This window comes from Arthrobacter sp. BGA-UO-ETr-C19 (genome assembly GCF_059568005.1).
This window is the reverse complement of the sequence record NZ_JCAQPC010000009.1, coordinates 57672-171741: the sequence shown is the minus strand read 5'-3', so window position 1 is coordinate 171741 and position 114070 is coordinate 57672. Positions and strand designations below refer to the sequence as shown.

General features: G+C 63.2%; 110 protein-coding genes and 3 pseudogenes (1 of these 113 running past the window's edge). 65 read left to right on the top strand and 48 right to left on the bottom strand.

Annotated features, from left to right (window positions below; all coding sequences use genetic code 11):
• The 3 genes in view from AC57BR_RS05310 to AC57BR_RS05300 are tightly spaced (at most 31 nt apart) and all read right to left on the bottom strand, a layout consistent with a single transcriptional unit that may run on beyond the window.
• A protein-coding gene (locus AC57BR_RS05310; protein ID WP_496358708.1) for a hypothetical protein crosses the window boundary here: on the bottom strand, window positions 1-74 show its beginning. 1120 nt of this gene lie to the left of the window's left edge; the window shows 74 of its 1194 coding nt (coding positions 1-74); the start codon lies at window positions 72-74; its stop codon lies beyond the left edge, outside the window.
• A gap of 31 nt (window positions 75-105) precedes the next feature.
• Complete coding sequence (locus AC57BR_RS05305) at window positions 106-1749, bottom strand: relaxase/mobilization nuclease domain-containing protein (RefSeq protein ID WP_496358707.1); 1644 nt, start codon at window positions 1747-1749, stop codon at window positions 106-108.
• A gap of 3 nt (window positions 1750-1752) precedes the next feature.
• Entirely contained in the window at window positions 1753-2052 is a 300-nt protein-coding gene (locus AC57BR_RS05300) for a MobC family plasmid mobilization relaxosome protein (protein ID WP_496358706.1), read from the bottom strand.
• A 700-nt stretch (window positions 2053-2752) separates the two neighbouring features.
• Here AC57BR_RS05300 and AC57BR_RS05295 point away from each other — a divergent pair.
• A complete protein-coding gene (locus AC57BR_RS05295) occupies window positions 2753-3454 on the top strand; it encodes a hypothetical protein (protein ID WP_496358705.1) in 702 nt (233 codons plus the stop codon).
• A gap of 62 nt (window positions 3455-3516) precedes the next feature.
• The gene (locus AC57BR_RS05290; RefSeq protein WP_496358704.1) at window positions 3517-3843 is read left to right on the top strand and encodes a hypothetical protein; all 327 of its coding nucleotides are present in this window, start codon (window positions 3517-3519) and stop codon (window positions 3841-3843) included.
• 260 nt (window positions 3844-4103) lie between these two features.
• On the opposite strand, the gene AC57BR_RS05285 is transcribed toward AC57BR_RS05290, so the two are convergent.
• The 5 genes from AC57BR_RS05285 to AC57BR_RS05265 form a co-directional block, all read right to left on the bottom strand.
• Window positions 4104-4391, bottom strand: coding sequence for a helix-turn-helix domain-containing protein (locus tag AC57BR_RS05285; protein WP_496358703.1), 288 nt, complete (start codon window positions 4389-4391; stop codon window positions 4104-4106).
• 2 nt (window positions 4392-4393) lie between these two features.
• Window positions 4394-4666 (bottom strand): ParB family protein, encoded by a 273-nt coding sequence (locus AC57BR_RS05280; RefSeq protein ID WP_496358702.1) that lies wholly within the window; start codon window positions 4664-4666, stop codon window positions 4394-4396.
• Window positions 4659-5264 carry a DNA-binding protein gene (locus AC57BR_RS05275; protein ID WP_496358701.1) on the bottom strand — a complete coding sequence of 202 codons (606 nt, stop codon included), beginning with the start codon at window positions 5262-5264 and terminating at the stop codon, window positions 4659-4661. The genes AC57BR_RS05280 and AC57BR_RS05275 overlap by 8 nt, the downstream gene beginning before the upstream one ends.
• A 165-nt stretch (window positions 5265-5429) precedes the next feature.
• A complete protein-coding gene (gene ssb, locus AC57BR_RS05270) occupies window positions 5430-5984 on the bottom strand; it encodes a single-stranded DNA-binding protein (protein ID WP_496358700.1) in 555 nt (184 codons plus the stop codon).
• A gap of 54 nt (window positions 5985-6038) precedes the next feature.
• Window positions 6039-6314, bottom strand: a complete 276-nt coding sequence (locus AC57BR_RS05265; protein ID WP_496358699.1) for a glutaredoxin family protein — start codon at window positions 6312-6314, stop codon at window positions 6039-6041.
• A gap of 961 nt (window positions 6315-7275) precedes the next feature.
• On the opposite strand from AC57BR_RS05265, the gene AC57BR_RS05260 reads away from it, so the two are divergent.
• A complete protein-coding gene (locus AC57BR_RS05260) occupies window positions 7276-7527 on the top strand; it encodes a hypothetical protein (RefSeq protein WP_496358698.1) in 252 nt (83 codons plus the stop codon).
• Window positions 7528-7824: 297 nt separating this feature from the next.
• Here AC57BR_RS05260 and AC57BR_RS05255 read toward each other — a convergent pair whose 3' ends face one another.
• The 15 genes from AC57BR_RS05255 to AC57BR_RS05185 all read right to left on the bottom strand — a co-directional run bounded on the left by AC57BR_RS05255 (window position 7825) and on the right by AC57BR_RS05185 (window position 23680).
• Window positions 7825-9978 (bottom strand): tyrosine-type recombinase/integrase, encoded by a 2154-nt coding sequence (locus AC57BR_RS05255; protein ID WP_496358697.1) that lies wholly within the window; start codon window positions 9976-9978, stop codon window positions 7825-7827.
• 158 nt (window positions 9979-10136) lie between these two features.
• Window positions 10137-11354, bottom strand: coding sequence for a tyrosine-type recombinase/integrase (locus AC57BR_RS05250; RefSeq protein WP_496358696.1), 1218 nt, complete (start codon window positions 11352-11354; stop codon window positions 10137-10139).
• Complete coding sequence (locus AC57BR_RS05245; RefSeq protein WP_496358695.1) at window positions 11317-12702, bottom strand: ParB/RepB/Spo0J family partition protein; 1386 nt, start codon at window positions 12700-12702, stop codon at window positions 11317-11319. Before AC57BR_RS05245 ends, AC57BR_RS05250 begins: the two co-directional genes overlap by 38 nt.
• 520 nt (window positions 12703-13222) lie before the next feature.
• Window positions 13223-13375 carry a hypothetical protein gene (locus AC57BR_RS05240; RefSeq protein WP_174182301.1) on the bottom strand — a complete coding sequence of 51 codons (153 nt, stop codon included), beginning with the start codon at window positions 13373-13375 and terminating at the stop codon, window positions 13223-13225.
• Between the two features lie 184 nt (window positions 13376-13559).
• The gene (locus AC57BR_RS05235; protein ID WP_496358694.1) at window positions 13560-14585 is read right to left on the bottom strand and encodes a DUF4192 domain-containing protein; all 1026 of its coding nucleotides are present in this window, start codon (window positions 14583-14585) and stop codon (window positions 13560-13562) included.
• A 561-nt stretch (window positions 14586-15146) separates the two neighbouring features.
• A complete protein-coding gene (gene dprA, locus AC57BR_RS05230) occupies window positions 15147-16055 on the bottom strand; it encodes a DNA-processing protein DprA (RefSeq protein WP_496358693.1) in 909 nt (302 codons plus the stop codon).
• Window positions 16056-16432: 377 nt separating this feature from the next.
• A complete protein-coding gene (locus AC57BR_RS05225) occupies window positions 16433-17029 on the bottom strand; it encodes a recombinase family protein (protein WP_496358692.1) in 597 nt (198 codons plus the stop codon).
• Window positions 17030-17840: 811 nt separating this feature from the next.
• The gene (locus tag AC57BR_RS05220) at window positions 17841-19151 is read right to left on the bottom strand and encodes an MFS transporter (protein WP_496358690.1); all 1311 of its coding nucleotides are present in this window, start codon (window positions 19149-19151) and stop codon (window positions 17841-17843) included.
• A gap of 114 nt (window positions 19152-19265) precedes the next feature.
• Window positions 19266-20678 carry an MBL fold metallo-hydrolase gene (locus AC57BR_RS05215; RefSeq protein ID WP_496358688.1) on the bottom strand — a complete coding sequence of 471 codons (1413 nt, stop codon included), beginning with the start codon at window positions 20676-20678 and terminating at the stop codon, window positions 19266-19268.
• Complete coding sequence (locus AC57BR_RS05210; protein ID WP_496358687.1) at window positions 20653-21180, bottom strand: rhodanese-like domain-containing protein; 528 nt, start codon at window positions 21178-21180, stop codon at window positions 20653-20655. The genes AC57BR_RS05215 and AC57BR_RS05210 overlap by 26 nt, the downstream gene beginning before the upstream one ends.
• 4 nt (window positions 21181-21184) lie before the next feature.
• The gene (locus AC57BR_RS05205) at window positions 21185-21544 is read right to left on the bottom strand and encodes a thioredoxin family protein (RefSeq protein WP_496358686.1); all 360 of its coding nucleotides are present in this window, start codon (window positions 21542-21544) and stop codon (window positions 21185-21187) included.
• 54 nt (window positions 21545-21598) lie between these two features.
• On the bottom strand, window positions 21599-21895 hold the full coding sequence (locus tag AC57BR_RS05200; protein ID WP_496358685.1) for a rhodanese-like domain-containing protein: 297 nt from the start codon (window positions 21893-21895) through the stop codon (window positions 21599-21601).
• 51 nt (window positions 21896-21946) lie between these two features.
• Window positions 21947-22288 carry a rhodanese-like domain-containing protein gene (locus tag AC57BR_RS05195; RefSeq protein ID WP_496358684.1) on the bottom strand — a complete coding sequence of 114 codons (342 nt, stop codon included), beginning with the start codon at window positions 22286-22288 and terminating at the stop codon, window positions 21947-21949.
• A gap of 22 nt (window positions 22289-22310) precedes the next feature.
• Window positions 22311-23069, bottom strand: coding sequence for a sulfite exporter TauE/SafE family protein (locus AC57BR_RS05190; RefSeq protein WP_496358683.1), 759 nt, complete (start codon window positions 23067-23069; stop codon window positions 22311-22313).
• Window positions 23066-23680 carry a rhodanese-like domain-containing protein gene (locus tag AC57BR_RS05185; protein ID WP_496358682.1) on the bottom strand — a complete coding sequence of 205 codons (615 nt, stop codon included), beginning with the start codon at window positions 23678-23680 and terminating at the stop codon, window positions 23066-23068. Before AC57BR_RS05185 ends, AC57BR_RS05190 begins: the two co-directional genes overlap by 4 nt.
• Before the next feature lie 122 nt (window positions 23681-23802).
• Here AC57BR_RS05185 and AC57BR_RS05180 point away from each other — a divergent pair, with 122 nt between their 5' ends.
• From AC57BR_RS05180 to AC57BR_RS05120, 13 genes are all read left to right on the top strand, one after another.
• Complete coding sequence (locus tag AC57BR_RS05180; RefSeq protein ID WP_496358681.1) at window positions 23803-24060, top strand: metal-sensitive transcriptional regulator; 258 nt, start codon at window positions 23803-23805, stop codon at window positions 24058-24060.
• A 34-nt stretch (window positions 24061-24094) separates the two neighbouring features.
• On the top strand, window positions 24095-24511 hold the full coding sequence (locus AC57BR_RS05175) for a DUF302 domain-containing protein (RefSeq protein ID WP_496358680.1): 417 nt from the start codon (window positions 24095-24097) through the stop codon (window positions 24509-24511).
• 7 nt (window positions 24512-24518) lie between these two features.
• Window positions 24519-24797 (top strand): hypothetical protein, encoded by a 279-nt coding sequence (locus tag AC57BR_RS05170; RefSeq protein ID WP_496358679.1) that lies wholly within the window; start codon window positions 24519-24521, stop codon window positions 24795-24797.
• Window positions 24798-25764: 967 nt separating this feature from the next.
• A complete protein-coding gene (locus AC57BR_RS05165) occupies window positions 25765-26175 on the top strand; it encodes a four-helix bundle copper-binding protein (protein WP_496358678.1) in 411 nt (136 codons plus the stop codon).
• Window positions 26176-26332: 157 nt separating this feature from the next.
• Window positions 26333-26920, top strand: a complete 588-nt coding sequence (locus AC57BR_RS05160) for a DUF305 domain-containing protein (protein WP_496358677.1) — start codon at window positions 26333-26335, stop codon at window positions 26918-26920.
• A gap of 101 nt (window positions 26921-27021) precedes the next feature.
• On the top strand, window positions 27022-27174 hold the full coding sequence (locus AC57BR_RS05155) for a hypothetical protein (protein WP_496358676.1): 153 nt from the start codon (window positions 27022-27024) through the stop codon (window positions 27172-27174).
• 185 nt (window positions 27175-27359) lie between these two features.
• Window positions 27360-27668: a heavy-metal-associated domain-containing protein gene (locus AC57BR_RS05150; RefSeq protein ID WP_496358675.1), complete on the top strand. Its 309-nt coding sequence runs from the start codon at window positions 27360-27362 to the stop codon at window positions 27666-27668.
• A gap of 70 nt (window positions 27669-27738) precedes the next feature.
• Complete coding sequence (locus tag AC57BR_RS05145) at window positions 27739-29853, top strand: copper-translocating P-type ATPase (protein WP_496358674.1); 2115 nt, start codon at window positions 27739-27741, stop codon at window positions 29851-29853.
• Window positions 29854-29939: 86 nt separating this feature from the next.
• Entirely contained in the window at window positions 29940-30410 is a 471-nt protein-coding gene (locus AC57BR_RS05140) for a hypothetical protein (protein ID WP_496358673.1), read from the top strand.
• A gap of 149 nt (window positions 30411-30559) precedes the next feature.
• Window positions 30560-31180, top strand: coding sequence for a DUF305 domain-containing protein (locus tag AC57BR_RS05135; protein WP_496358672.1), 621 nt, complete (start codon window positions 30560-30562; stop codon window positions 31178-31180).
• A gap of 93 nt (window positions 31181-31273) precedes the next feature.
• A complete protein-coding gene (locus tag AC57BR_RS05130) occupies window positions 31274-32158 on the top strand; it encodes a F510_1955 family glycosylhydrolase (RefSeq protein WP_496358671.1) in 885 nt (294 codons plus the stop codon).
• Window positions 32159-32329: 171 nt separating this feature from the next.
• The gene (locus AC57BR_RS05125; protein WP_496358670.1) at window positions 32330-32824 is read left to right on the top strand and encodes a hypothetical protein; all 495 of its coding nucleotides are present in this window, start codon (window positions 32330-32332) and stop codon (window positions 32822-32824) included.
• A gap of 82 nt (window positions 32825-32906) precedes the next feature.
• Window positions 32907-33317: a four-helix bundle copper-binding protein gene (locus tag AC57BR_RS05120; RefSeq protein WP_496358669.1), complete on the top strand. Its 411-nt coding sequence runs from the start codon at window positions 32907-32909 to the stop codon at window positions 33315-33317.
• Between the two features lie 26 nt (window positions 33318-33343).
• Here the strand turns inward: AC57BR_RS05120 and AC57BR_RS05115 are convergent, their stop codons facing one another.
• Window positions 33344-33949: a TetR/AcrR family transcriptional regulator gene (locus AC57BR_RS05115; RefSeq protein ID WP_496358668.1), complete on the bottom strand. Its 606-nt coding sequence runs from the start codon at window positions 33947-33949 to the stop codon at window positions 33344-33346.
• Window positions 33950-34060: 111 nt separating this feature from the next.
• On the opposite strand from AC57BR_RS05115, the gene AC57BR_RS05110 reads away from it, so the two are divergent.
• The 8 genes and pseudogenes from AC57BR_RS05110 to AC57BR_RS05075 all read left to right on the top strand — a co-directional run bounded on the left by AC57BR_RS05110 (window position 34061) and on the right by AC57BR_RS05075 (window position 39996).
• Window positions 34061-34228 (top strand): hypothetical protein, encoded by a 168-nt coding sequence (locus AC57BR_RS05110; RefSeq protein ID WP_496358667.1) that lies wholly within the window; start codon window positions 34061-34063, stop codon window positions 34226-34228.
• A 5-nt stretch (window positions 34229-34233) separates the two neighbouring features.
• A complete protein-coding gene (locus tag AC57BR_RS05105; protein WP_496358666.1) occupies window positions 34234-34755 on the top strand; it encodes a DUF2269 domain-containing protein in 522 nt (173 codons plus the stop codon).
• A gap of 51 nt (window positions 34756-34806) precedes the next feature.
• Window positions 34807-35089: pseudogene (locus AC57BR_RS05100) on the top strand (transposase); the annotation flags it as partial.
• Window positions 35090-35166: 77 nt separating this feature from the next.
• The gene (locus AC57BR_RS05095) at window positions 35167-35778 is read left to right on the top strand and encodes a dihydrofolate reductase family protein (RefSeq protein ID WP_496358665.1); all 612 of its coding nucleotides are present in this window, start codon (window positions 35167-35169) and stop codon (window positions 35776-35778) included.
• Window positions 35779-36166: 388 nt separating this feature from the next.
• On the top strand, window positions 36167-37426 hold the full coding sequence (locus AC57BR_RS05090) for a multicopper oxidase domain-containing protein (protein WP_496358664.1): 1260 nt from the start codon (window positions 36167-36169) through the stop codon (window positions 37424-37426).
• Between the two features lie 585 nt (window positions 37427-38011).
• The gene (locus tag AC57BR_RS05085) at window positions 38012-39037 is read left to right on the top strand and encodes a DUF695 domain-containing protein (RefSeq protein WP_496358663.1); all 1026 of its coding nucleotides are present in this window, start codon (window positions 38012-38014) and stop codon (window positions 39035-39037) included.
• 276 nt (window positions 39038-39313) lie between these two features.
• Entirely contained in the window at window positions 39314-39718 is a 405-nt protein-coding gene (locus tag AC57BR_RS05080) for a VOC family protein (protein ID WP_496358662.1), read from the top strand.
• The gene (locus tag AC57BR_RS05075) at window positions 39715-39996 is read left to right on the top strand and encodes a winged helix-turn-helix transcriptional regulator (protein WP_496358661.1); all 282 of its coding nucleotides are present in this window, start codon (window positions 39715-39717) and stop codon (window positions 39994-39996) included. The genes AC57BR_RS05080 and AC57BR_RS05075 overlap by 4 nt, the downstream gene beginning before the upstream one ends.
• Before the next feature lie 90 nt (window positions 39997-40086).
• Here the strand turns inward: AC57BR_RS05075 and AC57BR_RS05070 are convergent.
• Window positions 40087-41130, bottom strand: a pseudogene (locus AC57BR_RS05070) (IS110 family RNA-guided transposase); the annotation flags it as partial.
• Between the two features lie 744 nt (window positions 41131-41874).
• Between AC57BR_RS05070 and AC57BR_RS05065 the strand changes: the two are divergent.
• Window positions 41875-42606 (top strand): hypothetical protein, encoded by a 732-nt coding sequence (locus tag AC57BR_RS05065; RefSeq protein WP_496358660.1) that lies wholly within the window; start codon window positions 41875-41877, stop codon window positions 42604-42606.
• 32 nt (window positions 42607-42638) lie between these two features.
• Here AC57BR_RS05065 and AC57BR_RS05060 read toward each other — a convergent pair whose 3' ends face one another.
• From AC57BR_RS05060 to AC57BR_RS05050, 3 genes are all read right to left on the bottom strand, one after another.
• Window positions 42639-43226: a recombinase family protein gene (locus AC57BR_RS05060; RefSeq protein ID WP_496358659.1), complete on the bottom strand. Its 588-nt coding sequence runs from the start codon at window positions 43224-43226 to the stop codon at window positions 42639-42641.
• A 663-nt stretch (window positions 43227-43889) separates the two neighbouring features.
• Complete coding sequence (locus tag AC57BR_RS05055; RefSeq protein ID WP_496358658.1) at window positions 43890-45170, bottom strand: MFS transporter; 1281 nt, start codon at window positions 45168-45170, stop codon at window positions 43890-43892.
• Window positions 45171-45365: 195 nt separating this feature from the next.
• Window positions 45366-46019, bottom strand: coding sequence for a TetR/AcrR family transcriptional regulator (locus AC57BR_RS05050; RefSeq protein ID WP_496358657.1), 654 nt, complete (start codon window positions 46017-46019; stop codon window positions 45366-45368).
• A 157-nt stretch (window positions 46020-46176) separates the two neighbouring features.
• Between AC57BR_RS05050 and mhpA the strand changes: the two genes are divergently transcribed.
• From mhpA to AC57BR_RS05030, 4 genes are all read left to right on the top strand, one after another.
• Window positions 46177-47787, top strand: a complete 1611-nt coding sequence (gene mhpA, locus AC57BR_RS05045) for a bifunctional 3-(3-hydroxy-phenyl)propionate/3-hydroxycinnamic acid hydroxylase MhpA (protein WP_496358656.1) — start codon at window positions 46177-46179, stop codon at window positions 47785-47787.
• Between the two features lie 14 nt (window positions 47788-47801).
• Window positions 47802-48878 carry a maleylacetate reductase gene (locus AC57BR_RS05040; protein ID WP_496358655.1) on the top strand — a complete coding sequence of 359 codons (1077 nt, stop codon included), beginning with the start codon at window positions 47802-47804 and terminating at the stop codon, window positions 48876-48878.
• Window positions 48879-48946: 68 nt separating this feature from the next.
• Entirely contained in the window at window positions 48947-49873 is a 927-nt protein-coding gene (locus AC57BR_RS05035; protein WP_496358654.1) for a dioxygenase family protein, read from the top strand.
• A 9-nt stretch (window positions 49874-49882) separates the two neighbouring features.
• Window positions 49883-50578 carry a molybdate ABC transporter substrate-binding protein gene (locus AC57BR_RS05030; protein ID WP_496358653.1) on the top strand — a complete coding sequence of 232 codons (696 nt, stop codon included), beginning with the start codon at window positions 49883-49885 and terminating at the stop codon, window positions 50576-50578.
• A 177-nt stretch (window positions 50579-50755) separates the two neighbouring features.
• Here AC57BR_RS05030 and AC57BR_RS05025 read toward each other — a convergent pair whose 3' ends face one another.
• Window positions 50756-51961, bottom strand: a complete 1206-nt coding sequence (locus tag AC57BR_RS05025) for an IS110 family RNA-guided transposase (protein ID WP_496358652.1) — start codon at window positions 51959-51961, stop codon at window positions 50756-50758.
• 622 nt (window positions 51962-52583) lie between these two features.
• On the opposite strand from AC57BR_RS05025, the gene AC57BR_RS05020 reads away from it, so the two are divergent.
• From AC57BR_RS05020 to AC57BR_RS04985, 8 genes are all read left to right on the top strand, one after another.
• Window positions 52584-53249, top strand: a complete 666-nt coding sequence (locus AC57BR_RS05020) for a helicase associated domain-containing protein (protein WP_496358651.1) — start codon at window positions 52584-52586, stop codon at window positions 53247-53249.
• A gap of 239 nt (window positions 53250-53488) precedes the next feature.
• Complete coding sequence (locus AC57BR_RS05015; RefSeq protein WP_331573671.1) at window positions 53489-53920, top strand: LexA family protein; 432 nt, start codon at window positions 53489-53491, stop codon at window positions 53918-53920.
• A gap of 44 nt (window positions 53921-53964) precedes the next feature.
• On the top strand, window positions 53965-55263 hold the full coding sequence (locus AC57BR_RS05010) for a Y-family DNA polymerase (RefSeq protein ID WP_496358650.1): 1299 nt from the start codon (window positions 53965-53967) through the stop codon (window positions 55261-55263).
• Between the two features lie 41 nt (window positions 55264-55304).
• Window positions 55305-55670: a hypothetical protein gene (locus tag AC57BR_RS05005; protein WP_496358649.1), complete on the top strand. Its 366-nt coding sequence runs from the start codon at window positions 55305-55307 to the stop codon at window positions 55668-55670.
• 9 nt (window positions 55671-55679) lie between these two features.
• Window positions 55680-56099 (top strand): hypothetical protein, encoded by a 420-nt coding sequence (locus AC57BR_RS05000; protein ID WP_496358648.1) that lies wholly within the window; start codon window positions 55680-55682, stop codon window positions 56097-56099.
• Between the two features lie 36 nt (window positions 56100-56135).
• Window positions 56136-56663 carry a hypothetical protein gene (locus tag AC57BR_RS04995; RefSeq protein ID WP_496358647.1) on the top strand — a complete coding sequence of 176 codons (528 nt, stop codon included), beginning with the start codon at window positions 56136-56138 and terminating at the stop codon, window positions 56661-56663.
• A 58-nt stretch (window positions 56664-56721) separates the two neighbouring features.
• Entirely contained in the window at window positions 56722-57006 is a 285-nt protein-coding gene (locus AC57BR_RS04990) for a hypothetical protein (RefSeq protein ID WP_496358646.1), read from the top strand.
• Window positions 56993-58027, top strand: a complete 1035-nt coding sequence (locus tag AC57BR_RS04985) for an ATP-dependent DNA ligase (RefSeq protein WP_496358645.1) — start codon at window positions 56993-56995, stop codon at window positions 58025-58027. The genes AC57BR_RS04990 and AC57BR_RS04985 overlap by 14 nt, the downstream gene beginning before the upstream one ends.
• On the opposite strand, the gene AC57BR_RS04980 is transcribed toward AC57BR_RS04985, so the two are convergent.
• Together AC57BR_RS04980 and AC57BR_RS04975 are read right to left on the bottom strand one after the other, a co-directional pair.
• Window positions 58024-58170, bottom strand: coding sequence for a hypothetical protein (locus AC57BR_RS04980; RefSeq protein WP_496358644.1), 147 nt, complete (start codon window positions 58168-58170; stop codon window positions 58024-58026). The genes AC57BR_RS04985 and AC57BR_RS04980 overlap by 4 nt on opposite strands.
• A gap of 9 nt (window positions 58171-58179) precedes the next feature.
• On the bottom strand, window positions 58180-58896 hold the full coding sequence (locus AC57BR_RS04975; protein WP_496358643.1) for an SOS response-associated peptidase: 717 nt from the start codon (window positions 58894-58896) through the stop codon (window positions 58180-58182).
• 886 nt (window positions 58897-59782) lie between these two features.
• Here AC57BR_RS04975 and AC57BR_RS04970 point away from each other — a divergent pair.
• Both AC57BR_RS04970 and AC57BR_RS04965 read left to right on the top strand, forming a co-directional pair.
• Window positions 59783-60724, top strand: a complete 942-nt coding sequence (locus AC57BR_RS04970) for a ParA family protein (protein WP_496358642.1) — start codon at window positions 59783-59785, stop codon at window positions 60722-60724.
• Entirely contained in the window at window positions 60721-61446 is a 726-nt protein-coding gene (locus AC57BR_RS04965; RefSeq protein ID WP_496358641.1) for a hypothetical protein, read from the top strand. The genes AC57BR_RS04970 and AC57BR_RS04965 overlap by 4 nt, the downstream gene beginning before the upstream one ends.
• A 186-nt stretch (window positions 61447-61632) precedes the next feature.
• Here AC57BR_RS04965 and AC57BR_RS04960 read toward each other — a convergent pair whose 3' ends face one another.
• Together AC57BR_RS04960 and AC57BR_RS04955 are read right to left on the bottom strand one after the other, a co-directional pair.
• The gene (locus tag AC57BR_RS04960; RefSeq protein ID WP_496358640.1) at window positions 61633-63474 is read right to left on the bottom strand and encodes a MarR family transcriptional regulator; all 1842 of its coding nucleotides are present in this window, start codon (window positions 63472-63474) and stop codon (window positions 61633-61635) included.
• A 203-nt stretch (window positions 63475-63677) separates the two neighbouring features.
• Window positions 63678-63914, bottom strand: coding sequence for a hypothetical protein (locus tag AC57BR_RS04955; RefSeq protein ID WP_496358639.1), 237 nt, complete (start codon window positions 63912-63914; stop codon window positions 63678-63680).
• A 495-nt stretch (window positions 63915-64409) separates the two neighbouring features.
• Here AC57BR_RS04955 and AC57BR_RS04950 point away from each other — a divergent pair, with 495 nt between their 5' ends.
• The 4 genes from AC57BR_RS04950 to AC57BR_RS04935 are packed head-to-tail and all read left to right on the top strand — an operon-like array spanning window position 64410 to window position 66880.
• The gene (locus AC57BR_RS04950; protein ID WP_496358638.1) at window positions 64410-64919 is read left to right on the top strand and encodes an ImmA/IrrE family metallo-endopeptidase; all 510 of its coding nucleotides are present in this window, start codon (window positions 64410-64412) and stop codon (window positions 64917-64919) included.
• Window positions 64916-65911 carry a hypothetical protein gene (locus AC57BR_RS04945; RefSeq protein WP_496358637.1) on the top strand — a complete coding sequence of 332 codons (996 nt, stop codon included), beginning with the start codon at window positions 64916-64918 and terminating at the stop codon, window positions 65909-65911. Before AC57BR_RS04950 ends, AC57BR_RS04945 begins: the two co-directional genes overlap by 4 nt.
• Window positions 65865-66452, top strand: a complete 588-nt coding sequence (locus AC57BR_RS04940) for a hypothetical protein (protein ID WP_496358761.1) — start codon at window positions 65865-65867, stop codon at window positions 66450-66452. Before AC57BR_RS04945 ends, AC57BR_RS04940 begins: the two co-directional genes overlap by 47 nt.
• Window positions 66449-66880, top strand: a complete 432-nt coding sequence (locus tag AC57BR_RS04935; protein WP_496358636.1) for a hypothetical protein — start codon at window positions 66449-66451, stop codon at window positions 66878-66880. The genes AC57BR_RS04940 and AC57BR_RS04935 overlap by 4 nt, the downstream gene beginning before the upstream one ends.
• 259 nt (window positions 66881-67139) lie before the next feature.
• Here AC57BR_RS04935 and AC57BR_RS04930 read toward each other — a convergent pair whose 3' ends face one another.
• Window positions 67140-67469: a hypothetical protein gene (locus tag AC57BR_RS04930; RefSeq protein WP_496358635.1), complete on the bottom strand. Its 330-nt coding sequence runs from the start codon at window positions 67467-67469 to the stop codon at window positions 67140-67142.
• Between the two features lie 382 nt (window positions 67470-67851).
• Here AC57BR_RS04930 and AC57BR_RS04925 point away from each other — a divergent pair, with 382 nt between their 5' ends.
• The 12 genes from AC57BR_RS04925 to AC57BR_RS04870 all read left to right on the top strand — a co-directional run bounded on the left by AC57BR_RS04925 (window position 67852) and on the right by AC57BR_RS04870 (window position 80754).
• Window positions 67852-68730, top strand: coding sequence for a CHAP domain-containing protein (locus tag AC57BR_RS04925; protein ID WP_496358757.1), 879 nt, complete (start codon window positions 67852-67854; stop codon window positions 68728-68730).
• Window positions 68731-68942: 212 nt separating this feature from the next.
• Window positions 68943-69245, top strand: coding sequence for a hypothetical protein (locus tag AC57BR_RS04920; protein ID WP_496358634.1), 303 nt, complete (start codon window positions 68943-68945; stop codon window positions 69243-69245).
• A gap of 38 nt (window positions 69246-69283) precedes the next feature.
• Entirely contained in the window at window positions 69284-70750 is a 1467-nt protein-coding gene (locus tag AC57BR_RS04915; RefSeq protein ID WP_496358633.1) for a MinD/ParA family ATP-binding protein, read from the top strand.
• 35 nt (window positions 70751-70785) lie between these two features.
• On the top strand, window positions 70786-71397 hold the full coding sequence (locus AC57BR_RS04910; RefSeq protein ID WP_496358632.1) for a DUF6668 family protein: 612 nt from the start codon (window positions 70786-70788) through the stop codon (window positions 71395-71397).
• A gap of 28 nt (window positions 71398-71425) precedes the next feature.
• A complete protein-coding gene (locus AC57BR_RS04905; RefSeq protein ID WP_496358631.1) occupies window positions 71426-71695 on the top strand; it encodes a hypothetical protein in 270 nt (89 codons plus the stop codon).
• 27 nt (window positions 71696-71722) lie between these two features.
• Window positions 71723-72463, top strand: coding sequence for a DUF8175 domain-containg protein (locus AC57BR_RS04900; protein WP_496358630.1), 741 nt, complete (start codon window positions 71723-71725; stop codon window positions 72461-72463).
• Window positions 72460-73749, top strand: coding sequence for a TrbL/VirB6 family protein (locus AC57BR_RS04895; RefSeq protein ID WP_496358629.1), 1290 nt, complete (start codon window positions 72460-72462; stop codon window positions 73747-73749). The genes AC57BR_RS04900 and AC57BR_RS04895 overlap by 4 nt, the downstream gene beginning before the upstream one ends.
• Window positions 73736-75244 carry an SCO6880 family protein gene (locus tag AC57BR_RS04890; protein WP_496358628.1) on the top strand — a complete coding sequence of 503 codons (1509 nt, stop codon included), beginning with the start codon at window positions 73736-73738 and terminating at the stop codon, window positions 75242-75244. Before AC57BR_RS04895 ends, AC57BR_RS04890 begins: the two co-directional genes overlap by 14 nt.
• Complete coding sequence (locus tag AC57BR_RS04885) at window positions 75244-76854, top strand: helicase HerA domain-containing protein (protein ID WP_496358627.1); 1611 nt, start codon at window positions 75244-75246, stop codon at window positions 76852-76854. Before AC57BR_RS04890 ends, AC57BR_RS04885 begins: the two co-directional genes overlap by 1 nt.
• Entirely contained in the window at window positions 76851-78620 is a 1770-nt protein-coding gene (locus AC57BR_RS04880; protein WP_496358626.1) for a type IV secretory system conjugative DNA transfer family protein, read from the top strand. The genes AC57BR_RS04885 and AC57BR_RS04880 overlap by 4 nt, the downstream gene beginning before the upstream one ends.
• Before the next feature lie 14 nt (window positions 78621-78634).
• Window positions 78635-79072 (top strand): DUF4913 domain-containing protein, encoded by a 438-nt coding sequence (locus AC57BR_RS04875; protein ID WP_496358625.1) that lies wholly within the window; start codon window positions 78635-78637, stop codon window positions 79070-79072.
• 1130 nt (window positions 79073-80202) lie between these two features.
• On the top strand, window positions 80203-80754 hold the full coding sequence (locus AC57BR_RS04870) for a DUF3090 domain-containing protein (RefSeq protein WP_496358624.1): 552 nt from the start codon (window positions 80203-80205) through the stop codon (window positions 80752-80754).
• 110 nt (window positions 80755-80864) lie between these two features.
• Here the strand turns inward: AC57BR_RS04870 and AC57BR_RS04865 are convergent, their stop codons facing one another.
• Window positions 80865-83969: a beta-helix domain-containing protein gene (locus AC57BR_RS04865; RefSeq protein WP_496358623.1), complete on the bottom strand. Its 3105-nt coding sequence runs from the start codon at window positions 83967-83969 to the stop codon at window positions 80865-80867.
• 834 nt (window positions 83970-84803) lie between these two features.
• On the opposite strand from AC57BR_RS04865, the gene AC57BR_RS04860 reads away from it, so the two are divergent.
• The 8 genes and pseudogenes from AC57BR_RS04860 (at window position 84804) to AC57BR_RS04825 (ending at window position 95073) form a co-directional block, all read left to right on the top strand.
• Complete coding sequence (locus AC57BR_RS04860; RefSeq protein WP_496358622.1) at window positions 84804-85481, top strand: LuxR C-terminal-related transcriptional regulator; 678 nt, start codon at window positions 84804-84806, stop codon at window positions 85479-85481.
• Between the two features lie 5 nt (window positions 85482-85486).
• On the top strand, window positions 85487-86686 hold the full coding sequence (locus tag AC57BR_RS04855) for a sensor histidine kinase (RefSeq protein WP_496358621.1): 1200 nt from the start codon (window positions 85487-85489) through the stop codon (window positions 86684-86686).
• Complete coding sequence (locus AC57BR_RS04850; RefSeq protein WP_496358620.1) at window positions 86683-87681, top strand: DUF8320 family protein; 999 nt, start codon at window positions 86683-86685, stop codon at window positions 87679-87681. Before AC57BR_RS04855 ends, AC57BR_RS04850 begins: the two co-directional genes overlap by 4 nt.
• Window positions 87682-88263: 582 nt before the next feature.
• Window positions 88264-88965, top strand: a complete 702-nt coding sequence (locus tag AC57BR_RS04845; protein WP_496358618.1) for a hypothetical protein — start codon at window positions 88264-88266, stop codon at window positions 88963-88965.
• An 18-nt stretch (window positions 88966-88983) separates the two neighbouring features.
• The gene (locus AC57BR_RS04840; RefSeq protein WP_496358617.1) at window positions 88984-90183 is read left to right on the top strand and encodes a hypothetical protein; all 1200 of its coding nucleotides are present in this window, start codon (window positions 88984-88986) and stop codon (window positions 90181-90183) included.
• A pseudogene (locus AC57BR_RS04835) lies at window positions 90173-90478 on the top strand (GAP1-N2 domain-containing protein); the annotation flags it as partial. The gene AC57BR_RS04840 and the pseudogene AC57BR_RS04835, both read left to right, overlap by 11 nt.
• Before the next feature lie 270 nt (window positions 90479-90748).
• Entirely contained in the window at window positions 90749-92434 is a 1686-nt protein-coding gene (locus AC57BR_RS04830) for a hypothetical protein (RefSeq protein ID WP_496358760.1), read from the top strand.
• Between the two features lie 413 nt (window positions 92435-92847).
• On the top strand, window positions 92848-95073 hold the full coding sequence (locus AC57BR_RS04825) for a CHAP domain-containing protein (RefSeq protein ID WP_496358616.1): 2226 nt from the start codon (window positions 92848-92850) through the stop codon (window positions 95071-95073).
• 280 nt (window positions 95074-95353) lie between these two features.
• Here the strand turns inward: AC57BR_RS04825 and AC57BR_RS04820 are convergent, their stop codons facing one another.
• From AC57BR_RS04820 to AC57BR_RS04760, 13 genes are all read right to left on the bottom strand, one after another.
• Window positions 95354-96586, bottom strand: a complete 1233-nt coding sequence (locus tag AC57BR_RS04820) for an exonuclease domain-containing protein (RefSeq protein ID WP_496358615.1) — start codon at window positions 96584-96586, stop codon at window positions 95354-95356.
• A complete protein-coding gene (locus AC57BR_RS04815; protein WP_496358613.1) occupies window positions 96579-97238 on the bottom strand; it encodes a hypothetical protein in 660 nt (219 codons plus the stop codon). The genes AC57BR_RS04820 and AC57BR_RS04815 overlap by 8 nt, the downstream gene beginning before the upstream one ends.
• A 90-nt stretch (window positions 97239-97328) precedes the next feature.
• Window positions 97329-100877 carry an ATP-binding protein gene (locus AC57BR_RS04810; RefSeq protein WP_496358612.1) on the bottom strand — a complete coding sequence of 1183 codons (3549 nt, stop codon included), beginning with the start codon at window positions 100875-100877 and terminating at the stop codon, window positions 97329-97331.
• A gap of 957 nt (window positions 100878-101834) precedes the next feature.
• A complete protein-coding gene (locus AC57BR_RS04805; protein ID WP_496358611.1) occupies window positions 101835-102662 on the bottom strand; it encodes a hypothetical protein in 828 nt (275 codons plus the stop codon).
• Window positions 102663-102852: 190 nt separating this feature from the next.
• Window positions 102853-103944: a hypothetical protein gene (locus AC57BR_RS04800; protein WP_496358610.1), complete on the bottom strand. Its 1092-nt coding sequence runs from the start codon at window positions 103942-103944 to the stop codon at window positions 102853-102855.
• A gap of 89 nt (window positions 103945-104033) precedes the next feature.
• On the bottom strand, window positions 104034-104771 hold the full coding sequence (locus AC57BR_RS04795; protein WP_496358609.1) for a hypothetical protein: 738 nt from the start codon (window positions 104769-104771) through the stop codon (window positions 104034-104036).
• 616 nt (window positions 104772-105387) lie between these two features.
• Window positions 105388-106503, bottom strand: coding sequence for an FAD-dependent monooxygenase (locus AC57BR_RS04790; RefSeq protein ID WP_496358608.1), 1116 nt, complete (start codon window positions 106501-106503; stop codon window positions 105388-105390).
• 79 nt (window positions 106504-106582) lie between these two features.
• The gene (locus tag AC57BR_RS04785; RefSeq protein WP_496358607.1) at window positions 106583-107347 is read right to left on the bottom strand and encodes an SDR family NAD(P)-dependent oxidoreductase; all 765 of its coding nucleotides are present in this window, start codon (window positions 107345-107347) and stop codon (window positions 106583-106585) included.
• Between the two features lie 28 nt (window positions 107348-107375).
• On the bottom strand, window positions 107376-108056 hold the full coding sequence (locus AC57BR_RS04780; protein WP_496358756.1) for an SDR family oxidoreductase: 681 nt from the start codon (window positions 108054-108056) through the stop codon (window positions 107376-107378).
• Window positions 108057-108220: 164 nt separating this feature from the next.
• Window positions 108221-109105 carry an aldo/keto reductase gene (locus AC57BR_RS04775; protein WP_496358606.1) on the bottom strand — a complete coding sequence of 295 codons (885 nt, stop codon included), beginning with the start codon at window positions 109103-109105 and terminating at the stop codon, window positions 108221-108223.
• Between the two features lie 24 nt (window positions 109106-109129).
• A complete protein-coding gene (locus tag AC57BR_RS04770; RefSeq protein ID WP_496358605.1) occupies window positions 109130-109459 on the bottom strand; it encodes a carboxymuconolactone decarboxylase family protein in 330 nt (109 codons plus the stop codon).
• Between the two features lie 29 nt (window positions 109460-109488).
• Window positions 109489-110340 (bottom strand): SDR family oxidoreductase, encoded by an 852-nt coding sequence (locus tag AC57BR_RS04765; RefSeq protein ID WP_496358604.1) that lies wholly within the window; start codon window positions 110338-110340, stop codon window positions 109489-109491.
• Window positions 110341-110387: 47 nt separating this feature from the next.
• A complete protein-coding gene (locus AC57BR_RS04760; protein ID WP_496358603.1) occupies window positions 110388-111611 on the bottom strand; it encodes an MFS transporter in 1224 nt (407 codons plus the stop codon).
• 154 nt (window positions 111612-111765) lie between these two features.
• Between AC57BR_RS04760 and AC57BR_RS04755 the strand changes: the two genes are divergently transcribed.
• Both AC57BR_RS04755 and AC57BR_RS04750 read left to right on the top strand, forming a co-directional pair.
• Window positions 111766-112653, top strand: coding sequence for a helix-turn-helix transcriptional regulator (locus AC57BR_RS04755; protein WP_496358602.1), 888 nt, complete (start codon window positions 111766-111768; stop codon window positions 112651-112653).
• Window positions 112654-112734: 81 nt separating this feature from the next.
• Window positions 112735-113703, top strand: coding sequence for an aldo/keto reductase (locus AC57BR_RS04750; protein ID WP_496358601.1), 969 nt, complete (start codon window positions 112735-112737; stop codon window positions 113701-113703).
• The last annotated feature ends 367 nt before the right edge of the window (window positions 113704-114070 follow it).

Below are 114070 nucleotides of genomic sequence, written 5' to 3'. Positions count from 1 at the left end.
AGACGGGAGGCGACCAGCAGCGATTGCCGCAGCCCATTGTCCAGGACGTCATCCATTCCATCTGATTCACTCATGGTGTTCCCCTTTACAGTTGGTGCCGGTCTTTTATCGGTCGATGACGGGCCCGGAATCGGGACCGGTGTGCTGACGGGTTCGTGCCGGTGTCGGCGTGGACGGGACAGGTGAGCCGGGGCGGATGGGGGCCATGCCGCGAAGCCCCAGTTCCACCGCCTTCGGCACGGTTGCCTGCCCCGGTATCTGTTCCGCTGCCGTGCGGGCCGGTGCGCCGGCGGTGACAGGTGTGGGCATGGTCGCGGCGAACGGTTTGAGCTGTTCGGTGACAATGGCGCGGATGCGTTGCGCTTCCCTGGTCCGTCCGGATTGTTGGTGCATTTGGTGGATGGCGAAGGCGGTGTTGACCAGCTGCAGCATGAGCGCGGCCTGGGCAGCGGTCCTGTCCTTGCCCGACGCGGCTAGGAACAATATCGCCGTGCCGGTGATGGATGGCAGGGCGATGGGTTTGCTGTGCTCCTTGGGTGTGCGGAGCTGGGCGGTGCGGGACAGTTCAGCGGCCGTTGCGGCCAGCGGCCCGGGCGTGGGTTCGAGCCGGTGGGACCAGGCAGCGAACGCTCCTGCGGTGTCGCGGGCTGCCTTCGCCCACGTGGCGTGATCATCGCGCGGTACCGCCCGCAGCCGCTCCACCAGTTCGGCGGCGTTGCGGGTGTAATCCACCCACAGCTGGGGATCCGGTACTACCTTCTCTGGCCCGTTGGTGTTGGCTTTGCGTTTGTTCCTCGCGGCGGCGTTCCATTCGGCCGCGGCCTCTGTCGCGGCGTGTGGTGTGTCGGCCCAGTCCTGGCGGAGCGCACCGAGGCGCAGGTCGGTGGCGAGGGTGCCGCCGCCAAACCAGATGGGCCGCTCCCCCGGCTTGGGGCGTTCGGCCACGGAGTAGCCGACGATGACGTCGGTGGTGTTCTTCGCGTACCTCGGGCGGACCAGCAGGCCGGTGTCCCTGGCGCGGCGGACGAACTCCGCTTCACTGCCCGACGCGGTGGCGCTGGCACGGACTTTCCGGGCCAAAGACGCCCGGTGCATTTCCCGTTCATCCCGTGCCGCGGTGGCCTTCTCGGCCCGGTCGTAGCCGCGGGTGGCGTGCACACCGGAGAGCTCTTCCAGCCCGTACTTGGTCTCCAGGGCCCGGCAGGTCTTCTGCGCCCGGGCGTAGTCGCCGTGGGTGGAGGCTTTGGTGCCGTCTTCGCGGACCAGGGACACGGCGATGTGGATGTGGTGGTTGCCGTTCTCACTCGTTCCATGGTTCACCGCGACCCACCGGCACTGGGCTTTTCCGCTGGCTTCGGTGAAGCCCATCACATCCACGAAGTCGTTGGCGATATCGCCCCACTGCTGGTCCGTCAGGGCGCCTTCCTCGGCGCGCAGACTCAGCGAGCAGTGCCAAACACTGGCGTCCTTGTACCCGGCGAAGACACGCTCTTTCTTCACCGGATCCCAGCGCATGTCCTTGACCCGGACCTCGACGCCGAACGCCTTGCGCGGCTGGTCCAGATGCTTCGCGATCGCGACCGCGTCGTCCTTGTCCAGGACGCCGTCGTCGTACCAGGCCATGGTCGCCGCATCCCCCGCCACCAGGTGCGGGTCGGTGTGCGCGTTCTTCGTCTTATCCGCATCCGTCGAGGCCAGGTACACCATCAGGCCGGCCATGCGGGAACCGCGGGTGATGTTCGGAATCATCGGCTACATCAGCCCCTCGATCGTCGCATCGATCCGCTTCGCGACTTCACGCACATATGCCAGTGCTGCCTTGGCGTCCTGGGGGAAGTCGTCGCCGGCGTTCGCGTGCCGGGCGATCTGGTTCACGTTGTTCGATACCCGCGCCAACAAGGTATGGATCGCCATCAGCTCCGCCATCGCCGTCTTCCGCTGCGTCGGCGTCTCCGACCCCTCCGACAACGCGGCGGTGATCAGCAGGTTCGGGACCGTGACCCGCTCCCTGGCAGCGCGGGCGACCAGGGCCGCCTCTTCTTCGGCAGTCACCCACACCTCGCGGCGCTTCTTCGTCCCCGCCGGTGAATTCGCCCGGCGCTGCTTGGAAACACGTGACCGCCGCGCACTGTCCTCAGGAACCGTATCCCCCGACAGATTCTCCTCTGGCAACGCACAACCCCCATCCCCACAAACGGCCCAGACCAGCAACCCAACACGGCCCAAAAAGCCCAGCGCAGCGACCCCGGAACCGGGGACCACACGACCCAGTGTGCCAAGCAAACAACCACCGGGCGTGCAGCGACACACCATTTACACCCGTGTAAATGTATAGCTTGCTCTGCCGCAGCCGGGGCTCCACTCTTTCGCGGGGTTGGTCTGGGGATGGGTACTGCCCTGCAGGACGCTTCGCGCCTGGGGTCCATTGAAAACGACTTCGTCGTTCCGTTTCGGCTGGTGAGGCTACTGGCCGGTCCTTCCTTGGCAAGTCTGCGCCGCCGGCTTTCGCGGCATATCCTCGCTCCGCTCCGGTATTCCACGGACCGGCGCCTCCGACTGGCCAATTCCCTCACCGGCCAAGTGCTGTAAAGCGCGCCGAAAGGAACGCGGCAAAAGGGAAGACCTGCCGGCGGGTACAGACGCTGCTGCCCTCCCACCCCGCGCTCCGCGTCGGCACCGCACACTGCAGGCCAGCCTCGGCCCGCAGCGTGACGACGTTTGACCACCGAGATGATCCAAGGGAGACCCAGGCATGGAACCAGACCACATCCGCTACAACCCAGGCACCGGAGACTACGGACACGACTTCCTGCACACGCAGGTCAGTGTCATTCCGGTCCCGCAGCGCAACCACATCTTCACGGCTGCCCAAGAGCAGCGGGCCGAGGATAACTGGGCCGCCGAAGACTACTGGGAACTGGACTACTGCATCGACGCCGTCGCAACCCGGCACCTACAGGAACAGACAGGCGTGAACGCTTTCATCGCCGGCAGCAAAGGGGAAACGGCATACGTGGTTACCCTGGTTCCGGACCCCGTCACCGAACGGCCCTACGACGACGCCTATCTCAGCGGGTCCGACCTCCGGCCGCTGACCGAGGCCCAGGAAGGCCGGCTCCCGGAACTGGCCGCGCGTCTGCGGGACATCGTTCCGAAGAGCCAGCAGCCGCACGTTGAGGACCTCGCCCGAAAGATCGCCCAGGACATCCCCTCGCGCACCGACCTCATCCGCGCTTTCCAACGCACCTCCGTCACCGAGGTGATCGCAGAATGGGAGGCACGCAATGCCCCGGCGGTGGGCCTGGACGACCTGCCGGCAAGCATCAAGATCGCCCGCCTGAATTTCCCCGAACACCAACACGCCGCAGTGAGCCAACCAGCCCAACAGAACGGAGCTCAGCCTGCCCCCAGGACCCTCACCACTCCGGAACCGGGCCGCGGCGCCAGCCGCTGATATCGGGACACAGCCAGCTCTATCCCGGCCGAACACTGACAGGAAGATTAATCTTAGGAACCATGGCGACCATCGACATTGAACAGACACGTAACCAGGCCCGCGCGCTCCTCGACTCGCGCATCGAATCCGTCACTACGCTCGTCAAAACCCGGCAGCGCATTGGCGACCTCAAAGAACAACTCGCCGACGCCGAAAGTGACGACAAACGCGCCTACGTCCGCGCCACCAAAGACGGCTGGAGCGCAGAGGAACTGAAGAAACTCGGACTCGAACCGGCCGCTGCCGGACGCCGGCGAAGGAACACGGCCAAACCCGCCCCGGCGACGGACACTCCCACCCCGCCACACGGCGACCCCCTTCACGCCACAACCCACAACCAGGGGTAGCACCCCGGGGTCATCTCAGGGACCAGGACCACGACAGCCAGCGCACCACTGGCGTCGCCTGGGTTTCACGCGCCGTGCCCCAGGAAACCGGATAACCTGGCAGCACGAAGGACATTCCTCCCACCCGGAACCGGCATCTTCCGCAACAGCAAAACGCAGTGATCGTCACGGATTCGTCCGTGACGATCACTGCGTTTTGAGCCATCGTTGGGTCGCGTGCAGGTCCCTGCGTGCCGCGTCCTGAACAGACCCCCGTCCCCTTAGCCGTTCTCGGTGTCCTCGTCCGTATTGAGCTGGCCTGAGTCGATGCGCATCCTGGTCTCCTCATAGGCGTGCTCCAGGTACGTGGCCAGGTCATCCTCGCTGACCCGCCACGTACGTCTCCCGCCCAGTTGCACGGCACGCAACTCACCCGAGGCCACCAGTGCCCGCAGTGCGGGCATGCCGATGTTCAGGATCTCCTGGACCTGGACCAGGGTGAGCATCCTCGGGAAACGGGCCGGTCCCGCGGCCGGCGTGGCGGTGTTCTTCTCTGCCTGTCCGGCCATGGTCAGCTGTCCTCGTTCCTGTGCTGGAGTTCGTCCCGGGTGCGCTGCCCGCGGCGCAGTGCGCCGGGGGGAACCGGGTCGAGTTTATTCCCGCCGTTGTATTTTCGCTGGATCCGTTTGACGTCCCTCATGGTGGCACGGACGATGAAGTCCGATGCGCTGGCCACGCCGCTTTCGTGTTCCTTCGCCACCAGGTAGGCGGCCCGGACCTGCTCGGATTCCTCTTCCGTGAAGTACGGCGTGAACGCGGCAATCCTCGCCGGCTTCCTAGGCACCGGACTGACCTTCCGTTCCGGCCTCCGGCGGTGCCTCCGGGGTGATGCGCTGCAGCAGCGCGTCGTGGGCCTCCTGCAGGGCCCCGGCGCGGGCCTCGGCCGCCGCCGCCCTGGTCGCCGCCGCGGCCGCCGTCCCGGCCGCTTCACGCTCGGCCGCCTGCGCGCGTTCCAACTGCTCGGCCGCCGCGGCGGCCTCGCTTTCGAGGGCAGTGATCCGTGCCGTGAGCTCGGTGACGGCAGCGTCCTTCTCGGCGACCGCCTTGTCCAGATCGGTGACGAGCTCGGCCACCTCGGTGTTCAGGTCCTTTTTCTCCTGCGACCAGACCGCTTCCGCGGCAGCATGCCGCTCATTGGCCAGAGTGGAGGCCTCAGCCCAGCACGCCCCCGCCAGCCGGGCGGCCTGTTCCAGCAGGGCCGCCGGCGTCGCGGCGACCTGTCCCCCGGCAGCCTGTTTCTCCTCGGTCCATTCCTTCAGGTACCGCGTCGCGTCAGCGTTGCTCACCCCGGCGGCCGCGCGGACCGTGGACACCGTCGGGCGCCGCTCGGCGCTGATCTGCTCAGCGGCAGCAAAAACCCGGTCTTTCACACTCAACGCCACGGCGGGAACCCTTCCAAAACAGAAAAGTAGTAGGAGTAGTAACAAAACTACTCCTACTACTACGCATATCTCAAGCCTTTCCGCCGCGGGCCCCCTCGTCGTAGGGCCCACAGGCTGGGGGGCGCCGGCCGCATCGCCAGCACCCCCGCCGACGGATCCCTCCGGTTATTCGCTCTTGTACACGGGTATCTCGGTGATGACCGGAGGGGCGATGACGCCGCCAGGGTTGGCCCGAAGGCCGAACCAGGCATCGTCGTCGGCGTACTGGCGCGGGCTGATCGTGAAGCCATCAGCCGGGTGCGGCGTTTCCGTTTCCGGTTCCGGTCCCGCATCCTTCCGGGCTGGTTCCGGGCTGGACGGCCGGGCAGCGGGTGTGGCGGCCGTGTAGCGCAGCGACAGGCCGACCTCTTCAATCTCGAGCTCCAGGACGGTGCGCTTCTCCCCTGCCTTCGTCTCATAGGTGCGGGGCTTCAGGACGCCGGAGGCGACCACCCTGGAGCCCTTGGCCAGGGACGCGGCGGCGTTCTCGGCCGCCTCACGCCAGATACTGGCCCGCAGGAACAGGGTGTCGCCGTCCTTCCATTCCTTGGAGGCCGGGTCGAAGGTCCTGGGCGTGGAAGCGATGGTGAAGTTCGCGACCGCCGCCCCGCCCGGGGAGTGACGGAGTTCCGGGTCGCTGGTGAGGTTGCCGATGACCGTGATGCTGGTTTCGCCTGACATTGGTTTCGTATCCTTCTCTGCTGGTTTCGTATGGGCGGTGCGATGAGGGGGTATTTAGGCTTCGCGGACGCGGCCGGCGGCCGCTTCGATGGCGATGATCTGCTCGATCTTGCCCGGATTGAGTCCGGACCAGTGGTTTTCGGTGCCGTCCTTGTCGTAGACGACGACGGGGACCTGGGAGTAGCCGAGCTCTTCGGTGATGTACTCGAAAGCGGCCTGGTTCGTCGTGACGTCCACTTCGTGGAATTGCAGGCCGGCCTCAACGAATTTCTGCTTGGTCTTGGCGCAGCCGAAGCATCCGGAGGGCTTGGTGTAGATGGTGACAGTCATTTCTCAGTCCTTGGTTTCGTATCACTTTGGTTAGGTTCGTCTGTTCTGTACTGCTGCTTCTATTCTAGCAATCATTCAACTGAATGAATAGCTATTTTACCGCTATTTCTAGACGTTTCCCGGCCCATAAAACTGGAGTGTACGCGAGGTGGGCCCGTCAGCAGTCGGCGAATAGCCACCGGCACGTGGTCCTCGGAATAGAGCCGCCGTAGAAGTCACTACGACTCCTACCGGAGCGGGCCGCTGCTGACCGGGCCAGCCCGCTTCCCGTGTCGTCCACGGCGTGTTTTTTATTCACGAAGCCTCAGCCGTTCCGGTGTGGCGACACAGCATTCCCGGGGGCAATGGCAGGGTTAACCCGGAAGGGAGCCGGCGCGTGGCCGGCTCCCATCGGGTTCCTCTGCAAAAGAAATCTGTGATCAGTCTAGCCCGCACCGTCGTTGTTGCCCGGCCTTTGCGTGTGTGGCGGCGCGGCACACGGCCGGGTCCCGGGCGTCGTGCGGGGACCGGCGGTCCGCCGCTGGTGATCGCTGCTTGTGGTTCGCACCGGCGGCGGACCGCCACGATTCTGGGAGGTGACGTGCCCGCCCTGCCCTGAGTGTCCTGCCCTGGGTGCCCGTTCTGTGCTGGGTGGCCGGGCGGCGTGGGATGCGCCGCCCGGCCCGCTTGGCTTCTCCCTACTCCGTGGTGGTGGTTTCTTTGCCGCTGTCGAGGATGATCTGTTCGACCTCGCTGGCGGTGTAGCTTCTCCGGACTAGTGACTATGGTCAAGACTCCAATGAATGCGCCCTCGCAGTTCCTGTCAACAAGACTCCGAAATGCCCGGGACTTGACGCCCCGCCGGCCCCGGGAGGAAGGTTGTAGCGTTAAACGTGTGGGGAGATTTTTGGGTCAGGCAGAAGGCCCAGCTGCAACAGCCCATGGCCCCCGAGACGGGGAACATCAAGGAGACGCTGTCCTGATGGACGAGTATCGGCAGCAGCAATCGGCGCAGGCGGCTTACTTACTTTCGGACCTGGACTCGTTGGAGGCTTGGCTCGCTTACTACGAGGTCGGCGGTCAGCTCAGTGAAGCGGAAATTGATGCCTATTTACACGGGCTAATGTCAATTCCCGAGTTGCAGCGCGACCTGATTGCTGAGGCACTAAACGATCACCTGACTGCACAAAATATCCCTGAGCTCGCGTCATATGCAGGAGATAAGGACGCGTAATTTAGCCACTGACCGTGACTCGGGACCAAAACCAAACCGGCCAGAGACGATTCATCTGGCCCTTAGCTGCCCTTCCAGCAGCCAGGGAAGCCTTGAGACATGGTGAAGGACCGTAACGCCGTAAGAATTAATGGGGAACCATGCATGATCCGCGCCGGATTGGGTACTACTTCTTTGAGACCTGCACGGCCAAGAGATAAGAATCGCATCCGCGCTGGGGGGATTGGAAGCTCTCCGGAGTCCGGACGATACATGATGTGAAGTTGTGGCCGCTGGCCACCGTGGGACAGGCCGCTGTCAGGATGTTGGGACCGTCGGCATTCCAAGCGACACTTGCCTGGCCATCTGTGTGAGCTTGTCCCTAGCGGCGTTCAGGCTGATCTCTATCCCTTCGAGTTCGCCCAACCATCCGCGCTCCCCGGCCTCGGCCCTCCGGTTTTCGAGGGCTTCGATCAGTTCTTCCAGACGGGGGCGTTGTGTCGGGTCGGGGCGCAGCATGGGGCATCGGATGCAGGCGTGCTCGTGAATGCATGGCGTCCCGTAGGCCCTTCCGCAGCTTCCGAGTTCGACCTTCCTCTTTTTGAAGTGTTCGTGGAACTCCCTTATCTCTGCTTCCGTGGGTTCGAGGTAGTCATTGGGTGGCCGCAGTGCCCTGCGCCTGTCGAGGAAGCCTCTGAAATGCCGGAGGGTCTCCTCATCGTTGATGGCTGCGTACCCCTGGGTTGTGGAGATGCTTTGGTGGCCCATGAGCTTGGCGAGAATGTGTATGGGCAGGCCAGCGGATAAGGCTGAGGTGGCGAAAAGTCTTCGAAAGTCGTGGGGTGTGAATTTGTAGTCGTCGCCGTTCTCGTCTTTGAGGCCACCCCTGATGATGGCGTCTTTGATGGCGATCCTGACCCAGGCGGTGGACATGGTTCGGCGTTCGCTTCCGGTGTGTAGCTGGAATAGGTGCGGAAGGGGCGGGCTGTAGACGCGTTCGGCTTCGTCGTAGCGGACTGCCAGGGGCACGCGTCCGTCCGCTGTGGCGATTCGTCTCTTGACGAGCGCGAATACGTGAGCGAGTTCAGGAGAGATGAGGAGTATCCGTTCCCTGTCCGTCTTTGAGGGAACGATTTGAAGAAGGGGAAGGGCTTCCCCGGTTTCGGGCAGTCGGTAGATGGAGAACGCATGGGTGGTGATCTCGACCAGTTCTTCGATCCGGACGCCGGTCTCGTTCAAAGTGTTGATGAGCGCCCAGCTCCAGAAACAGTTGTCTTCGAGCTGCGTTAGGTCAAAGCGACGTTCAAAGCGGCCGCCAGTTACCCAGACTCGTCCTGAGCCGCGCGGTGCGTTGATTGTTCTCCGCCTCATCTCGCAGCGCCGGTAGGTGATTCCTTGATGTTCGAATTCCTGCCCTTGGTCCGCCGCGGTTCCGGCCGCTAAGAGCGCTTGAGCATCTTTGAGTTCCTGGGCGGTGCTGGTCAGCAGCTTCGGCAGCAGCGGGCTTAGATCCCGGATCCTTTGATGGATTCGGGCTTGGGTTCGACGTTTGTGTTTGGTGGCGCCGGAGGTATCTTCACGTGTCAGGAACGAAGGGGCAGCCCATTCGGCCCAGTAGGCGTCGTCCGTGGCCCACGATGCGATGTCCAGATACAGGCCCCTGACGATGAACAGTGTGCGGTGCTTGGTCGAGATGGGCTTGTCTGTGAATCGGTTGAGCCAGGCTCGGCCTTCCTCGAAGCTGATGCGCAGGCTGTTGGCTTCGGGGTTGTGGGCTTCGATGTCGACCCAGAAGTTCTTGACCAGTTCGTAGACCATCCAGCGAAGGGTGGAGTAGTCCACCGATGGTTCTCTGATCTGGAGGTAGCGCACCAGCATGTCTCTCACCGGTTTGCTTCGGATTCCGTAGGAGTCGACCATTTCGGGTACGGAAGGCCGCCTGCCGGCGACGGCCTGCAAAAGTCCTGGCGTGGTGGAGTCGAAGATCCCGACATCTTTAAGCATGGCCCAGGCATAGGTGAGGCCATCGGGTTTCTGACCCCGGCCGATCTGGTAGTCCCGGAATTCAAGCAGATGTTCCGGACGCAGCTCCTGCAGGGGGACTCCGGTGTGGGCCAGCACTTTGGTCATGACCGTGATGCCGTTTTCGAGGTTCGACGGTCTCACCTGCAGCGATAACCCGTGTTCGGTCATCTGAGTGAAGAAGTCGGGATGCCTGTTTAAGCGGATCCGGTGGAGCCTCGGTGATCCCTCTCGAAGCCAGGTGTAGCTAGGCCGGATCACGTCCAGGGCTATGAGGTCGGCGATTCCATTCGCGGATTCGAATGCTGCCCGGTTCAGGTAGATCCCCTTCCAGGGAGATCCGAGCCGGTCCTTCCAGTCATGCCCAGGGTCCTGGCAACCGGCATTTTGCCACCGCTGCTGCCAGGTCTGCCCTTCGAATTCATTCAATCCCTTCAGGATGACGCTCACGCCCCGGACCGTTACTGTATCTGCGCCCGCGAGGCTCTTCGCGTGTTCAATCAGTTCGTCCTGTGTTGCCAGGGAAAGGCGTGGCATGGAGTCTTGCGGGTCGCCTTTCGGCTCTGAGGGCGGTGCGGCAACAGGGGGTGAGGGGACATAATCCCGAACTATTGCCACTCGTTACCTCCAAAAAGTTCCGTCATGTCTGCGGCCGAGTATGGCGATGCGGGTGCAGGAGCCGACTGAGGATTTCGCTTTGCTACAGCTCGCAAGATGAAGTGCTGGTTCACCCGTTCGATGACTTCGTCCTCACGGAGCCGTAAGTAGGCTTCGGTCGTGGTGATGTGAACATGGCCGAGAACCGCCTGGATATCCGTGAGGGCGACGTTCGGGTCTCGTGCCATCCGGATGGCGGCCGTGTGGCGGAAATCGTGGAGGGTCCAGTTAGCACCCAGGACAGTGTTCACACGGCGAAGAATGCCCCTGGCTGCTTCATAATTCAGCGGCCGGTAGGGCTTTCGTAGAGTCCACCAGGCAGCGGCCCCTGGCCGGATTAAGTCTTCGGGGAGCGATTCCTGATAGAGCCGAAACCATCTGAAGGCCTCGTTGGACGCGGGGATCCGTTGGAGGGCTCCGGAGCCCTTGCGCACGACGGAGATGCATTGTTGCCCCACATCGACCATTCCGTTGGTTAGTCCGACGAGCTCTGAGGGCCGGGCGGCGCTGGAGACATAGAAGGCGACCAAGGCTCTGTCCCTGTCCGTTCCGAGCTTGGTAAACAGGTCCTCGAAGGCCTTATCGGGGATGGAGCGGGGTGCTTGGACGGGGACCTTTTGACGGTAGTCAGCTCGAGGTCCTTGCCGGAATTCCTCCTCCGGGTTGTGGTGGGCTCCGAAACGGCCGTAATAGCCGGCACGCTCCGGCACTGGATTCCGCAATAACCCGGTCAGGGCTCGCCGGTGGAAGTCGTAGAACGCGAAGAGCACTGACAGATTGTGGTTGATGGTTCGTGGGGAGTACTGATCGCTCAGATGCGGCTTGCCCGAAACTTCGTTGACTGCCGGCACCGGCCGTCGTGGCCGCGCAGGGTTTTTCGTCGATGCTCGAAGCATCGTCACGAATTCCCGCACGTCATCGCGGGTCACCCGATTCCAGTCCTTGCCAGAACCCCACAGAAAGCGGAACCATCTCAGGAGGTCTCTGGCATATGACTCCACGCTCGACGAGCTCATCCCCCGGGCCCAAAAGTCTTGCAGGTATTGCTGCACGCTCGGTATTGGCCGATCCTCGGGATCGCTGACTAGCCAGTATGGTGCCACCAAAATCGCCTGGACCCGGCCTCGAGAACTATCTTCGTCGAGAATGTCCTGACTCTGCGTACCCATGCCCGTGACTCCATTGTCCGTTGGTCGTCCTAAAGCTAACGCGCTTAGTCCGGTCAACATATCCCCAGGTGACGAGCTGGGTCAGGTAGTCGCGGTGGGTCTGGCTCGGGGACCGCCATGAATCCTTGGCGATCGTCTTCTCGTACCCTGCGCAGACGAGTGCGATCAGGGCGACCTCGGGCCGTGCCGTGGTCTTTCCGACGTGGTCCCGCAGGGGGTTCCAGCCCCACCGGTCACTCTCTTCGACCTTCGCCCCGACCATGTCGGTAGCGACCTTGCCGTCGTAGCCGCTGGCCGTTTCGGGGTGGTGGGTGATGGCGTGCACGGTGAAGTACTGCCAGCCCTTGGGTGCCTGCTTCCTGGCCAGCAGGGTCTTCACGAAGTCACGGCGGACTGTCGTGGCTGACTGCATCAGCTTGTTGTTCTCGATCAGGGTCTTCCGCTCCGCTTTCTGTTCCTCGGTCATCGGACCCTTGGCCGAGGACGGGGCGCCGTAGCCGGTGTAGCGGAGGGTGTACCCGAGGTCTTTCCACCCGGCGATGACGGGGACGGTGGAGTGGTTGCCGTTGTAGGCGGTGGTGATGGCTACGGCGTTGGCGTCCTCCTCGGTGGCCGGTTCCCCGTCGGGCCGGTTCAGTGAGGACACCCTGACGTTCTCGCTGTCCCCGTCATACCCTGCCGTGTCGACGACGGTAGTTCCTGCCGCTTCCAGCTCTGCCCGCAGGGTGGCGAGGGCGGCGGCCCGTTCGCGGCGGTCGCGCAGCTGCTGGGTGACGTGGACGAGCATGTCGGGTTCGTCCCGGATGACCGATTCGAGCTCTTCGGTCGCGTCCTGGTCGTTCTCGAATTCGGCGAGGATGAGGGCTTCGTCGATGGTGTAGCCCTTGCCCAGGGCGGCGTTGCCGGTGTCGGTGGACTTGGCTTTCAGGGCGGATTCCACGGTGGTCCTGGTCCGGCCGGTTTTCTTCGCGATCGCGGCGGCGGAGACGCCGATCAGGGAGAGCTGGTGGTAGGCCTCGGCCTCGTCCGCTTCGGTCAGCCCGGCGCGCTGGATGTTCTCCACCACCTGCGTCACGATCCGCTCGGCCTCTTCCGGTGACTCGATGATCATCACTGGGATCAGCGGGCGCTCGGCTTCAACGGCGCCGCGGGTGCGGCGCTGGCCCATCAAGACATGCACGGTGCCGTCGTCCTTGCGGTGGGCGATGACCGGTTCCATCACGCCGTGTTCCCTGATGCTGTCCACGAAGTCGCCGGTCAGGGCGGCATCCCTGCGGACATTGACATCCACGGTCAGGGTTGCCGGGTCGAGCATTTCCAGTACGGGTGCTGTGGTTGTTGCTGTCATGGCTTTGGTGTCCTTTGCAGAGGATCTTCGGTGGGTGGGGCGGTGCATGGTGACCGGCCAGCTCCCCCTGTCCCTCCCGACGCTTCTATGTCTTGTCAAGCGGCTGGAAGGCGGGTGCGGGCCAGGTTGTTTGCCGATGGTCGGGCGGCTTAGGTGACCGGCCAGCGTCCCCTCTCCCCCGTTGTTTTGGCTGCTGGCGAAGCTTGCGGAGCTGTGGCCGACGGAGGCCTGTCTACCCGCAGGGCAAGGGGCGGGAAATTCCCGGAGGAAATCAGCGACGAAGGAGCGCCGCAGGGACATTTACTGAACCGCAGGCCCCGACGAAGGAGGGGCTAGACCGGCCGGAGCGGACACGTACAATCCGTCAGGACAGCAGCCAAAACTGAAAAGCGCTTCTACAGCCCGAGCGAAGCGAGGCCCTTTTCAGGGTTTAAAGGGCTGAGGCCGGCCCCTTGGGGCCGGCCTCAGTTTTCCCTCAGCAAAAGGAAACTCAGTGCTCCAGCGTCATCGCTGCAGCAACTTACAGGTCCAGCGGGGATTTCTCCCAGGAGATATCAACGATGGGGGCGCCTGGCTGCGGCATGGTCAACATCGAGAGCTCGAGAACGTCCTGGGCATGGGTGGCGTCGGCAGGTGCTGCGTCATCGTCCGTCAGGATGTACTCGTGGCTCATGTGCTGCCCCCAGGCTCTAGTGGATCGTGTTCCTTTTCCACTGTAGCCCGGCGTCTGGCCGTTGCCCGCTTATGGTGCTGCGCCCGCGGCAGCGTGATCGGCGGCCGGAGGAGCGCATGCGGGGGAGGCCGCCGCCGCACCCAAGGGGCCGGACCGCTTTCCCGGTCCGGCCCCGTTGTTGTTCTTAGCGGTGCCGCTTATAGGCGGTTGCCTGGTTCTTCGCGGCCGGGGCGATGGTTCCCCGGCTCACCAGCTGGTCCATCAGTCCCGCGAGCCTGTAGCCCGGGGTATCAGCCAGAGCAAGCTTGAAGTGGTCCGCAGCTACCGACGACTGACCCTTGAGGTACGCCAGCCACCCGATCAAGGTCAGCAGGGGCGCCCGGTAGCCTTCCGGCGCGGCGTCGATGAGGTCCCGGGCGGTTTCCTGCGCCCGGTCCACGCGGTTCCAGTCCGGGGCGATACCCTCCCCCACGAGCAGATTCCCGCTTCCCTCGGCGTCCGGCAGCTCCGGGTCGATCACGTTGCAAAATAACGTGTCCCGCAGGTCCGGGCGCTGGAAGCACGCCAGCAGCTCCACCGTTGTCTGCGGATCCGTCCACCCGTCCCGGGTCAGGGCCTCTGCCCACAGTTCCCGGCCCGGACGCAGCTCCGCGCCCAGCACTCCCGGGAGCGCGTGGCGGATCTGTTCCTCCCTGTCTGCCGGGCCTGCAAACGGCGCGTAACTGGTGCCGGGCGTCTTTTCGTAGCTGCTGCCACGGAACACCAGTTCCGCGTTCAGCTGCCCGTCCGTGATGGATTCCAACGATTCGGGCGGGCAGCACCCGGCGTCGCTGTCGCACAACAGGTTTTGCCAGTGCGACGGGGTGACCAGCCACGCGTCCTGCAGCGGGGTACCTGCGCTGTCCAGCGCCTCAATGACGGCCTCGACGTGGTCGTGGAACGGGCGGGGCTGCCCGGGCGCGGGGGTGCTGGCCGTGTAGATGGCCAGCAGCACCGCCGTGGCCCGAGTGTCCAGTGCGAGGTAGTCCACCATGGAGGCGGCGAAACCGGCGGGTTCCGAGGAGACGGGGGCGTCGACGCGGAGTGTCGCGCCCAGCGTCTTGCCCCGCATGGTCAGGAACACAAAGGATTCCCGCGGTACGAACCCGAGGGAGTGCGGGATGAAACCGAGGATGTCGGCGGGGCTGGAGATGCGGATTGCGTCGTTCATGTTGAAAGTCCTTTGCTGAGGAATGGGTGGTCGGGGCGGCTTAGGTGACCGGCCAGCGTCCCCTCCCCCCCGTTGTTTTGGCTGCTGGCGAAGCTTGCGGAGCTGTGGCCGACGGAGGCCTGTCTACCCGCAGGGCAAGGGGCGGGAAATTCCCGGAGGAAATCAGCGACGAAGGAGCGCCGCAGGGACATTTCCTGTCACGCGGGCCCCGACGGAGGAGGGGCTAGACCGGCCGGAGCGGACACGTACAATCCGTCAGGACAGCAGCCAAAACGTCGTAGACAGAACAGGGCCAGGGGCGGCGGAGCCCTGCGGAGCCGGCACTGGACCCACAGCCGGCCGCGCCAGCGGACGCCCTTTTCCTGGTGAGCCCTGCGAACCCCTCTATCAGCACCCCGGGTCTTCTCTCGGCGTCCCTGGCATCGGCGGCCGCACGCCCCGGGTCGCCGGCACTGAGTGTGCGAATGGCGGTCCGCCGCAGCCGACCCACCTCCCAAGCCGGCCACGACGGCGTACCGCCACCGGTGACCGCCCCAGCAACGGGACGGCCACCTGAAAGGACTAGTCTGCGAGGAGTTCGGCCACTTCGGCCGCGTCAGACACCAGCACCGCCGCGCCTTCTTTCAGGAGCCGGTGGCATCCTGCCGAGTTGGCGCTGTGCACGCTCCCGGGGACGGCCGCGACATGCCGGGCAATCGTTTCGGCGTGGTGGGCAGTGTTCAGCGCCCCTGAGCGCCAGCGGGCTTCCACGACACAGGTCACCCCGGCGAGGGCGGCGATGATGCGGTTTCTCTGCAGGAACCTGTGCCGGGTCGGGGTGGAACCGGGCGGGAGCTCGGAGAGCGTCAGGCCGTTGCTGCGAATCGCGGCCGCGAGATCAGCGTTACCGGACGGGTAGTCACGGTCAAGGCCTCCGGCCAGTACCGCAAGGGTCGCCGGTCCTACTCCCTGGCTCCCGGCCAACGCAGCCCGGTGCGCGTGCGCATCGATGCCATAGGCCAACCCTGAGATGACGCAGATTCCACGTTGGGCCAACCCGTATGCCATATCGCCTGTAACCGAGGCGCCGTAGCTGGTCGAGTCGCGGGAACCGGTCAGTGCCACACACTCTGAAGGCGCTGGAATGCCGTTATCGATGTTGCCCCGGTACCAAAGCCCGTACGGGGCGTCGGGCAGATCGTCCAGGCCTTCCGGCCAGCGCCCATCCCCTGGGATGAGGAACCCGCCGCCCAGCCGTTCGATGGTGGCCAGGTCCCTCTCGGGGTCGAGCTCCGGAACCCGCGGAGCCCACCGCTTCAACCCTTCTGACAGGTCTTCGACCGTGGCCTCCGGAATGGCGTGGACGGGCTGCGCACCGGTGGCAAGCCGCAACGCGGCGTACGCACCGAGCCTACCCACGAGGGCCCGACCGACACGGTCGCTGGGTTCGAAGAGTCGGGTCAGGGCTGCGCGTGCAATGCGATCATTCATGGTTTCTCTCGTCCTTTGCTGAGGATCCGGTGCGTGGGGCGGCTTTGATGACCGGCCAGCTTTCCCTCTCCCCCGGTTGTTTTTGCCTGCTGGCGGAGCAGCGCGTAGCTGTGCCCGTCGGAGCCGGGGCAACCCGAAGGGCAAGCAGTGGATGGGTTGTGGGAGGAAATAAGCGAAGCGCCGACACAAGGCATCAGCTGCGCAGCCGTCCGCAGGACGGTTGAACCGGTGGAGCGGGCACGTACGATCCGGAGGACAGCAGCAAAAACAGAAAAACGCTTCTACAGCCCGAGCGAAGCGAGGTCCGTGCAGTAGACCTGGGCGCTAGCTAAGCGAGGCCGGAAAGCGGAGTCTTCAGACAGCGCGTGGATTCCGGGCTACGTTGTGGTGCTCTCGCGTGCAGCACGGGCTTGCTGGTGGCGGTAGAGCGTTGCGCGGCTCCAGCCAACGAGACGCGCGGCGTCCTCGGCGGTGCGCCCCTTGGCGCGGGCGTCCAGGGCGATCGCGAGTTTGTCTGCGATGACGGTCGGGTCCGACAGCGGCCGGCCGAAGCGTGTGCCGTTTTGTCGTGCTGCGGAAATGCCGGCATTGACCCGCTCGATGATGAGCTCGCGCTCATACTCGGCAAGGGTGGCGAGCATGTTCAACATCAGCCGGCCGGTCGAGGTTGCCGGGTCGATACCATCAGCGACGGACCGCACGTGGACACCGCGGCCGCGCAGCAGGGCCACCGTGTTCAGCACGTCGATCAGCGACCGGCCCAAGCGGTCGACACGCCACACAACAACGGTGTCGCCTTCCTCGGCATACTCGAGGAGCCTTTTCATACCGGGCCGCTCGATCGCCGTCTTGCTACCGGAAGTCACATCGGCAAAGACGTCACGTTTCTGCACACCAGCGGCAACCAGCGCGCCCAGCTGGAGCTGGGCGTCCTGGCCTGAAGTACTCACGCGGGTATAACCCAGTAGCCTCACAAAGCAATTCTGACTCGAAAAGCCACCAACGTGCCCCCAGTGAGACGACTTGTAGTGAGACGACTTTACGAGACGCGGACGGCCCGGTGTTTCCGCCCACTCGCCTGGGCTCCAGATGAGCCCGATGGCATGTCTCGAAAAGCTTTGAGATACGAAACGTGTCACCGAGAGAGATAATCGCTGCGCTGGCACTGGTCCAATTTTCAATGAAACGGCGCAAGTTAGACCACAGTCGGCGATTCCCGTAACTATGGCGCAAAACCTTCTGGGTTGAATCGATCATTCATTGTTAGTTATGCGACATGGCGCTTAGGGGCTTACGCCGGGTTACTGCCTTGGGATCTCTCCAAGTCACGGCGCTGGGCATGGCCTCACTGCCCAGGGGAGCGGCGCAAGTGTTGTACGCACCAGCAGATGCCCGCCAGCGGGACACGGTAGGACAGCGGCAACTCAGGGAGAGCGCCGCTGATCAGGCCAAGTATGGTCAGCAGTTGGATTAGTTCGCGTTCGATCGGCATGCAGCCCAGTGAAGCGGAGCCAGGCTAGCCCGTGGGGGAAGGCATGGATATGGGAGAACCCATCAACCAGAACGAATCAGGGCGAAGCTCTTGTCGTAGGCGGCCCGCTGCTCCGCAAGCCCATGACCGGTTTCTCACCAAAGGATCGGCTATTAGAACAGGCTCATGGTCGGATAAGCGTCTCGGGGGTGCCCGGAAATGTGGGTTTTGGCGGTAGTTGGCGGCTTTTTGTTGTCGCTATGTGTCGTGACTGTCTACCAGTTGACCGCTGACAGCAGTCCGTTCGGGAGGTGTCATTCGGGTGTGGCATGGTGGGCCAGTGCCCAGTTTTGCCCGGTTAGGTGGTCGTTGCCGCGCATGCGCATGGCGACGACTAGGCCGGAAGCGGCGGTGAGTGCAGCGACGGTCGAAATGGCTGCGGGAATCCCATACAGGTCTGCGAGAAGGCCCGACAGGAGTGCCCCTACGGCGAAGCCGCCGTCGCGCCAGAGTCGGTAGATCCCGACGGAGCGGGCCCGCCAGGTGGGGTGGGCGACGTCGCCGATTGCGGCCAGGAGGGCGGGGTAGACCATGGCCGTTCCGAGCCCGAGGAGGACTGCGGCGATGAGCCAGGGCCCGAAATTGTGGGATGTGGCAACTATTGCGAGTCCGACGGCTTGAACGATCATGCCGGCCACGATGAACCATTTGCGGCCCCAGCGGTCTGAGGCGGCCCCGGTGAGAAGTTGGGCGGCGCCCCAGACCGCGGGGTAGGCGGCGGCCAGGATCCCTACCTGGTTCAGGTTGAGTCCGGAGCTGACGAAGAGGACCGGAAAGAGTCCCCAGGCGAGGCCGTCGTTGAGGTTGTTCACCAGTCCTGCCTGGCTGGCTGCGGAGAGTGAGCGGTCTTTGAAGCTGGTGAGGGTGAACACCTGGCCCGTGGTGGGGCCGGCGTCGGCACTCTTGTGTGTACTGACGTGCTGGGAGGCTTCTGTCTTGGCATGGTGGTGGGTCTCGCGAATGGTCAGGACTGACAGGCCTAACCCGAGGGCGATGTAGGCGGCTCCGAGGAGGAACGGGCCGGGTCGGAGCCCGTAGGTGGAAGCGATGTACCCGGTCGCGAGGGCTGTGACGGCGACGCCGAGATACCCTGCTGCTTCGTTCAGGCCCATGGCGAGACCGCGCTGTTTCGGGCCGGTCAGGTCCATTTTCATTATCACGGCGGTGGACCAGGTCAGGCCTTGGCTGACACCGAGGAATACGTTCGCCGCGACGATCCATCCCCACGACGGGCCGAAGATGAGCATGAGCGGAACAGGGATTGCCACCAGCCAGCCCGCGACGAGGACGGGTTTGCGGCCGTACCGGTCTGAGAGGGTTCCGGCGAAGTAGTTTGTCGCGGCTTTGGACAGGCCGAAGGCGAGGATGTACGTCAGGGCGCTTGTGTACAGGTCCAGGTGGAATGTTTGGGAAGCGAGCAGCGGCAGGACGGTGCGTTCCTGTCCGAGTGTCCCGCCCACCAAGGCGTTGACGGCCACCAGCAGCATAAATTGCGCCAGGTTCTGCCGCAGACCCAGCACGGCACTGGTGGAGTCCAGGGTGCTTCCCGCCTTTGTTCTGGCCATTCCGGGGTGCTCGCTTTCTTGCCGGGGACATGAAGGTGCCCGGACGCGTGGGGGAACGCGTCCGGGCCGGAAGCCCGGGCAGGAGGGGGGTCCTGCCCGGGCGGTCTTTGGGGGCTACTTTGCTGAGACGGCGTTCTGTCGCGTCTGCTGCCACATGGTCCAGGCGGCGTAGCTGCCGTCGAGTTCGACGACGTCGTACCCGGCACGCCGCAGGGCGCTGGCGGCTACGGAGTTCCGCACGCCGGACTGGCAGTAGGACACGATGGTGCCGCCGGCAGGGAGCTCATCGAGGTGCCACAGGAGGCGGCCGCCGCTGAGCTGGTACGAGCCCGGGATGTGTCCGGCCTTGTGTTCGGTCTTGTTCCGGACATCCAGGATCATGGCGGCGTCGAAGCCCGGCAGTTCCTCGGGCTGGATCAGCTGGGGCGTGAAGGCGGGCAGCCCGTCGATGCCGGTGACGTAGCCGGCCACGTTGTCGATGCCTACGCGGACCAGGTGGTCCCACATGTCCTGGGCCTGTTCCTGGTCCTGGGCCAAAAGGACCAGCGGGTTCTTGTCCGTTTCCGGGTTGACCACCCAGGCGCCGTAGCTGGCCACGGACTTGCCCGCGGGAACGTTGAGGGACCGGGCCACGGTGCCTTCGTGAACGTCGCTGTTGGAACGGGTGTCGATGAAGGTCAGGGTGTCTGCTGCCAGGCCCGCGGCAACGATCCCGGTGGAGAGCTCGGGCAGCGGGGCGCGGTCGCCCATGACGTCCGGGCCCAGGCGGTTTTCGCGCTTCATGCGGCCGAAGTAGGCGTGGGCGTCGGGCTGGCCGTCGAGCAGTTCGTCGATGAAGCCCTGCTCGTCGTTGGCGGCCAGGTACGGACCCCACCAGGCGTAGAGCCGTTCGTAGCCCACCGTGGAGGAGGGGATGGCGCCCAGGGCCTTGCCGCAGGCGCTGCCGGCGCCGTGGGCGGGGTGGACCTGGACGTAGTCCGGCAGGGTGAGGAACTTGTCGCGGAGGCTGGCGAACAGCTGCCTGGCACCCTCGAAACGGGTGTCGATGCCGCCGGCGGCTTCGTCCAGCAGGTCCGGGCGGCCCAGGTCGCCGGAGAAGACGAAGTCACCGGAAAGCAGGTAGCCGGGCTGGTCGCTGAACGCGCCGTCGGTCACCAGGAAGGACAGGTGCTCGGGGGTGTGGCCAGGGGTGTGCACGGCCTGGATGCTGATGTTGCCGATGGTGATCTTGTCGCCGTCGTAGAGGCGTTCGCCGTCGAATTCGTACTGCCAGTCCGGTCCGCCCTCGCCGGAGACGTAGATCTTCGCGCCGGTCGCGGCAGCGAGTTCACGGGTGCCGGAGAGGTAGTCGGCGTGGATGTGGGTTTCGGTGACGGCAATGATCTTCATGCCGTTCTTTTCAGCCAGTTCCTGGTAGACCGCGATGTCGCGGCGGCCGTCGACAACAACGGCGGTGCCGTTGGCCTGGCAGCCGATCAGGTAGCTGGCCTGGGCGAGGTCTTCATCGTAAATGCGCTCGATAAGCATCTGGTGATCTCCTTCGGTTGAAAGGGGTTTGGGGGCTTGGTTCTGAATCCAGTATAGATACCCCCCGGGGTATCCTGCAAGCGGACTGCAGCCTAGGCCGTTTTACTGTGGAACAGCTTGCGCAGGAGACTGGCAGGCCTGCCCGGGCATGGCCCGGCTGTTGTTGCGGCGGGTTTTCCGGGGTGGGTTGATAGGTGACGGGGTGGCCTGCCCGGTACCACTCGGTGATCCCGCCGGCCACGTTGACCGTCTGGTATCCGCGGTCGGTAAGGATCCGCGCGGCCTGGCTGCTGCGTTTTCCTGACCCGCACATGAGGTAAAGCGTGCCGCCGGGCAGGTCTGCAAGCCGGGAGGGCAATTCGTCCAGAGGGATGTTCAGGCTCCCAGGGACGTGTGCGGTCGCATGCTCTTCCCGGCTCCGCACGTCCACCAGCGCGGCGCGGGGCCACACCGTGGCGAGCTCGTCTGCCGTTACCGTGCGGTACGCATGGTCGCCCGGCATCGCGTCACACGTTCTGGGCGGCGTCGGCACGCAGTTTGGCCATGTCGACGTTCTTGACGGCCTGGATGACTTCTTCGAGGCCGGTGGCGTTGAGCGCTCCGGGCTGGGAGAAGACCAGGGTTTTGTCCTTGAAGGCCATCAGGGTGGGGATGGAGGTGATGTTCGCTGCTGCGGCGAGGGCCTGTTCGGCTTCGGTGTCCACCTTGGCGAAGGTGATGTCCGGGTGGCGTTCGGAGGCGGCGCCGTAGGTGGGTGCGAACTGGCGGCAGGGGCCGCACCAGGCTGCCCAGAAGTCAACGAAGACGATCTCGTTGCTCTCCAGGGTCTGGGCGAAGCTTTGTTCGGTGAGGTCGATGGTTGCCATCGTCTTTCGTTCCCTTCGGGGGTGGTCTTGGGTGTGTCGGCGGGGCGGTGAAGCTTAGGTGGTGAGGAGGCCGGCGCGGGTCCAAGCGGTCATGCCGCCGGCCATGGTGTCCGCGGTGTAGCCGGCTCCGTTGAGGGCGTCGGCCACGGCAGCGCTGCGGTTGCCGCTGCGGCAGACTGCGATCACGGGCACGGCCGGGTCCAGCTCGCCCAGGCGGGCCTGCAGCTGGCCCATGGGGATATGCAGGGCGCCGGGGATCATGCCTTCGGCGACCTCGAAGTCCTCGCGGACGTCAAGGATCCGGGCGGTGGAGCGGCGCTGTTCGGCTTCGGTGATGGTGATTTCAGCCATGGGGTTCTCCTTCGAAGTGGTTCGGCTGGGTGTGTGCAAGTTGTTGCTTGCCTAACGGACGGGTTCGCCGGCCTGGCGCCAGGCGGCCATGCCGCCGCGCACTGAGTAGGCGTCGTATCCCTTGGCGGCGAGGAGTCGGGCTGCTGAGGCCGAGCGGACGCCGGAGGCGCAGACGGCGATCACGGGACGGGTTTTTTGGATGCCGGTGGTGCTGGCCTGCAGCCTGTCCAGGGGGACATGCTTGGCCTGGGGAGCCCGGCCGGTCCGCCACTCCTGGGCTGACCTGACGTCGATGAGCGTGGCCCCGGAGCCCAGGAGGTCCTTGGCCTGGGCTACGGAGATTGTCTTGTAGGGCTTGCTGAAGGCCTTCTTGAGGGAATCGATCAGTCCCATGGTGTTCTCCTCTATAGATGGGTCAGGCGGTGACCGCGCCGGCGGTGACCCACGCCGCGACGGCGAAGATGAGTACCGCAAACGAGATACGGATGTGCTTGTCGTGCAGGTGGCGGGCAAACCGTGCGGCAACCACCGATCCCACGATGGCCGGGATGGCGAACGACAGTGTGGTGGCCCAGTCGATGGTGTATCCGGCAGCGTGTGCACTGAACCCGGCGGCGGAGTTGATGACGATGATTGCCAGCGAGGTTCCCACGGCCTGTTTCATGCGCAGGCCCAGAAAGATGGTCAGTGCGGGGGTGATGAGGAAGCCGCCACCTACGCCGAGCAGTCCGGTGAGGAACCCCACGAGCAGGCCCACGCCGACGGCCTTGGGGGCGCAGGACCGGAACGCCCGGTGCGGCCCCGTGCTGCAGGACCCTTCAGTTTCGCGGGACTTCATGAGCATCCGGATGCCAGCTGCCACCATGATCACGGCAAATGCCAGCATCAGGATGTTCGGGTCCAGCAGTTTGCCCACGGCCGCGCCGGCCCAGGCTGCCGGAATCCCGGCGGCCCCGACCAGTGCGATCACAGGCCAGTTCAGGCCATCCCGGACCCTGGGCAGCAGCGCGGCAAGCGAGGATACGCCCACCACCAGCAGCGACGTGGGAATCGCCTGCGCCGGGGTCATGCCCACCCCGTACACCAGGGCCGGAACGGCGATAATGGACCCGCCGCCGCCCACAACACCGAGGACAATGCCGACGACGAGCCCCAGAGCCAGGGCTGGAATCATGCCGCGGCGTCCTCAACCGTCTGCAGGGGAAGCTGCAGGATGGCGCTTTCGCGGGTGGGCTCCTTGGCGGCCTTGTTCCACGGCATGGCCGAGAGGGCCTGGCCCATGGCGCAGGTGTTGGTCGCGGCCGAGAACGTCAGGCCGGTCCCGATGACCCCGGCGAGGGTCCGGATCTTCGGAGAGACGAACTTGCCGCCGGCCAGGCCCAGGACCACGAGGGACCCGGCCACAAGGCGGACCTGCCGCTCAAGGTCCCAGCGGTCCTTACCCCTGACGACGTCCCCGCCGGCGGTGGCGAAACCGGGTGCACCACCGGTCAGGACATAGGCGGTGTCGATTCCGGCCTTGGCCAGGCGCTGGCGGGCCTGCTCGGCGCGCACGCCGGACTGGCAGACCAGGACTACACGGGAGCCAAGGCGGGCGGCGAACTCGTCGGTGTGCTCGGACAAAAGCGGCAGCGGCACGTTGTAGGAGCCGCGGATGTGCATGGACTCGAACTCAGCGGCGGAGCGGACGTCGATCACCACGAGGTCCTGGTCCTCCTTGAACCAGGACTGGAGGGTCTCAGGGGCAAGTGCGGTAACAGCGGGTGCCGTGGAAGGGGAAGTCATGGTTGGCCTCTCGGAAGGGGTCGGGTGGATACCCCACCGAGTATTCCAGATACCCCGGGGGGTAGTCAAAACACCCTAGGGGGTATAAGATTGAGGGAAGTCATCGATATTTGGAGAAACCCGTGGAACTCAATCCCTCAGAACTCACCCCTGTCATCAACCGGCTCAAGCGCGCGCAGGGCCAGCTGTCCGCTGTCACCCGCATGCTTGAAGAGGGCCGGGACTGCAAGGATGTCGTGACCCAGCTCGCGGCCGTGTCCAAGGCGCTGGACCGGGCCGGGTTCGCCATCATCGCCACGGGCCTTGAGCAGTGCATTGTCCAGAAGGACACATCGATGGACAGGAAAGATCTAGAAAAGCTCTTCCTTTCCCTCGCCTGACCAGTCCGACTTTCGAGCTACCTCAAGGAGACCCATGACGTACACACTCACTACCACCGTCGCCCTTCCGTGGGCCGAAGCCCTGGACCGCACCCGGGACGCCCTGTCAGCTCAAGGGTTCGGGATCCTCACCGAAATCAACGTCCGTTCCACCTTCGAAGCCAAGCTTGGTGCTGAAGCCGCCGATGCCGTCGGCGACTACGTGATCCTTGGTGCCTGCAACCCGGCCCTGGCCAGCCGCGCCCTCGCCGCCGAACCCGAAATCGGCGCGCTGCTGCCGTGCAATGTCGTGGTGCGCCGGAGCAAGGATGCAGACGCGACCACGGTGGAAGCCATTGACCCCCAGACCATGGTCCAGCTCAGCGCCGCACCGGCCGTCAAGGAGATCGCCGACGACGCCGGCACCCGCCTCCGGAAGGCCCTCGCCGACCTGGACGAAGCGGCGAAGTAGGCTGTTCGTGCAAACAACGCTGCCAGAGACCGTGCAGGCCGGGCCCGGCCTGCTAATCCACTCCGCCAGCCCGCTCGAACAGGAAGCCCTGACCGGCATCCTGCGCAGCGCCGCCAACGCCCGCGCCGCTCTCGGCCAGGGAGCTCACATTGAAGTGGTAATCCAAGGCCTCGGCGTCAAGCACCTCTCCACCAGCACGCCCGCCACCGAAGCCATCACAAACGCCGGGCAACTCCACGTGGACATCCCCGCCTGCGGCAACAGCATGCGCTCAGCAGGCATGTAAGACAAAGACCTCACCCCCGGCGTCGGAACCGTGCCCGCAGCCATCGCCCACCTCGCCCGGCGCCAATGGGACGGCTGGGCCTACGCCAGGCTGTAGCGTCGCCCTAATGGTGTAAAAACTGGAGACCAACCCTGGTGCAGGCGCTCATTGGCACGTCTCGGAAATCAAAGGGTTACGAGACGACCTAGGGCTGGCGGCTCGGGCACAGGGCTCATGAATGGGGTAAAAATCGCCCTCATGCTCATGCCGGTACCCCGGTGCCGACGTTCCAGCAGGAACCGGGCCGGACTAGTCAGCATGCTGATCTTTTATTAGGGTTGGGTTCTGAACTGACCGGTGAGACCGGAGGCAGGCCCATTTCACGACCAGAACGCGGAAGAACGAGCGTCACCGTTGAGGCGGTGGTGCGGGCCGTGCTGGGCCTTTCACTGTTGTTGGCGTTCACGACTTCTGCCGCGGCTGCCTTGTGCCTGCAGATGGACGACCGCGGGGCTGCTGTAGCCGTGACCGCCTCCCACCCTGCGGCGGCGGTCACGGCCGTGCAGGGCAAGGGCCCAGTGGCAACCGCGGCCGCGGATGATCCCATGCGGTCACCGTCCCGGCATGCCTGCTGCTGTCAGCAGGAGAACACACCCAAGGCCATAACCTCGTCCCAGCGGGCTTATCCCGAACCTGCCTCTGTCGCGTCCGTGCCGGCGAAACTGTCATCTTCCAGTAACAGTGATGTGCCGCCTGGTTCGGTTGATCCAGTGGTGGAAAAACGCGATTATCTGGCCCCGTCATTAACGGCCCTGTCTATTAGCCGGACGTAAGCCGGCACCTTCATGCTGCGCCATCTGCTGGTGCGCAGCAGCTGCCGAATGGCCGTCGAACCGGCCGCCCGGCCCGACGAGGGTCAGACCAACAAGTGATAGGTGACAGCTGCGGCAAATCTTGGATTCGCCGCAGCGTATTTGAGGAGAAACCAATGACCCACCATGTAACGTCCATGCTCGATACCTACCCGAAGGATCTTGGCGGGGTGGACAAGGAAAAGCTTGTCCAGTGCATCGAGGCCTGTTTCGAGTGCGCTCAGACCTGCACCGCGTGCGCCGACGCGTGCCTGAGCGAAGACATGGTCGCGGACCTGACCAAGTGCATCCGCACCAACTTGGACTGCGCCGATATCTGCGTCACGACCGGCAACATCCTGTCCCGGCACACCGGTTACGATGCCAACCTCACCCGCGCCGTCCTGGAGGCCTGTCGTACCGCCTGCAAAGCCTGTGGTGACGAGTGCGAACGGCACGCCGGAATGCACGCCCACTGCCGGGTCTGCGCCGAGGCATGCCGCCGCTGCGAGACAGCATGCCAGGAACTTCTATCCTCGCTCGGCTAAAACCACTTCCAAAACACGGCCAATGTTCGGGATCGACGCCCCATCCAGATCCCGCAAAATCCCATTCATCCCGCAAAATCCCGTTCAGAACCTTTTCCCGGCTGTGCTCCCGCACAGACGGGGAGTGGGGCTGCAGACTTGAAAGAAGTCCCCCTCCATGAGTGCAGAGAATCACCCCGGAAGCCGCCCCGGAAACGGCGGTCACCGGCAACAGCAAGCAGAACAGCACCAACCTGGCGCCCCGGCCGTCAACGACAGCAACCACTCCGGACACGGCACCGGCGGGCACGGCTCGGCCCGAATGTATGTGAAATTCGGTGTCATTTTGTTGGTCAGCCTGGGGCTGATGTGGGTGTTGTCGATGTCAATGGTCCGCTCGATCGATCACTTCTACTTCAACCTGAGCAACTTCTGGATGGCACTGCTGATGGTCTCCGCGATGGCGATCGTCATGATCATCGGCATGTGGTCGATGTTCAAAAACAAGAAAGCGAACATCGCCTTACTGGTCGGGTTCGCTGCGCTCTTTGCCGGCGTGTTCGCGCTGGGAAGGACGGAAACATTCGTTGGAAATGAGCAGTTCCTCAAATCCATGATCCCGCACCACTCCCGCGCGATCCTGGTCTGCCAGGAATCGGACATCACCGACCCGGAAATCATCGAGCTGTGCGATTCGATTGTGAAGTCCCAGCAGGCAGAAATCATCCAGATGAAATCCATCCTTGACCGGTACGGATCCAACTGATCCCAGTACTACAGGGATGCGTCCCCAACGGCGACAACCGGAGCCAACGGTTCTACGTCTCCGAAAAAGGCCGGAACGGACGCCATCCAAAGGAGGAGGGCATGAACGTTGCAATGGCTGCATGGGCCCTTCTGGCCCTGGCCGGGATCGCCCTGGCTATTTTCGCCGCGGATCCAGTCTCCAACGCTCTGGGGATTGTGCTGGGCCTGGTCGGTGTCATCGGATTCCTCCAGGCGATCAGACGCCGGAAATAGGCGTCAGCACTCGTAACCAACTTGGTTTGCGGCAGCAGTTTTCGCTTGCACAATATACCCCCAGGGGGTATATTGTGGGTGTTGTCAGTGAAGTGGTATGTCCAGGCCGCGCGATCCGCCGGCCGTCACAGCCGTTCAACCCCAGCACCCATCGAATCGAACCGTTTTGAAGGAATGGAACTGACATGTGTGGAACCGAATCCCGCGAAGAACTGCCTCTGGCATCGGCCGCGTCCGGCTGCAGCTGCTGCTCAACCGGGGACGCCAACGATGTGACCGCGGCAGGGGATGCTGCATACGCCCTCGAAGGCCTCACCTGCGGTCACTGCGTACAAACGGTGGAGAAGGCCGTCGCCGCGGTGGATGGCGTGGATGCGGCGTCCGTTGAACTCGTCCCCGGCGGCCGCTCGCGCCTGGTTGTTTCCGGAACCGCCGCTGAATCGGCCCTCCGTGACGCTGTTACCTCCTCCGGTTACAGCCTGATCACCACTTAGCAAGGGTTCGCCGGTGCGCGACCGGTTTCCCGTCAGCGCACCGGCCCGGATCCCCTCTCGAGGAGGAACCATGGAAGACCACACGCAACACCACAACCACCATGCCGGCACGGTCAGTGAAGCCGAGCCTGGCACCACGGACCACACCCCGGAGCATGCCGGCCACCGGAGCGACGATGACCATGTCGTGCACAGCCATGGCCAGCATGCCGGGCACAGCACGGCGATGTTCAAAAACAGATTCTGGCTGACCCTGGCCCTGTCGGTGCCGGTGGTGTACTTCAGTCCGATGTTCGCGCACCTGCTCGGCTACATGCCGCCGGAGTTCCCCGGCGCGTCCTGGATCCCTCCGGTGCTGGGCACCGTCATTTTCTTCTACGGCGGCATGCCATTCCTGAAGGGCGGGCTGAACGAGCTGAAGACCCGCAGCCCGGGCATGATGCTGCTGATCGGGATGGCCATCACGGTGGCCTTTATCGCCTCCTGGGCCACGAGCCTTCGCCTCGGCGGCTTCGACCTGGATTTCTGGTGGGAGCTTGCCCTGCTCGTGGCGATCATGCTGCTGGGGCACTGGATTGAGATGCGTGCCCTCGGCTCCGCCCAGGGGGCTTTGGATGCCCTGGCAGCGCTGCTGCCCGATGAGGCCGAACGCATCACCGAGACCGGGACCGAAACCATCAGTGTCACCGAACTTCAGACCGGTGACATCGTCCTGGTCCGTTCCGGCGCCAGGATGCCGGCCGACGGGACCGTGACCGACGGACAGGCCGAATTCGACGAATCGATGATCACCGGCGAGTCCCAGGCGGTCCTGCGTTCAGAGGGTGACCCGGTCGTGGCCGGAACGGTCGCGACCGATAACACCGTCAGGGTCAGGGTCACCGCGGTCGGGGACGACACAGCGCTGGCCGGGATCCAGCGCCTCGTCGCCGAAGCGCAGGCATCCTCCTCCAAGGCGCAGGCCCTGGCTGACCGGGCCGCGGCGTTCCTGTTTTACTTCGCCGCCGGCGCCGGGGTCATTACCTTCATCGCCTGGACCCTGCTGGGCAGTGTCCCGGAGGCGGTCACCCGCACCGTCACGGTTCTGGTGATCGCCTGCCCGCACGCCCTGGGACTGGCCATCCCGCTGGTCATCGCCATCTCCACCGAGCAGGCCGCAAGGGCCGGCGTGCTGATCAAAAACCGGATGGCGCTGGAGCGGATGCGCACGATCGATGTCGTCCTGTTCGACAAGACCGGGACGCTGACCAAGGGCGAACCGGAACTGAAGGACATTGCATCGGCCGACGGAGTGGGTCGGGAGGAGCTGCTGGCCATGGCTGCGGCCGTGGAAGCGGACAGCGAGCACCCCGTGGCCCGCGCGATCGTCCGGGCGGCCCGCGAACGGGCCCTGGACATTCCCCGCGCCACCGGCTTCACGTCCATGACCGGCCGCGGCGTCCGCGCCTCGGTCGACGGCCGTACGGTCCAGGTCGGCGGACCGGCCCTGCTGCGGGAACTCGGGACAGTCGAGCCTGCGGAGCTGTCCCGCACCACCGAAGAGTGGATGGGCCGCGGCGCGGCCGTGCTGCACGTCATCGACGGAAAGCGTCTCCTCGGAGCGGTGAGCCTGGAGGACGCCGTCCGGGACGAATCACGCCAGGCCGTCGAGGCCTTGCAGAACCGGGGCGTCAAGGTCGCGATGATCACCGGCGACGCCCGGCAGGTCGCGCAGGCCGTGGGGTCGGAGCTGAACATCGATGAGGTCTTCGCCGAAGTCCTCCCGGCGGACAAGGACAAGAAGGTCGCCGAGCTCCAGGGCCGCGGCCTGAAAGTTGCCATGGTCGGGGACGGCGTGAACGACTCGCCGGCGCTGGCCAGGGCCGAGGTCGGCATCGCCATCGGCGCGGGCACCGACGTCGCCATGGAATCGGCAGGCGTCGTCCTGGCCGGCAACGACCCCCGCGCCGTGCTCTCGATGGTTGACCTGTCCCGGGCCAGCTACCGGAAGATGTGGCAAAACCTGATCTGGGCCACCGGCTACAACGTCATCTCCGTCCCGCTGGCCGCCGGCGTGCTCGCCTTCGCAGGTGTCGTGCTCTCCCCGGCCGCCGGCGCGGTCCTGATGTCGGTTTCCACGATCGTGGTCGCCCTGAACGCCCAGCTGCTGCGCCGGGTGAAACTGAACCCGGCCCAGGTTCGTTGACCTAGGGGCCCCGGTACCGGGCGGACACCTCCGCCCGGCGCCCGGTAGCCTAGATGCCAAGACCTGCATGGGAACGGAGGAATGTCATGACTGCACCAGCGCGCCGCGATGTGATGGCGTTCCTCCGCCGTGCGGCCTTGTTCACTGCAGTGCTGGCCATCATCGCCGGTATTTTCGGCATGCACGTCCTGACCGCCACCCACGCCATGCACTCCCCGGCCTCAGCCACGGCAGCCGCCGATCCGCATGCCACGGCAGTCTCCCCTGACCACGCCGGACACCCGGCGGCGGTCTCCCACCAAGAACGCTCCCTGGAGCAGGACCGGCCCGGGGCTATCCCTGAGCAGTGCGCAGGGGCAGGCGACTGCACGAGCATGCACGCCATGACCGTGGCCTGCACCCCGTTGGCGAAAACCGCGTCCATGGCCGCGCCGCCTCCAGGCACCCTCGTGCTCGGGATCAGCAACAACACCGCGCCGGCCGGCGCTGTTACCGGCCAATGGTCCTATCTTCCCGGCAGCCCGTCACCCTGCGAGCTGTCCATCAGCAGGACGTAAAAAGGGCCCAGCGCCGCGGCCGCGCCCGGCGCACGCCCCTTTTACCCTGACCGGTCCCCTCCTGCGGGCCCGTCAGACGCATCACCGATGCATCCCTATCCCTGCGGCGCCCGTGCGCCAGCTGATGTTTTAAAAGGACCTGATTTCCCATGAACAAGAAGTTTCTGACCCTTTCTGCAACCGGCATCGCCGCGGCCATCGCTCTGGCAGGCTGCGCGTCCGGATCCGGCACCGGAGCCTCCGGTAGCTCCATGCCGATGGACCACGGCAGCTCCTCGGCCAGCGCACCTTCTAGCAGTGCCCCGGCGGCGGCCGCGGACCACAACGCCGCGGACGTCACCTTCGCGCAGATGATGATCCCGCACCACGCCCAGGCCGTGGAGATGAGCGACATGATGCTGAAGAAGCAGAACGTGCCTGCCGACGTGACGGCCCTAGCCACCAAGATCAAGGCGGCCCAAGGCCCGGAGATCGAGACCATGACCGGCTGGCTAAAAGGCTGGAACGAATCCACGCAGATGCCCTCTGGCCACAGCATGGACGGCATGATGAGCGACGCGGACATGACGAAGCTCGAGTCCGCCCAGGGCGCCGAAGCGGCCCGGCTCTTCCTGAAGCAGATGATCGCCCACCACGAAGGGGCGGTCATGATGGCCAAGACAGAAAACACCGCCGGCAAGAATGCCGACGCGGTCAAGCTCAGCAAGGACATTGTCACGGCCCAGGAAGCCGAAATCCAGGAGATGCAGAAACTGCTGGCCGCCCTCTAGCCAGCCCGCAAACTGCACCGGCCCTCCGCCCTGGCGGAGGGCCGGTGCCGGGCACCGCGTCCCCTTCTGTCCCTCGATCTCCCGGAGCCTTCCATGCCCATCTCCCCCAAAACCGTGCAGCGTGCCGCAACCGTCACTGCCGGCACCGCAGCCCTCATCCTCGCCCTGGCGGCCTGCACACCGGCGCCCGCACCATCAGCCGGCGCGTCATCCAGCCAGCAGACCGGAACCGGCCTGCCCAGCGCCCATATCCACGGGCTGACCGTCAGCGGCGACACCAGCAAGGTCCTGCTGGCCACCCACGACGGGCTGTTCGACATGACAAAACAGCCCGCCAGCAAAATCGGCGGCACCAACGACCTGATGGGGTTCACCGCCGGCAAAGACCCGGGCGTCTTCTACGCCTCCGGCCACCCCGGGGAAGGCTCCGAGCTTCCCAACCCGCTCGGGCTGATTAAATCCGTCGACGGCGGCAAGACCTGGGACCAGCTCTCCCGCCAAGGTGAATCAGACTTCCACGCGCTGACCACCACCAAATCCGGCATCGTCGCGTTCGACGGAACACTGCGCACCAGCCCTGACGGCAAGACCTGGAAAACAGTGACAGCCGGCTTCGCCCCCGCCGTGCTGGCCGGTCACCCGGACAGCGACACCGTTCTGGCGACCACGCCGGAAGGGGTCCAGCGCTCCACGGACGGCGGCACCACCTGGACTCCGGCCAGGTCCGGGCCCGTGATCCAGTTCGCCGCGTTCGCCGACCCTGGTGAGGCGGCGGGGGTCGAACCCGACGGGACGGTCCATCTCTCAACCGACGGCGGTGCGACCTGGACCAAGAAGGGCAGGATCGAGGGCCAGGTCATGTCTGTAGCAGCGGTCAAGGGCGCCAACGGCAAACCGTGGATCTGGGCCGCCACTACGGACAGCATCTTCGTCTCTACGGACGGCGGAACGACCTTCCGGCCATCTGACGCTGTCTAAGGGCCATGGACATCGGAGCATCGCGTATTCCCGCCGTCACCAACTCCGGCCATTCCCTGAAGGCCCCGGAACCCGAAAACCCGCACACCGGAAGGGTGACCAGGTGAGGCACACCCCAGGGGTGCCCGCTTCTGTTTCCGAGACAGGATCAGCAGGCGTCGGCGGTATGCCGTGACCGAAGGCGAAGACATCTGGCGCACGGACCCGAATGCGCTGCAGGATGTGATCCTCGACCGGCCCGCGGTCGAGGCACGGCTCGGTGAGTGCCCGCCACTGGAGCGTGTCTGGATCCTGTCCCTGCTCGGACGCCACGACGAAGCAGTCAGGGAAGGCCGTCAGCTGCTGGCCCGCTCCCAGGACCGCTTCAAACCCCTGCTGGTCCTCGCGCACGCCTACCAGCGCCAGTACCGGTGGGCTGAGGCGGGGGCGCTCCAGGAGCAGGCACTCCGCCTGGCCTTCACCCGGACCAGGGAAGCGCTGGTCCGTCACCACATCGGCAGGCGCCTCGCCGACGAAGCACGGTACCTGGACGCGGCAGCGGAGTTCGAATGGGCCAGTGACCTGTACCGCACGTGCGGCCGCGCCAGTCTGGCAGAGGTATCCCGGCAGGCGGCCCTGCGCTCCCGACAGATGCATGCGCAAAGGGGCTGGCCGGGACGGGGCTGACGGTCCGCTCGCACAAGTCTAGGGTGGGCAGTGACGGCCCCGGTCGGCCGCCGCTGCCCACCCCGATGACAGGAGCTGCATCATGACTCACCACATCAGCGCCATGCTCAATTCCCACCCGCAAGGCGTCGATGCCGGCCGGATGGAGAGCCTCGCTGAATGCATCGCCGCCTGCTTCGAATGCTCCCAGGCCTGTACCGCCTGCGCCGATGCCTGCTTGGGCGAAAAAATGGTCGGTGACCTCGCCGCGTGCATCCGCACCGACCTTGATTGTGCTGACATTTGCGCCACCACCGGCAACGTTCTCACCCGTCAGACCGCTACCAACACAGCCATCACCCGGCCGGTGCTCGAGGCTTGCCGGGCAGCCTGTGCAGCCTGCGCCGATGAATGCGAGCAGCATGCCGGCATGCACGAGCACTGCAGGATCTGCGCCGAAGCCTGCCGCCGCTGCGAAGCCGCCTGCACCGCACTCCTCCACGCACTGGCCTGACCACACCCCGTCCTGCGGCTGGCGGCTCAGGAGCCGTCCGCAGGCCTTGAACTGTCTGATGCTCCCGCGGGGGGCCGCAGCCCGGTCATGGTGACCTTCACCAGCCGCTGCACGGCCTCACGGGACGACAGCCCGGACGCGGCTTCGAGTGCGTGCAGACAATAAGCGGCCAGTTCCTCAGGAGCAACATCGTCGCGGAAAACCCCTCCCTCAGCACCACCGCGGATCAGGTCCGTGAGGAAGCCACTGAGGTGCTGCTGGGCGTGACTGACATGCGGACTCTGGTGCAGCCGCGCAGCCAGGGCACCACCCCGGCGGGAGTACGCCATCATCGCATAGGCCTCCAAAACCGCTGTCAGCTGAGGCACGGGTCCGTCCGCGCTGAGCCGCGCCTGCGCCAACTGCTGCAGGTGCTCATGGACCTGGCGCTCGTGCCAGGCAGTGAGGATGGCATCGACATCAGAAAAATACTTATACAGCGTGGCCCGCCCGATGCCGGCCGCCTGCGCGATCTGCGACATCGTCACCGAGGCCAGCCCCTGCTCCTCGACCAGCGCAGCAGCTGCGTCCAGAACCGCCGCCCGCACCGCACTCCGGTGCGTCTCGATCGTCTCGTTCCACAGCTTCGGCATGGGAAAATCGTACAACCTGACACCACAATAGACAGACTGACGAGGAACGATACATACTGTCTTACAAAACTCGGCTTCAACCGAGATTCCAACCCAGGAGTTAGGGCAGGCATGAGTGACAAACCAGGGCGTCCGGCAGAAAAGAGCGATAAGCCGGGGAGGACCGAGTCATCGACCCCGCGGTGGGTGAAAGCGTTCATCGCGGTCGGCGTGGTCCTGGTGGTCGCGTTCGTGATCCTGCACCTGGCCGGAGGCGGCATGGGACTCCATCAGCCATGAGGCTCATGGCATCGGGACCGCGCAAGCTTGCCCTGACAATTCACGTTGCCAGCTCAGTCGGCTGGCTGGGCGCGGTCGCATGCTTTCTGATCCTCGCAGTAACAGGGCTGACCAGCACCCACCCTGAGCAGGTGCGCGCCGCCTACCTGGCCATGGACCTGATCGGATGGTCCATCATCTTCCCGCTGAGCCTGGCATCCCTGATCTCCGGCATCATCCAGGCACTCGGCACCGTCTGGGGGCTGTTCCGCCACTACTGGGTCCTGATCAAACTGATCATCACCACCCTCGCTACGGCACTGCTGCTCCTCCACCTCCAGCCCGTCACCCACATGGCCGGCATCGCCTCGGTCTCCGACCTCTCCCCCACCGACATGACAGGCATGCGCATCCAGCTCATCGCAGATGCCGCAGCCGCCGTCCTTGCGCTGCTCGTGACAACCGTGCTCTCGCTGTACAAACCGCGCGGCATCACCAAATACGGACGCACGCGCGCCAGAGCGCAGCAGCCCGTTCCCCACTCATAATCCATGCCCCCATGCGGCATCAAGACGGGGAAGAAATCAGGTTTCTATAGGCTGGACTACGACGTGGAAATCCGGCGCGTGATCTGCTCGACCAACGCGATCGAATCCCTGAACGCGAGGTACCGTCGCGCCGTCAAAGCCCGCCATTTCCCCACCGAGCAGGCTGCGCTAAAGTGCCTCTATCTGATCACCCGATCACTGATCCGACCGGTGCCGGCAAGACCCGATGGCCCGTGCGTTGGAGTCCCGTTTTGAACGCTTCGCCATGACCTTCAGCGACCGATTCCCGGCAGCTGAAAACCCTACTAAAAGAAACCGCCGGATACACCGTTAGTGAAATAGTCCCCGTCAGCCATGCAAGATCCGGGCTAAGGTCCGCGTGGCGGACGAACAGAGTAGGAGAACGAAGCGATGGGAAAAGTTCGTACGGGGCACGCAACGTCACTGGATGGGTTTATTGCTGGGCCGAACGACGGTCCGGAAGCATCGATGGGTGAGGGCGGCGAGCGGCTTTTGGCTTGGTATTTCGGCGGCGACACCGAATATCGACTCCCGGGCACGGAGATGGTGTTCAAGGTCTCGCCGCGAACCGCCGAGTACCTTCGGGAGACGAGTACAACGACAGGAGCTTTGGTGACGGGACGGAGGACATTCGACCTTACCCATGGGTGGGGTGGCGGACATCCTTTGGGGGTACCGGTGTTTGTTCTTACCCATTCGGTTCCGCAAGAGTGGGTTTACGAAGGATCGCCCTTTACGTTCGTCACGGACGGCCTCGAAAGCGCAATAGCGCAAGCGAAAGCGGTCGCCGGTGACAAAGACGTCGGCGTGATCGGTGCGAACCTGGTACAGCAGTGCATCCGATCGGGACTTCTCGACGAGATACACCTAGACCTGGTGCCGGTCCTCCTCGGGGATGGTGTCCGGTTGTTCGACCAAACCGCGGAGCCGATCGAGCTAGAGAGCACCCGGGTGATCGAGGGCGCAGGTGTCACACATCTGACATTCCGCATCGTGAAGTGATGTCTCAAAACCTGCGTGCCTCAAAACACTAGAGTTGTGAGACGCCAAGGAAGTCCCTGTGCCATCAACTTGAGGGATGATCAAGGGAACGCCGGCGAGCTGGCCGCGGACTGAGTTAGGAAGTCAGTCCCTGAGGCTGGCCAAATGCCGCGGCCCCGGCGCGGCGCGCCGAGGAAACTCGATTATGTGACATGCCGCAGAGTTAGCTGTCACGCCCTTCTTGGCGGCGGCTGGAAGTAAGCCGGGAGAAAACCCTGCCCCCTTGGACGGGGGGTTGAACGTTCCATCTGTTTGAGTTCCCCAAGAATTTCACAACTGACGGCCCGTACTTTCGTGAGCATTGGAGCCTGGCTGTTGGGGCCGGCACACATTTCAGGGGAGGAACGCCATGGACAACCATGGACTATTCGGGGTGCGGTCTCATACGCTTCCGCCGGTGTGGGTCATCGGCACTATTCTGCTGGGAATCCTCGCCGCGCTGGCACCGCTGCTGTTTTCGTCGGGTCCGGCCACCGCCAAGGTCAGCACCGCCACCGCCTACGTGCCGCAGACCCGCACGTACTACATCGCCGCCAACGAGGTTGAGTGGAACTACGCCCCCACCGGCAAGAACCAGATCACCGGCAAACCGTTCGACGAGGATGCCTCGGTGTTCACCAAGCAGGGACCGGACCGGATCGGCAGCACCTACATCAAATCCCTGTACCAGGCCTACACCGACGACACCTTCAAAACCCTCAAGAAGCGGACGCCTGCCGAAGAGCACCTCGGCTACCAGGGTCCGGTGATCCGCGGCGTCGTCGGGGACACCATCAAGGTTGTCTTCAAAAACAACCTGGACCGGCCGGCGTCGGTCCACGTCCACGGCGTGTTCTACGACAAGAGCAGCGAGGGCGCCCCCTACGCGGACGGCACGTCCGGCGCCGCGAAGAACGACGACGGCGTGGCCCCCGGTGCCACGTACACCTACACCTATGAGGTGCCAGAGCGCGCCGGCCCAGGACCCATGGACGGCAGCTCCGTGATGTGGATGTACCACTCCCACACCGACGAGGTGGCCGACGACTACTCGGGACTCGTGGGACCCATGGTGATCACCAAGGCCAGCGCGGCCCGGGCTGACGGCACCCCGAATGACGTCGACCGCGAGTTCTTCCTGCAGTTCAAGGTCAGCGACGAGAACGCCAGCCCCTACCTGGAGCGCAACATCGCCAAGTTCGCCGGCAAGCCGTCCACGGTGAAAGTGGAAGACGAGGACTTCGGCGAGAGCAACCTCATGCACTCCATCAACGGCTACGTCTACGGCAACGAACCGCTCGAAGCGCTGACCATGAAGAAAGGCGAACGGGTGCGCTGGTACCTGATGGGCATGGGCACCGAGGTGGACCTTCACACCCCGCACTGGCACGGCAACACGGTGACGGCGCTCGGCATGCGCACCGACGTGGTCAACCTCCTGCCGGCCAGCATGGTGGTGGCGGACATGGTCCCGGATGACGTGGGAACCTGGCTGCTCCACTGCCACGTCAACGACCACATCAGCGCCGGCATGATCACCCGCTACCGGGTCCTCAACGCCGACGGCACCGAGGGCGCCGTGACCGAATCAGCAGCGACCGGGTCCGCACCCACCCACACGGGCCACTAGGCCAGAGCGAAGCCAACACCCGGGGGTACGGCGGATCCGGCGCCGCTAAACCGGATCCGCCGGCTTGGTCGACCCCAAAGGGGGCTGCACTTTCAGACCAGATAGCCAAAGTCCGACGGGAGCCTGGGAGAAAGCCCGGACGATGCAGCCAACACCGGCACTGTCCGCCCTTCAAAACAGTGCCCACACCGGTGAAGGGAGCGGCGGACGTCACCTGCGTCGGGGGCCCAGGTCAGGTGAATGGGCTGATCAGGGCCCATCCGGGGTCGTGGGTGTGAGTCACTTCGGCACTTCGGCATGAGGTCGGGCTCCCGCGAAGCGGTCAATGGTGTCCCGGCCGTTCTGGTCTTCAGTGCACTGGAACCGGTCATGGGGCACTCTTTCAGGGGGAAGGGGGCCGTGGAGGGGGGCCGGGAAACCCGTTTTTTCCTAGGCAGGCAGTGACAGGCTCTGGATATCTGGGTGGCGGGGGGCCGCGGCTCCATTCCAGACAGCCGGTCCCGGCAAGCAGCTCATCGGGGACCGGATGGAGCCCAAAGCCGCGGGAGCTGCCACTTCTGTGGCCCGAGACGCCAGGAGGCAACAATGGGCATTCAACGGCGGAACGATACGGTTCAGACGCGTACCGTTACCGCGTTCTGGCGGTGGTGGTCCGCGGAAGGTGCCGGACTCCTCAGCGGCGCCGTCACGACAGGTGACTACCGGGACCTTCCGGACACCGTCGATGCCATGGTCAAGGCGATCTGCCCGGGGCTCAGCTGGGAGACCGGGCCGGGCGCCCATGCACGGCACCAGCTCTGCGTCTCCGGCGGAGGGGACCCCGGACTGCGGGTCCTGGCCGAACGGTGGCGGCGCGCCGCGCCCCCGGCCACGCCGATGTGGGAATTCGCCGCAGCCAGACAGCAGCAACCCGGCATGCTCGCCGTCACCCTTGCGGTTGCCGGGACGCCGATCAACCTTGGCCTGAGCCGCATCTCCGTGACCCTGGACGAGGAACGGGCCCGGGCCCACGTCAGCCTCCACCACCCCGCCTTCACCGGCCTGACCCCCGGGCACCGGCACCAGCTCTGCTGCCTGCTGCTGGACTGGCTGCTCGGAGAAGACAACGTCCACAGATGGATTTGCACCATCAACGCCGCCGAGACCGAACCCCCGGACAGCCTGCCGGCAACAGACCTTCCCGGGATCATCGAAGCCATGACCGCCCGGCACGCGCACATCGGCTGGACACTGAAAGACGCCGGAACATCCCCGGGACCGCGCACCATCGTCAGGGCCCTGCATCCGCTCCGATGGATCGACCACCCCCTGCTGGACCTGCACACAGCCCTCCACGTCGGTTACCCAAAGACCCGCCTCGACGGGCTGCCGGACTACGACGAAGCGATAGACCTGCACCGGCTCGAAGAGGAGCTGGCAGCAGCCCTCGGACCCCGAGGCCTGCTGGTCGCTACCCAGACAGCTAATGGCCGGCGTGTCCTGCACTACTACACCGACTCTGAAGACCAGAACGGCCGGGACATCATCGACCGCTTCGCGGGTGCCCGACCCGATGCCGAAGTGATCCACACCCACGACCCCGGATGGACCCTGATCAGCCCATTCACCTAACCCCAGGACCCCAGACGCAGGTGACGTCCGGCCGTTTCCCGGCACCATTAATCCCCAGGTGCTCCACCGAGGCACGTTGTCCCATAACCTCCTTGTCTCCAATCCCTAGGGTTTCGAGACAAGTTTTAGCTGGCCCATGGGAGCGCGGTAAATAGCGCCGCCAAAACGCGGCCATTTACCGCTGAAAGTCAACGCCGGCCCTATTACTCGCCCGTACCTGCGGACCGCGCGGCCGAGATCTTGACGTCACACTTGCATTCTGCAAGCATGAGCCGCATGAGCCTTTTCATCACCTGCCCGGTCGAGAGCGTCGAGCGCGCGACCGCCTTCTACACCGCTCTGGGCTGGACCCTCAACCCAGAAATGTCCGATCACAACGTGTCATGTTTCGCGATCGCGCCCGAGCAGTACGTCATGCTCGGCAGCCGCGAGATGTATGCGAGAGTCGGCGGCGCCGAGGAGCTGGTCGGCGGACCAGATACGCCCTCCAAGGTCACGGTCTCGTTCGACCTCGGCAGCCGTCAGGCGGTCGATGAGCTCGTCGAGCGCGCCGGTGCCGCCGGCGGGCGGATCGGTGATATCGACGACTACCCCTTCATGTACCAGCGCCAGTTCGACGACCCTGACGGCTACCACTACTCGCCGTTTTGGATGAAACCGGACGCCGATCCGACCGAGTGAGCGACCTTGCCGCGGCCCTCGATATCGTTGGAGCACGGTGGGCCTTGCTCATCGTGGAGCGTCTGCTCGACGGGCCGCAGCGCTACGGCGATCTGCAGCGCGACCTCGGAGTGCCGACGAACATTCTCGCGACCCGCCTGCGCGAGCTCGAAGCGGCCGGGGTACTGTCCCGTCTGCCCCTCCGGCACAACACCAGGGCCTATGCGCTGACCGATCGCGGGCTTGCCTTGCGTGAGGCGGTCATCGCGCTAGGACGCTGGGGCAGCGATGAGGCCTAGGCGTGGCGCGGAATCGCTATACGCTCCGACGAGTTGGCTGGGCTCTGCTCCTGCAACACTTGGGCGGGCTGGATCCATAGAGGCGTAAAGGGTGTTGAGCTGACGGTAGAGGGTTCGGGCGAGGTAGCGCTTGAGGGATCTTCGGATTTCGCGGTAGCTACGGCCTTCTTGGGTGCGTTTGGCGACGTACTCCCGAGTTCCGGGGTGGTGAATCATGCGGGTCATGGTGATGGTGTGCAGGGCACGATTGAGCCGCCTATCACCGCCCCTGTTGAGCCTGTGCCGGACAGTGTTACCACTTGAGGCCGGCAAGGGATTCACCCCTGCCAGTGAGGCGAAGGCAGCTTCGCTGCGAACCCTTCCTGGATGCGACCAAGCCGTCAGGACAGTGGCGACCGTGACAGCCCCGGCGCCCACCATCTCCAACAGCGGGGCGGCGGGACTTTGCTGGATCAGCTCTGTCATGCGCTTCTGGTTCGCAGTCAGCTGAGTTGTCGCTTCGAGAACGCGGCGCGCCAATCGAACTGCTTCCTCGCGCGCGATCGATAGTTCGATCTGCTCCTGCCGTTCCCGCCATCTGGTGATCGCGTTGATCTGGGCGGGAACCAGAGGTTTACGCGCATCGATTCCAAGATCATGTGCCCGGAGGAGGGCAATAAGTGCATTTACATTCATTGTTCGTTCCCGCGTCAGTTGATCCCGGGCTGCGCTCAGGATCCTGAGTCCGGCACGGGTTCCTTCATCCCGTCGCGGAACCCGCAGTTGGGACTCCTCCAAGCCCAGGACAGCGGCTCCGATGGCCGCGGCGTCCAATGGGTCCGATTTGCCCAGCCCCCGACGGCCTCGGGCGTTCATACGTGGAGCTTCGGCGACGTCGTAACCGGCGTCCGTTACTGCCCTGGCCAGACGGGCCCCATACGAGCCGATACCCTCAACAGCCCACAGACACCCCATATCGCCGTTTGTCCTTCGGCCTACCCAGGAAAGTGCGCGTGAAATCCCTGCCGAGGTGGTCGGGAACTGCTCGCACGCGATTCGCCGCTTGGTGCTGGCCTCGATGATGGCGTAAGTATGGGTGCGGGCGTGACAGTCCACGCCGATGACGAATGGGCGGGTCTGCGCAACGATAGTCAACGGAGCCACCCTCCTTCCTTTCGAATGGACAAGACAGGTCGCAGCACGACCGGCGCCGGACCTGGGAAGAGTCACTCCGAGGCAAAACTGTGATGAGCCACAACCGCAGGGGCTGGGCAAGCTTCTAATCAAGCCACCGACGTGGGACAGATCAACGCCGACCGCTCCACCCAGCGCGGACAAATCGGGGGAAACGCACCCTCAAGGGCAATTGTTTTTTCGAGTCACGCACCGGGCAGAACGACCGACATCAACACTGCCAGCTAGTCCCAGACCAGCCACGTAAAGACTCACAGGTTGTTTTTTGCCTGCTGGCGGAGCATCGCGTAGCTGTGCCCGACGGAGCCGGGGCAACCCGAAGGGCAAGCGGCGGATGGATTGTGAGAGGAAATAAGCGAAGCGCCGACACAAGGCATCCGCTGCGCAGCCGTCCGCAGGACGGTTGAGCCGGTGGAGCGGGCACGTACGATCCGCAGGACAGCAGCAAAAAACAGAAGAAATGCTTTTACAGCCCGAGCGCAGCGAGGACCGAGTACCCAGGAAGCAGGGCCAAGGAGGATGTGGGCGGCCCGCTACACTCGGCTCTATGGACAAATGGGTGATGTGGGGAGCGCAGCCATGGTGACTGCATCAAAGACAACTGCACCTAAGGTCCCGTTCCACTTTCGGGTAGGTCCTGGTTATATCGACCATTGGGCCCACACTTTTACACATTGGGACTCCACCGAAGGCCAGAAGCACACCATGGCTGACCTTGAAGAGTCTCTGAAAAACCTTCTTCAGAAGAGAGACCGAATCCAGACAGCCAGGGGAGCGTTCGGGCCTGTAAGCGTCTACTACCCCGATGCCCACCCCACCGCACGTCAGCAAGAGGCACTCTTCAGCGCTACACACGACTTTTTCCACACGTATTACTCCTCGGTGTCCGCGTTGCTGTCCGTAATCCGGCGTCACACCAACACCTTTGGGGAAGCACCAACGCATTCTGTTGCCAAATTCCTGACTTGGTGGAAGCCAAAAGGCCTCTTCATGGACCAGGCTTACCCGTTGCTCGAGAAGGCCCGCGCGTTTCGGGCGATGCTTGATCACAAGGAGTCACACCCCCCATATACGTGGCACACTGCCGACCACAACGGGCTGACCAAGATCATGCTCGTAGGTTCACCGAACGCCAAGGGAGGTATCCCAGAGGGAGCAGCGAAACACCCGACGGGTTGGGCGATTATGGCACCGGACGAGGATCTGATCGTTTCTGCCCTCGCCGTCCAACTGAATGCCTTGATCCCCGAGATCGGGTCGAACACGGATATTTCCAATGTCCTTCAGTGCACTTGGGAGGCGAAAACCACCCCGGACGATGTCGGGGGCGGCTACCCCATTTTCGCGCACCGGGACGGAACGGTCGGCGACACGTATACACGCACCGTGACCAGCCAAGTCACGGTCACCCGGAATACCGCGCCGCCCAAGAAATAATCCGGCGACAAACCCGAAGCAGTCCGCCGGCGTTAGGTGTCAGACCCGGCCTGAGCTTGCTGGTGCCGGTATAGCGTTGCGCGGCTCCAGCCGACGAGGCGGGCGGCGTCTTCCGCAATGCGTCCTTTCGCGCGGGCGTCCTGGGCAATCGCCAGTTTGTCCGCGATGACTCTCGGGTCGGACACCGGTCGGCCGAACCGGGTTCCGTTCTGCCTGGCGGCTGAGATGCCCGCGTTGACCCGTTCGACGATCAGGTCGCGCTCATACTCGGCAAGGGTTGCGAGCATATTCAGCATCAGGCGCCCGGTCGAAGTCGCCGGGTCGATGCCGTCGGCGATGGATCGGACATGGACGCCGCGGTCGCGCAGCAGGGTCACGGTGTTGAGCACGTCGATCAGTGATCGGCCCAACCGGTCGACGCGCCACACAACCACGGTGTCGCCCTCCTCCGCGTACTCGAGGAGCTTCTTCATTCCTGGGCGTTCGATCGCGGCCTTACTTCCCGAGGTCACGTCGGCGAAAACGTCGCGCTTCTGCACACCGGCGGTGACCAGCGCGTCCAGTTGCAGCTGGGCATCTTGGCTCGAAGTGCTCACTCGCGTGTAACCCAGCTGCCTCATCAGGCCATTTTGACTCGAAAAGTCCGGGATGAACCCTTGCCGAGACGAATAATGGTGAGACGCATTTTCGAGACATCGGCGGGCCCGACTCTCTCACCTACCCACAGGCCCGGCAGTGGCTCAGAGCAGTGTCTCGAAAAGCTGTTGTTTTCTAAGACGGGGCTCGTGTAGTCGCTGCCGGTTTCTCACTATCGGTGGGTATCTGACTCCACAGTCCCGTCCCGCATACCCCCTGTGCAAGACCTCTTTATGGCCAGCCCTAACACCAATGCTGCCCCTCTTCGGTGCTGCCGGGCGTTCCGGGCCGGGCAGTAAGGAGAGTGCGCAGCTGATGGAGCCCACGCGCGGTGGCGAGGGGGTTCGCGTTTCAGTGAGTACTTTGCGCTTCTGGCTCAGTTTCGTAGTGCCATCCGACCCATGCGGCGTGGCGCAGGCCCGCAGCCGTGAAGTGGTCGTCACGGGTGGGAAGCGACGGCAGGTGCCGGCGGTCATCTTGGCTGTCTTTCGGCATGGTCTCTCCTCGATTGGCTGCCGGCGGTGCCTGGCCTATATCGGTGTTGTGGCGGTTGGACTGGATTGAGTTGACGTGATGCCAGTGGGGTTGCCGGGAGTTATCCGGCGACGGAGATCTGCTGTGGCGACCCCACTGGACGCGGGGCGTGGTCAGCTTTCCACGAGGACAGGGAGGGGCGTTTCAGTGGAGCGACGAGCCGATGCCCGATGGGCGTAGAAGAGGCCAACGCTGATCAGCAGGCACAGGATTGCCGAGCCGGTGTAGAGCGTGAAGAGTCCAGAGGGACCTTCGGCGGCAAAGGCCAAGCCGCCGAAGAATGGGCCCATAAACGATCCGATGAAGGCCATGGTATTGGTCAGCCCCAGGATGGTTCCCCGGGAGTGGGGAGCCACGGCGCTGGTGGCTGTTGCATTGATGAGGTTTTGCGCCGAGTGTCCGCCGATACCCATGAGTGCGACGCAGGCCAGGGAGAAGACCAGGGACGCGGGTCCGAACAGGAGTCCCAGGAGCCCGGCGAGGGTGAGTGCGGTGCACACGGACCCTACCTTGGCGGAGCCGTATTTGTCGGCGGCGGTGGCGGTGAACCAGGACCCGATAACGGCGGCCCCGGTGAGCGTGAAGGCGAAGATCAGGGCTTCGGTGAGGCTGAAGCCAAGGGTCTTCATCGATTCGGCGAGCCAGACGTTCAGGCCGAGCCAGGTTGTCATGTTGGTTACGGCAGCCAGTGCCACCAGGCCGACGAAGATGTAGCCGCGCCCGGCGAACAGTCCCGCAACCTTCTGCACAGGGGTCAGCTGCGTCTCCCGCACTTCTGCCGGCTCGGTGATCCGGCACAACAGAAGGATTGCCAAGATGACGGCGGTCATGGCGGTTCCGAGCCAGAACATGGACCGCCAGCCCCATACGGGCATGAGGAAGATGCCGACTAGGGCCGCGATGGTCCCGCCCATAGGAACTCCGGCCATGGCAATGGTGATAACCAGACTTCCCCGGCCTTCCGGCGCATGGTTCCGGGCCAGCGTCATGGCAGTCGTCAGTGCCGCACCGACACCGGCGCCGGTCACCAGGCGCGCGGCCCCGAGGAAGTCCGGGGTTGGGGCGATGGCGGCGAACGCCGAGCCCACGGCGAAGATGGCTGCGGCAAGTGCCATCACACGGGGCCGGCCTATCCGGTCAGCCAAGGCGGTTCCACCGAGAACGCCGATCAGTGCGCCGGCGTAGACGATGCCGCCTACCAGACCCGCCGTGGCCTCGTTGAGCTTCAGGGACTGGTCCTGCAGCAGCATGGGGACGACGGAACCAAAAACGATCAGGTTGTAGCCCTCCATCAGTGTTACCACCATGCACAGGGCAATGACGGCGTTGTTGGAGAGCAAGGGTCGGCGGGAGCCTCGTCGCTGAGGCGTCTCGAGCGTAAGTGTAGGTTTCACGGGTCATCCTTCGGTGAGGCCGTCGGCCGGATACGCAACGCTGCGCAGCTTCGAGCCAGAGGCATTTGATGAACTTGATGTCAAAAGTGAGCTGAAACTCAAGTGTGAGAGAAATCTCAGCATTTGGCAAGAGGCGGTTTGTGCGACAAAGAAAAACCCCGCACCGTGGGGCGCGGGGTTCGGGTTGAATTCCAGTCAGCCGACAGGCAGGGGTGGCAGGGGCCTGGAAGCAACCTCGTGGGCCTCGGCGGCGGACACGCCCACCATGCACAGCATGGTCTGCGCAAAGAGTTCATCAGCGTGGTCCTCCGTCTTTGTCGACAGGACCAGATGCAGCGTGGCTAGCAGCGCGCCAAACGTGCAGGAGGTGGCAACATCCACATCCGGGATGGTGAACCTGCCGGACTCGATCCCCTTACGGAGGTCTCGGGCCGCGCGGGGACCAAGAATCGCGATGAGCTGGGGATGTGCGACGCCGAGACGGACAACAAACCAGCCCCACAGGGGGTCCGTTACGGCCTTTAGGACCAGATGCCGCAGCGACACTGAGAAGATTTCGGCGGCATCTTCCATATTGGCGGTCAGCGCGTCCAGCGACTCACCAAGGGACTCCACCGATGCCTCAGCCACAGCCTCGACGATCTCGTCGCGGGATTGGAAGTAGTTGTAGAACGTCCCGGCCCCCAGGTCTGCCGCATCCGTGATCTCAGTCAGCCCTACGGCATCAACGCCGCGTTCGGCCATTAACGACCGGGCGGCGTCGATCAGCCGGGCGCGGGTCTGCTCACGCCGGCGCTGCTGGCGCCCGCCCGGGGCGGCGGTGGGGGAAAGCGAATCCATGGTGGCCATTTCAAAACCGTACGCCAGAGGCGGGGGCGATGCACAAGCCGATCAGCCAAACTTCAAAAATGAGGAGTTGCTCAATAATGAGATAGATGCCACTATTGAGCCAATTAGTTATGACTCAGGTCACGTCAACCCCAGATCGATTCAGTGAGGAACCACCATGACACCCACCACCGAACAGTTCGACGCCGACGTCGCCATCGTGGGCGGCGGACCAGTGGGAACACTCTTGGCCGTGCTGCTCGGCCAGAAGGGTCACCGCGTTACCATCGTGGAGAAATGGCCCGAAGCTTACGCCCAGCCCCGAGCCGTCACCTTCGACCATGAAATCGCCCGCATCCTCTCGTCATTGGGCATTGATTCCGAGAACGATCCGGCCATCGGCGTGCACGACGACATCTACTTCTGGAAGAACGCCGAAGGGCAGACCCTTTTGGAAGTTGACTGGGCGAGCATGGCCGCGTCCGGCTGGCGGACCCGGTACTGGTTCTCCCAGCCCGACCTCGAAAAGCGCCTGCGCGACATCGCGGCTGGACTGCCCACCATTCAACTGCGGCGAGGCTGGGAAGCTACGGGCCTGGAGCAGCAAGAGGGCAGCATCCGGCTCAGCGGGACTGTCCGCGGAGCTGACGGGAACGTCACCGCCGAGCAGATCCACGCCAGATACGTCGTCGGAGCCGACGGAGCCAACAGCTTCGTCCGAAAGTCCCTGGGGCTGGACTTTGAAGACCACGGATTCTTCTTCGACTGGCTGATCCTGGACATGATCCCGAAGAAGCCCATGCACTTCTCACCCTCCGCATGGCAGTTGTGCGACCCCGTCCGCCCGACGACGATCGTCCCGGGAGGTCCGGGGCGCCGACGCTGGGAGTTTATGGTCCTTCCCGGCGAATCCCCGGAGGAACTAAGCTCCCCCGAATCCGCTTGGCGCCTGCTGGAGCCATGGGGAGTCACCCCGGGTGAGGCCGATCTGGAACGCTCAGCCGTCTACCGGTTCCAGGCACGCTGGGCCGAGACCTGGCGCAACAGGCGCGGGTTGATCGCCGGCGACGCCGCCCACCTCATGCCCCCCTTCGCCGGCGAGGGAATGTGCGCCGGCCTCCGCGACTCGGTGGCCCTGGCATGGCGCCTGGATCTCATCCTTGACGGCAAGGCCGGCGACACCCTGCTCGATTCCTACGGCGAGGAGCGCAAAGGTCACGTCAAGCACTACATCGATTTCTCCATGGAACTGGGCAAAATCATCTGCATCGCCGATCCCCAGGAAGCAGCCGAACGCGACCGCCGCATGATCGCCGAACACGCAGCCTCTGACGGGACCCCCGTGGACACGGACATTGCCTCCCTCGGCCCCGGCCTCTGGCGCCAGGGATCCGCCCATGCCGGCGAACTCTCGGTGCAGGGCATCGTGGAAGCCAACGGCCGCCGCGGACGCTTCGACGACGTCGTCGGCCGCGGCTGGACCGTCATCGGCCGCGGAACACCGGCAGAAGACATGCTCACCCCCAAGCAGATGGAACGTCTGGAATCCCTCGGCGGCCGCTGCGTCCAGGTTGGATCCCCCGGTACATCAAGCGACGTGATCGATGTGAACGGCACCTACGCCAAATGGTTCGATGACCTCGACATCAATTTCGTCGTCGTGCGTCCCGATTTCTACGTAGCGGCCACCGCCTCCGAACCCAGTGCCCTGAGGGACTCTATGCACGCCCTCTTTGAAGGGCTCACTCTGGGCACGTTCGACCTCCCGCAACTCGCCACCTCGAAGTGAAGGAAACCACTGCAATGAGCCTGACTTTTGACCATGAAACCCTCGGCCAGCGCGTCCTCTTCGGCACCGGCGCAGCCGCTGCGAACCTCGCCGCTGAAGTAGCCCGCCTCGGCGCGGACCGCGTGATGGTAATCGCCTCGGACTTCGAGACGCCGCTGGCCCGCACCGTAACCGCCGACATCGAGGTGGCGCTCTGGCACCACGAGGTGGTGATGCACGTCCCCATCGAAACGGCAGAGAAAGCCCGCGCCGCCGCTGCCGAGCACGGCATCGACCTCCTGGTGTGTGTCGGCGGGGGTTCGACCACGGGCCTCGCCAAGGCGATCGCGATGACTTCCCGCCTGCCCATCATCGCCGTGCCCACCACCTACGCCGGATCAGAAGCCACCCACGTATGGGGCCTGACCGAAGCATCCCGCAAGACCACCGGAGTGGACGCCGCCGTCCTGCCCGTCACAGTCATCTACGACGCGGCACTGACACTGTCCCTGCCCGTGGAAATGTCCGTGGCCTCGGGTTTGAACGGCATGGCCCACTGCATCGACTCGATGTGGGGCCCCCGCGCCGACCCGATCAACGCCGCCCTCGGCGCCGAAGGAATCCGCGCCCTCAGCCAGGGCCTGCCGCTCATCACCGCCGACCCGTCCGGCACCGAGGGACGCGAGCAGGCGCTGTACGGCGCGTACCTGTCCGCGGTCGCGTTCGCCTCCGCCGGATCTGGGCTGCACCACAAGATCTGCCACGTCCTGGGCGGCACGTTCAATTTGCCTCACGCGCAGACGCACGCCACGGTGCTCCCCTACGTCCTGGCTTTCAACGCCCCCGCTGCGCCCGATGCCGAGGCCCGTATCGCCGCCGCGTTCGGCGCTGCAGACGCCCTCACCGGGCTGCAGGACCTACGCAAACTCCTGGACGCCCCCAAGGCACTGGCGGACTACGGATTCACGGCGGACGGGATCGCCGAAGCCGTTGCCGTCGTCCTCCCTGCAGTACCGGCATCCAACCCGCGGCCCGTCACCACGGACAACCTCACCCGCCTCCTCCAGGCAGCCCTCACCGGCGAAGACCCCGCCGTGCTCCTGGACCTGTAGCAGGCACCAAGGCGACCGGGCCAAGCAACCGGCCGCACACTTCCCCCCATCCAAATCAGGAGTACAGAATGTCCGAAACCATCCACCACGAAACCGCCTACGTAACCGAGCCGGTCTCCCCCGAACAGGCCGCCATCGAACAAGAACTCGTGGACACCGTCGTCGCTTCCTTCGACAAGGCCGAGGACCCACGCCTGAAACGGCTCATGCAGTCCCTGACCCGTCACCTCCATAACTTCCTCCGCGAGGTCCGTCTCACCGAGGGCGAGTGGAATGCCGCGATCGAGTTCCTCACCGCCGCGGGACACATCACCGATGACAAGCGCCAAGAATTCGTGCTCCTCTCAGACGTCCTGGGTGCCTCGATGCAGACCATCGCCATCAACAACCAGGCCTATAAGGGTGCCACCGAGGCCACCGTCTTCGGGCCGTTCTTTGTGGACGACGCCCCCGAAATACCCATCGGCGGCGACATCGCCGGCAGCGCCGCAGGCCAGCCCTGCTGGGTCGAAGGAACCGTCACCGACACCGACGGCACCCCCGTCCCCGGCGCCCGGATCGAAGTCTGGGAAGCCGACGAAGACGGATTCTACGACGTCCAATACACCGACCAGCGCGTCGCCGGACGGGCACACCTGTTCGCCGACGACAACGGCAAGTACGCGTTCTGGGGACTCACCCCCACCCCGTACCCGATTCCGCACGACGGGCCGGTTGGCAAGATGCTGGAGTCTGTTGGCCGTTCCCCCGTCCGAGCCTCCCACCTGCACTTCATGGTCACCGCCGAAGGCCACCGAACGCTCGTGACGCACATCTTCGTCGAAGGAGACCCGCAGATCGAGATCGGCGACTCCGTCTTCGGAGTCAAGGACTCCCTCATCAAGCGTTTCGAACGCCAGCCCGCGAACGCTCCAACACCGGACGGCCGCGACCTTGGCGGCCAGGCCTGGGCCCGCTCTCGGTTCGACGTCGTGCTCGCCCCCGCTGAGATCTGAGCTGAAACCTTGACTTCCCGCACTGCCCTCACTCTTTTCTGCGCCGTCGCTCTCAGGGGCGCCATCGAGGACTCCATCCTGCCCGCATTCACCCAGGACACGGGAACTCTGGTGGATGCCCACTTTGCCCCGACCAGAATTCTGCTCCAGGAGATCACCGTCGGTGAGCGACCCGATGTGATCATCGGCATCACCGCTGCGCTGGAAGGACTTGACGACGGGATCCTCGACGGCGCTCCGCTGACGCCGATCGCCAAAGCCGGCATCGGCGTCGCCGTTGCCTCCGGCGCCGAAATTCCTGACATTGCGTCGGTGGCAAAGCTCACGGGTGCACTGACGGCAGCCCGTTCCGTGGCCTACTCACGGAACGGTCCAAGCGGCATCTACTTCGCAAAGCTGCTGCAGGACCTGGGCATCGCCGGACAGATCAATGAACACGCCACCGTCGTCGATGAGGGCTTTACCGCCACGGCGCTGCTGGATGGCCGCGCCGACCTTGCACTGCAGCAGATGAGCGAACTCCTCGCCGTCCCGGAGGCCAGAATCGTCGGCCTGCTTCCAGCCGAGGTCCAGCACTACACAGCATTCTCGGCCGGGGTCGCTCTCCAGACTAAGAACAGCGCCGGCTCGGGCTCGCTGCTCAGGTTCTTGAGCACAAAGCTCGCGCGTGCCGCGTACAGCGGTGCAGGGCTCGAACCAAGCTAATTTCCGCGGGCATTGGCGCCCCAATGGCGGTGCTGAAGACCAGGCTGGTGACCATGCCTAGATCCTCGTTTCCATCGTCAGCCACATGCACCTCTCATTTCCTTAACCGAATTCAGCCAAGCCGGCTGTCCTGTGCAGAATCGAAGGCCCGTTCAAATCCATGGGGCGTCCTGCCCGTCAGGCTGCCAAACGGGCCGTCGGTGCGGCGGTGGGGGTGTACCTAGTGCCGTCGCGCAGCATCGCCCAAATGACATTGAGGCGTCGTCTGGCGAGGGAGAGGAGCGCTTGGATGTGCGTTTTGCCTTCGGTGCGTTTGCGGTCGTAGTAGGTCCGGGAGGCGGGGCAGCTCTTTAGCGCCGAAAGCCCGGAGAGGTAGAAGACGCGCAGGAGCCGCCGGTCGTAGCGCCGGGGTCTGTGATGATTGCCGGTGATGCGGCCGGAGTCCCGGGGCGCCGGGGCGAGCCCGGCGACGCCGGCAAACCGATCCGCGGTTTGAAAGACGGTCAGGTCTCCGCCGGTGGCGCCGAGGAACTCAGCGGTGAGGACGGGGCCGAAGCCGGGCATACTGAGCAGGGTCTGGGCGTGACGGTGTTCAGTGACTTTCTCGCTGATCAACGCATCAAGGTCGGCCAGCGCTCTGTCCAAGGTGATGATTTCCTGGGCGAGGGCGGCGACAATCAGCTCTCCAACGTGCTGGGCGGGGACGGTGGTGTGCTGGGATTTGGCGGCATCGACGGCGGCCTGGGACACTGCGGCGGACGAGCGGGCGCCTTGTTTCTTCAGCCAGGCGTGCAGCCTGGTCTGGCCGGTGCGGCGGATCCCGTCGGGGGTACGGTGTTTAGTGAGCAGCAACAGGGCGGCTTTGGAGCGGCTGTAGTCAAAGGCCCGTTCCAGTGCGGGGAAGTACTCCAGCAGCTGGGCCTGCAGGCGATTGATCGCCCGGGTCCGGTCCGCGGCTTTGTCGGCCCGGTGGGCGGTGAGGATCCGCAGCCCGGTGCTAGTTTCGTCCCCGGCCCGCAGGGGCTGCAGGTCCTTGCGCATCCTGGCCTGATCGGCGATCACGGCGGCGTCTTTAGCGTCCGTTTTGCCCTCGCCCCGGTAGAGCTTGGAGGCGTGGTGGACGATCCGGCCGGGGATGTAGAGGAGGTTTTGGCCGTGGGCGAGGAGCAGTGCGATCAGCAGCGCTGGCCCTCCGTGGTTCAGGTCCGTCGCCCAGACCACTTCATCCCCGTCCCCGAGTTTCAGGACGGCGGCGATGAGTTCGAGCAGGGGTGGTTCGTCGTTGGGTATTTTCTGCGAGAGCAGACGGTTTCCGTGCGCGTCGATCACGACGCAGTGATGATGGGCTTTGCCGGCGTCGATGCCGGCCCATAGGTGCACCAAGAACAGCCTCCAGTCTGTCGGTTGAGTGAAACCCAGCAGATAACCGCGCCGTCGTGTCCTTATCCGGCGATCATGTCGCGTCTCTCAATCAGCGGTCGGGTCATCGCGGGGTGGCGGGCGGCCAATCCTTCGAAGCCGTCACGAGACCGTCCGGCACAGCAGCCAAAGCCATACCCGCCTCCCCTGGGTAGCCACGACCCTACAACGGCCGCGGAACTGAGCCCGGTAACAACATAAGGACAGCAGCCAAAAAACGTCGAAGACGTAGACAACAGGGCCAGGGACGGCGTAGCCCTGCGGAGCCGGCACTGGCCCCGACAGCCGGCCGCGCCAGCGGACGCCCTCATGGGTGCGAGCCCTGCGAGCATGCCCTGCTCCAGCCGACGGGCAACTGCCTCCCAAGGTGCTCGGGTCTTTCCCCAAGGTCGGCGAGACAGAGTTGTCCCATCCCCAACGGGCCGCAGCCACGGGCAAAGCCTGCAGGCCCTGACGCCGGGGCCCTGGCTGTCCCCATGCACCCCGACCCCGGCGGAAAGGCACCCCGGATTGCCACGGCCAGTCGACGGAGGACGCGGGGCCGCCGACGGCAGGGTTGTTGAGCGGCGGGTGGCAGGATGGTGCCGTGACAACCAGGCGGCGGACTGCGGCTCCAAACGCGGAGTGGGTGCTGATGTACCGGGGCGGGCTGACCCGCTCCCGGATCGCCGCGCTCACCCGCGCGCCGGCCGCGACAATCGGCTATCACCTGTCCGTGGCACTTGGCGCGGACCCCGGACTTCAGGCCGCCCACGAGAAAGCCGCCGGCCCACAGATAACGCAGGTGAGCGTGCAGGGGCTGGCGCGGATGCGCCAGCTCGTGGCTAGGGTCCAGGAAACCGGGCGCTACCCTTCCCGCACCGCCGCCGACGCGGACGAGCGGAGACTGGCGTCCTGGTTGGAGCGGCGCCGCCGCGACGCCGCGGCCGGGACACTCGCCCCGGCGTACCGTGACGGGCTCGCCGCCCTCCCCGACTGGCAACGACCGCCGCGGACCGTGGCCGATGAGGCCAGATGGCAGGACCGGCTCGCCGCCCTGATGCGGTACCGGGCCGCCGGGCACGACTGGCCCCGGCACAAGTCCATCGTGGCCGGGGAAGAACACGACCTCGGCGTCTGGCTGCACGTCCAGCGCCAAAAGGCACGCCGCGGCGAACTCGAACCGGCCAAAGCACGCGCACTGGATGAGATGCTGCCGGGCTGGTGCTCCGGCCGGCAACGTGGCCGCAAACCCCGCACCGGCACCGCGTAACCCCGGCTTCCCCCACGGACAGCAAGCAGACCACCACACCGGGCGAACGGGTTGTGCCCACTGGGGGCAGGTGGAGCCCTCCGCACAGCTCAAAGCTGTCCCCCTTGGCGTGCAACCCGTACCGTCCAAGCGCCGGGGCAAGGGGCCGCGTGCATCCCGATGCACCTGGAGATTCTTTACTGTCCGACCCCGGGTCTACACTTGAAACCTATCGAACATATATTCGAAAAAGGTGTGTTGTGGGCGTCATTGTTGGTCCCCGTGTGCTAGATGCGGGCGTGTCGTTGTTGTCGGTGCTGGTCTCCCCGGTGCCGGTCGCGGCGGGATACCCGTCGCCGGCGCAGGACTACTTCGACGGCCGGATCGACCTGAACGAGCACCTGATCAAGGACATCACCAGCACCTATGTCGTGCGGGTGACCGGGGACTCCATGGAAGGCGCCGGCATCAGCGACGGGGACGAACTGATCGTGAACCGGGCGCTGGAACCCACGGACGGGTCGGTCGTGGTCGCCGTCCTGGACGGAGAGCTGACCATCAAGCGGCTGCGCATCACCGCCACCGGCGTGGTGCTGCAGGCGGAGAACCCCAAGTACCCGGACATCCGCGTCCCGGCGCTGTCCGAGCTGACCGTGTGGGGCGTCGCGACAAGGTGCCTGCACCATGTCTAACGCGCGCCTTTTTTACATTGAACGTGAAAGGTCGGAGGGATTCCATGTCTAGGCCGGCGGTGATGCGGCGGATGCCACAGATCGCGCATGTGGACGTGAACTGCTTCTACGCCTCGGCCGAGCGTGCCTTCGACCCGTCATTGGAAGGCCGGCCGGTGGTGGTGCTGTCCAACAACGACGGCTGCGCGGTGACCCGCTCCCCCGAGGCCAAAGCCCTCGGCATCCCGATGGGTCAGCCGTGGTTCAAACTGAAGCCGCGGGCGAAGGAATGGGGCCTGGTTGCGCTGTCGTCCAATTACGAGCTCTACGGGGACATCAGCGCCCGGGTGATGGAATTGCTGGGCCGGTACTCGGCCTGGCTGGAGGTCTACAGCATCGATGAGGCCTTCCTCGGCGTCAAAGGCTCCCCCGCCGAGCTGCTGGCCCTGGGGCGGGCCATGAAAGCCGCGGTCCGGCGGCACGTCGGGGTGCCGGTCTGTGTCGGGATCGCCCCCACCAAAACGCTGGCGAAGCTGTGCAACAAGTGGGCCAAACACAACCCTGCGTTCGACGGGGTCTGCCACTGGGACTCCGTCCCTACCCCTGTGCGGGAGGGCCTGTTGGGGCGGTTGTCCGTGGAGGAGATCTGGGGCGTCGCCGGCCGGCTGACCAAACGCCTGAACGCCATCGGCATCCACACGATCGCCGACCTCACGGCCGCGGATCCGGTGGCGATCCGGGACAGGTTCTCCGTGGTCATGATGCGCACCGTCCTGGAACTGCAGGGCACCCCCTGCATCCCGATGGAGGAAGAACGCATCGGCCGGGACCAGCTGATCTTCTCCCGCTCGTTCGCCACCCCCGTCACCACCGCCGCCGGGCTCCGGCAGGTCCTCTCCGTCTACGGCCAACAAGCCTCAGCCCGGCTGGGCAAACACGGGCTGCAGGCCAAGGTCCTCACCGCGTTCGCCGGCACCAGCCACTACAACCAATACGAGAAGTCCTACCCGTCGGTGTGCGTGGCACTGCCGATGCCGACCGCTGACCCGGTCCTGCTCACCCGCGCCGCGCACGCGCTGCTGCCCGCCATCCAGGAAGGCCTCAAATACGCCCGCGCCGGGATCATGGTCACCGACCTGCGCCCCACCGGCAACCAATCACCGCTCGAGCCCTTCGAGAACCCGCACGAAGAACGCCACATCGGTGCCCTCCTCGAAGACGTGACCCGCCGGTACGGGCGCGGCGCCATCGGCCTGGGCCACGCCGGCATCAAAACCGGCCTGGACTGGACCATGAAACGCGACATGCTCTCCCCCCGCTACACCACCCACTGGGACGAACTCCCCCTCGTCAAAGCCGCCTAACAACCACCCCCACGACCAGCACCAACACGGAAGACAAACGAATGACCATCACCCATGAACCCCGCACCACCAGCCCTGCCGGCCCCACGCCCAAGACCGCCCCCACAACGGCATCGACGAAGCCCGGCGTGCCGGTACAGGTGCGATTCAACGCCGCCGGAACTCCGCTGGCCGTCCGCCATGACGGACAGATCTGGGCGGTCGCAGCCGAACCGGTGCATTGGTTCGAACGCTGCGACTGGTGGCACACCGGCACACGGGCTGCCATCGGCTCCGGGGACCTGGTCAGCGTCGAACACTGGCGGGTCCAGGTTCGTGACAGCACCTCCGCGCCGTTGCGGACGTTCGAGCTGCGCCGGGATCCGTTGTCGGAGCAGTGGCTCCTGGTTTCCATCACGGACGGGTAAGGGGCCATCGTGGGTGGTTTCTCCGGCCCGGTGCCCGACGAGATGTGGGCAGCGCTGCGCGGTGAGTTCGGCCTGCCGTCCCTGGAACAGGTGCAGGCCCGGCTCAGCGCGCTGCCGGACGCGGAGCCGGTGCTGCGCAGCCTGGTCCGGGTGTTCATCGAGGACGGGACCTTCTGCCCTGGCTTCCAGTTCACTACCGGCGGCCAGCTCGATTCCCGGGTGACGGCGCTGTTCCGGGCGGCGCTGGAGGCGAAAGTGCCGCACAACTACTTCGCCTTGTGGATGATGACCCCGGCCCGGGAGCTGTCCTGGGCCCGTCCGGTGGACCGCCTGGATGAAACCAGCCGCCTCGTCCGGCTCCTGGAGGCTGCCGCGGGGGCTGTGCCTGTGGAGCGGCGGGTAGGCCTTCTCTTTGTCAGGGCCTCCTGACACAATCGCTGTCAAGGATTCCTGACAGGAGGCGTTATGAGTTGGTCGACGGACTACAGCGAAGGTCATGAGGGGTGGGCGGCCAGCGTCACGCCGGATGGGCGGCACACGGGCAGCTCAACGGGCCGGGGAATGCTGGTGGAGGGAATCACCGGACGCTACGAACGGGACACCACCATGCCGGAGTACGAGCTGGTTCCCCACCGGGAGATCATCGGGTGGCAGGGCCAGTGTGAGTGCGGCTGGCAAGGAAAGTTCTGGGAACGCGTTTCCTCGGCCAGGGACGCCGACCTGGGCCGGCGCAAAGCTCACCTCCCCCTTGAAAAGTCCGCCCATGCCCCGGAACCGGTCGATGATGCCATCGGCGATGAATGGCTCGAACACGTCGCCCCGCTGGGTGCGGTCGCCGGGGTGGAGGCGGCCGCACTCGACTACGCCCAGGCCGGAAGGCGGCTGGACAAGACCGTCGCGGCCGCCAAAGCGGCCGGGGCGACCTGGGCGGAGATCGGCCGCGCCGCGGGGATCACCCGCCAGGCCGCGCACGAACGCTGGGCAGACAAATAGGCAGCATCCGGACAACGACCGGGCCCGCACGCGTGGTGCCTGGCGTAGCCTTTGGGCCATGGGACTGATGTACGACGATCCGCGGCTGGCCGCTCTGACGTTGCTGCGCATCGCCGCCGAGGAATCCGAGGGCCCCAATGAAATGACCGGCCGCATGCACGCGGTCCTGGAGGACCTCGTGCAGCGCAACGGGGCAGGGTATTTGGCGGAGCTGGCCATCGCCCTGGCCCGGACCGGGTTCATCGCCCTGGATGAGCTGGCCAGAAGGACCGGGAACAGCACCGCCGAGCTGCTGGACGCCGTCGAGGTCGACACGCTCGAAGGTCTCGATGGGCACTGCTGAGCACCTTCCCGGGACCGGCCTGCCCGCGGGGCTTGCCCCGCCGGTGAAGGTCGCACTCGCCCGCCCCGTCACGAAGATGCCCCGCGCCCGGGCCGGGAACCTGCTGTTTGAGGCCAAGTGGGACGGCTACCGCTGTATCGTCGTCCGGGACAATGACCGGGCCACGCTGTGGTCCCGGCAGGGCAAAGACCTAAGCCGGTACCTGCCCGAGCTCATCCACGTCCTGGAGACTGCTGTCCCTCCCGGGTGCGTGATCGACGGCGAGGCCGTGATCTGGGCCAACGGCCGGCTCAACTTCACCGCCCTGCAACAGCGCCTCAGCGCCGGCCCGAAAACCCTTCCCGGACTGGTCCGGCAGACACCGGCCAACTACGTCGCGTTCGATGTCCTCGCCGTAGCCGGACACGACGCCCGCGACCTGCCGCTGCACCAGCGCAGGGCCCTCCTGGAAGAACTCGCCACCGGCTGGGAGCCGCCACTGTCCCTCTCCCTCTCCCCCACCACCACTGACCCCGATGAGGCCGCCCGCTGGTTCGAAGAACTGCCCCGCACAGGTGTGGAGGGGCTCATCATCAAAAACACCAACGAGCCATACGCCCCGGGCGTCCGCTCCTGGTTGAAGCTCAAACGCAGGGAAACCATAGACGTCATCTGCGGCGCCATCATCGGACCGATCACCCAACCCTCTGAGGTCGTCGCCGGCCTAATCCTGGATGGTGAACTGAGGATCGTGGGCCGGTCCACCCCACTGAAGACCGCGGACGCCCGGGACCTTGCCCAGTGGCTGAAACCGCCAAAGAGTCAGCACCCCTGGCCCGCCACTGTGAAAGGCACGACCCTGGACAGGTTCAACCGGGACAAGGAACCCGTCACGCTCACCCTGGTGGAGGCGGTGGTCGTGGAAGTCTCCGCCGATACCGCCTGGTCGGGCCGGTCCTTCCGGCATCCCCTACGCCTGCTCCGGGCCAGACCGGAGCTGTCCCCTGCCGATGTGATCCTGCCCGAACTTCATACGGGTTAGCGGTCAGTGCGGATGGTGATGAGCTTTGGACCTTCTCCCAGACGCGCGTAGAGGTTGTCCCGCGCCTCGTCGTAGGTGTCGCCTTCGACATCTATATATCCGTAGCTGCCGTCGGGGTTGGTGATGGTGCCGGTGAGTATCACGGCATGAGTCTATGTGGCTAAAGGCTCGGCGGGCTCGATGAGCTCGGGCCCATTGTTCCGCACACTGTTCACGCGTGGGCTGACAATCCTTGGTGTCAGGGTTGGTTCCGGCAGGGAGTCCAACAGGTGCTGGACTTCGTCCTTGTCGGTCAGGTCCGGGTCCAGCCATTCCGCGAAGCGATCCCGCGGGATGATGACCGGGGAACGGTCATGGACGTGCCCCAGCGCGTCCTGCGTCGTCGTGGTGAGCACCGTGCAGCTGAGCAGCCACCGGCCCGGATCGTCCTCAGGCACGGACGGATCAGCCCACCACTCGTACAACCCGGCAAAGCCCAGCAACGGCTCCTGCTCGGAGAAAAGATAGTTCGGGATCTTCTTCCCGTCCTCAGTCTTCTGCCACTCGTAATAACCTTCAGCCGGAACGATCGCACGCCGCTTCACTGCCGCCTTGCGGAATGACGGCTTCTCCAGAATGGACTCGCTGCGGGCATTGATCAGCTTCGAGCCGATCTTGATGTCCTTGGCCCAAGACGGGACCAGGCCCCAGCGCGCAATGAGCAGGTGCCGGTCGAGAGTGCCCTCATCCAGACGTTCGGCAACGATCGGCACATTCTGAGTTGGTGCCACGTTCCAACTCGGTGGCGGTGGGCTTCCTTCGACCTCTTTGGCCTCAAAGTGGCTCAGCAGGTCACCAGTGGCCTTGGACATCACATATCTGCCGCACATGAAGCCCATTCTGCCTGACAGGACCCCGGAACATGTCCCGGCTGAGGACAACGTCGCTCAGTCAAAAAGCCTCCCCTCTGGGTTTTGACTAGTTTTAATTTCGAGAACCAGTTTTGACCAGGAATAAGAGAGCTTTCTAGGAGTTCCTGCGTGGCAAGCCGCCGGCCGGTCAGAAACGGTCGTTTCCCTTCAGCCAAGCGGCAGCAATGCCTCCTCCCCTATTCCCCCAAGCCGAAGCCCTCATCATTGGTTGAGCACCCGCAGTGACATGACTGTGTTAATTCGGCCGCTACCCCGCCATGGCGGCCTCTGGGCTCCCCGGTTAACATGACCGTAGGCCCGGCAGGCGCAACCGTGCTCCTTGTTGCGACATAGGTTATGAAGGCCATTTTCGAACCAACAAATATTCACGCCATAACACATGCCATAACTCCTATTGGATGCCAAAGTATAGCGCGTGTTAGATGACTAACCGGAGATCTCGCCATTATGCCTGTCTCATGCAAGGCCTAAAGGCGCACCATAAGCACAATATGCGTCTCAATAGGTGAGTACGCTGGACGTACCAGACGAGGACGAGCTACTAGGGATGCAGGAAGAACTACTGGATGGCTTATGGGATGTGCAATGAAAACCCACACGGGCCATCCGGCAATAGTGTCAACCTGTGGTGACATTGAGACATCAATGGAAATCCGACTTTGAAATAAGGTAGGGGACGGGGCTTTACATCCCGCCATATCTATAACGTGAAGTGCGGTGAATCGCCCTACTCTACGCACTGTGATCCCTCTTATGCGTGTCATTGCCAGCATTCCCAGAGGTGTGCACATAGGGTCGACAGCAGGACAACATGCAACCCACCAAGTAGGAGAGTCGCCGGCCGATGACACGATCACTGCAAACCCCCGTACCCCCGAAACCCCAGGCAACACAGGCCATTGACCGTGTCATCTCCCTGGCGAACGGCAAAGGCGGAGTCGGCAAGACGACCACCGCAGCCAACGTTGGCGGGTACGTCGCACTGGCTGGCTCCCGTGTGTTGCTGATCGACCTTGACCCGCAGGGTGACCTGGCCCGCGACCTCGGATACGACCGGCAGACAGGGAGGGAATTCTTCCAGGCCCTGATCGCCGGCACGCCGCCGATGATCCTGCGCGACGTGCGGGAAAACCTGGACGTCATCCCGGGCGGCCAGGACCTCGAAGACATCCAGGGCTTAATGGTGTCCCGCTCCAGCCGCTCCGACGCCGGCGACTTCGGCGACATGCTCTACGCCGTCCTGGCCCCGCTGGCAGACGATTACGACTTAATCCTGATCGACACCCCCCCGGGGGAGCGGATCCTCGTAGAAGGCGCCTTCGCGATCTCCAGTGCAGTCGTCATTCCTACCCGTTCCGATGATGCGAGCATCGACGGTGTCGAACGCATCGCACGCCGCTTCATGGCTGTACGTGACCGGAACCCGTCCCTGCAGTTGGCGGGCATCGTCCTGTTCGGTGTCGGCCCGCGCTCCATGCGCCTCGAACGCAGCGTCCGGGACACCTTGGAAGAAATGCTCGGCACCGTCGCCCCGGTCTTCGCAACCCGCATCAGGAACCTGGAGAGCGCAAGCGCGGACGCCCGCCGCAAAGGCCTGCTCTTCCACGAACTTGAAGGTGCCGTTACCGACGCTCAGAAGAACCGCCTAAAGGCACTTCGGGCGGGGGAGAAGCCCGCGGACGGCTTCTTCTCGCGCAACGCCGGGGGACTCGCTGAAGAGTACGAGCAGCTGACCGGCGAGATCCTCGCCCGACTGAACGAGATCGAAAGCAGGAACGAAGCATGAGCGGCCGACAGAGCCTTGCCGGGGCATTCGCACCTGTAGCGCCTGCCCGCGGTGCAGCACTGCAGGGGTTGCTCGCTCCGAAGCGGGGGAGGGGCGCACCTGCACGGGAAGAGACCGTGGAGGCACCGGCCCGGGAACTTGTCCAGATCCCGCCAACAGCAGCACCCGATCCCGCTGACACGCAGGCACCTACTGAGCAGCCGCAAGCGGATACGCGGCCCGCTGAGGAGGCGCCCCTTCAGGCGGCAGGAGAGCGGGCGGAGCCCACCCCTACATCCGCCAAGGCCCCAAAGGCCAACACACGGCAGCAGGCTGCTGCCAGGAAAGCTACTAACGCGACCAAAGCCTCCGAGCTTGTACCCGGGGCGCTGCGCAACGTCGGGGTGTACCTGCCACCGGCGCTCCTGGCACAGGTCAAGGATGCCGTCTACCAAGAGCGGACCACGTACGCGGACCTGTTAATTGATGCCTTCGAAACCGTCGACGACGAGCAGATCGCCAAGGAGTTCATTCCCGAGACCACGCTGACGAGCTCCGGCATGCCCCGCCGGTCACCGCGTAAACGGGGAGAGGCCGGCATCCAGATCCAGCTGCGTCTCGATGGGCTGCAGGTTGCCTGGCTGGATGAAAAGGTCACCGAGTTCGACGCACCGTCACGCAGCGCGCTCGTCTCGGTCGTCTTCAAGCTTCATATCCAAGCGGGACAGCCTGCGGGCGAGTGATGCTGGACCTCCTGAGGCAAGCATGGCTTGTCTTCCTGTAGTACCTATGGCATGAGTTATGGCACAAAACGGAGCCAAAGTTGCACCTGGGAAGTGGATGCGGCGGCGGCCAGCCGCATCCACCCGTCAAGGAGTGCAGACCGGGGAATGGGCGCACAACTCACAGGCCCCCTTTGGCACTGACCCTCATCCAGTTCTGTTGAAGGCCATGGCGGACAGTGACCATTCATCAGGTGGCCCCTCAAACATCTCCCAGGGATAGTCTTCGTCGGGGGAGAGCAGCTCCGGCACGGTGTGGACGTTTTTGGCGAGCCATTCCCGCCAGATGATCCGGTCGTTGCGGTAGCGCTGTAACTGGAGGGCAACCGCTTCGAAGACCCCGAATTGTTCGGCGAGCTGTCTCAGTGATGTCCCGGCTACGGTTGACCAGGCCCGGCTGGGATTGCGGACGACCAGGTTCCAGGCGGCAAGGACTTCCAGGGCTTCGTGGACCGCAGAACGAGACAGCCGGGTGATCCGCACAATCTCAGCTGTCGACATCGCGGGGGAGTGCTCTAGCGCTTCGTAGACGAACGCGGCCGGCAGCCCCAGCTCACGGAAAACCGGGCGGAGGGAGTGGATTTTCCCCTTCTGCCAGCTAGCATCCTCGGCCGCTGTCTTCAACTCTTCGGGCACGGTGAGCATGTATAAATCGCCCTTCGTGCCCCTGGCCTCTTCAACCAAGGTAACCAGGGGATCCTTCTCCGCACGCAGCTCCCTCAGATGCAGCGCAACGGTCGTATGGTCAAGGCCAGTGGCCACGGCAATGGACCGGACGCCGAATTCAACAAAACGAGATGCCGACATGTGCGCTGCTTCCCCCAGAGCCCTCAACACCATTCGCCGGGCCATACCAGACCTGGGGTGCTGGTAGTTCACCTCCTTGATCCTTAGAGCACTTCGCCAGGTCCGAATAAACCGATGCTCCGCATCGGGGTTTGAAATTAGGTTTGAACCCTTTACCCCTACCGCCTGTGTATTTGGCCGGCTTGTGGGGGATCTGCGGACATTGTCATTCCGGTCGGTTTGGACCGTCTTTTTGTTCAAGTAGCTGAGGGCGCTCATCCAGTCGCGGCGCAGTGACGTAAATCGGTGGCGGGCTGCATAGCGGGCATAGAAGGAGGCCAATCCGGGCCAAGTTCCCTGCAGCATCCGGCGCTCCACATCCACGAGCTCGAGACCGGCGGCCGCGGCACTGAGGATGACGGCCTGGCGCGCCTCGGAGTCAGAGGCGTATCTGTTGGTGTCGTACATGCCGGTCTGGGCGAGCACCTGCATGGTCCGGGACATGCGCCCCACGGGCTCGTTGATGGCGGGTGCGTCGGAGGTCGCCGGAGTGAAGGTCTCATCCTGCCGGCGCGCGCGGACGGCTTTGATCTCGGCGGCCAGGTCGTTGGTCATAGCCGCCCAGACGGTGGGGCTATTGGGCCGGCGGGCGATGTCGTAGGCCATGGATAGGCTCATCGCCAGTTCCTGGTGCCCGCCGCGCTTGTGCGGTGAGCCGGGGGTTCGCATGCAGCCGTGGAGCAGGTTTTGGTGAGGGGTCTTGTCCAGGGTCACGTACCGGGTGCCCAGCGCCTCGACAAGATCACGCGCTTCAGAGAACGTGATCCGCCGCGCCAGTGGGACGTAGACGTGGCGGCCGCCGTTCGGAGAGTAGTCCTCAATCCAGCGGGCACCGACCGAGTGCAGCCAGGTCTGAACGGAGCGGACGTCCGCCTGAACCCAGTCCAGGCCTGCTACGGAGGAGTCAAAGTCGAGAAATATCGCCGCACAGGTGCCGTCCTTGCCGAAAATTCGTACTGCAGCAGGCAGTGAAGGAAGGGAATCGGTGAGGTTCCGTTCGTGTTTCTGCGGGTAGGTTTTCCCTCCGTCACGGGATAACCGGACGCGGGGTTGGCCGGCCAGCAGGGGTGCTAGCGCCGCCCAAACGGTTGCTGGGTCGTCTGGCTGCCATGACACGCCGCCAGTTGGGCGCGCTGGAAGCACTGAGACGTGCTGATGTACGATGTGGGTAATCCTTCCGGGGATTGAGGTACGAAAAAGGACCGATCCTGCCAGATCGGTTTCATAGCAACACAAGGGATGGCCTGGCTAGGCCCTCCACGACTTACAATCTGATCCGCCGGCAAGCAATCCAGAGGGTAAGTCTCAAGCTTCGAAGGCCCGCCTAGTGCGGGCCTTCTTTTTGGTTATGAGGCAATGCGGATGGGCAGCTCCTGCTGGTAGTCATCCCGGTCAAGCGCGGCCAGGTCTTCTTTCAGCTTCGGCTCCACAACGGACAGAACGTATTCAGTGACGGTCAGGCCCCTGTGGGCTGCCACCTTGGCGATACCGTCAGCGGTGTGTTCCGGTGTGCGGAAACCAATGAACTTACGCAGGCCCTTGCTGGGGCGCCCGCCGCCTCGATTTACTGCTACTGCCGTCATGTGCTGTGTCCTTTGAATTTTGTATCCGCTTAGCGGTTACAGCTTCATCGTTGTGTTGCCTGCCGCCGAGACTTACTGACGTCCCTTGCGGCTGCTCTGAAACTATCACCGGGCAATTGGACCCTTTGGGATTTGTTTTCAGAAAACGGAAGCGTGTCGCGTTTGTGACCTACGGCTCGACCGCCGTCCCCTCGAGACTCTCCCGCTGACACTAGCGGCCGGGACCTTGGTTTGGTGCCAAGGTCCCCGTGCCCTCGCCTGAACTGCGCACTACTCAGTCTGGTGCCGCTCGCAGGCGTACGGGCAAGCCAACTGAAGACTGGACATATTGGATGGTGAAGCTGAATACGATCCATCGCGCCTTCCTCGTGACAAGCACCTTTGGCTGATTGTTGGTATATGTGGTCATCGCCCCTTGGGGCTAGAACGGGCGCGCCACGCCCGCAAGTAGTGTCTCACACATGCGTGATACGTGCGTGTATTTATTGTTCTGGAGTGGAATTTGTGAAGAGCTGGGGTAAGGCGACCTACCCAGAGGTCATGCGACGAACGCCGAGAGCAGTGGTTGAGCAACTCGGCCTACCGAGCCAGATTTCGTACGCTGATCTTCTAGAAGCGGTCGAAATGGCGCACGGCAAACCGATCAATGTGCGTATGGTTCCGAAGAGCACCATTCCTGGAGTATCAGGATTGTGGCTCGAGACAGAAGCGAAATCGCACATTCTTGTCCCCCAGGACCATTCGGATCTTCACCGCATGCATGTGATTTGTCATGAGTTCGGCCACATCCTTCTGCATCACAGAGGATGTGACGGACTCGCTGCGTCCATGCCGTCCGTCTTTAGCCACGTAGGCCAGCAGAAAGGCATCAAACGAATGCTGGCCCGATCGCCGCAGTGGAATGACACTGAAAAGGCGGCGGAGGAAGTGGCCTACCTGCTTTCCGGATGTGTACTTGACGGACAGCCCCAGCCGACAAGCGACTTCGAGAAGGTCTTTGGATGAAGTTGCTGCAGATATTGCCCGCATTGATCCTCTGGGGCGTGGTGCTCACTCGGATTATTGGACTTCGCCATGGCTGGAAGCCTGGAATCCTTACGGCCATGGTTTTCGTGGCGGTAGGAACGACGCTCAACATAGACGCGGTGTATATCACGATCGATTCCTGGATAGGCGACAGGAACGTACTGAACCTAATCGTCCACATTGTCCTGGGCCTTGGCATGACGGAGTTGAGCAGACTCATAGTCGCTGCCACGGGAGCTTCCAACTCCCGCTGGCGTCTGTTGGTTTCGGTGGGCATTGCCCTGGCCGGTGCCCAAGCAGCGTTGCTGCTGATGACGGAAACGCCCCGATCGGCCACTAACTTTACGGACGTCTTCGCTGCGATCCCGGCGATCGCGTGGTATCAAAGCCTGTTTTTCGTATGGATGGGCCTCATCACTGCCTACACCGGAATTGAGTGCATGCGCCGCGACCGGACAGGCGAAAGGCCGTCCTTCCGAATGGGCTTCGACATCATCGCAGTATCTTGCTTTGCGGGCGTTCTGGCCGTGGCTATCAAGCTCTTGCTGATCGTTACCGAGGCGAGCAGTACGGAAAATAGCCTTTCAGAAATCGCATATGTAGGCTATCGATCCTTGATTGCACTGACGTTGGTTGGCTTCGCGATTGGGTTCGCTCTTCCTGCTTACCACCGAGGCCGTCACCAGGTTGCTGAACGTCAACGACGACGGGCCGCCGTCGCAAGGCTGCAACCGATCGTAGACAGACTTTTGAAAACAGAAGCGGGACAGCGGGCAAGGCAGGCCGCCGCCTTAAGCCTGCGACCGCGTTCGTCCAGGGAACAGCTCTACCGGTGGGTCATCTTTATCGATGACATCCGCATCGAACATCCGGAGCTTCTGTCCCCTGCGGAAAGCAAATTACTAGACGATATTGAGGAATCAATTGCAGAACCAGGTTCCATTGGCACCCCTGCCCGTACTAGCAGCTAGCTTTTCAAAAGCATTCAAACCCGCTGCCGTCCTGTTCCTGGTTATCATCCTTGCCGGGACAAATGCTGGACTAGGGATCCTTGGAGTGACCGCCCTTGCTGTGGGCATCATCGTCATCCCGGGGATTGCGTATAAGAAGTTCCCATTTCTCGTCCACAAGCTTGGGCTGCCGGCTAACTCGCGAACTGCGGTAGTCACTTCGCTCACTGTAGCGGGCGCGGTCACTTGTGCTGTGCTCGAACTTCCTGCCCCTGTACCAACGACAGTTCTTGGGCTTGTGGTCGGAAACGCTGGCCTTGCGCTCGCTCGAAGATGGATGAACGCATCGGCACACGTTTCCGTTCTGACCTTTGCTGTTCTATGGGTGACTCAGGTCTTCGGTCCAGCATTTGCCTGGCTGTTGGTACTATCACCGATGATGCTGTTCAGTCGAACCGCCCTACGGGAGCACACATGGGGCGAGGCTCTGATGGGCTTCGTCATCGGACTTATAACCTTCGGTTGTTTCGCCGGAGCTAACATTTGGAGCTTGATCTCTTGAGCGATTTTGATCTCCCGCCACAACGGGCGGCAGGTATCCGACGGGCCGAAACGCTCGCGCGGAAGATCAATCTCCTGCTAGATGTGATCGTCTCTGACACGGGTAAGCCCTTCGACTACCCGGCCATCCGGGATGGGGCACAAAAGGCCGGCTATTACCTTTCACGTACGAGGTGGTCCTTGCTCAAAGCAGGGAAGGAACAAGTAGTCCCAGATGCAGCACTACGAGCAATAGCATCCGTCTTCGACGTCGATCCCGAATACCTCCTACAGGAGGGCGGCAAACTTCCGGAGCGGGTCGAAGCAGAGCTAGAGCTAATCCGCAGCATGAGACGGGCTGAGGTTCGAAACTTCGCAGCTAGAGCCCTCGGCCCTGTGGACCCTGAAGCCTTGAAGGCAATTGCCAAAATCCTCGATGAGGGGAACTAACTTCCATTCGGCAAGCTTGACGCACGACAGTGGCCGCCCAACCTTCCCAGTGAAGGCGGGCGGCCCCTTGATTTAACCCATAAGTTGGACGAGCTCTATGCCACTGTTATCGTCTTAGCTGTGTTCACACATGCGTGACACATGCTTGAATTTCAGCAAGCGGACGGGAGGATTGGACCTGCTTTCAGAAAACTGCGGCTCCAATCGCTCTATGCCAGTTGGGGGTGAGGTTCGCCCGGCGCTTGGGGGCGGGCGAACCTCAGTTCTCCTGGGCACGGATGTAGGTGGTCATAAGGTCGAGGAGATAGTCAGCCCTGTTTCCGTCCAAGGTGTATGTCAATGCACGCGTCGAGCGCTCTTCGGGCGGGAGATTAACGGTTACGACGCCCGTTGCCTCCAGCTTATTAAGGCTCTGAACCAAGAGAGCATGCTTAATTCCCGTCGCCTGCTCCAGTTGGTAACGCATGGAAGGTCCCGCCACCCGCAGGTGCCTCATAATCTGCATCCGCACCGGGGTTCCGTATGCGATGGCCGCAGAGTCGAGATCCTCAGACCACGCGGGGTCCGTTGGGCGCACGGTCTTAGGCATGGGAACCATTGTGCCGAACCTTCCTACAGTTTACGAACCTTTTGCAGTAGCTTACTATTTTAAGTATTTAGCTAGCGACTATAAGTCTATAGTTGGCTAGGTTGCCGTTCACGGTCCCAACAGGGGAGTGGCCCGTGGGGAAGATCCGGAAGTACGTGTCTCAGACGAAGGGCAGGTTGTGAAACAGTCTCTGACCGCAGCCACAGGTGTCTTGATAGCCGTGCCTACGCTATTGGCTAGCCTGATCTTTTCCTTGCTGGTCCTTCTGGTTCCCGCGAGACCAGCAACTGCCGATTGTGGCCCGGCCGTTTCGGTTGTCATCGGCGCCGGCACTGAGGTCGAGGGCTACACCGGGGAGCAGTTGAGGAACACCGTGGCGATCATGGATGCTGGCAAAGCCCAGAACCTGTCCGTGAAAGGTCAGATGATCAGCGTCATGGTCGCCCTGGGGGAGTCCGGGCTGCGCGTGGTGGACTACGGCGACGGAGCCGGCCCGGACTCCCGCGGGTTGTTCCAGCAGCGCGGCAACGGCGCGTGGGGCTCCTATGCAGACCGCATGAACCCCGCCATCAGTGCGAGGAACTTCGTCAGGGCTCTGCAGGCCGTTGAGGGCTGGGAGCTGCTGGAGCCGACCATCGCCGCGAGCAAGGTGCAGCGCAACGCCGACCCGTACCACTACCGGAAGTACTGGCCCGAGGCCGTCAAACTCGTTCAGGCACTCTCAGACGGGAAGCTCTCCCTGGAAGGCAGCGGCTGCGCCATTCCGGGGCAGTCCGGTGCAGGGGATGACTATCCCTGGAAAGACTCGCCTACCTGGTCGCAGGTGGGAGCGAACGACGCCAGTACCTCGCCCCTGAATATGTACTACCGCGAGTGTGTGGACTTCGCGCTGTGGCGGGTGAACCAGCAGATGGGCTCCATCAGTGCACCGTTCAAGTTCCTCAACGGCACATTCCGTCCGGACGGGGAACTGTTGGGTTCTGCCGTGACGTGGAAGGCCGGCTGGGACGCCAAGGGCTGGCCCACCGGAACCACTCCGCGGGTCGGGGCGGTCGTCTGGTACGCCCCCGGCGCCGGGGGAGCGGACCCGAAATTCGGTCACGTTGGCGTGGTGAAGGAAGTCAAGGCCGACGGGACCTACGTCGAAGAGGGTTACAACGGCAATCCGCCCCCGGATGACCACAACTACTACACCCGGACCGTCCGCAGCACCGTCCCCTCCGCGTTCCTGTACCTGCCTACTCCAGAGGAGAAGAAGTGAAAACACCCCTGGCCCTCATCGCCGTGGCTCTGCTGTGCGCTGCGTGCGCACCGCCAGCGAGGACCATGCCGGCACCGGCAGAATCAGCGGGCAGTTCCCCAGCCGCCTCCGCGCCGGTTTCGTTGAGCGCCAACAGCGGCCCACAGGCGCCCGGAGGCACAGCCCCGGCCACCACAAGCATTGGCTGGGATCGGGCCAGCAGGGACAGGGCCATGGAAGTAGCTGAAAATGCGATGGCTGATTTTGCCCGCCCTGCCGTGGACGAAAAACAGTGGTCCAACGATCTGGCCCGTTGGCTGACACCGCAGGCCACCTCCGACTACTCGGTGGTTGACCCGGCCAACGTCCCGGCCAACCGTGTCATGGGGCCCGCGACGCTAAGCGTCGATGAAGCCAACGGCTACGGGGTCCTGGCCACGGTCCCCACCAACGCCGGGACCTACACGCTGCAGCTGCTCCGCACGGACAAGGAAGCCCCATGGAAGGTCAACCGGCTCACACCCCCATCCTCCTAAGCCCCGCACCTGTGCATCTCACCTAAAGGAAGAAGTTCATGGCTACTGCACCAACCGAAGTCCTGGCATTTCCAAAGATCAGGGCCATCGTCCGCGACAACGGCACGGCCGAGGTCGTCGTCGCGGGGAACGCCCGCATCGTTCCTGACGGGGAATCGCTGCAGGACCTCCGCAACAACGCCCTGGCCGTCGTGGTGGGCGAAGCCCAGACACTGCAACGCCCTGTCAGGGTCCGGATCGAGGATCCTGAAGGGCACGGCGAACTGATCGTGCACCCGGACAGCACGATCCAATCTGTCTCTTACGAGACACACCCCGCCCGGCGCCAGGCAGAAGCAACAACTTCGACGACTGCTGCTCCGACCGTCACTCATACCGCCCCGGCTCCTGCAACTGAGCCTGTGGCCGCCCCTGCGGAACCCGTGGCTGCGCCTGTCGCCACGGTGGACCATCAGGCGTGGCCACCCACGCCTGCCTCAACAAAGTCCAAGCAGGCACCGGCGGCCCGGGAAGTGCCGACAGCTGTAACCGCTGAGACCGCGGCTCCGACCCGGCGCAGCCTGAAGGAAACTTCATTCCTTATCAGCGCCCCGATCCTGGAACCGGCCACACGGGGCTGGCGGGGAGCGCTTACGCGCCTTGGCTTCCGGATGGACCCCTCCGCCGACGAACTCTCCGAGCGGGAGGATGTCCGCACCGTCAGCCAGCACTGGCCGGGCCCGAGGACCATTGCCGTGGTCAACCGTAAGGGCGGGGCGAACAAGACCCCCACGGTCGTCATGCTCTCGGCCATCCTCGCCCGCTACAGCGGGGCCGCAACCGTCGCCTGGGACAACAACGAATCCCAAGGCACCCTGGGCTGGCGGACGGAAAAGGGCGCCCATGACCGGAGCGTCCTGGACCTGATCGATGCCTCCACCGAACTCCTCTCACCGTCAACGAACGCCGCCGAGATCGCCAAATTCGTCCACCACCAGATCGCCGACAAGTTCGACGTGCTGCGCTCGGACGAAAACGAAGAAGGCGACCACGAAGTCACCGCCGAGGAAGTCGACATCGCCCACCAGGTCCTCACCCGCTACTACAGGCTGGTGGTCATGGACTCGGGCAACACCGCCCGGGCAGCGAACTGGCGTCGGATGGTCGACCACACCGACCAGCTCGTCGTGCCCGTGACTGCCATCGAAGACCGCGCCGAAGCAGCCCGGTTGACCCTCCAGACCCTCGAATCCCGCGGTGGCCACGACGCCGAGCTGGCACGCAACGCCGTCGTGATCGTCTCCGAATCCACCGACGCCAAACGCAGCATGACCGGGGAGGCCTTGAAGCGCGCCAAGGCAGAGGCACAACGGATCGCGGACGGCTTTGAACCGTTCGTCCGGGCCGTCGTCCGGATTCCCTACGACCCGGCCCTGGTCAACGGCCCCATCCGCTATGAGACACTTCAGCCCGCCACCCAGCGGGCGTGGCTGGCGGCAGCGGCCGCCGTCGCCCACGGCTTCTAAAACACACCCCTAAACGCGCCCTGAAAGGAGGGAGCATGCAACAGTCCCTGAACCCCTGGATCACCAGCACAAGCACAGCTGAAGACCCGGCCGAGCCAGCACCGTCCGAACACGTACCGCCCGTGGCCGTGATCAGTGCGCCGTTGCGTGGCCTGGTGGAACCGGACGCAACAGATCGCCTCGGCCGGCGCACCATGTCACGTCGGGCGGCAGTGTGGGTCACGGGTGCCCACGGCGGATCCGGTGAAAGTAGAATCGCTGGCCTCCTTGACGGGGCCCGCGTCACCGATCACTGCTGGCCCGTCCTGCAGGACGGCAGCAAGCCGCGTGTGCTGCTGGTTTGCCGGGCCGACATGCACGGCCTCACAGCCGCCAGGAGCGCGCTGACCCAATGGGCATCAGGGACGGCACCGGAGGTCGATCTGCTCGGCTTGGCCATACTGGCCGACACACCAGGAAAGACTCCCAAAGCGCTCCGGGACTTCGCCGCCATCGTTGGCGGGGGAGCACCTCGCCTGTGGACATTGCCCTGGGTGGAGGCCTGGCGGCACGGGGATTCCACGCCGCCACCGGCTCGCGAGTACCAACGCTTCATCACCAACATCGCTGCCTTGGCTACCGACACCACACCAAGAACCACCCTCTGACACGCACCAACAACTGAAAGGTCTCACCGTGAACTCCTTCACCGCACCTGCAACAAGCGTCATCCCCGACCCCACACCGACCGTCCCCGACCAGGCCGACGGACTGCTGACCATCCTGAACTGGGCCTCCGGTATCGGCCTCATCCTCGGTGTCCTGGGCGTCATCATCGTCGGCATCGGCATGGTCATCCAGCTCCAGCGCGGCGAGGGCGCCCAAGCAATCGGAAAGCTCGGCTGGGTCCTGATGGGCTGCATCATCATTAGCGGCTCTTCGGGCATCGTCCGCGCCTTCGTCTAAGCCAGCACCAGCAACGGGAGGTCCCCCATGAGCCAGTCAACAGAGAGCACCACCGCAAGCAACCCGTTCACCAAGCCCGGTTTCATCATCGCCGCCGCGCTGGTGGTCGCGCTGATCGCAGCAACCGTCGTCATCTTCCTGCTCCCCAAAGAACCAGGCAACGCACAGCCGGCCCCTTCCCCCGCCGAGTCGAGCAGCCCAGCCACAGCCAGCCCCGCCACTTCCGCTGAAGCTGGCACGAGCGTTTGCGGGCTGCCTTCTTCGTCGGAAACCGCCCTGGGCTCAGCGCCAGAAACGACATGGGAACTTGTGGGGACCATGGCCGCCCCCACTGACCCGAAAATCGGACCGGGAAAGAAGGACCGCCAGGGCATTAGGTCGTGCTTCGCGCACACCCCAACGGGGGCGCTGTACGCGGCGGTGAATCTTTGGGCGCTGGGCAGCGATCCTTCCAAAGAACGGGCCATCGCCGAACAGCTCGCCGCCCACGGACCCGGCCGAGAGGCCGGAATGAAAGCACCCCAGATCATGGCTCCTGCATCGTCGGTGAAGGTCCAAATCGCCGGGTTCAACCTCTCCTACACGGCGGACCAGGCCGTTGTGGATCTGGCGTTCAAGGCGAACAACGGAGCGCTGGCATCGGTAAGGACGACTTTGCTGTGGCAGGACGGGGACTGGAAGGGAGTCGTCGCCGACAACGGTGCGCCCCTTGAGGAACCACGGCAAGTACCTGACCTTTCCGGATTCATCCCATGGAGCGGAGCATGAGGCCCGCCTGGAACCCGGTAGGGGACTGGGTTGCAGGGCTCGCCGATGATGCCATCGGCAATCTGGCCAAAGCCATCATGGAGGGCATGAGCCAGATGGTGACGACATTGTCCACGTTCTGGGTCTCGATGCCCACGGTGAATCTGACCAGCCAAGACGGAACCAAGCCAAGCGATGTCGTAACGGCCGTGAACGACGAACTGATGAGCTGGACTCTGACGCTGGCAGTTCTCGCCGTCATTATCGGGGGCATTCGTATGATCTGGGAACAGCGCGGAGGGCCTCTGAAAGATCTGCTGCGTTCCCTCATCACGCTCACTCTGGTCTCTGGGCTTGGCTTGGGAGTCATCTCGATTCTGGTCATCGCCGCAGATGCGTTTTCAGCGGCCATCATCAAACAGTCCACAGACGGTAAAGGCTTCGCGGAGGCGCTGCAGCTCCTCATCGTGACCAACCAAACGGAGGTGGGGGTGTTCATCCTCATTGTTCTGGGGCTGATCGGGTTGATTGCTTCCCTCGTCCAGATCGTCCTGATGGTGGTTCGCAGCGGCATGCTCGTGATCCTCGCGGCGATCCTGCCGACCACGGCTGCTTTCACGAACACGGAGATGGGCCGGCAGTGGTTCCAAAAGGCTGTCGGTTGGACTATCGCCTTCATCCTCTACAAGCCGGCAGCGGCCATCGTGTACTCGGTCGCATTTCTGCTCATGGACAACAAGATCGGCAAGGATGCTTTGGTCGGCTCCATCACCGGTTTCACATTGATGATCGTGGCCTTGTTCGCTCTGCCGGCGTTGATGCGGTTCGTCACACCGATGGTGGCTTCCGTCGCTTCCGGCGGGGGAGCAGGGGCAGGAGCCGCGGTTGGGGCCCTGGCCACTGGCGCTGTTTCCCTAGGCCGCGGTGGCAGCGGACGCGGCAATGCCGCTCCCATCCCGGCGAGCACAACCAGCACGTCCGGCACACCGAGCCCCGACGCCGGTGACGCACCGAAGGGCAGCGACGGAACGCCCGGCCCGCGAGGCGGGGGAGGCCAACCCATGCCCGGTGCCACCGGGCCTGGCGGAGCTGCCGGCACCGCAGTCGAAGGCAAGGCGGGCAGGGCAGGGGCCGGGGCCTCGGCAGGCGCCGCTCGTGCAGCAACCGGAGCCAGCGGGGCAACAGCCGCAGCCGGTCCAGCCGGCACGGCCGTAACTGTGGGCGCGCACGTGGCGTCCAGGACGTCGCAGGCCATCGAAAAAACCGCGCAGGATTCAACGGGGGAGGGCCCCAGTGGGAGCAGTTAACACCGAATACAAGGAACCGTCCTACGGGAATTGGCGCGTCCCGCGCTCTGCCGGACTGGGCAACCTCGGTGCCATCGGCACCGCGATCGTCATGGCCGGCCTGTTGATGGGCATCATCAGCTTCGCCCTCTGGGGCCTCTTCGTTGGCCTGGGCGTTCTGGCCCTGGCCGGGGTCAGCGTCCTGTTGCTGACGGTCAAGGACAAGCACGGCCACTCCGTCGTCGACCGCGTCGCCACCAGGATAAGCTTCAGGATCTCCAGGTCCTCCGGAACGAACCTGTACCGTTCCGGCCCGCTGGGCGTGACGCGATGGGGTATGTACCAGCTCCCCGGCCTTGCCGCGAAGTCGACCCTGTACGAGTTCACCGACTCCTACAAGCGCCCCTTCGCCATGCTCCACGTCCCGGCCACCAGCCACTTCACCGTGATCTTCTCCACCGAACCTGACGGAGCCTCACTGGTGGACCCTGAACAGGTCGACGCCTGGGTGGCCAACTGGGGCGGCTGGCTCGCCGGTCTCGCCGACGAGGCCGGCCTGGACGCCGCGGCCGTCACCGTGGAAACCGCCCCGGACTCCGGCTACCGGCTGCGGAACGAAGTGGAAATGAACATCGACCCGAACGCCCCGGACTTTGCCCGGGCGATCCTGCACGAGGTCGTGGACACCTATCCGGACGGGTCGGCCACGGTCCGCGCCTGGGTGTCCCTCACGTTCAACGCCGCCCTTCGGGTAGGGGCGAAGAAGCGCACACCGGAAGACGTGGCCCGTGACCTCGCTTCCCGGATCCCCGGTTTGTCGGCCCGGCTGCAGTCCACCGGTGCCGGTATCGCCTGTCCGATGACGGCGCAGGAACTCTGCGAGGTTGTGCGGATCGCCTACGATCCCCCCGCTGCGCTGATCATTGATGAAGCCCACGCCGCCGGGTCCCCGGTATCCCTGACCTGGGGTGAGGCCGGACCCACCGCAACGCAGGCGAACTGGGAGGACTACCGGCACGATTCCGCGTTCTCGGCCTCCTGGACCATGACCGGGGCCCCGCGTGGGTCGGTGAACTCCTCGGTCCTGTCCCGGTTGCTGGCCCCGCACGGGGACATCGACCGCAAGCGGGTTTCGCTGCTGTACCGGCCGATGGATTCGGCCCGGGCCGCGGCCGTGGTCCAGCGAGACCAGAACAACGCCAACGTCCGCATCACCTCCGGGACCCGGCCCAGCGCCCGCGCGCTGGTCGATGCCCGCTCCGCCGCGCAGACCGCGGCTGAGGAAGCCCGCGGTGCTGGGCTGGTGAATTTCGGCATGGTGGTCACCGCGACCGTGACCGACAGCGAACGCCTGCCCGATGCCGTGGCCGCCATTGAACAGACCTCCGGTACCGCCCGGGTGCTGCTGCGCCGCGCCTATGGAGCGCAGGACACCGCGTTCGCTGCGTCCCTGCCCTTGGGGCTTGTCCTGCCCCAGCACAGCCTGCTGCCCTCCGAGATCAAGGACGCTCTCTAATGGCCCGCATTAAGTTCCTGCCGATAAAGCTGTCAAAGACAGTAAAGGCAGCAGAAAAGCCAGCCAAGGATCCCGGGACGGGCCGCTCTGTCCGCGGGACGGGCCGCTCTGTCCGCGGGAGCGGGCCCTGCCCGCGTGGCTGGGCCGGGCGCGGCGGCGGCATGGTGCAGCTCGTCCCGTCCGTGCGGGAGTACCGGGGGACCACGGTGCAGGTCTGTGGACTGTGGCCATTTTCCTCCGGCGCGTCCTCGCCCATGATCGGCGTCCCGCTCGGCCGGCACGAGGAAACCCAGGCCACGGTCTGCTGCGACCCGATCAGCTGGTTCCAGCGCGCCCGGCTCATCTCCAACCCTTCCGCCTTCATCCTCGGCAAACCCGGGCTGGGGAAGTCCACGCTGGTGCGCCGTATGTTCCTCGGCCTGTCCGCCCAAGGCGTCCACCCGCTGGTGCTCGGGGACTTAAAGGGCGAGCACATCAAAGCCGTCCAGGCCCTCGGCGGGCAGGTCATTTCCCTGGGCCGCGGTGTCGGGTACCTGAACATCCTCGATCCCGGCCAGGCCGTCGAGGCCGCCGGGCTCCTCGAAGCTGACGGTCATCGCGCTGCCGCTGCCCGGGTACGGGCAGACGCGCATGGCCGCCGGCTGAACATGGTCGTCTCGCTGATCACGATCAGCCGGAACAACCCGCCCACCGATCAGGAGCAGACGATCCTGGATCGGGCGCTGCGGGTCCTCGATGACCGGTTCGATGGCATCCCGGTCCTGAAAGACCTGCTCGACGTGATCGTGTCCGCCCCGGCTGAGTTGCGCGAGGTCGCCCTGGACCGGGGAGACAGGAGCGTCTACCTGCGGGAGACGCGGGCGCTGGAAGCGACCCTTTTGGGCCTGACCGGGGGAGGGAAGCTCGGAGAGATCTTCTCCCGGCAGACCACCAACCCCATGCGGCGCGACCGGGCGGTGGTATTTGATGTCTCCAGCATCGACGAGACCGAGACTGATCTGCAGGCCGCGGTGCTGCTGGCGTGCTGGTCATACGGGTTCGGGACCGTGAACGTCGCCAACGCCCTCGCCGACGCGGGCCTGGAGCCGCGCAGGAACTACTTCGTGGTCCTAGACGAGCTGTGGCGGGCGCTGCGCTCGGGCAAGGGCATGGTCGATCGGGTGGACGCGCTGACCCGGTTGAACCGGTCTGTAGGGGTCGGGCAGATCATGATCTCCCACACCATGTCCGACCTGCTGGCACTGCCTGCTGAGGAGGACCGAATGAAGGCCCGCGGCTTCGTGGAACGATCGGGCATGGTCATCTGCGGCGGCCTGCCGGCCTCGGAAATGCCCCTGCTGACCTCCGCGATCCCGTTGTCCCGGCAGGAGCAGCAAAAGCTCATTTCATGGCAGGACCCGCCCGCGTGGGATTCGCGCGGCGTCGACGTCGAACCCCCGGGCCGGGGGAAGTTCCTGATCAAGGTCGGCGGCCGCCCGGGCATCCCCGTCCAGATCGGGCTGACATCCCTCGAACGGGACGGGGGACTGAACGATACCAACACCAAATGGCACCCAAAGACGCTTATGGAGCCGGAAGCTCCAGAGCACATTGAAGGAGGGACGCTGTGAGCGCACCGAACCGTAAAGGAATAGGCCTCGGTGATGCGCTGCTGGTCTGGCTGGGCATCGCGTTCGTCGTGATCTTTGGCGGCGGGACCTACGCGGCCGCCCACCTGGGCTCCTGGATGGCCGGCACCCAGGCACCTCCGGCCCACCCGATCGACCTGATCGCAGGGCTCATCAAGGGACGGGTGCCTTGGCCCACGCAGGCCACGGTAGCCGCCTGCGTCATGGCCGGCCTGCTCCTGGCCGTAGCCCTCGTCGTGCTCGTGGCCTGGAGGAAGGGCTCGTCCCAGCGTGCCCGTGTGGACAAGGCCGCCCCCTATCTGGGCCGGGGTAAGTCGCTGGCCGCGTTCTCCGAGAAGGGAGCGCAGGCCACCGCGGAGCGGCTGGGCGTGACGGGCAGTCCCGGGATCGTCGTCGGCAAGGTGGTCTCCACCGGGCAGAAGTTCATTCAGTCGTGGGAAGACCTCAGCCTCGATATTTGGGGACCCCGGACAGGTAAGTCGACCTCCCGGGTGACGCCCGCGATCCTGGACGCTCCCGGTGCAGTCGTCTCGACGTCGAACAAACGGGACGTTGTGGACGGCACCCGGGGCGTCCGCGAGGCCACGGCACCGGTGTGGGTGTTTGACCCGCAGAAGATCGCCCAGGAGGAACCGGACTGGTGGTGGAACCCGCTCGCCTACGTCACCGACGAAGAGAAGGCCTACAAACTCACGCAGCATTTCTCGGCCGGTTCACGGGTCCCCGGGTCCAAACCGGATGCCTACTTCGACCCCAAGGCCGAGGACATTCTCTCCTCGTACTTCCTTGCGGCCGCGCTCGGGTCCCTGCCCATCACGCAGGTCTACCTGTGGGTGACGGAACAGGTGAACCGGGAACCGATCAACATCCTCAAAACACATGACTACGAGCTGCAGTACAAAGGCCTGGAGTCCACCCTGGAGCTGGCCGACAAGCAGCGTGACGGTATCTTCGGCACCGCGGAGAAGATGATCCAGTGCCTCAAGAGCAGGAACACGCTGCGCTGGGTCGCCCCCACCGGCGGGACAACGGTGGCCACGGATCGCCGGCGCCTGTTCAACCCGCATGCTTTCGCTGCCTCACAGGAGACGATCTACATCCTCTCTAAGGAAGGGGCCGGCTCCGCCGCCCCGCTCACCACGGCACTGACCGTGGCCATCGCCGAGGCCATGGAAGAACGGGCAGAGCGCAGCGGCGGCCGGCTGCCCAAACCGGCCTTGTTCGCCCTGGACGAGTTGGCCAACGTCGTCCGCTGGGCGGCCCTGCCGGACCAGTTCAGCCACTACGGCTCCAAGGGACTGATCGTCATGGGAATCCTGCAGTCCTGGTCCCAGGGCGTCGAACTCTGGGGCGAGGCGAACATGCGGAAAATCTGGTCAGCGGCGAACGTCAAAATCTACGGCGGCGGCGTCGCAGAAGAAGGCTTCCTCCGGGCACTCTCGGACCTCATCGGGGACTACAGCTACATCAACATCTCAGCCTCCACGGGCAAGTCCGGCTCCAGCCGCTCCCGCCAGGAAGCCAAGGAACGCATCTTCGACGTCTCTAACCTTGCCGAACTGGACCGCGGCCGCGCCCTCGTCCTCGCCTCAGGCGCTCCCGCCACGCTGGTCCGCACCCAGCCGTGGTACACCGGCCCGCACAAGGACGCAGTGGAGGCATCCATCAAGACGTACAGCACGCAGCCGGAAGAAGAAGCAGTCCAGGTAGCGGCGGCAACGGCCGCTAATCCCTGGGTCACGGGCTAGGGATGCAGTCAGCCATGGCAGATGATTTCGGACTGTTCGATACAGACACTCCCGTGCCCAAACCCGGCACCGGTGATGACGGGGGCAAGGAGAAGGCACCGGAGCTCGTGTACGGGTCGGCCGAAGAATTCCTGCACGAGCAACTGCTGCCCACCTACGTCCGCAGCGTCACCGGGAAATCAGCAAAGTGGTGCATCGAGTGGTATTTCCACCCCGAGGCCGTCTCACGTGTAGCCGCCTTGTGGCGCGCCTGGGAACACCTGCGCCTCGACCCAGCCACCGGCATGAGCGTCTGGTGGCGCGACCACGCCGACCACCACATGCGCGTCCTCCTCGACCCACAAGGCCCCTTCTACAACTGCGACATGCAAAAGCACCGTGACCCAGACCATCTGGAGCCGAAGAAGGCCCCGGAAGGTTGGTTCCCCGATGTCCGGAATCAACACGCATAGACGAATAAGGAGGGGAGCTCGTGGTCCGTCCGGTGGCTTCAAGCTGTCCACATTCGGGGTCAATCCGGGTTATCCACGGCTGGAAATCGGGAGCCATCGGGGGAGCTCCCTCAGCAGCCGTAGCGGTGGATAATCCACAGGATTGTCCCCGGCTGTTGGCAGCGAACTAATTGTCCAGACTGTCGTTGGACAATTACGCAACAGGTCGTTGCGCAACCGCAACTCTCGACTCCTGCCCGTTGTCTCGAAACGCTAAGGGTTCAAGACGTGAGGTTCGAGACAGAAGAAGGAGCTTCAGTGTTCGGTTGGACCTGTGGGTGCGCCGAATCCGATGGAAGACCGGCGACGCGCCGGAGAGTGCCCGTTCAGGGGCACTCAGGTCGCCGGCCCGCTTCGTACTAGGCCTTTCCGCCAGGAAGTCGACGTCATCCGCGGCTTGCGTCTACCTGATCTTGTTGCTTCCAGCTCCCGCCGAGGAGTAGTGTCGCCCCTCTTGCGTGACGGCCAACGGGCGCTCTGCCCTTCCTGCTTCATATACCGGTGCGCTGGCATTGAAGACCCAGGCAAGCAGTTGGCCTATCCCCGCCAGAGTGAGCAGCACGCAAAGAGCAATGACATAGAGCAAGAAAATCAGCGCCGCTACCGTGAACGTACCCAGAAATGCCACGAGAAGACCTAACGTCCGGGGATCATCCATCGCACTTCGAACCCAACTGCCCGGACCTTACCCGCCCGGCGGATGCTGCTGTCTTGTCGCCAGAACTGCGAGGTCGTGGATGAGTCGGTGCACTTCGCGTTCACGGGCCTTGAGAAGAAAAGAGCACAGCCGCTGATGGTACGGCGGCAGGACCAGAGACAGGGGCTGGCTTTGGCACAGGCGCCGTCGAAGCCGGTTTCTCAGCCTCAAACGGATCAATAAATCTAACCGGTTCCATCACAACGTCCCCCAGTGTCTGTGGTCTGTTCTGTCTACCACGAACTGATCCGCCTATCGCCGGATCACTCCGGAAAACATCAAGTTCGTCTTATTTGCGCGTGCCTAAGCGACCTCATCAGTGGAGTCACGACCGCTCTCAGGGAAGAGCGAAGACGTCTCATATCGCTAGGGATCCAAGACATAAAATACTGCCATGCCTACACGTGTTCCCGAGTTTGTCTGGCCTGATCGCGTCGTCATCGGCACCGTCGGCGTTCCGGGCGCGCGCACGTTCTATCTGCAGGTACGCACAGGGACGCAAATTGTTTCTGTCGCTCTGGAGAAGCAGCAATCCGCTCTGCTCGCCGAGAAAATTGACGAGATTCTCGATCAGCTCATCACCGTCGAAGGCAACCGCTTCAGTGTTCCCACCAGGACTCCCATCGAATTGGTCGACAATGATCCACTCGAGGCAGTTCAGGAGCAGTTTCGAACCGGCGCAATGAGCCTAGGTTGGGATCCGACGACGGCGCATGTGGTCATAGAGGCTTACCCCATCACCGATGTCGACGCTGACAACGGCGAATCCCTTGATCAGGACGGCGATGAAGTACCCGAAATGCTGTTGGTGCGGATGCCGGTAGGCACCGCTCGCGCATTCGCTAAGCGCACACGTGAAGTAGTAGAAGCCGGACGTCCCAGATGCACGCTCTGCGGTTATCCCGTAGACGCCGGCGGACATATCTGCACTCCTCCCGAGGTCTGATGCTGACGGCGGACGGCCGCGAGTCTTGGGCTGCGCATTTGCAAGACCCACCGGGAATGGTGTCGCCGTATCCCCTCCTCCGCTTCAGGAGTTGGACCAAGGTGGCATCCTCATCCGGCCCCCGTAACCGCGCTTTTCCTTAGCGATGCGCCGAATTCCTTCATTGCCGCTTCGCTGTAGCTGGTATGTATTTGCACACCGCTGTCGAAGGCGGATCCGAATACGAGTACCTGGGGCCACTTCAGGAGGGAACCAGTATCACAGACTGAATCACCACGTGAACAGTATTCGATGGTCTTGGAATAAAGCGCCGAGGGATAACTGAAATCGCTCATAGAGACGGCAGGTACTGAGGGGAAGCCCTTCAGACCCATACTCTTGATCCAATCCATGTAACTCACGGAGGCCCACCCGAGGTATGTCGCTGAAGCCCCGTTGCTGACGGGGGCAGGATCGGCGGCGCCATTCGGAAATGTGATGGCCTTTGATCGAAGTGGATCGGCAAGAAGCGCTACACCCGCGATGTGATCGAGCAGGGGCGAGTTGATGCTTCCTAGATACTGCACTGCAGCATGTACAGCCCATGCCCCCTGCGAATATCCTGCCAATACAATTTTTTGGCCTGTATCGCCGCATTCGCTAACGGAGTCCTGTAGCTGCATGATGAGTTTCACTGACCCGTCCCAAGCACCGGGAACGTAGTTGCCGATGTCAGAGATCGCCAACCATTTTGTGCGGGTTGGGTCTCCAAACATTGGTACAGGGTTTGCCTCGTATGGGATACCGATCGCACGATACGTGAAGTTGGCGGTGCCGTTTTCGCCTACATACTGCGTCTTGAATCCGTTGAATATCGCACGGATTTCAGAGCCCAGCTTGTCCGAATTGTTCGGTTGCGTTCCTTCGCCCGAGCCCATCATGCCAAGGAACAGGTAGTTCGGGCATTTCCCCGCGACTCGGGTAGGTGCTGAAACTGGCGGGGTGGTGATCGGAGCGGGCAACGTGGCTCCGACCCAGGGAAAAACCTCTGTCGCGGGACTCATCAAGGCTGGATTTCCATCGATGCCAGGACCTGTTGAGTTTCCCCAGTCAACGTTGCGTGCGTCAAGCTTTGAGGAGGCGTTGACACCGACTGGACAGTCACGCACTGTCCCGTGGAAGTAGCTCGTCACGTCAGCGCTGGTGACTGAAAGGCAGGTCTCTGAGATTCCAGTGAATTTGGTGTTGTTAAGTTTGATGCTTGGGGTGCCGCTTTCGAAAGTTGGGAAGACGATCAGCCCGTTATCCGCGAAGCGTACTTCTAAGTAGTTCGCTGTGACAGTTCCATAGTTGCCGATGCCGCTCCAGTTCCCGGCGGCCGGGGTGGTGGCTCCGCTGTCGCCGTTGGTGTCTCCGCCGGCAGTGTCGTCCTTGAACGAAGTGAAGACCACCGGGTTTGCGGCCGTTCCGCTGACCACGAGCGTCCCCGACACACTCAGATGCGCCGAGCTCTGAAACTTCACCACCGTCCCAGCCTCAACACTTAACGTCACCCCCACCGGAACAATCAGATCCGTCGAGTAAATCGCGTAGGGCAGGCCGGTGGTGGGCATGGTCCAGTTTTCGGTCAGCGTGCCGCCGATTCTGATGGCGTTGACCTTGTTCCCGGAGCCGGTGTTCCCGGTCAGGTTCGAGGGCTGGAGCCTGCTGTCCGAGAACTGGTAGGGCTCGGTGGCGTCGGTGAGACCGGAGACCAGGTTGTTCTTGACTTGAACGGGGATGGCACCCGTCTCGGTGCTCGCGGAGTAAACGCTGATGTTGCCCGACCTGGTCAGGGTGTTCCCCGTGATCAGGATTTCACTGAGCCGGTTACCGTATCCGGCGCTGCGGCTCGCATCGATCCCGCTGGACCCGGCGTCGGTCAGCGTCGAATCGGTGACGGCGAACTTCACGGGGTCGTAGCCGCCGGAGATGCCGTAGGAGCCATATTTCATGGACAGATGAGCCGCCGTCAGCGACCCGGCATTGACACTGATGCCACTCCAGTTCCCGGCGGCCGGGGTGGTGGCTCCGCTGTCGCCGTTGGTGTCTCCGCCGGCAGTGTCGTCCTTGAACGAAGTGAAGACCACCGGGTTTGCGGCCGTTCCGCTGACCACGAGCGTCCCCGACACACTCAGATGCGCCGAGCTCTGAAACTTCACCACCGTCCCAGCCTCAACACTTAACGTCACCCCCACCGGAACAATCAGTCCTGAATCAATGACGTAGACCCGCGGTCCTGACCAGGTGGTGTTTGCAGTCAGCGATCCCGAGACGCGGGTGGGCCCTGCCGTAGCGACGGGAGCCGTTCTGTCGGATGTCTTGCTCGTTGTTGTGTAGCCGGCTTTTGTTCCGGTGACGGTCACTGTGATTGTTTTACCGAAGTCAGAGTCCGCTGGGACATATGTCGGTTTTACGGCATTTGGGATGCTCTGATCGCCTGCGGCCCACTGGTAGGTCAGCGAAACCTCTCCTGGTTCCCACGTACCGGGACTCGCTGTGAGCGTGGAACCCACCTGAGCTGTTCCAGTGATGGTCGGTGTGGGGGCCGTGAGTGTGGCGGGAGCTACGGGTGTGCCATTCGGGGAGGTTTTGCTAACCGTCGTATAGCCGGTCTTGGAACCCGTGACCGTCACAGCAATTTGGCTACCCAGCTCCGGGGGAGTGGGTATGTAGGTAGTTTGTGTTGCGCCAGGAATCGCGGTTCCGTTACGCAGCCACTGGTAGGTCAAACTAGTGGAAGCTGTCCATGTGCCGGGAACCGCGGTGAGGGTCGCATCAACACGCGGTGTTCCTGTGATGGATGGCGTGGGGGCGAATAGTGCCCCTGTGCTGATGCTGGCAGCCGCGGAGGTTTTGGTCAGCGTGGCATAGCCTGCCTTGGATCCTGTGATCCTTACGGCAATCTGGACGCCGAGGTCAACGAGGGCGGGGCTGTACGTGGCGGCTGTCGCTCCGGTTATCGCTGTTCCGTTCCGCAGCCACTGATAGTTCAGGGTTACCGGTGCGGGTCCCCATGCTCCGGGCGCGGCCGTTAAAAGGGATCCGACTTTTGCCACCCCGGATATGGCGGGCACGGGGGCAGAGAGCGTTCCCGCAACCACAGCAGCGGTTGTCCTGCTTGTCCGGGCAATAGCTGTATAGCCGGTTTTGAATCCGGTCACCCGGACGCTGATGATCTTTCCAAGGTCTGCCACGGTTTCGGTGTATGTGGAGCCCGTGGCGCCAGTTATCGTCAGGCCGGAGCGAAGCCATTGATACTTGAGCGTGACTGGGGCCGGGCCCCAGCCGCCGGGAAGAGCTGTGAGTCTGGATCCTACTTTCGCTACGCCGGACACAGTGGGGACGGGAGCGGAAAGGGCGCCGGGTGTAACGACGACTGTTGGCCTGCTGGTCCTGACCGCCGTCATGTAGCCTGCCTTGGATCCGGTCACCCTCACGGAGAGGCTCTTCCCCAGGTCCGTTGCAGTTTCCGTGTAGGTGGATGCTGTCGCGCCGGTAATCGGAAGGCCAGAGCGGAGCCATTGGTACTTCAGGGTCACGGGCGCCGGACCCCAGACTCCTGGAATTGCCGTGAGCCTGGATCCAACCTTCGCTACACCGGAGACGGTCGGTACGGGCGCACGCAAGAGACCCGCGGCTGATGCGGCTGGCAGTCCGACAAGTCCCAGGAACAGGGCCAACACCACAGAAACGCTCAGGACACGACTAGGCCGGGCTGTAGCCACTGGTTCCCCCATTTGTTTTTAATGCAAGCTGGCCGAAATGTATGCGGAAACAGCCGCAATTGTCCATACAGGTCCAACGTATGCCGCCGCCTTGGAGACGGGACTCGTTATGGACGCAATCCCGCCCAGAGGCGCCCCATTGAGCATCAGGCGCCAGAGATGGGGCCAACGACAACAATTCTGCTGTCACCGGAAGTGGGGACATGCGTCCTGATTGTGAAGAATTTTGCGTCACACTTGGTACAACTTTGAATCGAACCCCAAACTGATCCTCATCGGAGCTGTCCGATCGCAGAGGGGGCAATGGGATTGGAAACAGTACGTGCTGGAATCGTTGACGATCACGAGGCGGTCCGGATCGGATTCGCTGTCTCGGCATCCCGAGAATCCGGCACTAGGACACCGCGGATTGTAGTCAAAGGTGCTGCGCCGACGGTTGACGTGTTCCTGGGGGCCGGAACAGATATCTGCGATGTCATTGCCCTCGACCTCTCTTTGGCCGACGGCACCCAGCCTGGTGAGAACGTCGCGAGGCTGACGGCAGCAGGCTACAAGGTTCTGGTTTTTACCTTGGGCGATAACGTCGGGCAGATCCAGGACGCCCTCGCCAACGGGGCCATGGGCGTATCGCTGAAATCGGAACCCATCCTCGAGACCTTTGCCAAACTTCGCCGCATTGCGGCCGGCGAGACCATCGATAGTCAGGAATTAGCAGCCGCCATTGAAGTCGACACCGACTTTGTGGAGGCGAGCCTCTCTGAGAGGGAACGCGAATGCATCGCGCTCTACGCGGCCGGCCTGGGGCAGTACCAGGTGGCACGCCGGATGGGCGTCGCTGAAAGTACCGTGAAGAAAAACATCGACCGGATCAGGGAGAAATACGAGGCCGCAGGCCGCCCGGCCGGTACCAAGATCGACCTCTACCGGCGTGCCGTTGAAGACGGCATCCTGCCGCCGTTGCTGCCGCTGAGGAAACGTTGATCACTGTGAACAAACCGACGTTGCCGGCCGGGATCTCGGCTCTGGACACTCACCGTCTCATGGGGCGGGGTATTGCAGCCTTCGCCCTCCTCCTGCTGCTCCAGGCATCTGGTTCCATGGCGAGCCAGACGAAGTACGCATCCGACTGGTGGAATGCGTTGTTCCTCTGGCTCTTCCTGGCTTTGGTCGCGGGTTTCACGCTTGCCTCTGTCAGAGGACGGGCGCTGTCCGCAATAGCTGGTGTCCTGGCTGTCCTGGTCCTTGCCGGCCTGGCGACATGGCCGCTGGGCGTACCGCCGACCGTCCCAGACGGCTTCGGAACGCCGTGGCTATGGGCCATGATCAATGTCGGCGCGGCGTGGTGTGCCTTCAGCCTCGGGGCGCGGGCCGGGTGCCTGTATACGCTTGTGATCGGCGGCGTGTTTGTTGTCGTCAGGACGACGCCGGAGGGCGGCTCAGCCAGCCTACAGGTGGCGCTGGAGGATGCTCTTTTCGCCACCGTCCTGGGCCTCATCATCTGCGTCACCATCGGCGTCCTCAGGCACGCCGCCGACCGTGCCGATACCGCCGCGGAGCAGGCCATTGATCAGTACCGCGAAGCCGCGTCTGCGACGGCGCTAAGTAATGAACGGCTCCGTCTCGACGGGCTCCTGCACGACTCCGTCATGACCGCGTTGCTAACGGCCTCCCATGCCGATTCGGGCGAAGAACGGGACGCCAGCGCCCGGCTGGCCAGAAGCGCGTTGGAGCGTCTCGAGCAGCAGGGGAGTGAATGGTCGGAAGCCGGGCCGGCGTCCCTGGCTGAAGTTGCGGCCCGGATCCGCTTCAGTGTCGGGTCTGGAGCTTCCGAGCCTGTGGTGGCCGTTGTGTGCGAATCACCCGAGCATCTGCTCCTGCCCGGCAACGTCGTGCGTGCCATCTTCGAAGCGACAACCGAGGCCGTCCAGAACGCCCGTCGGCACTCCGGAGCAACCCGTTGCGAGATCAGTTTGATGGGCGAACGGACCGCCGGAACGGCCAAGATCAACGTCTCCGTCAAAGACAACGGCATGGGTTTCGATCCAAGCCGCGTATCCGACCGACGGCTCGGTATCCGAGTGTCCATCGTTGGCCGCATGGAAGCAGCCGGGGGTTCGGCGACGGTCACCGCGGCACCGCGTGCTGGAACCGAAATCCGGGTGGGCTGGGAAGGGGAGGAGGCATGATCCGGGCGATCTCCACCAAGGTCATGACGGTCCTGTGCGTCGTCTTCGTCGCCGTGCACATCACCCTCGGCCTGCTTGCCTTGGACATGGTCTCCTCGCCGTGGCCAGTGTATTTGGCGATGGTCATTTATCTCGCCGGCGTCGCAGTCGTCCTCAAACCCAGCAGCGGCACGTTGCCACTCGCCTCAGGGATCTTCGCCTTGGCGTGTACTGTGGCAGTCATTCTCCTGATCGGCAGCGTTCTTCCCACTGATAGGTGGCCCGGCTACGCGTCCTGGCATTTGGCCGCCACCTACACCCTGCTGGTCGCTGTCAACATCCGCGGCCGGGTCGCGCTCTCCTGGATCGGGGTGCTCCTCTCGGTCATCCTCACCACCGTCTGGGCGTCAGGAGCGTCCATGGGCGTGATGGGTGGACTGATGCTGAACATTGCCACCGTCGGCTGGGTTCTCGTTGGCACCGGGATCGGCCACTTGCTGCGCAGCAACGACCGGAAGGTCGGCCAGTACCGTGCCGACGCCGAGGCCGCCGCCGATTGGTACGCCGCCGAACAGGCCCTGCATGTCGCCCGCACGCAGTGGCTACAGCACGTCCGGGACGTCGCGGGCCCGGCACTGGCCCGCATCGCCGACCCCGGCCATGACATCACGAACAAAGAACGGCAAGAACTCCAGCTCGCAGAGGCCCAGTTCCGGGATGAAATACGCGGACGCGTCCTTGCGACGGTCGAGGTCGTCGAGGCGGCCCGCAGGGCCCGCGAACGAGGCGTTACCGTGCAACTCCTGGATGACCGGCGTCAGGCCCTGACCCCGCGAATGCTCGCGGCCGTCTCCGAACGTGTCGTCAGCGTCCTCAACCAGGCGCGCACCGGGACAGTCACAGCCCGGGCCAGGCCACAGGGAGGAGAGCTCGCGGTCACAATTTACGCCTCGACCCCTGACAACCCGGACGATACAACGTTCGTCGAATTCTCAGAGGCCGTGTCAGAACCATAAACCTGCCTGACCGTCGCCCACTCTGACTGGTGGAGCAGGATACGGCGATCCTCAATGACCGCGCCATAGACCTTGGGCACTCTCATCATGAGGACATCGGAGCAATGACTTTGCTTCGGAGGTAGCTCTCGATCTCCGGCCAATGGTCCAGGTGCCGCTGAACCGTGCGGTTTTCGGCGGACGTTGTGTGTACTGCACGCAGGGACGATCGTGCCATGGGTCAGCCTGAATGCCGGCCCTTCACGTACGTGCTGACTACTGCCTCACGGCCGCAGACCCGCAAATACTTTCTCCTCGATCTTTTGTATTTCGGCCGAAGCTCGAGAACATAACTCCCTCTGCCGTCACGGAAGTTTTAGGTGAGGCGTCCGCTGAATCGGGCCCTCGATGCCGACTCGAACGTGTTGACGTCTGGGAAGTATTGCCTGTTGCGAGGCTTCGTTGTTCTTGCAGAGGGTGATTCACCATGCGCACGTCGGAGTTATTTGTCACCTCTTCCGGTGACAAATGCCCGGTAATCCTTCCGAGGTTCCCCACGCTCGCTTCCTCACGAATAGCCTGCGTTGAGTTGCTGCGACGGGAATGGGGGGCCGTCGCAGCAATGCTGGCCTCAATGAAAACTATTTTGAATGGGGGGAGAACTTGGAAACGTTCTGGTCCGTGGTGTTCAACGTTCTGCTTCACTGCCTTCTCATCGGATCCATGGTCCTATTCCTCATGGTTCTCGTGCTGACCGCTATCCGGGCCGATGCTGGCGGTGAACGGCTCAAGCGGTCCCTCGCGCTCTTTGTCGGGGCCATGGTCGTTCTTGGTGCCCAGGCGAGTGGTCTGGGTTTTGCCGCGTTCATGGCCGGAGGGCTTGCTTCAGGGCGGGCAGCCAGCGCTTCTGCCGCCGCCGTAGCATCCATCATCCCGGCCCTGGCCGGAGTTGGAATGGGCTTCTTCATGGTCAGGGCATACCGGAAAAATGAAGTGTTCGCCATGCGGTTGCTGTGTTTCGTCGGCATGCTGGCGTTGGCCTCGTTCATTGAGGTTTATGCCTCCGTGACCACTGCCAACGGAATTCTCATCGGGGCCGGGGCCGTGCCGAACCTCGCCTTCGCGGCTGGCGTCGTGATGGTGTTCATTTTCACGGACGATCGGAAAAGTGGGGCTTCCGTCATGGGTCGTGCAGCGTCGCTCTGGGCGCGGCGTCGGGGGGCCGCGCCGTCAGCGGCGGTCTCAAGCGGCGGTGTGCCCCGATCTGCTGACAAGCCAAGCTCTCGAGATCCGTTCGACTTTTAGGGCCAGGGAGGCAGTCACATGGCACAGCGAGACGTCAAACGCTCCTGCCCGTTTTGCGGCACAATACTCAGCTTGGCTGAATGCCCGATCGTTTGCACTTCGGTTGTCAAAGCGGCGCGTTTCGCCCCCGTATTCGGGGAATCACCGGAGCTGGATACCAAGCCTTCCGTTACACCCTCGGGCCGTTCAGTTACTACCTATCTTGGAGAATTTCCCTTGCTAAAGGCGGCGAGCAGCCTCGGCGAGACCAGCCGGCTATCCCGCATGTTGGGACGCCTTCCAAAACTCGCCGAAGAATTCGATCAATCCGACCTGCCGAGGCGGGCATGCACCAACTGCGAGACTCCGCTGCCTGAGGAGCTCGACGACTTCGATGCCTACGTACTCGCCATAGTGGGGCTAAACCGCGCAGGCAAAAGCTACTTCCTCGGTTCAACGCTCACGGCAGCTACCCGCAATGAAGGCCTCGCCTCCTACGGCGTACAGTCATTCGAACCTCTGGAAGACACCGCTTCCAGATTGCATCGCGAGTACTACCGCGGTCTTTTTCACGGGGAACACTCATTGGACGCGACCCCGGTCGCAGACCACATCGAGAAGCAGCCCCTCATGTTCAAAGTAACGATGGGCGAATCCAAGCCCTTCCTCCTCGTCACCCACGACGTCAGCGGGGAAGCCCTCATCGACAGACGAACACGAGCGGCCACCGCCAGCTTTGTTTCTCGCGCAAACGGGCTAATTTTCATCGCTGACCCCCTCGACATGCACAAAGTCGCGGCCCGTTTGCCCGAGCTGATTGTCGACGAGGTCGGCTATCGCGACATCGATCAGGGCGCTTTGCTGGAGATGACACTGCGCGAGCTAAGGCCCGTCCGCGGAGGCGGCGTGCCGCTGGCTTTGACCATCTCGAAATCGGACCTGATCTCCCATGCCTTGAACCGCTCATTCAAATTCGATGTACCTGGCCGGGCGCAGGACTGGCGCCAAGATGTCCGATCAGCAGGAGACGAGGTCCGTAACCTCCTGGTCGAATTGAACGAGCAAAAGTTGCTGCGCCTGGCTGATTCCCACGACCCGACGACGTTCCACGCAGTTTCCGTCCTAGGGAATGATGCCAGCCGAGCCAAAACCAACGGACGGCCGAATCCGGTCAGGGTCCTTGATCCATTAGGAACTGTCCTGGAGCAGATTCGGCTTGGGCAAGTAAATGCCCATTGAACAACTTCGTTATACATGGGCAAAAAAAGGACTACAGGGGTATGGCAAGTACCAGCCTGTCGCTGCATCCTCAGGCCTCTACAACAGTCGAGGCCCGGTTTGGGATCTGGCCCTTCGCCTGTGCCGCTACCACCGTCCGGCCGGAACGACATCAGCCCCACGATCCTTCGGCTGGATCAGCCACGGGGACCTGCGGTTCGCCTTCTCCCGATGCTTCCTCCCCGACGCACAACAAGGCCACCCAGGCAACTTTGCGGCACACGTCATAGTAGGAACGCCTGCTGAGCTCCCGGCATCATTAATACTCAGTTCCTACTGGTCTGACTTTTGGTGGACAGGTCCATCCCCGGAAGATGAGCCCACCACGGGCGGACAGCTACCCACCGTGGATTCTGCAGCAATGAACCCGGGTCTGGGGGAAGGGCTGCTGGTTCCCAGGGGCACTGACTCAGTGTCCAGCCGTGTCCTGTCGAAAATACTGGACGGGGAGCAGCCCCTTTTTTTGGACGGTACACCTGACGAACTCGTTTCCGCGCTCCAAAACATCTGTATGAGACTTCCAACAGTGGTAGAACAACGGTCGTTTTCTACATTGGAGCACGGCGAGCAGGCAGAATGGTTCGATCTGGTTCGCAGCCCGCCATCCATTCCGAACGAAGCCCCACCAAGCCGCGACGCCTTGCTGGCCGCCGCATACATCCTCAAAAGCGAACAATTGGCGAGCCTATCTCAACTGCTGGGTTCAGATACCCTCTCCGGTACCAATCTTCAGCGGGTCCGCGCAGTCGCCGCGATCATGGGACGACTCAGCCAGGACGAGGAACTGAAAGCGGCCGAACTCCTGCCCGGTCTAGCGTCGCCCCACACGATCCAGGACGTCCTTGATTTCGGTCGAGTTCAGGAGGCTGTATCCGTTTCACTCGTGAAATCCGAGCTGCCGATGCTGGAAACACTGCTGCGCAACCGCGACTCTGTCTCTGCTGAAACGTGGGACTCCCTGGGGCGAAGGAGCGCACGGCAACTCGGCTTCGCAGTTCCCGCCGCCGAGCTCATCGAACGGCTCGAAATGCTCAGCCCGCTGCTCACCAACGCGCTGGCAGAGGAGTTCATAGCGGCGGCAAATTCACGCGATGACTTCACTGCGCCGACCGCATGGCCACGGCCCCTAATCCGGGCAGCTGGCCGCGTGACTTCCATTGGCGGACCTATGGCTCAAAGCGTGGAGCAGACAGTCATAACGACAGCCAGTGCCACATGGTTGGCTGATGACGGTATTCCGGAGTCCCTAAGACTGCGCATCCTGCAAAATCTCATCCGCAGCAAGCATCAGGTGCCACCCGCGGCAATTCCGAAGCTGGGGGAACTCTGCGCGCGGCTCTTCAAAACCGATCCGGCGAGTTACGCGGAGCTGGTTCAACCACTAGCGGTCTCCGATCGCCGCATTGTTCTCCAAGATTCGGTCGCCCGCCTTCCGGAAGGTCATGCCGTGTGCCTGCAGCCACAGCATGGGCGCGCCATCCAGGAAACCTTGGCGGGAATGGACGTCCGGGATGCCTTCGACCTGATGGTCGGCATCGTACTCCGTTGTGATCTTTCCCGAGCGGCGCTCAACAACACAATCGCATCCCTCCTTGATGCACACATGGCGTTGCTCCTAAAAGACCCATCTGTTGCTTACAGCGACGCCTTGGATGATCTCATCAGCAGGGCACGGGATTCGAGCCCCTGGAAGCGGCTATTGGCCAGTGCGGCACCAGGTAAGACGTCGAAGCTCAAGAACGCTATTTCCTCCTTCACCGAAGATAAACGCGCTCTTGCGTCGGCCGTAGCAGCCGATCACCTCCTAGTTCTCAACCCCTATATTCGGGGGGAAATAGAAATGGCGACAAAACTTTTGGACGACGCATACGGGCCAGACCCGGAGCGCGTGACCGAACGATTCCTTATCGCGGGAATCCGAGCCCTCCAGACAACTGGCGCCCCGGGACCTGCGGTCCGCGCCTTACAAGAGGTCGGCTGGTACCACGAGTCTGCGGGGGCGAAGCCGACGCTAGCTCTTTTGCTCAGTCCCTTCTCCAAACAGGGACGGGGACACGCGGCCTCTTTGAACAGACTCGCCGCTCAAGCTTTACATGCATTAGGGGCGAGTCACCCACAAGCCCAGCGCGACGTGATCACCTTTTTTGAGGAGCACCTTGGAAAAGCCGCGCAGAAATGGCTCATCGACGTGTATGAAACGAGCAGAGGGTGACGGGCATGGATGTGAGAGCAATTTTGACGGGATCTCGAGTCGGCTGCAACTTTTCCGTGACGGCGCCCTCTGCGGGCGTTCAATTTGGCTCGACCATTTCACATCCCGGATGGGTCCGCATATGACGAATGAAAAGCAGTTTTTACGCAAGATTCGATCAATTTCAGATTTCTCATGAGATCTCAAAATTAGCGTGGTTATTGTCTAAACCGTCAGTGGTCTCGACGGTTTAGCCGTCCGGCTGGGGAAATGGGGAAATCATGATCGACATTCGTCGATTGGTTCAGGGCTGCGCACAACGGGTAACGCATGAGGAAGGCTGGCAGCTTGCAGGCTGGTCAGCGGTCGGATTTCGACGGAGAAAGCAGCTGAGTGCGTTCAACATCCCGCCCCGTCAATCTCATTATTTGCGTATGCCGCGCTTGGGACCTTTCGGGTTCCTCGTTCTGCTCATCGGGTTCAGCCTGGTTGTGTCGCCGGCTGCCACGGCCGCGGTGGTGAATCCGAAGGCACTCGCGACGGCGCCGGTACCTGCGATTTCCGGCACGGCCAAGGCCGGGGCTGTGGTGACAGCTATTGCCGGTGCTTGGGGACCCTCCCCGGTGGCGCTCTCGTATCAGTGGAGGCGTGGCGGAGTTGCAATTATCGGCGCAAGGGCCGCTACCTACAAGCTGACCAATGCCGATGCCGGCACGGCCGTTACTGTTTCGGTCACCGGCGCGAAGGCCGGATATGTCACCACGACCAAGACCAGCAAGCCCACAGCCCCAGTGACCGGAGGCGTGCTGACATCACGCGTGCCTGTCGTTACCGGTTTGAAAGTAGTCGGCCAGAAACTTACTGCCAATCCTGGCGTGTGGGGACCTGCGCAGGTCGCGATCAGGTACCAGTGGAAGCGCAACGGCCAGGCCGTCCTCGGCGCCACAACTGCCGGATACACGCTCACCCCGACAGACCTCAACCGTGTGATCACCGTGACCGTAACCGGGTCTAAAACCGGCTTCACAACACAAGCCAGGACCAGTGCGCCCACCGCTGCGGTGCTCAATCCAAAGGCGCTCACTTCGGCGCCGATACCTGGAATATCCGGCAGCACCAAGACAGGCTCCATGTTGACGGCTGTTCCCGGCCCTTGGGGACCGTCCCCCGTCACCCTGTCCTATCAGTGGAAACGCGGGGGAACCGCTATTACCGGCGCACGCGCGGCAACCTACAAACTCACCGATGCCGACGCCGGCACGGCCGTCAGTGTTGCCGTCACCGGGACCAAGGCCGGATACATAACCACAACGAGGACCAGCAAACCCACAGCCTTAGTGACCGGCGGCGCGCTGACAGCACCCACACCAACCATCTCCGGCACCCCCAAGGCGGGGCGCCCACTGACCGCTGCGCCGGGGACATGGGCCCCGGCACCCGTGACCCTGCAGTACGCATGGAAGCAGAACGGCGTCACCATAGCCGGCGCGACCAGCTCCAGTTATACCCCCACGCCCGCGGATGTAGGCAAAACCCTAACCGTCACCGTTACCGGCACTAAGGGCGGGTACTTCACGGCCAGCAAGGCAAGCGCCCCGACCGCCCCCGTTGCCCCAGCAGTCACAGACCGTCTATCAGCCACCAACGTCCTGCTCGTGGGCGAGTCCCTGGAATCCTCCTCCGGGGAATACCGCTTGGTGCTCCAAGCAGACGGCAACCTCGTGGAGACCTTCCAGAACCGCGCGGTCTGGGCATCAGGAACCGACAGAACCGATGCCACCATGCTGGCCATGCAAAAAGACGGAAACCTTGTCCTCTACGCTGGCACCAACCCAGTGTGGAGCTCAGGAACCCCCGGCACCCCCGCCAATGCCCTCATACTCCAAAATGACGGAAACGCCGTCGTCTACGGCCCCGACCGACCATACTGGGCATCCAGCACCCGCATTGACGCCCTGAACCGGGACCAGACCCTCACCGCCGGCCAGTACCTCAAATCCCTCAGCGGCGCCTATCGATTCATTGTCCAGGGCGACGGTAACGCCGTCGTCTATCAAGGCGGCACTCCCGTCTGGGCCAGCAACACCGTCGGCGCCACGAACCCAACCTTCATCGTGCAACAGGACGGGAATGCCGTCCTTTACGGCCCCTCCGGAGCTGCCTGGGCCTCCAACACCACAGGCTCACCCGGCGATCACCTGGTCATGCAGGACGACGGGAACCTTGTGCTGTACGGAGGAGGACGCGCCCTATGGTCTTCAAAGGGCGGCACCGGCTCCGGCACCATGGTTGACGATTACCCCTCCAACTGGAGGTCGGCCGCACAGGACTCGCTCGTGGACTCATGGGGTTACTACAACAGAGAATGCACATCCTGGACAGCATGGCGGCTGCACTCTCGGAACGGCTTCGAGATGCCCCGTGCCATCGGCAACGCCTCTAACTGGGGGATCTGGGCAGCGGCCCACGGATACTCGGTTGACTGGACACCCAGGCCTGGCTCAGTTGCATGGGACACGCAGGGAAACCACGTAGCCTGGGTCGCCGCAGTCGGAAGCGGGACCGTGACGTTGGAAGAGTACAACTACGGATTCACAGGTCTCTATCACACCCGCAACGTAGCGACCGGAACATACAAATACATCCACTTCAAAGATTAGGACTCATGCCGATCTAAGGCATTGACGCAAGCTCTTCGTGAGAAACTCGTGACGCTCCCGGTCCAAACCATGGTCCGGAAGCGTACACGTTCCCCGCCTCGGTGCCCGGGTCCGCGAGCAGGTTCCTGTCCGGTCTGGGTTCTTCAGCTGCACAGACATCCGCGTGCAAGCGGAGCCGGCCTGAAACCAGGGCGACATATGCGCTGTTATCGGCGTAAAGGATCAGGGCGGCAAGCAAAATTCTCCTGGATGCAGGGCATGTGGCATCAGCTGCTCCCACTCAGAAACTCGGAACTCCCAGCACATCGTAGAGATACCTTTCCGCCACGACAGGTATGCCGTACTGGCGTGCCTTGGCCGCCTTGCCGGACAGCGTGTCAGGATCGGCCGCAATCACCAGATGAGTTTTCTTGGTGGCCCGTTCTGCAACGACGTAGCCCATTTCGGTAAGGAAACTGGCGAGTTCACTCCGTTCACGGCTCATCGTCCCGGTGAGAACAAGGGTTGAACCAGCAGCGATTTTGGCTGGAACCGCCGCATCTGAGGACCGGGGCTGTGGTGGATGGGCCAAAGCAAGGTCGACGATCGAGGAAGCAACGTCCAGAAGGGCAGCGGCTCCGTAAAGGTCCTCTCGTTCGTCAACCGTGATTACGCCGTCGGCCCACGCAGCCAGAGCAAGCTGTTCAATGTAGTACGCGTGCAGCTTCCGGCAACGATCTTGGCTAATGCCTAGTTCGTCGGCTAAGCGCACAAGGGCTCGCGCTTCATGCACCGAGAGGTGGCGATCCAACATTGCCTGACCCAGAAGGGCCAGGTACTGATCGTGTTCCTCGGGGCCCGTGTATTCAGGCATATGCGCCGTGATCCTGGACAGGAAGTGCTTTTCAATCGCTGCGCCGACCTGGCGCTTGTGCGGAACGAAGGCGGACGATGGACGGGTACGTGCTGGCCATGAGGTCGTTTCAGCTGCCTCCAGCGCCTCGGCCCACTCGTAGCGGTCCGGGTCCAGATCGATATAGCGACCGAGCAACCCTGCAGCGGCTTGAGCGTCGTCACCGGCGCAGTGGGCCTGATAATTCTCGATGCTGAAGAATTCACAGCAGTGCTCAAGCGAGCGTGCGTTTCCAATGACATAGTCGTGTGCCAACCGCATCGTGCACAGGCCACGCAGGAAGTCATCGGGAATGGCTGCGCCTGCCCTTGCGAATTCATACGCAAGGAAGTCGGAATCGAACCTCAGGTTGTGTGCAACCATGATGCATCCCTGCAGAACGTCACTGAGGGCCGGCACGACTTCCGCGAAGGTCGGTGCATCAAGTACTTCCGCGGCACCGATTCTGTGAATACTTTGGGGTCCGAGGTCTCGTTGAGGATTGATCAAAGTTTCCCAGCGATCCACGATCCTACCGGCAGCATTGACGCGCACGACAGCAATTTCTGCCACGCGGTGGTTCATTGATGTGAAGAGACCTGTCGTTTCCACGTCAATGACTGCGAACATGGGCTCAGTCATGGAGCACTACTCCGTTCACGGGAACGGGCCAAGGCCGCAGAGTCGGCCCGCCAAGTCCATTGAAGTAGGTGCGTGACTTGCGCAAGCGGTCGCCTTCGATCTCAAGCCAATAATTAAGAAGCTGAATGCAACCATTCGCGACCCTAAGTGCCTCCTGATTGACGGCATCTTCGCAATCTACATGGCTTTGCCAAACGTTCGGGTGCGGCGGGGCAGGCCAATCTATGTCCTGCAACGGAGCCCTGCGCTGATATTCGGGGAGCGGCCGACCAGCGACCTTAGCCTCCTTGCGGGCATTCAACATGTCGGCGTTGTATGCCGCACGGCCTTCATTTTCTTGCCAAAACAGATCCTGAAGCTGGTCGATCCACGATGCGCAGTCGGCAAGGAAGGCGTCAGGATCGAAAGCGAGAGCCTCGAGCACAACCGGTTCCTGGCAATGCTTTTGAGCCCTGGCCGTCATCATGACGGGACGCTTGTATGAAAGGCTGCGAAAGACTCCTTCGTCAAAGCCGTCGGTGACCACGGCGTTCGTTGACGCAGCCTTGGACGAACCTGTCAGCGGCGTTGTTGAAACCTGCCACAGGGCCCAGCGGCCTTCGTGGATGTCCAGGACTGCGATCCCGTGTACGGCAGGGTCCTGAGTTGCCATTCTTATACCCCCATGATTAGACGACGACCCTCATCATATGTGTGCACTACGACAGAATTTGCCATGGTGGGGTTGGACACGGTGGCTGACTTATGACCATCCCCGGATTGCTTCGCGTTTCTCTTCGTTTAAAGCCCGATCGTATTCGGCTGTGAGTTCCGAGATAGCAATTTGGCTGACTGTCCGTAGGCGTTCATCTTGGGTGGCCAGATTCTTGAACCATTCGATATCTTCAGCAATCGCAATGGATTCATCGCCAGACCAGGAGCGGTGGCAGTAAATCCGCTGGGCTATGCGCCGTGGTGGTACTCCCGCTTCCAGCAGTACTGGCGCAAGGAACTTCACTCCTGAATCACGTTCACCTGAGAGCGCGTCCAGTGCTTCGTCGATAGTTATGGCTCCCTGCCCGAGAAGTGTGGTGGCTAGTTCCCCATCATGACCGATGAGAGCATTCAGCATTGCGCCGTGGAATCCGTTGTTCGTGCGCGTGCGGCATATCTCAGCGCGTTGGGCTCTAGGGAGTCCCCGGGCGAGGTCCATGAACTCGTCGTTTGTTTCGGTTGAAGCTCTTGATAGATCGTCAAAATGAAGGATGAACCAATCGGCGCAGAGTGATAAGTCATCGGCCCGGCCGGCCTTTAGGATCTCGATCAGCCTCCATCTGGCGTGTCCGGTGGTGGTCGCGGGGCTTGCCTCAAGAAGGGCGGCACGCCACGGAGGAAGCCACCCCTCAGGTATTACGGGACCGAACTTGCCCCCGATCGAAAATGCTAAGGCAGTCTGGGCGCGAATCTGGGAAACTTCATGATTTAACAGAACTCGGAATACTGGCTTGGCGGTTTCGCCCGTCACAATGGCTTCGATGTGGTGAGCATCGTCGAATTCAAGAGAGTCGATGATGAACTTTGAGCCCGCGTCGATGATTCCATCTGCCAGAACGCCCCTGATGACGGCCGCACGTGTGTGTGCGCTGTCCAGACCGTTTTGTATCAGGGGCAGGTCAACAGCGAGCCCGCGCTTCCGGGATTCCAAAATTAAGTGGTAGGACAGGTCGTTTGAGTCGGCAGCAAGTGACTGTTTCAACCAACCGAGTGGGTTCGAGGTCTGCTCTGAGATGAATAGTGGCAGGAGCCGACCGTCATGGTGGATCCCGACTTCGGTTGCCAATTGTGTCAGTTCGACATATCGCTGAGTTCCTTGCTCCGGACCGAGCGTCAGCAGGCCGTCGGCCAACGTTTTTGCTTCGTCCTGGCGCTGTGTTTCCCAATCCTTGAAGGACAATTCGCGGTCGCGATAACCCACAAGGTACTCAAAATCATGGTCGAGATTGATAGTGGGCCAGGGCTCTGACGGTTCTAAGTCCCAGTCGCGCGCAAGAGCTATTGTTTCGGCGACCAAATGTGCAGCTCCGGGATGCGAATTGAGCAGGGGTTGAAGGTCGTTGATCATGGTCCATGAACCCACTAGGGCCTCTTGACGTTGATCTGCGTTGACCTCAGATGTGCCAGGACCGATGCCAGCTGCAATTCTGAGCCAGTCTCCCACGAGTTCCACGAAGAGTTTTAGCTGTGGCCCTCCGATTGATGCGCGTGACTGCCTCAGCAGCGGGGTGACTTTCCGACTCCACAGTGTCACCAGATTCTTTAGGCGCCCCGCCGGCTCTATGTAGTGGGCCATTGTGAATGAGCGGAACTGTGCTGGTTCGGACCATGCACCCTCGGCGGTCGGGGAGAGCACATCTTTCACCGCCTCAACGAAGACAGTCCAACGCTCTCCGGCATTCAAGTCGTCCTTCAGCCAGCTGCACAAGTGGCCGAGCAATATTTTCCTGATAGGAAAAATTGAGCCCCGGTCGGGGTCCAAGTGGGTGGCCACAGCGCCCAAGATCCGCAAAGGGTCGTCGGATCGGTTGTGCCGGGACTTAGCGTCGTCTAGCGCGAGGTCTAGGAGGCCATGGACACCTTCTTCGTTGCACCAAGTATTCGCGGACAGTCGCAGAACCGCCTTCGCGGCGTCACCTCTGGGGTCATACCTTGTTTCCCAGATGATGATCGGGGCCCGTTCTAGGGCCAGCATGGTCCTGGCCCCGCGAGCAGCGAAATCGGCGGCTTCTTCATCAAGAAGGGCAAATTTTCGGAGCAGTTTGAGCGTATCTTCATTCCATTCTTGGACTTCAGGGAGGGAGCGCGCCCACTCACGTGCTGTCCCTTTTGCATCAACTGTGCCAGTGGTTGCTGCAGAGTGGAGTAAGGCCGCTGTCAGATCGGTTATGCGTTCCGGGAAGGCAGTTGTGAGTGATCTCCATGTTCGGGAGGGCGCTGGAGCAAAGAACCAGCGACTGATTAGCGGGGCCCGCAATGCGGTCTGCAGATGCCAGCTACCACCACGATTTTCTATGATTCCCCGAGTGGCCTGCCCTCTCAGGGAACTCATGAGCAGCGGTAGCGGACGGTTTTGAAGACGGGCGAGCTTTTCGAGGTCATCTGCGTTGGCCCCGTTTAGGGCGGCGATGCCAGCAAGCACGTCGATGGCAAGGGGATCCTCGCTGCCTTGGCGCAGGTGCCGGATGACGTTATCCAGCAGCGCCTCACCTGTAATGACCTGCGCTCCTTTGCTATCCACAAATGCCTTGCAGAGTGTTAGGGCCCATCCTGCTCTGCCCTCTGCTTGATCGAGGATGAGTTGTCTGGCCCGAACAGCGGTGACCCCAGACATGCGGATGAGCTCGTCGACGGTCGTTCTCGGTAGCAATTCAAGAGTAAGCGTGACGGGAGTGTTAAGGGGCGAAGCGATGCTTTCCACATCATCTGGCCAGCAGGTGGCTATGGTGCAAAAAGTCAGGCCCTCTTGGACACGAATCTGTGCAATTTCTGCGAGCAAATCGCCGTGCAGATGCGCGTCGTCAACCACGACGGTCTTTGGAGAAAGCTGGATCAAATCGTCGAACAGATGCGGCCGGGCAAGGGGCTCAACCAGGTACGCTTCGTTCAACGTTGTGAGGATACGAGTCTTACCCACACCGGCGACACCTGTGAGCACAACGTCCTTCCCCTGGTCCACGAGGCTCTGGAGAGCGTGCAGTAGGCTATCGCGACCAAGGAGCGACGGCGCCTCATCCTCTATCATTTGGGATACCGGGACCAAGGAGTCGAGTCGACCTTTGACTCCGATCAGCCGCTCCCGCCACGCGGCATCATTTTTCAGAGCATTCACGAGCCATTTGCGGGCATAGCATTCAGGCAGAGGCAGCTTGTTTAGCCGGCAGTATTCGTCCAGTCTCTTGCGGGACGTTCCTGTTAAATTCTTCGATGTTGCAATGACGAGCGCGTCAACGCGGAACTCTCCCTCAGCCTGTTCTTTTCTCCAACTCTTATGGCTACGTTTGAGGTTCGCCAAGGGATCACCGGTCGTAGCGAGGAGCCGTCCACGACTGTACGGGTCATCTGGGTTCACGCGATACAGGTCTCCGTCACGCCCAAGATCACGGCCTGCTTCGACGGGCGACAGCCACGGATACCGGCTTTGGAGCAGGGCTGTAGCTGCGTCCTCAAACAGGTTATGGTCCACACCTTGATCGAGCGCGTGCTCGATCCTACTTATCAGGGTCATCGTCTCCCCAAGCCCCCCTGCGCCGGTCATTGGTTCAAGTCTATGGATCTGCTTCAAGCAGCGATGAATCCGGTGCGTGTTGAATCCTGTCCCAAAAGTAGCTGGCACGTCCTTGTTGCGTGTCGGAATCCATGACGCGCAACAAAGAGGATTTGCGGACCTCATTGCTGGATGAAAGGAACTTAGGCTGACAACCAGGACTTTGGGCGACCGTCAGAACTCTCCAAGCGATTGAGGATGGCACTAAACGGCGCTGCCGTCGCAAGCAACGTACGCATCAGAAAACTCTAACCGGTGTAAGTTTCGGAGCGATGATGCGAGTCCATGACAGCACGAGTTACCTAGGAAAGGTGCTAAAGCGTCAGTGGGAACGCATATCCTCACCTCATGGAAATAGATAAGGATGCTGCGGGGTTACTGGCTCAGGTTATACCGGCAATGCTGATTCTCGTTGCACTCGAGGATCGATTGGAGCCCCTCGAATATTAGTCGCCGCAAGTGGCGAAGGCGATTGCAAAAGTGGACAGAGGGGACCGTTGGTGCCGGCCTTGTGTCCATACTCCTGTGCCTCTGGGTTGTAATTAGCGACCAACCCAATCTTCTCATAACGTGGTTCGTGGCGCTTAGCACGATCTTCCTTCTACTCGTCGTGTTTCTGCTCTTTGCGGGCATGTTTGGAAGAGAGAACAGTGATGCAGAAGTTATGCGAGCGGAAACTCAGCCCCCAAGAAAAGTGTCAGTCGTCATTAGTTCCTGCCACGCGGGTGGCATGAAGGTGCCAAGCTGAGCGTTACGCGGCCCCTGTGGACCGTGTCTCGTGGTCGCTGACAGCGAGGACGGTCGATCTTCCCCGCTGACCGCCTCAAGCGTGTATTGACGGGAGGTCGCCGCTGGTGGGAGCCGTTGAAGGCCTTCGGCCGTCAGTAGACCCGTCGGCGCGTACAAGAAGGCCAGTGACGCTTGGCAGATTGATGGGGCAGAACTTCGCTATGGCATGTTTTGTATCGTCGACGATTCAGAAGTGTCTAGTCGAAGTTCTGGGTAGCGTGCGTCGAGCGTGGTTGTGAATTCCCACGCGATCTGCCGCAGCGAGGCCGGCACCGGCGATCCTGGCGAGGTGAATTCGACGTCTGGCGCATCGGTGACTTGCGGCTCGGACATGCCCCACATGAGCTGAATCCTCTCATTGTCACCACCCGCATAGATGCCAAGCGCGTTCAGGCGGGTCAAGTCGTAGTAATCCGTATCAACTCTGGGATCGACGTGTGCGCCCCCGTCCTGGTTTGCGGTGATGAGGACGAGGTCCCTCCGCGTGTAAGCACGTCCCATGGCATTGATGACACTTTGCGTCCACCAGCGCTCAAAGGACAGGTGCATACCTGGGGCCCGAGGTGCCTTGCGCCCGTTAAGCAACTGGTGCACCTGTTCGCGGAAGTCGGGCTGGGCGTATGGCATTCCTTTCTTGAACTTAGGTATGTAGGAGTTCTTGAATGCCTCATGGTCACCGATCGCTTCCATTCGAACGCCGGTAAGAGTGAAAGTGGACTCCATGGGCGCAGCCGAGACTTCTCCCGCAGAGTCGAGTAGGTAGAGTCCCTCAAGCAAATTGGCTTGGGCGAGGAGGGCATGTGAAGCCTTCGAGCGGTGAAGCAAGACCCGCAGGACGGTTGCAATCCTTTTCGCTTCTGATGCGAACCCCTCGTCGTAACCGCGGCATGACAAGTGCAGAAAGTCGATTTGCTCTCGCAGCGCATCCAAGGTCTCGGCGTCCGTCCTCTGTGTTCTCACGTAGGTCAGGATATTCGAATCGGGCACGGCAAATGGCCGGGAGAGCCATCTGCGTGGGTCTGGCCCGGCCGTACCCCGCGTGGCAAAAGCAAGTTTCAGACTTGCTACGTTTCTCCGCCGCTCAGATTGAGCCCAGCGATGACCACTTACAACTGCTAAAAAGCTGCCGCACTGTACTCACCGGCGCTTAGTTTTTTATAGAAAGGCATGTCGAAATTCACCTTGCAGCCCAACTATTCAGCCCAGCCGCAGTGTGTGAGACGCACTCGTCTACGATAACGGAAAATTGCGCTGCGGAAATACCCGAATAACACAGTGGGACCAACGAACCGATGAGATCACTTTTGTCTACCGAGGAAATATCTGTTCGGTTATCTGGCCCGTAGTGCATAAGTGTGTTGCGGAAAGGCCTGGCCGTGGGATCGAGCACCATCCGGGCTTCGCTCGTGCTCAGGATGCCGTCCATCGATGCCAAGGATTCCACCGTCAACTCGGAGGCTCGTTCCGTTCTGAGAATCTCCAAGCTCCGAAGAATCTGATATGCCGTCAGGAACCGAATCTTGTAGGGGCTGTATTCTGTTGAATTGAGAGAACTTTTGGTGGTCAGTATCCTATCAACGAAATTCATAGAGGATTGAAAGACACTCAGGAGGCAGTTAATGCTCGGTGTTGTCGCCCCGTTGAAGATCTGCCTGTAATAGTGCCAACTTTGAACGTCTTCGCCAAGGCTTCCAAACGATGCCACGTCAACGTAGCTGAGGAAGGACTCCGCGCCCGAATCCAGTGTGGCTCCGAGCTGAGCAAAGTAGTTACCGAATTCAGAAGTGATTCTTGTCAGCTCCTGGCCAGCGCCTGCTGCGAACATGGTTCTGGGGTCGAGACCGAAGGCGTAGGTCGCCGAATGAGTGGTAGACACTAACATCCCGTCGTACCGATAAAGGCCGAGGTCAGTTTCCCATTTCCTGGCGAACGGTAGCCAAGTATTCCCGGTAAATTCTCTTTCGTGGGCAGGAAGTATTTCTTTTTCAAAGTAGGAGATCTGTCCGTCAAGACCCCTCTTGGTGTCCTCGAAAAACTTCAGACTATGGCGAGATCGCGCTGCCACGCTGCGGGCAATGGGAGACAAAGGCAAGACGAGTTGAGGGGACACCTCACTAAGGCGAGCATGTCCCTCGTGCACGAAGAGTGAGAAGTAGCTACTGATACAAAATGCCACCACGGGGTGCATTTTAATCGAACTGATGACCCGACCCGCGAAATTTGCGTCTTGGTCAATTGCGCTGGTGATGAGTTCTGTGCGCTCGGTCATCGTCTTTCTCTAAGTGGCTGGCTTCTGGCTCGGATGAAGAACCCGCGCTATGGAGTCGATGCATGGCGATGTTCCGGCTGAGGGAGCACTTAGAGTTTGTCACCGAAATACGTGTCCGCCGTACGAACCCGAAGCACCCCCAAGGCATTGCCTTCCCTGGCAAGCGCATAGACACGTGAATTTTTTTTCGTCCATTTCGCCACTTCGGGGGACACGGCAGTGAGCAACTCACCGAGCTCGCGCAGATTGCGGCCCAAGGCGGTGGTTGTCGCAAAGGTGGGCTCAAGATGAGCAAGTCGATTTCGGAACAGGTTTAGATGCTCCATTCGCGGGTGGACCCAACTCCGTTCGTCTCCCGAGGGAAACGCGTCGGAGAGGAGACCATTCCAGAGGCGGTTTGCTCGAAGCGGCTCGGTCAAAAAGGTCCAGAACCCGAAGCTGAGGTTGGCCAGGACCCGTCCGTGGACGACATGTCCATCCCGCCCGGCGTCGCGTTGTGCTTTGAGAAGAAGCTTCACCGCTTCACTGTTCAATTTAGCTGCGTATTCAGCTTTGCGCCGGACAACTGGGACAGGAGCGAACAAGCTCCCAGCAGGCTGTGCACCTGGCTGTGCCATGATCCAACTGGGATAGCGTCCACTGAGGGCGCGATCGTAAGCGTTGCGAATCGCCACTTCCAGATGGCCAAGATCTTTCAGGCACGCAGACGTCATTTCGGCATTCCAGTTGTACAAAGAAAGGGCAGTCTCCACGTCCCCCCGAGCGTAGCTCAAATACTTACTGAATCGGCCGGCCGAGAGCCAGTCTTCTGCGGTCGCTCGGCTCATAGATGTGGCGCTTTGATTAGTGGGAGACACCCCAGTAGAGTAGTACACAGAGGTTCCCCAACGGATAACGTCCCTCTGTCGCTTCGGCGTTAGGCACCTTGGGGCTTAGAAGTACAAACAAGAAGGACTCCGCTGAGGCGGGGTCCTTCTTGTTTCGCAAGTTCTCCAATGCGGCCGCGCCACTCACCCTGAAACGCCGACAGCAGGAACGTCAATGGGCAACGACAGGGCCTGGCGTTGGCCCCCTCTGTGCAAACCGTAAACGTGGGGAGGCTTCGTGGTGACCAGAGTGCCATGGGGATGCTTTCGGGGGAGCAGACCAAATGGTCGGCAGCCACTTCAGTGTGGCGCTTAGGGCACCGCCAGCGGGCAGTTTCTCGGGCAGGGCATACGCTCATTGAGAGGGCAGCAATCACGGCAAGAGATTGCGCTAGGGGAGTGGCAATGAGGTGTCGCGATGGGGGACCGTCCTACGCAACCACACGTGTCAGTTTGAGATCTAAGACTTTCGCTGGGATGCGTCAGCTAAAACGAAAACAGACTCTACTCTGACGCCTTTTAGGCAGTTACCTGACGTCAGGTTGGGGTGTACTTTCTAGGACGACAATACAAGTCCTCAGGCTGCGCGTCGGGCGAAGGAGCGACTGAAGCCTTGTCCGGATTGCACCAGGTTCCGGGCGTTGCGGAGTCGTGCGTTCTCGTAGTCGCGTAGTGCTGTGGCGGTGCTGCCTGAATCTGCGATGGCGTCGGCGATGGCTTCGGCGTCGTAGAGGGATTCGGCGAAGCCGCTGCCTGTCATGGGGGTTGGAACGTGGGCGGCGTCCCCGACGATGGCGACCCTGCCGTTGGCGAGGCGCGTGGGCACGTATTCGGCGATGGGGGTGCCGATGACGGCACGCCGTTCGATGCTGTCGAGGATCGCGTCTTTCCAAGGTGAGGGAAACAGCTCGCGGGCCTGTGCGGCGAGTTCCTGGAAGGTCGCCTTGGGGATGCCGGCGGGCATGAGCGAGTGTCGCACCACTGAGCCGTCCACGCTGCCGGTGGAACGGAGCAGCCCGTTTCTGCTGGAGTCGTACCAGGCCCAGCCCAGGCGGCGCGATCCAGGGGCGTGAGAACCTTCGGCGCCCGGGAGCGGGTAGCCCAGCAGCGTGTTGTCATTGTCGCCGAGGAAAGCGACGTCTTGTGGCCAGCGCCCGGCCCTGATGGCTGGTTCATCCGCGATGCCGATCCATATGACGTAGCCGGCGAAGGTGGCATCGGGGTGTTCTGGTGCGATGTGCCGGCGAACGGTGCTGCGGTGGCCGTCGGCCCCGATCACGATGTCCGCGGTGATCCTCTGCCTGTCTGAGGTATGGACCAAGGCGGAATGTGCGTCCTGGTCGACTTTGCGCACGGTGGTGTTTTGTCGCAGTTCGATGAGGGGGTTTGTTTCTGTTGCGGCGCGGAGTGCGCGATGGACGGCGAACCAGGTTTGAATCCCGGGTGCGAGCGGCTGGGGCACCTGGGAGGTGGGGAGGCCGGTGATGCGTTCGAGGAGACCGTCCTGGACGTGGAGGGCAGCTCCTGTGCGTCCGGTGTCATCGGAGCGTTCGAGCAAGGTGACGTGGACGCCGGTCCTGGAGAGCGTCAGAGCAGTCATGAGCCCTGCAAGGGACGCCCCGACGACGAGGGCCGTGCCGGGTGAGCTGGGATTGTCGGTGAGTCTGGTGGTAGGGCGGCCGTCTGCGGGCACGCGGGTCTCCTGTCTCCTGTGGGGGTGGGCTGCTGTGAAGTTGCTGCGGCCCGCTCGGGTCGCGGGCCGCAGCGAGGGGTCAGGCTTTGCCTGCGTAGACGGCGGTCATGCCGCCGTCGACGACGAGGTCGATGCCGGTGATGTAGCTGCTGGCATCAGAGGCGAGGAAGATCACGGCGTCGCCGATGTCTTCGGCGGTGCCGACCCGGCCGGCGGGGACCTCGGGGGTGACGAGGTCGATGTATTCCTGGACTTGGGTTTCGGTCATGCCGAGCTCGGTGGTGTAGGCCTCGGTGGGGATGACGCCGGGGCTGACGCCGTTGACGCGGATCCGGCGGTGTTTGAGGTCTGTTGTCCAGCTTTTGGCGAAGGATCGTACCGCGGCTTTGGTGGCGGCGTAGACGCTGAAGTCCGCCAGTCCCATGTCGGCGGTGATGGAGGTGTTGATGATGATGGAGCTTCCGTCGCGCAGCACGGGCAGCATGGCTTGGACGGTGAACAGGACGCCTTTGACGTTGACGCCGAATTGCCGGTCGAAGTCTTCGGTGCTGATCTGCTCCAGGGGGATGGGGTGGCCGCCGCCGGCGTTGGCGAAGATGGTGTCCAGTCCGCCGTGCTCTTTGCGGATGAGGTCCGCGAGCTGGTCCATGTCGGCTTTGTTGGTGACGTCCGCGCGGACGGCGCGGGCACGCACGCCGATGTCTGCGGCGACCTTCTCGAGGGGTTCGAGGTTCCGGCCTGTGACGTAGACGAACGCGCCTTCCTCGGCCAGGCGGCGGGCTGTTCCGCGGCCGATGCCTGTGCCTGCGCCGGTGACGAGGGCTATTTTGCCTTCCAACTGCATGCTGTGTTCCTTCATGGTGGTTTGTTTTTCAGAAGAGTGTGATGCCGGTGAGTTCGGCGAGTTTGTCGATGAGCCTGTCCTGGAAGTCCGGGTCTGTGACTTCCGGTGCCGGCGTCCGCTGTCGGCGGTGGTGCCAGTAGTTGCCGGAGACTAGGGCGGCGGGGTCATTGCTGACGGCGAACCAGCTTTGGGTGTCGTGGCCCATGGCCAGGTCATCCGGCGCACCGGGGCCGCCCATTTTGGTGGGGACCCAGCCGGGGTCTACCGAGTTGCTGAGCACCGCGGGCCAGTGCCGGGCAACGGCGGCGGACAGTGCCGAGACGTGGAGCTTGCTCTCGGAGTAGGCGGCTCCCGCGTCCCAGCCCCGCCTGGTCCAGTCAATGTCCTGCAGGTCTCCGGTGGCACTGTGGTGCATGCCGCTGCTGACGTAGATCAACCGGTCCGGCCGTTCGATCAGGGCGGTGAGGATGTAGGGGGTGAGCACGTTGACGGCAAGTGTCTGGGAGTGCCCCTCGGGGGTGGCAATACGTTGCCGTGAGAGGTAGACGCCGGCGTTATGGATGATGGCGTCCATCCGCCCGTGCTTGTTGACCTGCCCGGCCAGGTCCCGGGTTTCGGCGGCGCTCGACAGGTCACCGATCACGATCCCGGCCGCTTGCGGGGCGAGATCTTCGAGGGCTGTGGCGCGTTCCCTGGTGCGCGCGTGCAGCAGGACCTCGTGGCCCGCGTCGATGAGCGTACGCGCGTGGCGAGGCCGAGCCCGTCGGTTGAACCGGGGATGAAGATACGGGCCATGGTGGCGGTCCTTCCTTAGGTTCCTGGTGGCGCGGGCCCGGGCGGGACGTCGAACCGGCCCCGCCCGGATCCGTCGGGTCAGGCAGGGATCGGGAACCCGTAGTTCTCGAGGGTCAGGGAGTCGGGGTCAGGGCCGCCACGCACGCCGGTGTCGAGTGCATCGATGGCAGCGACCTCCTCGGGACTGAGGGTGAAGTCGAAGACGTCGAAGTTCTCGGCGATGCGGTGGGCCTTGACGGACTTCGGGATGGCGGAGAAGCCGTGCTCGAGGTGCCAGCGGAGGATGACCTGGGCCGGGGTCTTCGCGTATTTCGCGGCGATCTCTGTGATGACGGGGTCCTCGAGCGGGTTCTTCTCGTAATCGCCGTAGATGTAGGAGCCGCCGATGGGTGACCAGGACTGGGTGAGGATGCCGTGGCGTGTGTTGGCCGCCCGCCATTCAGGCTGGGAGTAATACGGGTGGACCTGGATCTGGTTCACGGCGGGCACCACACTGGTGCGGGCGATGAGTTCCTCGAGCTGGGCCGGGGTCTGGTTGGAGACACCGATGGCACGGACTCGGCCGTCGGCGAGGAGCTTTTCGATCGCCTGGTAGGCGGCGATGGTCTTCTCGAAGTCTGCGGCGAGGGGCTGGTGCAGCAGCAGCAGGTCGACCTGGTCAACGCCGAGTTTGCCGATGCTCTTCTCGAAGCCGCGCAAGGCTTCGTCGTAGCCGTAATCGCTGATCCAGAGCTTGGTCTCGATGAAGATCTCCGACCGGTCGACGCCGGACTGGCGGATGCCCTCGCCGACCTCGCGTTCGTTGAAGTACGCGGCGGCGGTATCGATCAGACGGTAACCGGCCCGCAGCGCGACGTCGACCGCGGCTGTCGTGTCTTCCGGTGAGCTCTGGTAGACGCCCAGGCCCAAGGCAGGCATCTGGACACCATTGTTCAAGGTGACGTACGGGTTCTTTTCAGGCATGATTCTTCTCTTCCTTCGTAGCGTCTAGGACTGGTTGTTGAAGATGCTCTTGGCGACGTTCATCGCGGAGACGGCCTTGGGCCAGCCCGCGTAGAACGCCAGATGGGTGATGGCTTCCTTGATCTCGGTCTCGGTGAGGCCGTTTTGGATGCCGTAGGGGATGTGCCAGTTCAGCTGGTCGATGTTTCCGGCGGCGATGAGGCCGGCGATCGTGGCGAGGCTCCGATCACGAGGAGAGAGCCCTTCGCGTTCCCAGACGTCCCCGAACAGCACGTCATCGGTGAGGGAGACGAGCTTCGGAGCGAAGCCGCCGAACAACTTCTCCATGTCGGATTGCGTGTTCTTGTCGGACATGAGGTGTCCTTTTTCTGTGGGGCGGGTGTTTAGAGGGTCTCGTCGTGTGAGAGCGAGCAGGAGAGCTCACGGTGGGCGTCGATCTGGGCGAGGATGTCGCGGGCTTTCTGTTCGATGACGGCAACGGCGTCGGCTCCGGCAACCCATCGCAGCGGGGGGTGGTCCTCGCCGGCGATCCTGACCAGGGCGGTGCCGAGCTTCGCGGGGTTACCGGCTTGTTGGCCGTTCATCTCCCGCCATCCCGGGATTGTTGCTGCGGTTCGGTCGGCGTAGTCGTCGATGGAAAGTTCGGCCCAGATGGTGGAGGCGTCCTCGACGAGAAGCTCGGTGCGGAAGAAGCCGGGCTCCACGATGGTGGTCCGGATTCCGTAGGGTTCCAGGTCGTAGCGCAGCGATTCCATCCACCCTTCAACAGCGAATTTGCTGGTGGCGTACGCGGCGATGAATTCGCCGCCGACGATGCCTGCCTGCGAGGAGATCGTGATGATGTGGCCGCTGCGCTGTGTGCGCATGATGGGCAGGACGGCGCGGGTGACGTTCATGGGTCCGAACAGGTTCGTTTCGAGCTGGGCGCGGACCTGCGCGTCGCTGGTTTCCTCGAAGTACCCGGCATAGAAGTTCGCGGCGTTGTTCACCAGGACATCGATACGGCCGAACCGCTCGATCGCCGCGGCCGTAGCTGCTTCGGCGTCCCCGGGCTTCGTGAGGTCCAGCTTCACGATGAGCAGGTCGTCCGATGCGCCGAGGGCGTTCTCTACGGCGTCCGTGTTACGGCCGGCCGCGACAACCTGGTGGCCCGCGGCGAGGGCGGCTTTGGCGATGTCGACGCCCATGCCGCGGCCTGCGCCGGTGATCATCCAGACTTTTCTGTTCTCAGTCATTGCTAATCCTTTGTTTCTTGGGATGGCTGCTGACGGGTTGTCCCGGTTCAGACCAGGACGTCGTCTTCGAGCTCCGCGGCCGCCGGGGCCGGGGTGGTGGTCCGGGTGGCGCGGATGAGGGCCAGGATGATCAGCGGGATCAGGCCAAGGATGGCCATGGCTGCGCCGACGATTGACGGGCCGGTGGTGCCGAGGCTGGAGTCGAGGGCGAGGCCGGCGAGCCAGGTCGCGGCGGCGATGCCGACGTTGAAGGCAGAGACCGTCAGGGCTGCGGCCAGCGAGGGGCCGGAGTGTCCGAAGCGGACGGCCAGTGGGGTGGCGATGGCGGTGACGCCCATGCCGGTGAAGCCGAGCAGGATGACCAGCACGATGGTCGGGACGACGAAGGTGGAGAGCGGGATCATGAGCAGGAGTACCAGGGCTGATCCGCCGCCGATGGCGAAGTACGTGGCCAGCGGCTTGCGGTCCCCGGTTCGTCCGGCCACGATGGTGCCGAGCAGGGCGCCGATGCCGAAGCCGACGAGCAGCAGCGGCACGGCCGCTTCGGAGATGCCGGTGCGTTCGGTGAGGAGCGGGGAGATGTAGCTGTAGGCGGCGAGGAATCCTCCGGAGACCAGTGCGGTGGTGGCCAGGACGAGCCACAGCTTGCCCTCGCGCAGCACGCCGAGCTGGGAGCGGAGGGTGATGACTTCCTGGTGTGCTTCAGCGGGAGCGAACTTACCGATAACCACGGCGGCGAGGGCGGCGAGGATGGCCAGGGCCCAGAAGATACCGCGCCAGCCGATGGCCTGGCCGATGAAGGAGCCCAGAGGCACGCCGGCCACGATCGCCAGGCCCATGCCACTCATCATCACGCCCATGGCGCGGGAAGCGTTCGCGGGCCCGGCCGCGGAGGTGGCCACGACGGCGGCGATGGACAGGAAGGCGCCGGTGGCCAGGGCAGTGATGACGCGGGCGATCAGCACGATTTCGAACGCCGGGCTCAGGGCGGCAACGATGTGGCCGGCCGCGAAGAGGAGCAGGGACAGGATAAGGGTGAGGCGTTTGGGCAGACGCATGGTGGCGACGGAAATGGTGGGGGCACCGACGATCATGCCGATGGCAAACGCGGTGATCAGCAGCCCAGCCTGGGACACACTGACACCGAGGTCTGATGCCATATTGGGCAGCAGGCCCGCGATGACGAACTCGGTGGTGCTCATCAGGAACGTGCCGATGGCCAGGAGCAGCACAACCAGCGGCAGCCTGGCTTTCTTGGTGGTGGAGGGCATGGGGTAAACCTTCGCTTCGTGAGGGGGGAGGTCGGCGCTTGATCGCCGTCTATATCTACGAGACCACGGACCAAATGGGCGTAAACAGACCCGCCTAAGCCATGTACTGACAGGGCATGGCTACGCCCCGGGCCTCCGGCATACCGTTGAAGGCATGAGCATCCGAGATGACATTCAGGAGTTCCTGACCTCCCGCCGGGCCCGGTTGACGCCCGAGCAGGTTGGCCTGCAGTCTTATGGCCGGCGGCGGGTGCCGGGGCTGCGCCGGGAAGAAGTCGCGATGCTCGCCCAGGTCAGCGTCGAGTACTACAGCCGGCTCGAGCGCGGAAACCTCAGTGGCGTTTCCGAGAGCATCTTCGAGTCCCTGGTCCAGGCTTTGCGCCTGAACGACGTCGAGGAGCGGCACCTGAGGGACCTGGTCCGCGCGTCGGAGAACAGTGTCCGCCCCCGGCGCCCACGTGCTTCGGAGCAGCGCGTCCGCCGGACCGTGCAGCGGATGCTTGACGCGATGACTGACCTGCCCGCGATCGTTCAGAACGGCAGGCTCGACATCATCGCTGCCAACCGGATGGGCCGGGCACTCTACGCCGCCCAGTTCGACACCGCGATCCTGCCGCCGAACCAGGCCCGGTTCATCTTCCTGGACCCCCGGGGGAGGGACTTCGCACCCGACTGGGACCGCGCGGCGAATGAATGCGTCGCCATGCTGCGGGCCGCCGCCGGACGCGACCCGCACGACCGCCAGCTCTCGGACCTCGTCGGTGAGCTCTCTACCCGCAGCGACGAATTCCGCATGCGGTGGGCAGCGCACAACGTCCACCAGCACAAGAGCGGATCAAAACGTATCCACCTGCCGTCCGTGGGAGAACTGACCTTGGACTTCGAAGTCCTGGAACTCACGGCCGATCCCGGCCTGATGCTCATCACGTTCAGCGCCGAACCAGGATCGCCGTCCCACGACGCCCTGCAACTGCTCTCCAGCTGGGCCGCAACCCAGCAGAACACCGAATCCACGGCGGCAGCAACTGCAGAAAGCCCGTAACTGCCCGCAGCTAGTTGCCTCACACCACCCGGTTGCACCGCGCCCCGACCCGGGTCTCGTGCGCCATTGAAAGGAAACTCTATGGAGTACACCCGTCTTGGCCGTTCCGGCCTGAAAGTCAGCCGTATCGCCCTTGGAGGGATGAGTTTTGGTGATTCCTCCCGCGGATTTACCGACTGGGCGCTGGACGACGACGCGGCCGCGCCGATCTTCCGGCAGGCGGTCGAGCTGGGCATCACGTTCTGGGACACCGCAAATATCTATGGATTCGGTACCGCCGAGGAAATCATGGGCCGGGCCATCACGAAGTACACCCGCCGCGAGGACGTCGTCCTCGCCACCAAAGTGATGTTCAAAATGCACGACGGACCCGGTGGTGCCGGCCTCTCACGCAAAGCCATCATGGAGCAAATCGACGCCTCCCTCACGCGGCTGGGCACCGACTACGTCGATCTTTACCAGATCCACCGCTTTGATCCCGAGACCCCTGTCGAGGAAACAATGGAGGCCCTGCACGATCTCGTGAAGGCCGGCAAGGTCCGATACATCGGCGCATCCGCTATGTGGGCCTGGCAGTTCGCCAAAATCCAGCACGCAGCGGATCTCCACGGATGGACCCGGTTCGTGTCCATGCAGGATCAATACAGCCTCATGCACCGTGAAGAGGAACGTGAAATGTTCGGACTCCTCACTGACCAAGGCGTCGGAAGCATCCCCTACAGCCCGCTCGCCAAGGGACGACTCGCCCGACCGTGGGGCGGCAACACCGAACGGTCAGCTAACGACCCCGTGGCCGAGCGCAGCTTTAGCGACGCCGACAAACCCATTGCCGACGCAGTTCAAAAGATCGCACAGGCACGGGAAATCCCCATGGCGCACGTCGCCCTGGCGTGGGTGTTGAACAACCCCGTAGTAACCGCACCGATCGTCGGCGCGACCAAGGAACACCACCTCCCCGACGCCGTCGCCGCCCTTGACGTGCACCTGACAGAGGAGGAAATCAAAGCCATGGAAGAGCCCTACACCCTCAGGATGCCCGTCGGATACTGACCGAATGGCTACTGCCCTCGCACTCCATTCGCAAAAAGATCCGGCGGGTCACCCCTAGCCGAGAACCGCAGCACCCTCCCACTCTCTCGCGGACGGGTCAATCCAAAACCACGACGAACAGCAAAATGCGTTTCTCAGAAGCTCAGTGGCTTCATTCCGGACAGCCGCCGCGGCTACTACCTCCCCACGGGTCGTGATCGCGGGCTGTTGTCCCCGGGGGCCAGAGCTCTGTGTGGTTCTACGAAAGAGCTGTATCCGTCCGACTGGTGGAACATTTTCCGGCCGCCCCCGTTTTCGAGAATTAGCCACACTATGGTGGCGTCCTCGGACATGTTGTCGACCGTGCCCGCATGGCACTGACCCCTTT

Bases quoted from the DNA above. Each gene is read 5' to 3' on its own strand.
- AC57BR_RS05145 (WP_496358674.1), top strand. From the start codon at position 27,739: ATGGAAGACCACACGCAACACCACAACCACCATGCCGGCACGGTCAGT.
- AC57BR_RS05240 (WP_174182301.1), bottom strand. From the start codon at position 13,375: ATGAGCCACGAGTACATCCTGACGGACGATGACGCAGCACCTGCCGAC.
- AC57BR_RS04925 (WP_496358757.1), top strand. From the start codon at position 67,852: ATGGATGCTGGCAAAGCCCAGAACCTGTCCGTGAAAGGTCAGATGATC.
- AC57BR_RS04910 (WP_496358632.1), top strand. From the start codon at position 70,786: ATGCAACAGTCCCTGAACCCCTGGATCACCAGCACAAGCACAGCTGAA.
- AC57BR_RS05060 (WP_496358659.1), bottom strand. From the start codon at position 43,226: ATGAGGCAGCTGGGTTACACGCGAGTGAGCACTTCGAGCCAAGATGCC.
- AC57BR_RS05215 (WP_496358688.1), bottom strand. From the start codon at position 20,678: ATGCTTATCGAGCGCATTTACGATGAAGACCTCGCCCAGGCCAGCTAC.
- AC57BR_RS05110 (WP_496358667.1), top strand. From the start codon at position 34,061: ATGAGTGACAAACCAGGGCGTCCGGCAGAAAAGAGCGATAAGCCGGGG.
- AC57BR_RS05285 (WP_496358703.1), bottom strand. From the start codon at position 4,391: ATGGCCGGACAGGCAGAGAAGAACACCGCCACGCCGGCCGCGGGACCG.
- AC57BR_RS05175 (WP_496358680.1), top strand. From the start codon at position 24,095: ATGACGTACACACTCACTACCACCGTCGCCCTTCCGTGGGCCGAAGCC.
- AC57BR_RS05155 (WP_496358676.1), top strand. From the start codon at position 27,022: ATGAACGTTGCAATGGCTGCATGGGCCCTTCTGGCCCTGGCCGGGATC.
- AC57BR_RS05160 (WP_496358677.1), top strand. From the start codon at position 26,333: ATGAGTGCAGAGAATCACCCCGGAAGCCGCCCCGGAAACGGCGGTCAC.
- AC57BR_RS05085 (WP_496358663.1), top strand. From the start codon at position 38,012: ATGGGCATTCAACGGCGGAACGATACGGTTCAGACGCGTACCGTTACC.
- AC57BR_RS05190 (WP_496358683.1), bottom strand. From the start codon at position 23,069: ATGATTCCAGCCCTGGCTCTGGGGCTCGTCGTCGGCATTGTCCTCGGT.
- AC57BR_RS05305 (WP_496358707.1), bottom strand. From the start codon at position 1,749: ATGATTCCGAACATCACCCGCGGTTCCCGCATGGCCGGCCTGATGGTG.
- AC57BR_RS04850 (WP_496358620.1), top strand. From the start codon at position 86,683: ATGATCCGGGCGATCTCCACCAAGGTCATGACGGTCCTGTGCGTCGTC.
- AC57BR_RS05210 (WP_496358687.1), bottom strand. From the start codon at position 21,180: ATGCCGGGCGACCATGCGTACCGCACGGTAACGGCAGACGAGCTCGCC.
- AC57BR_RS04760 (WP_496358603.1), bottom strand. From the start codon at position 111,611: ATGCCCTCCACCACCAAGAAAGCCAGGCTGCCGCTGGTTGTGCTGCTC.
- AC57BR_RS05140 (WP_496358673.1), top strand. From the start codon at position 29,940: ATGACTGCACCAGCGCGCCGCGATGTGATGGCGTTCCTCCGCCGTGCG.
- AC57BR_RS05295 (WP_496358705.1), top strand. From the start codon at position 2,753: ATGGAACCAGACCACATCCGCTACAACCCAGGCACCGGAGACTACGGA.
- AC57BR_RS04775 (WP_496358606.1), bottom strand. From the start codon at position 109,105: ATGCCTGAAAAGAACCCGTACGTCACCTTGAACAATGGTGTCCAGATG.
- AC57BR_RS04810 (WP_496358612.1), bottom strand. From the start codon at position 100,877: ATGACCGGCGCAGGGGGGCTTGGGGAGACGATGACCCTGATAAGTAGG.
- AC57BR_RS04800 (WP_496358610.1), bottom strand. From the start codon at position 103,944: ATGACCGAGCGCACAGAACTCATCACCAGCGCAATTGACCAAGACGCA.
- AC57BR_RS04815 (WP_496358613.1), bottom strand. From the start codon at position 97,238: ATGGCAACTCAGGACCCTGCCGTACACGGGATCGCAGTCCTGGACATC.
- AC57BR_RS04920 (WP_496358634.1), top strand. From the start codon at position 68,943: ATGGAAGTAGCTGAAAATGCGATGGCTGATTTTGCCCGCCCTGCCGTG.
- AC57BR_RS04840 (WP_496358617.1), top strand. From the start codon at position 88,984: ATGGCACAGCGAGACGTCAAACGCTCCTGCCCGTTTTGCGGCACAATA.
- AC57BR_RS05250 (WP_496358696.1), bottom strand. From the start codon at position 11,354: ATGGGTACGCAGAGTCAGGACATTCTCGACGAAGATAGTTCTCGAGGC.
- AC57BR_RS04870 (WP_496358624.1), top strand. From the start codon at position 80,203: ATGCCTACACGTGTTCCCGAGTTTGTCTGGCCTGATCGCGTCGTCATC.
- AC57BR_RS05235 (WP_496358694.1), bottom strand. From the start codon at position 14,585: ATGAACGACGCAATCCGCATCTCCAGCCCCGCCGACATCCTCGGTTTC.
- AC57BR_RS04820 (WP_496358615.1), bottom strand. From the start codon at position 96,586: ATGACTGAGCCCATGTTCGCAGTCATTGACGTGGAAACGACAGGTCTC.
- AC57BR_RS05290 (WP_496358704.1), top strand. From the start codon at position 3,517: ATGGCGACCATCGACATTGAACAGACACGTAACCAGGCCCGCGCGCTC.
- AC57BR_RS05120 (WP_496358669.1), top strand. From the start codon at position 32,907: ATGACTCACCACATCAGCGCCATGCTCAATTCCCACCCGCAAGGCGTC.
- AC57BR_RS05090 (WP_496358664.1), top strand. From the start codon at position 36,167: ATGGACAACCATGGACTATTCGGGGTGCGGTCTCATACGCTTCCGCCG.
- AC57BR_RS05135 (WP_496358672.1), top strand. From the start codon at position 30,560: ATGAACAAGAAGTTTCTGACCCTTTCTGCAACCGGCATCGCCGCGGCC.
- AC57BR_RS05035 (WP_496358654.1), top strand. From the start codon at position 48,947: ATGTCCGAAACCATCCACCACGAAACCGCCTACGTAACCGAGCCGGTC.
- AC57BR_RS05195 (WP_496358684.1), bottom strand. From the start codon at position 22,288: ATGGGACTGATCGATTCCCTCAAGAAGGCCTTCAGCAAGCCCTACAAG.
- AC57BR_RS05010 (WP_496358650.1), top strand. From the start codon at position 53,965: ATGTCTAGGCCGGCGGTGATGCGGCGGATGCCACAGATCGCGCATGTG.
- AC57BR_RS04770 (WP_496358605.1), bottom strand. From the start codon at position 109,459: ATGTCCGACAAGAACACGCAATCCGACATGGAGAAGTTGTTCGGCGGC.
- AC57BR_RS04970 (WP_496358642.1), top strand. From the start codon at position 59,783: ATGACACGATCACTGCAAACCCCCGTACCCCCGAAACCCCAGGCAACA.
- AC57BR_RS04885 (WP_496358627.1), top strand. From the start codon at position 75,244: ATGGCCCGCATTAAGTTCCTGCCGATAAAGCTGTCAAAGACAGTAAAG.
- AC57BR_RS04995 (WP_496358647.1), top strand. From the start codon at position 56,136: ATGAGTTGGTCGACGGACTACAGCGAAGGTCATGAGGGGTGGGCGGCC.
- AC57BR_RS05105 (WP_496358666.1), top strand. From the start codon at position 34,234: ATGGCATCGGGACCGCGCAAGCTTGCCCTGACAATTCACGTTGCCAGC.
- AC57BR_RS05080 (WP_496358662.1), top strand. From the start codon at position 39,314: ATGAGCCTTTTCATCACCTGCCCGGTCGAGAGCGTCGAGCGCGCGACC.
- AC57BR_RS04895 (WP_496358629.1), top strand. From the start codon at position 72,460: ATGAGGCCCGCCTGGAACCCGGTAGGGGACTGGGTTGCAGGGCTCGCC.
- AC57BR_RS04845 (WP_496358618.1), top strand. From the start codon at position 88,264: ATGGGGGGCCGTCGCAGCAATGCTGGCCTCAATGAAAACTATTTTGAA.
- AC57BR_RS04990 (WP_496358646.1), top strand. From the start codon at position 56,722: ATGGGACTGATGTACGACGATCCGCGGCTGGCCGCTCTGACGTTGCTG.
- AC57BR_RS05005 (WP_496358649.1), top strand. From the start codon at position 55,305: ATGACCATCACCCATGAACCCCGCACCACCAGCCCTGCCGGCCCCACG.
- AC57BR_RS05205 (WP_496358686.1), bottom strand. From the start codon at position 21,544: ATGGCAACCATCGACCTCACCGAACAAAGCTTCGCCCAGACCCTGGAG.
- AC57BR_RS04795 (WP_496358609.1), bottom strand. From the start codon at position 104,771: ATGAGCCGAGCGACCGCAGAAGACTGGCTCTCGGCCGGCCGATTCAGT.
- AC57BR_RS04860 (WP_496358622.1), top strand. From the start codon at position 84,804: ATGGGATTGGAAACAGTACGTGCTGGAATCGTTGACGATCACGAGGCG.
- AC57BR_RS05040 (WP_496358655.1), top strand. From the start codon at position 47,802: ATGAGCCTGACTTTTGACCATGAAACCCTCGGCCAGCGCGTCCTCTTC.
- mhpA (WP_496358656.1), top strand. From the start codon at position 46,177: ATGACACCCACCACCGAACAGTTCGACGCCGACGTCGCCATCGTGGGC.
- AC57BR_RS05185 (WP_496358682.1), bottom strand. From the start codon at position 23,680: ATGACTTCCCCTTCCACGGCACCCGCTGTTACCGCACTTGCCCCTGAG.
- AC57BR_RS05065 (WP_496358660.1), top strand. From the start codon at position 41,875: ATGGCTGACCTTGAAGAGTCTCTGAAAAACCTTCTTCAGAAGAGAGAC.
- AC57BR_RS04900 (WP_496358630.1), top strand. From the start codon at position 71,723: ATGAGCCAGTCAACAGAGAGCACCACCGCAAGCAACCCGTTCACCAAG.
- AC57BR_RS04915 (WP_496358633.1), top strand. From the start codon at position 69,284: ATGGCTACTGCACCAACCGAAGTCCTGGCATTTCCAAAGATCAGGGCC.
- AC57BR_RS04765 (WP_496358604.1), bottom strand. From the start codon at position 110,340: ATGACTGAGAACAGAAAAGTCTGGATGATCACCGGCGCAGGCCGCGGC.
- AC57BR_RS04945 (WP_496358637.1), top strand. From the start codon at position 64,916: ATGAAGTTGCTGCAGATATTGCCCGCATTGATCCTCTGGGGCGTGGTG.
- AC57BR_RS05165 (WP_496358678.1), top strand. From the start codon at position 25,765: ATGACCCACCATGTAACGTCCATGCTCGATACCTACCCGAAGGATCTT.
- AC57BR_RS05260 (WP_496358698.1), top strand. From the start codon at position 7,276: ATGGACGAGTATCGGCAGCAGCAATCGGCGCAGGCGGCTTACTTACTT.
- AC57BR_RS04750 (WP_496358601.1), top strand. From the start codon at position 112,735: ATGGAGTACACCCGTCTTGGCCGTTCCGGCCTGAAAGTCAGCCGTATC.
- AC57BR_RS05095 (WP_496358665.1), top strand. From the start codon at position 35,167: ATGGGAAAAGTTCGTACGGGGCACGCAACGTCACTGGATGGGTTTATT.
- AC57BR_RS04955 (WP_496358639.1), bottom strand. From the start codon at position 63,914: ATGACGGCAGTAGCAGTAAATCGAGGCGGCGGGCGCCCCAGCAAGGGC.
- AC57BR_RS05050 (WP_496358657.1), bottom strand. From the start codon at position 46,019: ATGGCCACCATGGATTCGCTTTCCCCCACCGCCGCCCCGGGCGGGCGC.
- AC57BR_RS05130 (WP_496358671.1), top strand. From the start codon at position 31,274: ATGCCCATCTCCCCCAAAACCGTGCAGCGTGCCGCAACCGTCACTGCC.
- AC57BR_RS04755 (WP_496358602.1), top strand. From the start codon at position 111,766: ATGAGCATCCGAGATGACATTCAGGAGTTCCTGACCTCCCGCCGGGCC.
- AC57BR_RS04930 (WP_496358635.1), bottom strand. From the start codon at position 67,469: ATGCCTAAGACCGTGCGCCCAACGGACCCCGCGTGGTCTGAGGATCTC.
- dprA (WP_496358693.1), bottom strand. From the start codon at position 16,055: ATGAATGATCGCATTGCACGCGCAGCCCTGACCCGACTCTTCGAACCC.
- AC57BR_RS05115 (WP_496358668.1), bottom strand. From the start codon at position 33,949: ATGCCGAAGCTGTGGAACGAGACGATCGAGACGCACCGGAGTGCGGTG.
- AC57BR_RS04965 (WP_496358641.1), top strand. From the start codon at position 60,721: ATGAGCGGCCGACAGAGCCTTGCCGGGGCATTCGCACCTGTAGCGCCT.
- AC57BR_RS05245 (WP_496358695.1), bottom strand. From the start codon at position 12,702: ATGACAGCAACAACCACAGCACCCGTACTGGAAATGCTCGACCCGGCA.
- ssb (WP_496358700.1), bottom strand. From the start codon at position 5,984: ATGTCAGGCGAAACCAGCATCACGGTCATCGGCAACCTCACCAGCGAC.
- AC57BR_RS04875 (WP_496358625.1), top strand. From the start codon at position 78,635: ATGGCAGATGATTTCGGACTGTTCGATACAGACACTCCCGTGCCCAAA.
- AC57BR_RS04975 (WP_496358643.1), bottom strand. From the start codon at position 58,896: ATGTGCGGCAGATATGTGATGTCCAAGGCCACTGGTGACCTGCTGAGC.
- AC57BR_RS05220 (WP_496358690.1), bottom strand. From the start codon at position 19,151: ATGGCCAGAACAAAGGCGGGAAGCACCCTGGACTCCACCAGTGCCGTG.
- AC57BR_RS05150 (WP_496358675.1), top strand. From the start codon at position 27,360: ATGTGTGGAACCGAATCCCGCGAAGAACTGCCTCTGGCATCGGCCGCG.
- AC57BR_RS04785 (WP_496358607.1), bottom strand. From the start codon at position 107,347: ATGCAGTTGGAAGGCAAAATAGCCCTCGTCACCGGCGCAGGCACAGGC.
- AC57BR_RS04985 (WP_496358645.1), top strand. From the start codon at position 56,993: ATGGGCACTGCTGAGCACCTTCCCGGGACCGGCCTGCCCGCGGGGCTT.
- AC57BR_RS04825 (WP_496358616.1), top strand. From the start codon at position 92,848: ATGCCGCGCTTGGGACCTTTCGGGTTCCTCGTTCTGCTCATCGGGTTC.
- AC57BR_RS05200 (WP_496358685.1), bottom strand. From the start codon at position 21,895: ATGGCTGAAATCACCATCACCGAAGCCGAACAGCGCCGCTCCACCGCC.
- AC57BR_RS05265 (WP_496358699.1), bottom strand. From the start codon at position 6,314: ATGACTGTCACCATCTACACCAAGCCCTCCGGATGCTTCGGCTGCGCC.